The organism is Enterobacter cloacae complex sp. FDA-CDC-AR_0132 (genome assembly GCF_003010695.1).
Lineage (GTDB): Bacteria > Pseudomonadota > Gammaproteobacteria > Enterobacterales > Enterobacteriaceae > Enterobacter > Enterobacter ludwigii.
In genome coordinates this window covers 4185548-4300596 of the sequence record NZ_CP027618.1, presented here as the reverse complement: position 1 = coordinate 4300596, position 115049 = coordinate 4185548, and the positions used below count along the sequence as shown (strand labels likewise).

Here is a 115049-nt window from a genome sequence, read left to right as displayed (position 1 = left end):
CGGGCCTGCTCGCGGCCAATGCGATCAAGCATGACGCGATCCACACCGGGTTGCGGGGAGGGCACCCAGCGGTAGTCATCAGGAGTAATGATGGCTCGCTGTGAAAAATCAGAATTCAGTAACATCATAGTCAGTCATTAAACGGCACCGCAGGCGGTGCCGTATACAGGTTTATTTTGTTGGCAGGTTGTCAAAAACATCCAGAGCCCGGGCGGTGTAGGTTAACGCAGCACCGGCGTTCAGACTGATGGCAACGGAAAGCGCTTCAGCTATCTCTTCACGCGTTGCGCCTTTCTTAACCGCAGCTTCCACATGTACCGCCAGGCAACCATCACAGCGAGTGGTAACGGCAACAGCCAGCGCAATCAGTTCGTGGGTCTTGGGATCAAGGTGCTGATTTTCAGAAGCCCCTTTATCCATCTGCTGTAAGCCTTTCATAAATTCAGGCTGCAGTCTGGCAAATTTCCCGACGGTGGCCAGCAGGCTGGTGCGATATTCATTCCAGTTTAAAAACATTCATAGCTCCGGTACGTGTAGGTTTCAGAAAATGCCCGTTACAGGACGTCGTAAATGCGGATTTCAGGCGCGCTGTTCAGATACGGTTTCAGTGCTTCAACGACATCCTGGGTGAAAAGCGGACTGCTGAGATACGCCTGTGCCTGGGACACGGTTTTAAATCCGTGCAGGACCTGTACGTCCTCGTCACGAACAAGCAGTTCTTTAGAGGTGGCACCGTCGATGGTGGTCAGGAACGGGGTTTTGTATTGCTGGTAGACCCCGGCGGCTGCCGCACGGTTTTCATTACTGATATCAAGGCTGATTTGCAGATAAGCCATCGTTCTCTCCTTCGCTCAGGGTTAAGGCAAGGCGGCCGGATAAGGTACCGGCCTGCTTTACCGTTCGTTGAGGGCGATTATGAGAAAGCCGGTTATCTTCAACAAATCAGTTAATCTTGCGTTGCAGAAAAGAAAAACTATGTCGGGCGTCTGAAGAGAGAAGCATCATGCCGGTACGCGATGACCCTTGCCGCATGATGCTTAAAAAAGGGGGAGTTATGGATTGTCAGAGACCACGTCATGAAGAAGCCAGTCGTGAAATATTTTTACTTCTTCACGCATGGCGGTGTGCTGCGGGGTCACCAGGTAGTAAGACCATGTTAACGGCCAGCGATGGTCTGGGTGCAATTGAACCAGTTGCCCGGTTTCAATCAGCTGTTTCACCAGCGCGTGACGCACAATCGCCACCCCCCGGCCGCTCAGGGCCGAGAGAATAACCGCGGAGGTGGAGTTAATATGCAGCCTGCTTTCCAGCGCGCCAGGGGCATTGACGGTACGGAGAACGTCGTCCCAGGAGGGAAAATTCGCGCCCGGGTGCGGCGTGTCATCGTGGATCAGCTTCTGCGTGGCGAGCCAGTCACCACAGGCAATTTTCTCCGGAGGCACCAGGCGGGGGCTACAGACCAGCACCGCCTCTTCATCCATCAGCCAGGTTTTATTCACGCCGGGCCAGTCTCCCTGTCCGCAGCGAATGCCGATATCCGCCTCGCCGTGCGATACGTCCATCAGCTTTTCCGTGACGTTAAGCCGCAGATCGATTGTGTCATGCGTTTCTGAGAACCGGTTAAGACGCTCCATTAGCCAGTTCATCATCAATACCTGAGAGGCGGTGACGACCACGACAGAACGTGCGCGACGTCCGCGCAGTTTGTTTAACCCGCTTTCCAGCTTGTCCAGGCCCTGCGTAATGTCCTGCAGCGCATCCTGAGCCTCATCCACCAGCGTCAGGCGCTCCTTACCCGACCGCGTACGGCGAAGCAGCGGGTGGCCAACCCAGTCTTCGAGCGAACGAACAAGCTGGCCCACTGCGGCAGGCGTCACGCCAAGCTCTTGTGCCGCACCGGTAAAGCTACCGTGACGGGCGGTCGCTTCAAAAGCATGTAGCCATTTAAGTCTGTTCAGGGAACGCATTGCAGGTACTCCGATTTATTCTTTCTTTCAGTATACCTGAGCGAAGAAGATTTTCTTTCCTGTGTCGCAATTTCTTCTCAGTCGTCAACCCTGGTGCAGGGTGGCATTCTGGATGCACACGATGAGGAGCGAGGCTTTTCATCAATGACAACCAAATGTTTTAAAAGAGGTTAGCGATGAACGCATCTTTTGCCGGTAAAAAGCTGTTAGTGGTCGGTGGTACAAGCGGTATGGGCTTCGAAACGGCGAAGCGGGTTCTGAAAAACGGTGGCAGCGTGGTGCTGGTGGGGAACCGCAAGGACAAAGCGGAGCAGGCTCGTCAGGCGCTGGCGGTCGACGGGCCGGTATCCATCATCGTGGCTGACCTGATGAAAGAAGAGGGTATGCAGCACGTGATGAATACCATCAATGCTGAACACAAAGACATCAGCCTGCTGGTCAATGCCGCTGGCGTGTTCTTCCCGAAACCGTTTACTGAACATGAAGCGTCAGATTATGACATGTACATGAGCATCAACCGCGCGACCTTCTTCATCACCCGTGATGTGGTGCGCAATATGGTTGATGCCGGTATTAAAGGCTCCATCGTCAATATCGGCTCTATGTGGGCACAGCAGGCCATCGGGGCCACGCCGTCTTCCGCATATTCCATGGCGAAAGCCGGCCTGCATGCGTGGACCAAAAACCTGGCTATTGAACTGGGCGGGAAAGGCATTCGCGTCAATGCCGTGTCTCCGGCCGTTGTTCACACGCCAATTTATGAAGGCTTCATCCCGAAAGACGATGTAAAAGAGGTGATGAACAGCTTCGACAGCTTCCATCCGATTGGCCGCGTGGGTACGCCGGGCGATGTGGCTGAAACGGTTGCCTTCCTGCTTTCTGACAAGACAGGCTGGGTCACCGGCGCAATCTGGGACATTGACGGCGGCGTCATGGCTGGCCGTAACGCATAATACACCGCTCATCACAGGTGATACCGTGAATAAAACTTTTCGTGCTATGCAGATTTCCTCGCCGGGCGTGCTTGAAATGGTCGTCAGACCGTTGCCCGAGCCGGGACCCGAGGACGTACTGATTAAAATTGAGGTATGCGGCGTTTGTGGTGCCGATCTTCAGGATGCGGAGAAGGTACCGGAAGCGGGGCAGCCCGGGCGCATTCCGGGCCATGAAATTGTGGGCCACATTACCCGGAAAGGAGATGCAGTTCCCGGGATCTGGCACACCGGTCAGCGCGTGGGCGTCGGGCGTCTTGGGGGATATTGCCAGCATTGCCCGCCTTGCCGTAACGGGCTTTTTCACCTGTGTGAAAATCAGCTAACGCCGGGGCTGAGCTGTGACGGAGGTTACGCCGAGTATGTTGTTATCCGCCATACCGCGCTGATTGCCATTCCTTCAGCGCTCACTTCCGTTCACGCGGCCCCGATCTTGTGCGCCGGTACGGCAACCTTTAACGCGTTGCGTCAATCCGGTGCCAGCGCGGGAGACAGGGTGGCTATTCTCGGTATTGGTGGCTTAGGCCATATGGCGATTCAGTACGCCCGGAGGATGGGGTTTGAGGTTATCGTGATTGCGCGCGGCAGTGAAAAGGCACATGACGCTTTACAGCTGGGCGCTCATCACTATATCGATGCGCAGACGGAAAACGCGGCGGAACGGCTGAGAGCGGAAGGCGGTGTCGAGATTATTGTGGCCACTGCCCCGGATGCAGACGCGGTTTCAGCGTTATTGCCAGCCCTGGCCCCCAGAGGAAAAGCGATCCTGTTGGGTGCCGGACGCACACCGTTGCAGGTCATGCCGGGTATGATGATTGGCGCGGAACGCACCCTGACTGGTTCATTTGTCAGCACCCCGTCGCAAACCGAACGCGCACTGCGTTTCAGCCACCTCTTTCAGACGCTGCCAGTCACAGAGCTGATGCCCTTTGAACAGGCAAATGAGGCGCTCGACAGGTTACGGCAGGGAAAGGCTCGCTACCGGATAGTGCTTACGATGAACCCGGATAACTGATCGGCAGAAACACCGTCTGGCGGGGAGCCAGACGGTGGAGAGGTTACGCTTTACGCGTTGCCGCTTTCATTGCGCTCACAAACGTTTTCAGCTCAGCCAGCATTTGCTCTGGCTTGTCCACGTTCTTCTCAATGATTTTAACGATAGCGGAGCCTGAGATTGCACCGGCTGCGTTAGCGTTAATTGCCGCCGTGACCTGATCGGGAGATGAAATCCCAAAGCCCTGCAGCGGAGGGGCCGCGTGGTATTCAGCCAGCTTCTCGACCAGATGATGCAGAGGCAGCGCCGCTTTGTTCTCCGCGCCGGTTACACCCGCACGGGAGAGCAGGTAGGTATACCCGCGACCATAAGAGGCAATCTGGCGCAGCAGTTCATCATCGGCGTTTGGCGGGCAGATGAAGATAGGTGCCACGTTATGGCGCATCGCCGCCTGGCGGAACGGCGCAGATTCTTCAACCGGTACGTCTGCCACCAGCACCGAGTCAACGCCCACACGCGCGCATTCTGCATAAAAGGTATCAATACCGCGACTGAAGACCAGGTTAGCATACATTAACAGGCCAATCGGAATGGTCGGGTGCTTCTGGCGGATAGCGGCCAGCATCTCAAAACATTGCCCCGGGGTGACACCGGCCGCGAATGCCCGCAGCGTTGCGTTCTGGATAGTCGGGCCATCGGCCAGAGGATCGGAAAACGGAATACCCAGTTCCAGCGCGTCGGCACCGGCCTCAATCAGGGTGTCGATAATTTTCAGCGACTGCTCAGGACCCGGATCACCCAGCGTCACGAAGGGAACGAACGCGCCTTCCTGGCGAGATTTCAGTGCTGCAAATGCGTTATCGTAGCGTTCCATCAGATTTCCCCTCGTGCTTTCAAAATATCGTGAACGGTGAAGATGTCTTTATCACCGCGACCGGAAAGGTTAACCACCAGCAGTTGCTCTTTTTCCGGGTTCTCTTTCATCATTTTCAGCGCATGCGCCAGGGCGTGAGAGGACTCCAGGGCAGGAATGATCCCTTCGTGGCGACAGAGCGTTTTAAACGCCTCCAGGGCTTCGTCATCGGTAATGGAAACGTAGTCCGCACGACCGGTGCTGTTCAGGAAGGCGTGCTGAGGCCCAACGGAAGGGAAATCCAGGCCTGCCGAGATAGAGTATGACTCTTCAATCTGGCCGTCATCGGTCTGCATCATCGGCGCTTTCATACCGAAGTAGATCCCGACGCGACCATGTTTCAACGGTGCGCCGTGCTCACCGGTTTCAATCCCGTGGCCTGCAGGTTCAACGCCAATCAGCCCGACGCTGGTTTCGTCGATGAAATCAGCGAACATGCCGATAGCGTTAGAGCCACCGCCAACGCAGGCGATCACCGCATCCGGCAGGCGACCCTCTTTTTCCAGGATCTGCGCTTTGGTCTCTTCGCCAATCATGCGCTGGAATTCACGCACAATCGTCGGGAACGGGTGCGGGCCTGCAGCGGTGCCGAGCATATAGTGCGCGGTTTCATAGCTGCCAGACCAGTCGCGCAGCGCTTCGTTACACGCATCCTTCAGCGTCGCGGAGCCGCTGTGCACCGGGATCACTTCAGCGCCCATCAGACGCATACGGAATACGTTAGGTGACTGGCGCTCAACGTCTTTTGCGCCCATGTAAATGCGGCATTTCAGACCGAGAAGGGCGCTGGCAAGGGCTGATGCCACCCCGTGCTGGCCTGCGCCAGTTTCAGCGATGATTTCGGTTTTACCCATCCGTTTTGCAAGCAGCGCCTGACCCAATACCTGGTTGGTTTTATGCGCACCGCCGTGCAGCAAATCTTCACGCTTAAGATACAGCGTGGTTTTGGTGCCTTCGGTCAGGTTACGGCATTTCGTCAGGGCCGTTGGACGGCCAGCGTAGTTTTTCAGCAGGTCGGTAAACTCAGCCTGAAACGCCGGATCTTTCTGCGCGCTCACGAACGCTTCTTCCAGCTGGCGCAGGGCGGGCATCAGGATTTGCGGGACGTACATCCCGCCGAACTCACCAAAATAGGGGTTTAGTAATGTCGTCATCTTCTCTTCCTTAATATGCACGCAGAGTTTTAAATACCGAGGCCAGCTTACTGGCATCTTTGATGCCCGGTTGCGACTCTACGCCTGAATTGAAATCGAGGCCCGCGCAGCCCGCTTTGGCGGCTTCCACGCAGTTATCCGGGCTAAGTCCACCCGCCAGCAAAACATTGTCCAGCACTTCGCCGTGCAACAGGGACCAGTCAAAACGCTGACCCGTGCCGCCCTGTCCGTTATCGAGTACGTATTTATCAACATGATTCAGGTTACGCTCAGGCAACCTGTCGCCCACGCTCTGCGCTTTCCAGATTTGCACCTGAGGTGCCAGCGCGCTGCGCAGGGCATCGATATAGGCCTGATCTTCGTTGCCATGAAGCTGTACCGCATGCAGAGATAACGCTTCGGCTTTTGCTACCACGTCGGCGATATCCGCGTTGCGAAAGACCCCCACATAGCTGAGTGGCGCTGCCGTCATCACCTGACGCGCCTGCGCTTCGGTCACCACGCGCGGGGAGGAGGCGACAAAAATCAGCCCGCCGTAAATCGCACCGGCGTCATACGCAGCCAGGGCATCCTCTTCACGGGTTAAGCCGCACACTTTGTTTTCACCCAACAGTACACGGCGCACCGCGGCATTGAGATCGTCATGTTCCATCATTGCAGAACCAATCAGGAAACCGTTGGCGAAATGGCTCAGCTCGCGGACCTGAGCGTAGCTGTTAATACCGGATTCACTGATCACGGTGACGCCAGAGCCCAGACGCGGCGCCAGCTGGCGCGTGCGGTTCAGGTCAATCGACAGGTCACGCAGATCGCGGTTGTTGATGCCGACCACTTTGGCTTTCAGCGCAATGGCGCGTTCCAGCTCCTCTTCGTTGCTCACTTCGGTCAGCACGCCCATGTTCAGACTGTGCGCGACCGCAGCGAGCTGGCGATACTGTTCGTCATCCAGCACTGAGAGCATCAGCAGGCAGGCATCGGCCTGGTAAAAGCGAGCGAGCCAAATCTGATACGGGTCGATAATAAAGTCTTTGCACAGGATCGGTTGTGGCGCGATCCCGCTGACAACAGGCAGGAAATCGAAGCTGCCCTGGAAATACTTCTCATCCGTCAGCACGGAGATGGCTGACGCATGATGTTTGTAGATACCGGCAATTCGCGCCGGATCGAAATCGTCACGGATAACGCCTTTCGACGGAGACGCTTTTTTGCACTCAAGAATAAACGCGGTGCGTGCGCCCTGCAGAGCATCATAGAAACGACGGCTGCTCGGGACAACGTCATTCTGGAAGCTGGCCAGCGGCTGCTGTGCTTTACGTGCTTCCACCCAGATGGCCTTATCGGCAACGATTTTCGCTAAAACGGTCTGCATTCTTTACCCTCTTGCCGCAAGTGCGGTAACGCGATCGTAAGCTGCACCTGAGCGCAGTACGTTCAGAACTTTTTGTGCGTTGGCTTTGAGATCTTCCTCGCCGTGCAAACGCATCAGCATCGCGACGTTGGCAGCCACGGCGGCCTCGTGGGCAACCTCTCCTTTACCTTGTAATAAGCGCGTCAGAATGTCACGGTTTTCTTCAGGCGTGCCGCCCGCCAGCGCTTCCTGATGGTAAGGCGTTAAACCAAAGTCGCTCGCCTCCAGCTGATAGCTCAGGATTTCACCGTCGCGAAGTTCGGCCACCAGCGTTGGCGCATGCAGCGACACTTCATCCATTCCCCCACTGTGAACCACCGCGGCACGTTGATAACCCAGCACGCGCAGGGTCTCTGCAATCGGCAGAACCAGCTCCGGGCTGTAGACGCCAATTAGCGCCAGCGGCGGATGGGCCGGGTTGATCAGCGGGCCGAGCACGTTAAACAGCGTGCGGGTTTTAAGCTGCTGGCGAACCGGCATCGCATGGCGGAAACCGGTGTGATATTTCGGCGCAAACAGGAAGCAGACGCCCAGGTCGTCCAGGGCTTCACGCGAACGTTCGGCGTTCATCTCGAGATTGATGCCGAATGCGGCCAGCAGGTCCGACGATCCCGACCGGCTGGAGACGCTGCGGTTACCGTGCTTCGCCACTTTCAAACCACAGGCAGCCGCCACGAAGGCGCTGGCGGTGGAGATATTGATGCTGTTGCTGCCATCACCACCGGTACCGACGATATCCGCAAACATATAGTCCGGGCGCGGGAACGGGGCGGCATTTTCCAGCAGCGCCGTTGCCGCACCGGCAATTTCCTGCGGGCTTTCACCGCGAACTTTCATGCTCACCAGCGCGGCCGCCAGTTGTTCAGGCTTCAGTTCACCGCGAACCACGGCGGAGAAGAGCTGGTGGCTCTCCTGCTGGCTCAGGGTCTGTGCCTGATACAATTTTTCCAGAACAGGTTGCAGGGTGTTGGTCTGTTCCAGTTTCTGCAGCGCCCAGTCCAGGGTCTGTTCCAGCAGACGCGCGCCGTGAGAGGTGAGGATTGACTCCGGATGGAACTGCATCCCACAGACACGATCGGTATCGTGACGTACGGCCATCACCATGCCTTCGAACGAGGCGTTAATGGTCAGGCCAGCCGGGATGTTGCTGCCGACCAGCGAGTGGTAGCGCGCCACCGGCAGGGGATTCGGCAGCCCGGCAAACATCGCCTGACCGTCATGTTCAATGCTGGAGGCTTTACCGTGCAGGATTTCACCCGCCTGGCCGACGTATCCGCCATAGGCTTCAACAATCGCCTGATGCCCCAGGCAGATGCCGATAATAGGCAACTTGCCGCGCATACGGGTCAGCAGTTCAGGCATACAGCCCGCTTCACTGGGGGCGCCGGGGCCAGGAGAGAGCATCAGCACCGGGTTTTGCATGGTTGCCAGACGCTCAATCAGGGTTTGCGCCGGTACGTGGTTACGATAGATAACGACGTTGTGACCATTCGCACGCAGCTGATCTGCCAGGTTATAGGTAAAGGAGTCGATGTTATCGAGCAGCAGAATGTCAGCCATCAGAAAATCTCCTGTGCATGGTGTGCGGTAGCGATGGCGCGCAATACCGCGCGAGCTTTATTGCGCGTTTCGTCAGCTTCAGACTGCGGAACAGAATCAAGAACCACCCCGGCGCCCGCCTGGACGGTGGCAATGCCGTCTTCAACATAGGCAGAGCGGATAACGATGCAGGTATCAAGGTCACCGTGCGCGGTGAAATAACCCACCGCACCGCCATAGCTGCCGCGACGACGCCCTTCGGCGGCGGCGATAAGCTGCATTGCACGGACTTTCGGCGCACCGCTCAGGGTGCCCATATTCATGCAGGCGCGATAGGCATGCAGCACGTCGAGGTCGTTGCGCAGTTCACCCACCACGCGGGAGACCAGGTGCATCACGAAGGAGTAACGGTCGACTTTCGTTAAGTCAGCCACATAGCGGCTGCCGGGAGTACAAATGCGGGCCAGATCGTTACGCGCCAGGTCAACCAGCATCAGGTGCTCGGAGAGCTCTTTGTGGTCGGTGCGCATTTCCAGTTCGATACGGCTGTCGAGATCGCGATCCAGAGAGCCATCGGCGCGACGCCCGCGCGGACGTGTACCGGCAATCGGGTAGATCTCGATCTGGCGGCTGGTGGCGTCGTATTTCAGGGAGCTTTCCGGTGACGCGCCAAACAGGGTGAACTCGTTGTCCTGCATAAAGAACATATACGGGCTTGGGTTGCTCTTTTTGAGCACGTCATAGGCCGCCAGCGGCGACGGGCAGGGCAGTGAGAAACGACGGGACGGGACGACCTGGAAAATTTCCCCGGCGCGAATCGCCTTTTGCATCTGACGCACCACGGCACCGTACTGATCGTCGGTCTGGTTAACCTCACAGGTCATCTTCTCTACATGCTGAACCGGCAGAGCGGGTGGCGCTTCGGTCATTTGCTGTTGCAGCTGAGCAATGCGCTGCTCAAGACGTGTTTTCTCGGTCACGGATGGCGTGAACAGACTCGCCTGAATACGGGTGTATTTTTTCTGATGGTCGATCACCAGCAGGGTCTCGGCCAGGTAGAAGCAGTAGTCAGGGCAGCGGTTGCCCTGTTCGGTTTCCGGCAGGTCTTCGAAACCGGCGACCAGATCGTAAGCAAACAGCCCGCCAAAGAACATTGCTTCGCGTTCATCTTCTGGTACCGAGACCAGGTTTTGCAGCAGGCGGAAGGCATCGAAGACTGACAAAGAACAGAGGCGTGCATCTTCGTCAAGCAGTTGGCTGACCGGCGGGAAATGCAGTACCCGCACTTCCGGGTGACGTTCATTCTCGATGCCCGCTGGCAGGGAAGCGTCCAGCAGTGGCAGCAGCGCGGCACCGTTCTCAGAGAGCGCCTTAATCGTGACAGTGTCACCCAGCGCGGTAATGCGCAATGCGCTGTCGACCAGCAGCAGGCTTTTAAGATCGTCTTTACTGTCAATATCTGCGGATTCCAGCAGCAACGTTGCCGGACGCGCACCGCAGACCTGATGAAACAGCGCGGTTGGGTTGTGGCGATAGACCGCCTCGCAGGTCAGCAATTCGAGGTGTGGTTTGGCTGTTTGCATTATGTTGTTCTCATTTATTCTGTTCAAAAAAAAGCCCGCTTAGTCGCGGGCTGGGTATCTGTTTGCATTTTGCAGACGTGTGACACTGCCCGATAATCAGGATGTGCGCCACCAACCGTGCAGAGTGAAATGTGCTGTCATTTTCAGATACCTTTCTCGTGTGAACTTGCGTACTAGTTAACTAGTTCGATGGCGAGTTGTCAACCCTTGATTTCAGAATTTCGCGCCAAGCCGTTATCATAGGGGTTTCGGATGTCTTTAACCTGCTATGGGAAGTGCTTTGAGCGATACCACCTACGCCGTAATTTATGATTTACACAGCCATACTCAGGCCTCTGATGGCCTGCTGACACCCGAAGCCCTGGTTCATCGCGCCGTTGAAATGCGTGTTGGCACGCTGGCGATAACCGATCACGATACGACAGATGCTATTCCTGCGGCGCGCGCCGAAATTGCCCGCAGCGGACTGGCGCTGAATCTGGTGCCCGGCGTCGAAATTTCGACAGTCTGGGAAAATCACGAAATTCACATTGTTGGCCTCAATATCGATATTGAACATCCGGCAATGCGTGCGTTTTTGCAAGAACAAAAATCGCGCCGCAACGAACGCGCCGAAATGATTGGTGAGCGACTGGAAAAAGCGCATATTCCCGGAGCGCTGGAAGGTGCACAGAAACTGGCAAACGGTGGGGCGGTGACGCGCGGCCATTTTGCCCGTTTTCTGGTTGAGGCGGGCAAAGCCACAACGATGGCGGACGTGTTTAAAAAATATTTGGCACGCGGGAAAACCGGTTACGTTCCGCCACAGTGGTGTACAATAGAACAAGCTATTGATGTCATTCATCATTCTGGCGGTAAGGCCGTGCTCGCCCATCCGGGGCGGTATAATCTTTCTGCTAAGTGGCTGAAAAGACTGCTGGCACACTTTGCCGAATGTGGCGGTGAGGCGATGGAAGTCGCCCAGTGTCAGCAGGCGCCCAATGAGCGTGCGCAGCTCGCGACCTACGCGCGTCAGTTCGGTCTGCTGGGTTCGCAGGGGTCGGATTTCCATCAACCCTGTGCGTGGATCGAGCTGGGACGCAAGCTCTGGTTGCCCGCAGGCGTTGAGCCCGTCTGGCAGCTCTGGGAACAGCCGCAGAAAATTGAAGAGAGGGAAGTATGAGTCAGTTTTTCTATATTCATCCGGATAACCCGCAGCCACGCTTAATTAATCAGGCCGTGGAGATCGTTCGCAAAGGCGGCGTGATTGTCTACCCGACCGATTCTGGCTACGCGCTGGGCTGTAAAATTGAAGACAAAGGGGCGATGGAGCGCATTTGCCGCATTCGTCAGCTGCCGGACGGCCATAACTTTACCCTGATGTGCCGCGATCTTTCTGAACTGTCGACCTACGCGTATGTCGATAACGTGGCGTTTCGTCTGATCAAAAATAACACGCCGGGCAACTACACCTTTATTCTTAAAGGAACCAAGGAAGTGCCGCGCCGACTGTTACAGGAAAAGCGTAAAACCATCGGGATGCGCGTACCGTCCAACCCGATTGCGCAGGCGCTGCTGGAAACCCTCGGCGAGCCGATGCTTTCGACCTCTTTAATGTTGCCTGGCAGCGAGTTCACCGAATCCGATCCCGAAGAGATTAAAGACCGTCTGGAAAAGGTGGTCGAGTTGATTATTCATGGCGGCTACCTTGGTCAGCAGCCAACCACCGTTGTTGACTTAACCGAAGATGCGCCAGAAGTGATTCGTGAAGGCGTGGGTGATGTTAAGCCTTTCTTGTAAGGGTGTAAGCAGATATACTACGCGGCCATCAAAGCAGGGCTGAGCCCTCTTTTGACCTGATTCGACGCCTGTGAAGGCGACACCTGAGGAAGCTCAATGAGCGAGAAGTTACAGAAAGTGCTGGCGCGTGCCGGCCACGGTTCACGCCGTGAAATCGAAGCCATTATTGAAGCGGGTCGCGTGAGTGTGGACGGTAAAATCGCCACGCTGGGTGACCGCGTAGAAATCGTACCGGGATTGAAGATCCGCATCGACGGTCATCTTATTTCCGTGAAAGAGTCCGCTGAGCAGATCTGCCGCGTGCTGGCGTATTACAAGCCAGAAGGCGAGCTGTGTACGCGCAACGACCCTGAAGGTCGCCCGACGGTGTTTGACCGTCTGCCTAAACTGCGCGGCGCTCGCTGGATTGCCGTGGGTCGTCTGGACGTGAATACCTGCGGCCTGCTGCTGTTTACCACTGATGGTGAACTGGCAAACCGTCTGATGCACCCTAGCCGTGAAGTGGAACGCGAATACGCCGTGCGTGTCTTCGGCCAGGTTGATGAGAATAAACTGCGCGATCTGTCACGCGGCGTTCAGCTGGAAGACGGTCCTGCGGCATTTAAAACCATCAAATTTACCGGTGGCGAAGGCATTAACCAGTGGTACAACGTTACCCTGACTGAAGGCCGTAACCGCGAAGTGCGTCGTCTTTGGGAAGCGGTAGGTGTGCAGGTGAGCCGTCTGATCCGTGTCCGTTATGGCGACATCCTGCTGCCAAAAGGTCTGCCACGGGGTGGTTATACCGAGCTGGATCTGACACAGACTAACTACCTGCGTGAACTGGTTGGCCTGACGCCAGAAACCACCTCTAAAGTGGCGGTGGAAAAAGATCGTCGTCGTATGAAGGCGAATCAGATCCGTCGTGCGGTGAAACGCCATAGCCAGGTGAGCAGCAACCGCCGCTCTGGCAGCCGTAACAACAACGGTTAACATAAAAGCCCGGTGAAGATCACCGGGCTTTTTTCTTAGTAATCAATACCGATTTGCGCTTTGATTCCCGCGTCAAATGCGTGTTTGACCGGACGCAGTTCGCTGACGGTATCAGCAAGCTCCAGTATTTCCCGATGACAGCCACGCCCCGTGACGATAACCGTCTGGTGCGCCGGGCGTTGTTGTAACGCCTCCAGTACCGCATCCAGCGGGAGATAGTCGTAGGCCACCATATAGGTTATCTCATCCAGCAGAACCATATTCAGGGCGGGGTCTGCCAGCATTCTTTTGGCGTGCTCCCAGACTGCAAGACAAGCTGCAGTATCGGTTTCCCGGTTCTGCGTATCCCATGTAAAACCTGTCGCCATCACCTGAAATTCAACGCCATGCGGTTCAAGCAGATTACGTTCGCCGTTGGGCCATCCGCCTTTGATGAATTGAATGACGCCCACTTTCTGCCCGTGACCGACAGCACGCGTGGCGGTGCCAAATGCAGCGGTAGTTTTACCTTTGCCGTTACCGGTAAAGACGATAATTATCCCGCGCTCGTCCTGTGCGGCCGCAACGCGCGCATCGACCTGTTCCTTCAGACGCTGCTGGCGTTGTTGATGGCGTTCTTCACTCATTGCGAAATCCCTGGTTTACGGCCCGGCTGGGCATCGAAGGTCATCCCCGTTTTACGACGGCTGTCGTCGCCCATCAGCCAGAGATAGAGAGGCATAATGTCTGCGGGTGTTTTCAGTTTCTGCGGGTCTTCCGACGGGAAGGCGCTGGCGCGCATTTTGGTGCGCGTTCCTCCCGGGTTAATGCAATTTACGCGCAGATGGCGGCTTTGATACTCTTCCGCCAGCACCTGCATCATCCCTTCAGTCGCGAATTTTGAGACGGCATATGCTCCCCAGTTGGCTCGACCTTCGCGGCCTACGCTTGAGGAGGTAAAGACCAGCGAGCCGGACTCGGATTTAAGTAATAAAGGAAGCAAAGCCTGCGTCAGGAAAAACGTGCCGTTGACGTTGACCTGCATCACCTGCTGCCAGATATCGGGATCCTGTTCGTCCATAGGACGGACTTCTCCCAGCAAACCCGCATTGTGCAGGACACCGTCCAGCCGCGGATAGTGGGCGCTAATACGGTGAGCAAGCTCCTGGCACACCGCTGGCGTGCAGGTGAGTAAATCGAGGGTATACCACGGGGCCGGAATGCCGCCTGCCGCCTCTATTTCCTGCGCGACGCTTTTCAGTTTCTCTTCGTTACGACCAATAAGAATAACGCTCGCGCCATAGTCAGCGTAGGTCAGGGCCGCCTCGCGACCAATTCCGTCGCTGGCACCGGTGACCAGAATGATGCGATTTTGCAGCAGATTTTTTTGCGGTTGATAATGCACGGGGACTCCTCTGGCGCGCAGTGACGCAATGACGCCTTCTTTATGACTTTTCGGCTTTATGCCCGAATTAGCATGAGAATTCAATCAGTCTACAGGAGGCATTACTGTAAAATTAACAATTTGCAAATATTTAAACCCCCATGTGGGGATTCCTGAAGCAGGCTCGCAGAGGTAATGTCACGAGCGAGACGCATGGGCAGGGCTGTTGTACACTGCCGTGAAAGAATCGTGGTTAAACAAGGTGGAACGCGTGGAATTACTTTCTCAGTATGGGTTGTTTTTGGCCAAAATCGCAACGGTGGTGATTGCCATTGCGGTGATTGCCGTTCTGATTGTAAACCTGACGCAGCGTAAGCGTCAGCGTGGGGAGTTACGCATTACCCGCCTGAGTGAGCAGTATAAAGAGATGCAGGAAGATATGTCTCTGTCGCTGCTCGATAGCCATCAACAGAAGCAGTGGCTTAAAGCGCAGAAGAAAAAGCATAAACAGGAAGCCAAAGCGGCAAAAGCGAAAGCCAAGCTCAATGCACCGCAGGATGAGGCAAAGCCACGCGTCTATGTGCTCGACTTTAAAGGCAGCATGGATGCGCATGAAGTTTCTTCTTTGCGCGAAGAGGTCACTGCCGTTCTTGCCGTGGCAAAACCGCAGGATCAGGTGGTGGTGCGTCTTGAAAGCCCGGGCGGTGTGGTACACGGTTATGGACTGGCTGCGTCACAGCTGCAGCGCCTGCGTGAAAAACAGATCCCGCTGACCGTTGCGGTGGATAAAGTCGCGGCGAGCGGTGGCTACATGATGGCCTGCGTCGCGGATAAAATTGTGGCGGCACCGTTTTCTATTATTGGTTCAATCGGTGTGGTTGCGCAAATCCCTAACTTTAACCGCTTCCTCAAAAACAAAGAGATCGACATTGAACTGCACACGGCCGGGCAGTACAAACGCACTCTGACGCTGCTGGGGGAAAACACGGAAGAGGGGCGTCAGAAATTCCGTGAAGATCTCAATGAAACGCACCACCTCTTTAAAGACTTTGTGCACCGCATGCGCCCATCGCTCGATATTGAGCAGGTCGCGACGGGGGAGCACTGGTACGGGATCCAGGCCCAGGAGAAAGGACTGGTAGATGAAGTGGGCACCAGCGATGACCTGCTGCTGAACCTGATGGATGGCCGTGAGCTGGTGGGCGTGCGCTTTACGCAGCGCAAGCGTCTGCTCGATCGCTTTACCAACAGTGCGGCAGAAAGTGCCGATCGGCTGTTGCTCCGCTGGCTACAGCGCGGACAAAAACCGTTGCTGTAAACAAAAACGCGAGGCTCAGGCCTCGCGTTTTGCATTAATCAACCAGGTGATATTTCTCTGAAAGCGTATGCGCCAGGTATTTAAACATGTTAAACACGGCGGTGCTTTTCGGGGTAGGTAGCCCCTGTTCGTCAAGGAAGTATTCGCCGCTGAAAACCAGCACGCCATTACGCTGTTCTACGCCGGTGGCTTCAATGCCCGCCAGAGTATCTTCATGATCACGGATAAGCTTGTTTGCTTCGATAAGCAGAGAGACTCGGTCAATTGGTTGGGTCGTATTGTGCATAATCCACTCCTTAAACAGTGACAATAGTCTACGCCGAGGGCGCTTTGGGGGCAAATTTTCCCTGTAATCTGAGGGGATAAGGTGCAGGAGCCTGGCTGGCGTGATTTGCTTTTGCATGCTAATAAAGTTGCGTAACGGATTTTATCAGGTAGAGTGTGCGCTTTCGTCATTCTGGCAACAGAATTGCTTGACATTCGACCGGTAATTCGTCACGAATCATATGAGGCGTGAGAAAAATACCCGAAAACTCAATCACCTGGGCGTCATTTCTCTGACGTTCGGTAAGACAAAGGGGTTGATATCCCCTGACGCAGTCGCAATATCAATGACGCGTCGTCAGTGGAAGGGAAATCAACGTGCGGCGTATTCCTGGAAGAATTAAATTAGGTAAAGGTGAATATGGGTAAAGCTCTCGTCATCGTTGAGTCCCCGGCAAAAGCCAAAACGATCAATAAGTATCTGGGTAATGACTACGTGGTTAAGTCCAGCGTGGGTCATATCCGCGATTTGCCGACCAGTGGCTCAGCCAGCAAAAAGAGCGCAGACTCTACCTCCACCAAAGGGGCTAAAAAGCCTAAAAAGGATGAACGTAGCGCGCTTGTCAACCGCATGGGTGTTAACCCATGGCATAACTGGGATGCACAATACGAAGTGCTGCCCGGGAAAGAAAAAGTCGTTAATGAGCTGAAGCAGCTTGCTGAAAAAGCAGACCACATCTATCTCGCAACCGACCTTGACCGCGAAGGGGAAGCCATTGCGTGGCACCTGCGGGAAGTGATCGGTGGTGATGACAAACGCTACAGCCGTGTAGTGTTTAACGAAATTACGAAGAATGCGATTCGTCAGGCGTTTGAAAAGCCGGGCGAACTGAACATTGACCGTGTAAACGCGCAGCAGGCACGTCGCTTTATGGACCGTGTTGTGGGCTACATGGTGTCTCCACTGCTGTGGAAAAAGATTGCCCGTGGTCTGTCCGCAGGCCGTGTGCAATCCGTTGCCGTGCGTCTTGTCGTTGAACGTGAACGCGAAATTAAAGCGTTTGTGCCAGAAGAGTTCTGGGAAGTCGACGCGAATGTCACCACGCCGGGCGGGGATGCTCTGCCGCTGCAGGTGAGCCATCAGAACGACAAGCCTTTCCGTCCTGAAAACCGTGACCAGACCATGGCCGCGGTGGCGCTGCTGGAAAAAGCACGCTATCAGGTTCTGGAGCGTGAAGACAAACCGACCAGCAGTAAGCCTGGCGCACCGTTTATTACCTCTACGCTGCAACAGGCCGCAAGCACGCGTCTGGGTTATGGCGTGAAGAAAACCATGATGATGGCCCAGCGCTTGTATGAAGCGGGTTACATCACCTACATGCGTACCGACTCGACTAACCTGAGTCAGGATGCGGTTAACATGGTGCGCGGCTATATCGGTGACAATTTCGGTAAGAAATACCTGCCGGAAAGCGCTAACCAGTACGCCAGCAAAGAGAACTCACAGGAAGCGCACGAAGCCATTCGTCCTTCTGACGTCTCTGTGTTAGCGGAATCGCTGAAGGATATGGAAGCCGACGCCCAGAAGCTGTACCAGCTTATCTGGCGCCAGTTCGTCGCGTGTCAAATGACACCCGCGCAGTATGATTCCACTACGCTTACCGTTGGTGCGGGTGATTTCCGTCTGAAAGCGCGTGGCCGTATCCTGCGTTTCGACGGCTGGACGAAAGTCATGCCTGCACTGCGTAAAGGCGACGAAGACCGAACGCTGCCGGCGGTGAACAAAGGGGATGAACTCTCTCTGGTTGACCTCGTGCCAGCTCAGCACTTTACCAAGCCGCCTGCGCGCTTTAGCGAAGCATCGCTGGTAAAAGAGCTGGAAAAACGCGGTATTGGTCGTCCGTCAACCTATGCGTCAATCATTTCGACCATTCAGGATCGTGGCTATGTGCGTGTTGAAAACCGCCGTTTCTACGCTGAAAAAATGGGTGAGATCGTAACCGACCGTCTGGAAGCTAACTTCCGCGAGTTGATGAACTACGACTTTACCGCACAGATGGAAGACAGCCTTGACCAGGTTGCCAGCCATCAGGCGGAATGGAAGAAAGTGCTCGACAGCTTCTTCAGCGACTTTACCAACCAGCTTGAAAAAGCGGAGAAAGATCCTGAAGAGGGCGGCATGCTGCCTAACCAGATGGTACTGACCAGCATCGATTGCCCAACCTGTGGCCGTAAGATGGGGATCCGTACTGCGACAACAGGCGTCTTCCTCGGTTGCTCCGGCTATGCGTTATCGCCGAAAGAGCGCTGCAAAACCACCATCAACCTGGTACCTGAGAACGAAGTTCTTAACGTGCTGGAGGGTGACGATGCAGAAACCAATGCCCTGCGTGCCAAACGTCGTTGTAAGAAATGTGGCACGGCGATGGACAGCTACCTGATCGATCCGAAACGCAAATTGCACGTTTGCGGGAATAACCCAACGTGTGATGGTTATGAGATCGAAGAGGGTGAGTTCCGCATCAAAGGCTATGACGGCCCTATCGTTGAGTGTGAGAAGTGTGGCTCGGAAATGCACCTGAAAATGGGGCGTTTCGGGAAATACATGGCGTGCACCAACGACGAGTGTAAGAACACCCGTAAGATTCTGCGTAACGGTGAAGTCGCGCCGCCGAAGGAAGATCCGGTTCCGCTGCCAGAATTGCCGTGTGAGAAGTCTGACGCCTATTTCGTGCTGCGTGACGGTGCTGCCGGGGTCTTCCTCGCGGCCAACACCTTCCCGAAATCGCGTGAAACCCGCGCGCCGCTGGTGGAAGAGCTGCATCGCTTCCGCGACCGTCTGCCTGAGAAACTGCGTTATCTGGCCGATGCGCCACAGCAGGATCCTGAAGGGAATAAAACGGTGGTACGTTTTAGCCGTAAAACAAAACAGCAGTACGTTGCGGCTGAGAAAGAGGGGAAAGCGACCGGCTGGTCCGCCTTCTTTGTCGACGGAAAATGGGTTGAAGGCAAGAAATAATCTTCCCTTACCGTAACTTACCTGTAAAAGGGCCGGACTTCCGGCCCTTTTTTATTACCTTGTTATTATTTTTTGTTCCGTACTATACAGTCAGGCTATAAATGATATAGTGGTTATAGTTAACCCTTTTCTTATTATCAAATCGTCTTAAGCGATTGACCGCGTGCGCTAAATCGGATGGTCTGGCATGAAATTACAGCAGCTTCGTTATATCGTTGAGGTGGTGAATCACAACCTCAACGTCTCTTCTACCGCTGAGGGGTTATATACCTCGCAACCGGGCATCAGCAAACAGGTTCGTATGCTGGAGGACGAATTAGGTATCCAGATTTTCGCTCGCAGCGGTAAGCACCTTACGCAGGTGACACCCGCCGGGCAGGAAATCATTCGTATTGCCCGGGAAGTCCTCTCCAAAGTTGACGCTATTAAGTCCGTGGCGGGTGAACATACCTGGCCGGATAAAGGCTCGCTTTATATTGCCACAACGCATACTCAGGCGCGTTATGCGCTGCCAGGCGTTATTAAGGGCTTTATAGAACGTTATCCGCGCGTCTCTTTGCATATGCATCAGGGCTCGCCCACGCAAATCGCTGAAGCGGTTTCAAAGGGCAACGCGGACTTTGCCATCGCGACAGAAGCGCTTCACCTGTATGACGATCTGGTTATGCTACCGTGCTACCACTGGAACCGTTCTATCGTAGTGACCCCGGATCATCCGCTGGCGGGGAAAGGGTCGGTGACTATTGAAGAGCTGGCGCAATATCCTTTAGTGACATACACCTTCGGCTTCACCGGACGTTCTGAGCTTGATACGGCCTTTAACCGGGCGGGATTAACGCCGCGCATTGTCTTTACCGCCACGGATGCTGATGTCATTAAAACCTATGTGCGGCTTGGCCTGGGCGTTGGGGTGATTGCCAGCATGGCCGTCGACCCGGTTTCAGATCCGGATTTGGTTCGTCTTGATGCGCACGATATTTTCAGCCACAGCACGACCAAAATTGGTTTCCGTCGCAGCACCTTCCTGCGCAGCTATATGTATGATTTTATTCAACGCTTTGCCCCGCATTTAACGCGTGACGTGGTCGATACGGCTGTTGCATTACGCTCAAATGAAGATATTGAAGATATGTTTAAAGACATCAAACTTCCGGCAAAATAATCACTCCCGGTATCTTTCCCTCACGGAAAGATACCGAATTAACTCCTCAAAGCTAAATCATAATTATCATCATCTACATTGTCCCTGCCATATAATGTCATTACCCATTTAATTTGTATGGTTTTAATGTCGTGAATTGGCGACAAAAGTAGAAACTAATTTACGGCTACGCAAATATTTCTTTTCAATTATTTATTTCTGGTCAAAAGATTGAATATTTCCCACCAATTGATGCGTAAATTCACTGGCTTTTCGGCTAAAGTTTCTTTAGGATTTATCTCAACAGATGATTAATTGTACCAATTGTTTGGTCCTAAATGATAAGCGATATCGATTGTATGAGGTTAGCAATGCCTTCAGGAAGTGAAGAACCGCAAAGGGATCCTGCGCTCAAGCGTAAAGCCTGGCTGGCGGTCTTTCTCGTCTCCGCCCTGTTTTGGGTAGTGGTTGCTCTCCTTGCCTGGAAATATTGGGGTTGAATATGGCAGTGACGGTACGTACAGAAACGGTAAAACAGATGTGTCAGCATCGTGACAGTGGTCACAAAGGACGCAAAGCACCTGCGACCGTTGTCCCCGCGTCCTGGAAACTGACGCCACAGCAGCAAGCCTTTATTGATGTGTTCGCAGAAGACGAACCCAAAAAACAATAATTTAGTTAATTGCGTAATGATGCAAATAGTCTGAATAAAGACTCTGCACCTTTGTACTCTTTAATAAATACACATCAGCAATATAGAACTGAGGGCAAACCTCGGAGCCTTTTTAAAAATAATGCCTGGTGTACCCTATGATGAATAACATGATGTCTCACAAATACTGGTCATGGCTCGGCGTTTTTTCTGTGTCGATCCTGTTCTGGTCTCAGCTCATCTGGCTGGCCTTCCTGTAAATCCAAAACCTCGCTGCGGCGGGGTTTTTTGTTTTCGCACTTCACTGGACCATTCCTAAATTTATCAATTCGGGTTGTTATCAAAACGTTACGACATCTTTGTGTTATCTTTAATTACAGCCCTGATGATTGTCAGGACATCTCTGTAATTAAGGAGGAGCTTATGTCGTTAACCCTACGCGAAGCCAGTAAGGACACATTACAGGCAGAAAACAAAACCTGGCATTACTATAGCCTGCCACTGGCTGCCAGAACGCTTGGGGACATTTCGCGTTTACCCAAGTCCTTGAAAGTTTTGCTGGAAAACCTCTTACGCTGGCAGGATGGCGATTCCGTCACCCTCGAGGATATCCAGGCGCTGGCGGGATGGCTGAAGAGTGCCCATGCCGACAGAGAAATAGCCTATCGCCCGGCGAGGGTCCTGATGCAGGACTTTACCGGTGTTCCTGCCGTGGTTGATTTAGCCGCCATGCGCGAAGCCGTTAAGCGCCTCGGGGGCGATACGGCAAAAGTGAATCCGCTTTCTCCCGTTGACCTCGTGATTGACCACTCCGTGACCGTTGACCACTTTGGTGATGATGACGCTTTTGGCGAAAACGTACGTCTGGAGATGGAACGTAACCACGAGCGCTATGTCTTCCTGAAATGGGGGCAACAGGCGTTCAGCCGCTTTAGCGTGGTTCCGCCTGGAACCGGTATTTGCCATCAGGTTAACCTCGAATATCTGGGCAAAGCCGTCTGGAGTGAATTGCAGGATAAAGAGTGGGTGGCTTATCCGGATACGCTGGTCGGGACGGATTCACATACCACCATGATTAACGGCCTCGGTGTGCTGGGGTGGGGCGTCGGGGGTATTGAAGCGGAAGCGGCTATGCTTGGTCAGCCGGTGTCGATGCTCATTCCTGATGTGGTGGGCTTCAAACTCACCGGTAAGCTGTCGGAAGGCATTACCGCCACCGACCTGGTGTTGACCGTCACCCAGATGCTGCGTAAGCATGGGGTGGTGGGTAAATTTGTTGAATTCTACGGTGACGGGCTGGATTCGCTGCCGCTGGCCGATCGCGCCACGATCGCCAATATGGCGCCGGAATATGGCGCGACCTGTGGCTTCTTCCCCATCGATGACGTCACGCTGGAATATATGCGCCTGAGTGGTCGCAGTGAAGAGCAGGTCGCGCTGGTCGAGGCCTACACTAAAGCGCAGGGGATGTGGCGAAACCCGGGTGATGAGCCGGTATTTACGAGCACGCTTGAGCTGGATATGGGAAGCGTCGAGGCGAGTCTTGCCGGGCCAAAACGTCCGCAGGATAGGGTCGCGTTACCGGACGTGCCGAAAGCTTTTGCCGCCAGCAATGAACTGGAAGTCAATGTCGCGAAAAAAGATCACCGTCCAATAGACTATGTCCTGAACGGACATCAGTATCAACTTCCGGATGGCGCGGTGGTTATTGCCGCTATCACCTCCTGCACCAACACCTCGAACCCAAGCGTTTTGATGGCCGCGGGACTGTTGGCCAAAAAAGCCGTTGAGCTTGGTCTGAAACCGCAGCCGTGGGTTAAGGCTTCGCTGGCACCGGGCTCTAAAGTGGTTTCAGATTACCTGGCGCAGGCAAAACTCACCCCGTACCTTGACGAGCTGGGCTTTAACCTCGTGGGTTACGGATGTACTACCTGTATCGGTAACTCCGGTCCGCTGCCTGAGCCGATTGAAACGGCGATCAAGCAGGGCGATCTTACCGTGGGTGCGGTTCTTTCCGGTAACCGCAACTTTGAAGGGCGCATTCATCCGCTGGTGAAAACCAACTGGCTGGCCTCGCCGCCGCTGGTTGTGGCTTACGCGCTGGCGGGAAACATGAACATCAATCTCACGACAGACCCGATTGGTCACGATCGCAAGAACGAGCCTGTTTACCTGAAAGATATCTGGCCGTCTTCACGCGACATCGCGCGAGCCGTTGAAAAGGTCTCAACCGAAATGTTCCGCAAAGAGTATGCGGAAGTGTTTGAGGGCACGCCGGAATGGAAAACAATTAACGTCGTGGGCTCGGATACCTATGGCTGGCAGGATGATTCGACCTATATTCGTCTGTCACCGTTCTTCGATGACATGCTGGCTGAACCTGCTCCCCTTAAGGATATCCACGGGGCGCGTATTCTGGCGATGCTGGGCGATTCCGTTACCACGGACCACATCTCGCCGGCAGGCAGTATCAAAGCCGACAGCCCGGCAGGGCGCTATCTGCAAAGCCGTGGGGTGGAACGCCGGGATTTCAACTCCTACGGATCGCGTCGTGGTAACCACGAAGTGATGATGCGCGGGACGTTTGCCAACATCCGCATCCGCAACGAAATGGTTCCGGGCGTGGAAGGGGGCATGACGCGTCATTTACCTGGCACGGAAGTGGTTTCGATTTATGATGCCGCCGTTAAATACCAGCAGGAAGGCACGCCGCTGGCGGTGATTGCCGGTAAAGAGTACGGCTCCGGCTCCAGTCGAGACTGGGCAGCGAAAGGTCCGCGCCTGCTTGGGGTTCGCGTGGTCATTGCCGAATCTTTCGAGCGTATTCACCGTTCGAATCTTATCGGGATGGGGATCCTGCCGCTAGAGTTCCCGCAGGGCGTCACCCGCAAAACGCTGGGACTGACCGGGGAAGAGCAGATTGATATTAGTGGTCTGCAAAACCTGCAGCCGGGTAAAACGGTTCCGGTGACGTTAACGCGAGCAGACGGTAAAACGGAAGTGCTTGAATGCCGGTGTCGCATTGATACGGCAACCGAGCTGACCTACTACCAGAACGACGGCATATTACATTACGTGATTCGTAAAATGCTGGATTGACGCAGTCAGCCCGGCTCGCGATGGCGATGCCGGGCATCTCGCGATCACTCGCTCAGGAGGTGACCCATTTTGGCGGCTTTGGTATCAAGATAGTGGGCATTCTTCGGGTTACGGCCGACAATCAGCGGAACACGTTCGACGATATTGATCCCCGCTTCGGTCAGGATTTCCACCTTTTTCGGGTTATTGGTCAGCAGACGGACCTCATCTACCCCAAGAAGCTTGAACATATCGGCGCACAGGGTAAAGTCGCGCTCATCGGCAGCAAACCCGAGCTGGTGGTTCGCTTCAACCGTATCGTATCCCTGATCCTGCAGCGCGTAGGCGCGGATTTTATTCAGCAGGCCAATATTACGACCTTCCTGACGGTGATAAAGCAGCACCCCACGACCTTCTTCAGCGATGTGAGAAAGGGCGGCTTCAAGCTGGAAACCGCAATCACAGCGCAGGCTGAACAAGGCATCGCCAGTCAGACACTCCGAATGTACGCGAGAGAGTACCGGCGTCTGTCCTGAAATGTCACCGAACACCAGCGCGACATGATCCTGTCCGGTTGCCAGTTCTTCAAATCCCACCATCAGGAAATCGCCCCATGGGGTTGGCAGTTTGGCTTCTGCCACACGTTTAAGCTGCATGTGATTCTCCAGAGTAGGCTGACACGTTTCGTGCCTTTCGCCTGTTTGGCTTTCTGTATCTGTTCATTTTGCCACAAGCTCAGCACGTTCGCCTAATGGGCGCCATGCTATATGGACGTTAAACGCACGATCCGACATATCCACCCAACAGATGAATTTCAGTTATGATTGTGGTGCTTAGCGAAAAAGGAGAAGACATGCTTTCAATCGCCAGACGTACGGCAGCAGGTGCGGCCATTCTACTTATTATGCCGCTGGCCGTATGGGTCTCAGGCTGGATGTGGCAGCCGGGGCAGAACGCCACATGGCTGAAAACATTATACTGGATAACGGAGACGGTCACCCAGCCGTGGGGAATTATCACGCATGTGATCCTTTGCGCCTGGTTTCTGTGGTGTTTGCGCTTTCGTCTGCGTGCGGCGCTGATGCTCTTTGCGATACTGGGTGGGGCGATCCTCATCGGTCAGGGCGTGAAGTCCTGGGTTAAAGATCATGTCCAGGAGCCGCGTCCTTTTGTCGTCTGGCTGGAAAAAGCGCACCATGTTCCGGTGGATGAGTTCTACAATTTAAAACGTAAAGATCGTGGTGCGCTGGTCAAAGAACAGCTTGCGGAACAGCAGGATATCCCGAAGTTCTTACGTAAACACTGGCAAAAAGAGACCGGGTTTGCTTTTCCTTCCGGCCATACTATGTTTGCCGCCAGCTGGGCGTTACTGGGAGTAGGGCTGCTTTGGCCACGGCGACGTACTGTCACGATCGCGATTTTACTGGTCTGGGCCACAGGGGTGATGGGTAGTCGTTTGCTGCTGGGGATGCACTGGCCGCGGGATTTGGTGGTGGCTACGCTGATCTCATGGCTGCTTGTGACGCTGGCAACATGGCTTGCTGAACGCATCTGCGGTCCGTTAACGCCACCGCCTGTCGAGGAAGAAGAGATCGCCGAAAGGGACCAAAGCGACGCCTGATGGTTGATATTCCGTGTTTTGCCCATAAATCCATGACTGGTGCGTCACTTTTTCCGTTTCGCGCCCGTCACTAAAATGGTAGTTTATAAGGCTGATTGCGGTGAGTTGAACACACTTTATTCGCTTGAACCACATAACGGGAAGTAATGTGAAATATTTACTCATTTTCTTACTGGTATTGGCGATTTTTGTCATTTCAGTCACATTGGGTGCACAAAACGATCAACAGGTGACGTTTAACTATCTGCTGGCGCAGGGCGAGTATCGTGTATCGAGCCTTCTGGCGGTTTTATTCGCCGCGGGCTTTGCGATTGGCTGGCTGGTATGCGGTCTTTTCTGGTTGAAAGTTCGTGTTTCACTTGCGCGCGCTGAACGTAAAATTAAACGACTCGAACATCAAATTGCGCCTGCGTCCGACATTCCGGAAAGCTCTGGTGTGCCGGTCGTCAAGGAATAATCGACTATGCTGGAGTTGTTGTTTCTGCTTTTGCCTGTAGCCGCAGCCTATGGCTGGTATATGGGCCGCAGAAGTGCGCAACAAACAAAACAGGATGAGGCTAACCGACTCTCCCGCGACTACGTTGCTGGGGTGAACTTCCTCCTGAGCAATCAACAGGACAAAGCAGTAGACCTGTTCCTCGATATGCTCAAAGAGGATACGGGCACCGTTGAAGCGCATCTCACCCTGGGAAACCTGTTCCGCTCGCGCGGCGAGGTTGACCGCGCCATTCGTATTCACCAGACCCTTATGGAAAGCGCCTCGTTGACCTACGATCAACGCCTGCTGGCGGTACAACAGCTGGGCCGTGATTACATGGCGGCGGGGCTGTACGACCGTGCAGAAGACATGTTCTCGCAGCTGGTGGATGAAACGGATTTCCGCGTCAGTGCCTTGCAGCAGCTGCTGCAGATTTATCAGGCCACCAGTGACTGGCAGAAAGCCATTGATACGGCCGAGCGTCTGGTGAAGCTGGGCAAAGATAAGCAGCGAGTTGAGATAGCCCACTTCTACTGTGAACTGGCCCTTCAGCAAATGGGCAACGACGACATGGACAAAGCCATGGCATTGCTTAAAAAGGGTGCCGCCGCTGACCGTAACAGTGCGCGTATCTCCATCATGATGGGGCGCGTCTTTATGGCGAACGGCGACTATGCCAAAGCTGTAGAGAGCCTGTTGCGGGTTATTGACCAGGATAAAGAGCTGGTCAGTGAAACCCTCGACATGCTGCAAACCTGCTATCAACAACTGGATAAGCAGGATGAATGGGTGGCGTTCCTGCGACGTTGCGTGGAAGAGAACACCGGCGCGACTGCCGAACTGATGCTCTCGGACGTGGTTGAGCAGTATGAGGGCAGTGATACCGCGCAGGTCTATATTACGCGTCAGCTGCAACGTCATCCGACCATGCGGGTTTTCCATAAGCTGATGGACTACCACCTCAACGATGCAGAGGAAGGGCGCGCCAAAGAGAGCCTGATGGTACTGCGCGACATGGTAGGCGAGCAGGTACGAAGCAAACCGCGCTATCGTTGCCAGAAGTGTGGGTTTACGGCGTATACGCTGTACTGGCACTGTCCTTCATGCCGGGCATGGTCGACCATCAAGCCAATCCGAGGCCTTGATGGGCAGTAATTTTTAAAAACGATCTATTTTAGTTACAACATACTGATGGGTTTTCAGAACCCATCGAGTCCGTGCGGTTTGCCGGCCAGGCAGGAGAGTAAATCGATCCTGTCAATTTTCAGCGCTGGCAGGTAGAATGCTCGCCGTTTATCTGTTCCGCGCCGCTGCGCGCCCATAGACGAAAAGGGCTGGTCATGACGTCTGTTACTTCCTCCGCTTCCCGCGTAATTACTGATTCTCCTGTTGTTGTTGCGCTTGATTACAATAAACGTGACGCGGCACTGGCCTTTGTCGACGGTATAGACCCTCGCGACTGCCGTCTGAAAGTTGGCAAAGAGATGTTCACGCTGTTTGGACCGCAAATCGTACGCGACCTGCAACAGCGCGGTTTTGACGTTTTCCTCGACCTTAAATTCCACGATATCCCGAATACTACCGCGCACGCCGTGGCTGCTGCTGCAGAACTGGGGGTATGGATGGTCAATGTGCATGCATCGGGTGGGGCAAGAATGATGACCGCGGCCCGTGAAGCGCTCCTGCCGTTCGGCAGCGACGCACCGTTGCTGATTGCGGTTACCGTGCTGACCAGTATGGATGAGAGTGATTTACACGCTCTCGGCGTGACGTTGTCACCTGCTGAGCATGCAGAGCGTCTCGCGCGCCTGACGAAAAATTGCGGGCTTGATGGTGTCGTTTGTTCCGCGCAGGAAGCCGTGCGTTTCAAATCAGAACTGGGCCAGGCTTTCAAACTTGTTACCCCAGGTATCCGCCCGGCCGGCAGCGAGGCAGGCGATCAGCGTCGCATTATGACGCCTGAACAGGCGCTGGCGGCAGGGGTAGACTATATGGTCATTGGGCGTCCTGTGACGCAGTCTGCTAACCCGTCAGAGACGCTCAAGGCGATCAACGCATCACTGAAAAAGGGGGGGTAATGACTGATTCCAACAGTCGTCTGGTCTACTCAACAGAAAGTGGGCGTATAGACGAACCAAAAGCGAAAGCCGAGCGCCCGAAGGGGGACGGTATTGTTCGTATCCAGCGTCAAACCAGTGGACGCAAAGGTAAGGGCGTATGCCTTATCTCCGGCATTGATCTTGACGACGCGGAACTGGTTAAGCTGGCCGCCGATCTGAAAAAGAAATGTGGCTGCGGTGGTGCCGTGAAAGACGGCATTATCGAAATCCAGGGCGATAAACGTGATTTAATTAAATCCCTGCTCGAAGCCAAAGGCATGAAAGTGAAACTGGCGGGCGGCTAAAATAGATGAGCCACGGCATTTGCCGTGGCTCTTTTTTTTACGTGCGTAAGTCAGACCTGAAATGCGTTCTAATATCGCAGTACCGGTGGAGGCTTATTTAATAATTATTTGCCAACCTGGTGACCGATAATACCACCGACAGCAGCGCCACCTAATGTACCCAGCGTACTACCATCTGTTAATACCGCACCGCCCAGAGCACCAGCACCGGCACCAATTGCGGTGTTGCGGTCACGTTTAGACCAGTTAGAGCAAGCGCTCAGGGACATTGCTACAGTGATTGCCAGAACAGCGGCGGCTAATTTTTTGCTGGTTAAGGTCATAATACTTTCTCCTGAATTATCGATTCACGGAAAGAGCTACGCTTTAAGTATAGACGAATTGAATACCTAAAAACTGTTTTCCGTGAAAGCTGGTCGCGCAGGCGTTACGTAATCACGCAGGTGATAGTCACTTCCTGTTATATCGCTAACATTAATTTTACGACTTTAAGGCGGGTTAAACAGGTAAAAACTCTTAAAGGAGGGTTAGGAATCATCTCAGACAGTAGGGACATAGGCGCCCGACATTCGGGCGCTTAAAGGACTCAGGACGACTTTTTAATAATATTGACGATAAGACCGTCATCTTCCAGTTTAATACGATGTTCATCGCTCAAACGTTCGTCGGTAATTACGCGGCTAAAGCGAGAGACTGGCCCCATGGTATAAGGGTGAACGGCGCCAAATTTTGAGCTATCAGTCAGCACAATGGCCTCACACTCTTTTTCCAGCACCGCATTCACCACATCAGAACGCATCATATCGCGGCCGGTGAAGCCCGTTTCTGGCTGCCAGCCATCAATACCAATAAAGGCCTTACTGAAATGGACCTGCTGAACATACTGGCGGGTCAGGGGGCCAACCATGCTTTCGCTTTTTTTCTGGTAAATGCCGCCCAGCAGGATCACCTCGCAGCGGGTCTCTTTGAGCAGGTGCGCGATATAGCTACTGACCGTGATGATAGTAACATCTTTCTGTTCGGCAAGCGTGCGCGCCAGTAAGGCATTGCTACTGCCGTTTTCGATAAACACCGTCTCGCCATTGTTAACTAAAGACGCGGCAAACTCCGCCAGCTCACGCTTCAGGGCGTAGTTGTTCATCATGCGCGTCTCAACGTCCTCGCTATCGAGCGGGACCGCATACCCATGCGCACGACGCAGGTAGCTCTGTTTCTCCAGCAGGTTAAGATCCTGGCGGATGGTGACTTCTGAAACGCCGGTGGTTTTAGCGAGATCGACTACGCTGACGCGTCCCTGGTCAATGACCATCTGCAAAATGATTTGTTGTCGGGAATTCATAGCATCCAATTAATAAAGCGAAACAGGTTCGAAAACAGCAGGATCAAACTTCCCACGGCGCTTTTGGCTGTCCGTTCTCAGGCGCGTTTTCAGCACCCTTCTGAGCAAGAAGTTCAGACTTCAGGATCTCCAGATTACGGATCGCCGAGTGATAATCGCCTGCCACCAGGATATCCAGCACGGTATCAATACGTTGTGCTACAGCTTGTGCATCAATAGTAGACATAATCTCACCCCAGGTGTGAAAAGGTAATATTTTCAATGATGCAGAAAATGGGATCAAAAGAGAAGGGAAAAAATGCAATAACTAAATTACATAAATGAAAGTGATAAATTTATTCCCCCACATGCTGCGGGCTTAATGAGTGGATTAGTCTAAAACTGCGCGCAAGGCGCTTTTTCTGTGAGGAATTAGACTATGACAGTTATCAACCAGCCTACCTGCACCCTGTTTACCGATACTGAACGTTTCACACAGTTGTCAGCCTACTACGAGGAAGAGCGGCACACCATCTGGATGATGCTGCGGGCGCAACCTCGTCCTTGTTTTAATCATGCGTTAATTGAGGAGATCATGAACCTCTCCTGGCTGGTTCGCCAGTCCGGGTATCTTGTCGATTTTTGGGTAACCGGGTCACTGGTTCCTGAAATGTATAATGCGGGAGGCGATTTACAGTTCTTCGTAGAGTGCATTCAAAATGGACGGCGTGAAGCGTTACGCGCGTATGCACGTGCCTGCGTCGACTGTGTCCACGCAGCGTCGCGGGGGTTTGATACGGGCGCGGTCTCTCTGGCGATGGTTGAAGGCAGTGCGCTAGGCGGTGGGTTTGAGGCTGCGCTGGCACACCATTTTGTTCTCTCTCAGCGCGATGCCCGTCTGGGCTTCCCGGAAATTGCCTTCAACCTGTTCCCGGGCATGGGGGCATATTCGCTGGTCGCACGTCGGGCAGGGATGAAACTGGCGGAAGAACTCATCTACAAGGGGGAGTCGCATACGGCAGAATGGTACGAACAACATGGATTGGTCGATGTGCTGTTTGAGCCCGGGCAGAGCTACGTCTCCGTCAGAACCTTCATCGACACGCTGCGGCCGAAGCTGAACGGGGTAAGGGCGATGTTGCGCGCCCGAACCCGGGTACTGCAACTGCCGCGCAGTGAACTGATGGATATCACGGAAGACTGGGTTGATGCGGCGTTTTGCCTCGAGCCAAAAGATATCGCCTACATGGAGCGTCTGGTGATGCTGCAAAACCGCCATCATGGGGCATTACGCAAAGCCAGTTAACGTTGTTTTCGCGACTGATATCGCTTTAGCCATCGCTCGAATGCGGCAGCGGGCATTGGCTTAGCGAAGAGAAAGCCCTGCCGTTCGTTGACGCCGTTCTTGGTCAGAAAGGCGTCTTCTTTCGCGCTCTCGACCCCTTCAGCAATGACCTGCAGGTTTAAGGCCTGTGCCACCGCGACGATGGCCCGCACCAGAGACTGGGAGATCGATTGTTTATGTATATCCCTGACGAAGGATTGATCGAGTTTAATGGCGTCGATAGGGAACCGCGCCAGCTGCGACAGAGACGAGTAGCCGGTACCGAAATCATCAAGATGAATTTGCGCGCCAAGTTTGCTGAACTGCTGGATCACAGAGAGCGCCAGCTCTTCGTTTTCGATAAGGCAGCTTTCCGTGAGTTCAACGTCGATAGGGCAGTATTCAAAATCCAGATCCTTCAGCGCCTGCTTTAAATCGCTGAAAATGGTCTGGTCGGCCAGCTGACGTGCGGAGACGTTGACCGCCACGCGCAGGTTAATCCCCTTATCGCGCCATTTAGCCACCTGGCGCACCACATCAAGCATCACCCAGCGGCCCAGCGGGACAATCAATCCCGACTCCTCGGCATAAGAGATAAACTCCAGTGGCGGGATCAAACCGCGTTCCGGCGACTGCCAGCGCACCAGCGCTTCAAGACTTCGGATTTCACCCCGCCAGGTAATTTTAGGCTGGTAGTGAATCAGAAGCTGATCGTTATCCAGCGCTTTACGCAGGTTGGTATCCAGCCAGAGATATTCAAATACGCGCTGGTTCATCTCGGGTGAGAAGACGCAGAACTTGCCCCGGCCATTCTCTTTCGCCGTGTACATGGCGGTATCGGCATTACGGATGACGCTTTCCCTGTCGTTACCGTGCTGGGGGGCGAGGGCGATACCGAGCGAGCAACCGGTGTAAATTTCTATCAGGCCGATTCTGAACGGCTGGCGCAGACGGGTTAAGATCCGCGACGCCATGGCTTCCAGAGAGCCCTGAGAGGTATCTGTGGCCATGACAATAAACTCATCACCGCCAAGTCGCGCCAGCACCTGACCGTCATCCAGACAGCTCAGAATGGCCAGAGCGACAGCCTGCAATAGCTGGTCGCCAAACATATGCCCGTAGGCATCGTTGACCTTTTTAAAGTTATCCAGGTCGAGATACACCACGCCTACCTGCGTTTCACCGCGGCTGGCGATGGCATCAGAAATCAGTTCGTGGATCGCATTACGGTTTGGTAAACCGGTAATGGTGTCGGTATTGGCCAGCACGCGCAGACGCTCCTGGGCGCGGCGCTCCTCGGTAATGTCGGTGCCAGAACAGATAAGGAAAATTTCATTTTTGCCGCTGCCGCTATGAACAAACTTGTTTCTGAACAAAAACAGCCGTTGCCCTTTACGCGTTTTGATCCAGCGTTCGACCTCGTAGGAGCTGCCGTTGCGAAAAAAACCGGTGATATTGCGCTTTGAAGCTGCCGCTTCGCTGCGGCTCATAAACAGCTTGAACACGTTCTGACCAATAACTTCTTGTTCTTTCAGACCGGTATATTCTTCACTCAGCCGGTTAAAACGCTGAATATTGCCGTTATGATCGAGAATAACGATGACGGAGTTGGCTTCAGAGACAACCTGTTCAGCAAAAGAGAGGCCCTGAGCCAGGTCACGAGCCACGGAGGGCGTATCGTTCCACGCTGACGCGGTGCCGGCCCATTCATTTCGGGTTATTTTGCGCCCCACAAGATGAACCGGGACATCTTCCCCGTACAACGAGAGCGTCATGGAGATGCTGGAGGTAATGACGGTTAACTGGCGGATGAGTTCGGCTTGTTCATCATCCAGCGCCACCACCTCAGTCACATCGGCATTTTCGCTGGCGGCAAGGTGCAGAGCATTGCTGTCAGCTGTCATTCGCCACCAGGGGCTATGCGTACCCATGTAACGAAACAGCAAATTCTGCTCCAGATCGTCCATCATGTTTTCTCCCGCAGCTGCTCATTAGCGCACAAATTATTCATTTGCCGTCGACTTTTCCGTTGTGAAACAGCGGCAACCCCAAAATGAACGTCGTGTTTTTTCCCGGTTTTCTTATAAAAAACGCGTCTGGCGAAAAAGGGTATTTATTGTATAAAAATTCACGTAACCGAATATAACGGCACTCTTTTACTGTAGATAATTATGGCAATTTTGGGCGGGAAGGCGCTGAAAATAGTACGAAAAAATAATGATTTTGCGGCGGGGGTTCAAAAGAAAAATTGTCGGCGCTTCCCGAAGGGAAACGGCCGACAATTTAAGCGGTTATCAGGCGACCGGTCGCGCGATAACGCTGCGGGTTTCCATGCGAACTTCAGCGATGTTAACGTCAATCACGTCTGTGACTTTGTAAACTGTTTCACCTTTGATTTGCACGGTACCATTCTCCTGGCTGCAGACCAGTTCGTCACGGACGGCATGCAGGAACGGGGCAGGGATAAAGGCGACGGCACCGTTATCCACCAGGCGAACGCGCATACCGCCCCGGCTGATATCAATGATTTCTGCGGCGAAGCGAGTATCTGTACCCGCTTTATCCTGCAGGTAGCGTGCGTACAGCCAGTCTCCCACGTCACGTTCCGCCATACGGTTCAGGCGACGTCGTTCGGCCATCTGCAGGGTGGTGTCATTTTGCGGACGCGCAATGGACTCACCCTTAATGATCGCCTTCAGCAGACGGTGGTTGACCATGTCGCCATACTTACGAATAGGTGACGTCCAGGTCGCGTAGGCTTCCAGGCCGAGGCCAAAGTGTGGACCCGGCTCGGTGCTGATTTCAGCAAAGGACTGGAAGCGACGGATACGGCTGTCGAGGAAACCGGATGGCTGTGCATCCAGCTCGCGGCGCAGCTTACAGAAGCCCTGCAGCGTCAGCACTTCTTCAGGGTCAACGTGCACATCGTGGTTCTTCAGCAGGGCCGCCAGCGCTTCGGTATTGGCCGGATCAAAACCGGTGTGGACGTTGTAAATACCAAAGCCCAGCTTGTCACGCAGGACGCGAGCGGCACAAATGTTGGCAGAAATCATCGCTTCTTCAACAATGCGGTTCGCAATGCGACGCGGTTCGGCCACGATATTCAACACCTCGCCTTTCTCACCCAGCACAAAGCGATAGTCCGGACGATCCTTAAAGACCAGCGCATGGGTTTTACGCCACTCGCCGCGGTTCAGACAAATGCGGTGCAGCAGGCGGATCTGTGCGGCAATCGCGTCTGATTCCGGTTTCCAGGTGCCGGTATTCTCAAGCCAGTCGGAAACATTGTCGTAGGCCAGCTTGGCTTTCGATTCGATGGTTGCGGCAAAAAATTCAATATCGTCTTCGATCGCGCCATCGGCGGCGATGGTCATACGGCAGGCAAGGACCGGACGCACTTCATTTGGACGCAGTGAGCAGAGGTCATCTGACAGTTCGCGCGGCAACATGGGGATGTTGAAGCCCGGCAGGTAGTTAGTGAACGATCGGACTTTTGCCATATCGTCCAGCTTGCTGCCTTCAACGATCCATGCGGTGGGATCGGCAATGGCGACGGTCAAATGCACTTTGCCATCAGCGCTCTCTTCCGCATACAGCGCATCATCCATATCTTCTGTGCTGGCGCTGTCGATAGTGACAAACTCCAGGGCAGTGAGGTCGCGACGCGTCAGGCCTTCGTCCTGCATTTCAGTCGCTACGCCGTCTGGCGCTTCTTTCTCAAGATTATGGCGTGCAAGCGTCACCCACCATGGCACGAAATGGTCGTCGCCAAAGGTGATGAACTGGGTCAGTTCAGCATAAAAGCCACGATCGCCTTTCAGAGGATGACGGCGCATTTCTGCTACGGCCCAGTCACCTTCTTTGAAATCATGCTCAACACCACGGGCGGCGCGGCAAGGAATGGCATCTTTCAGCAGGGGATGATCCGGCACGATAGAAAGACGATCGTCTTTTCGCTGGACCTTACCCACGAAGCGGGTCAGGAACGGTTCGATCAGTTCTTCCGGCTCGGCGGACTCACGTTCCTTTTCGGTATGAATGACGGCCGTAATGCGGTCGCCATGCATCACTTTCTTCATTTGCGGTGGCGGAATGAAGTAGCTTTTCTGCGCATCAACTTCAAGGAAGCCAAAGCCCTTTTCCGTGGCTTTTACGACCCCTTCTGCACGCGGCGTCTGGGAATGCAGTTGCTGTTTAAGCTGCGCTAGCAGCGGGTTGTCCTGAAACATAATGTTCTATTTTCGTAGCCATTGAGCGGCTGACAGTTTTACGCGATTCTCACTGTCACAGCAAGCGGTCTTTGGGTAATTAGTATGGTTATTCCCCTTTGCCAAACGCGACTTTCAGGCGTTCAAGCCAGCCATCCATCGCGCTCCGGGTGAGCAGTTTTATCGCCCGTACCGCAGGCAGTCCTTGTTCAGTGAGCGGGGTGAACTGTGCGGCACTGAAGCGGTCCGGAGAACGCGTCAACAAGTCGATTGCCGCCGAAAGCGCCGGCGAATCAAGAGAAATATCATCATGGCTGTTTACCAGGATTTCACCCGTCAGGTCGAGCAGGATGGGCTCATGGCTGAGTACCGGCGTCAGCGCTTCAAGGGCGGGTTCGGCCTGCCAGCGGGAAAGCGATTCAAGCTGATGCGCGCTGGCATAACGCAGTTCAACGACAGGTAAAAGCGCCACCCAGGACTCAGGAGCGGCTGGCAGCGTGTGCGGCTGAATATGATGGCCGGGCAGCCAGCGTACAGGATGCCCCAGCAGGGCCTGAAAGACGGCCACCACGCGTGCCTGAAAACCGATAAAGCCGATAATCTGATTAATAAGCACCATGTCGTAGGTTGTCAGGCCCACCTCATCAAGCTGCTGCTGTGCTTTATCATCGATGACATCAGGTGAGCTGGCGAGCTGACGGGCGTACTGGGTGATTTGTGCCAGGCGGCGGTTACTTTCGCGTGAGGAGTCAGGGCCGGGAAGCGGGGCGAGGAGGGCGGCATAGTGGTTACACAACCGTTGGACGCCACAGGCCTGCGCGACCGTTAATGCAGTACTCAATCTGTCGTAGGCGCTGAGCGTATGCAGCCGGTTAACGGAGATTGAGAGCGGAAACAACAGGTGGCATAAGGTTCTGGCAGGGGTGAGCCAGCCAGTACAGGCGGCGACAATCTCGTCAGGCAGGGCTAAATCGAGCAAAAAACGATCGTCGACGTTAGCGGCTTCGGGCACCAGAGGCAGAACATCCGTCTGCGCGTGGTTTGACTGGGTTTCGTGGTACCAGTGGCCTTTGCCGGAAAAACGGCGTTGTTCCATGGGCGTTCCTTGATCTCAAAATGGCGATCAATATCCTGGCGTAAGGTAGATGTGGGGAAAAATATTGTTAGGTGATAACAAATAGCTGAACGGAATAACGAAGGGGTCGGGCGGAGGAAGGAAAACTCTCTTCCCGTGAGGGAAGAGAGTCACAGCTTATTTAATTTCCAGCTCGTTCATTGCAGCGATGTTGAAGCCGCCGTCAACGTGAACCACTTCGCCGGAGATACCCGCGGAAAGGTCAGAGCACAGGAACGCTGCAGAGTTACCCACATCTTCAATGGTAACGGTACGACGAATCGGCGTAACCGCTTCGCAGTGCGCCAGCATTTTACGGAAATCTTTGATACCGGAAGCTGCCAGGGTACGGATTGGACCCGCAGAGATAGCGTTCACACGCACACCTTCTGGACCCATCGCGTTCGCCATGTAGCGGACGTTTGCTTCCAGAGACGCTTTAGCCAGACCCATAACGTTGTAGTTAGGGATAGCACGTTCTGCGCCCAGATAGGACAGGGTCAGCAGAGCTGCGCCTGGGTTCAGCATCGCACGGCAAGATTTAGCCATTGCCACGAAGCTGTAGGAGCTGATGTCGTGAGCGATTTTGAAGCCATCACGGGTTACCGCGTTCACGTAGTCGCCGTCCAGCTGATCGCCAGGAGCGAAGCCGATGGAGTGAACGAAACCGTCGAATTTCGGCCATGCTTTTGCCAGTTCAGCAAACATGCCATCGATGCTTTCGTCTTGTGCAACGTCGCATTCCAGAACAAGGCTGGAACCCAGCTGCGCGGCAAACTCTTCTACACGGCCTTTCAGCTTGTCGTTCTGGTAGGTGAACGCCAGCTCAGCGCCTTCGCGATGCATAGCCTGTGCGATGCCGTATGCGATGGACAGTTTGCTGGCAACGCCAGTTACCAGAATGCGCTTACCGGAAAGAAAACCCATAGATTTAATCCTTATATTCATTGCTTATTTTTTGCCTTGTAAATCATAGCATTACAGGCAACATTTCAAAGTCATTCGAAATTAGCTCGAAATTATATCCCACTCAGTGCCCCTTGTGTCACGCTATTTCTCGCTCAAAGCCCGTGACGTATGTCATGGAAGGGGGTGAGCGAACGCGTTATCACGCTGTTTCACAGGCATCCGTCCATTATATCACTGCGCGACCGGTTCGCCTCATCCAACCAGAGGCGGGCGTTTTTGCGCAAAATGATCCGTTCAGTGGATTTTACGTATTACAATCCAGTTAGAGTCAAAACATGAAAGAAATCATTAACAAACACGTTATAGACTGGGTTGAAGATAATATTTTATCTCTGGAGCATATCGATCGGCTGGTCGTAAAAACGGGTTACAGCAGAAGGACGCTCGAAATCTGGTTTAAACACCAATACCACCAGTCGCTGGGTGAGTATATGCTCAGGAGACGAATGAGCTATGCCGCGTCTTTATTAAGGATGACGTCGCTGCCGGTCACCGAAATCGCTCACATTTTTCAGTATCATAGTGGACAGGGTTTTGCCCGCGCGTTTAAGAAATTGACCGGGAAAACACCGTCTCAATATCGAAGCGATGAAATATGGGACTTCCAGCGTTACCATCCTTCACTGTTATTAGAAGGGCTCCGTAAACCTGACGTGAAGATTTGTCGGCTGGCGCGGACGTTTTCCTATAACGATACCCTGACGGAATATGATCATATTTTTAATCCTGCGATACAGGATGTGACCAAAAGACTGAGAAAACTTTTGCTTGATCATCGTGGGGAGGTAAAAGAAATCGCCATCAGGGGACGGCGTCCAGAAGGCCTGGATAAAAGCCGGGAAAACATGGCTGAAGTCATAATTGATTATCTGTCACCGGATAATACGTCGCACCAAAAACAGGAATATCATTTTTCCGGTAAATATGCCGTTATGCGGTAATTAGTTAAGACGTTAATTGTCGGAACGGTTTCTTTTCCTTACGCGACGGTGTCGGCCATGACACCAGCGGAACATAGTCAGTATGACGCTCTGATTATCGAGGCGAGAAAAGGCAATACGGAACCAGCCTTGTCCTGGTTTTCAGGCCACCATCGGCTTGATGAGTCTCAGGTCGCCGACTGGATGCAAATCGCCCTGTGGGCCGGTAAAGATAATGAGGTTATCAACGTCTATTCACAATACAAACATCATACGTTACCGGCGAGGGCCTATTCAGCGCTGGCGATAGCCTATCGCAACAAGCAGGTAAGAGTGATCTCACTGGTGAGTAAAGCGCAGTAGGGAATATCCCGGTTCGGTACGACATCGACCGGGATAATCCACTTCAACAGACTGAGGTCGGTTAACTGAAGCATCTGAAAAGAGGGTGGCAAGCCTGACCGGTTTGCCCCTCGATGTTAAGCAGAGAATGGTGTAAATCGCTCTGCCGTTTCACGTCTTTTATTTATGCGGTATTAATGAACATGAATAACATTACGTTGGCTGAGAAAATGATCGTGCTGTCCGGTGCGCTGCTGTTTGCACTGATGATCGCGGTGAACTCCTTTTTTGTTAATGATAATCCAGGTTTCAGGGTACCCATGACAACCTATTTGATCGTCATGATTGCGCTATTTTTTCTGGATACCATTATCTCTATTTTTATCCAGATGCAGTATGCGTCTGACCGATCTCATTTATCCCTGTTAATCCTGAGCATGGCGTTTCTGAGCGGTCTCATCTATTTCATAGAAACGATTATCGTCATTCAGCTTCCTGAAGACGCAGGGTTAACCCATACGCTAAAAACTAACGATACGGCGGTATTTTATTTTTTCCGCCAGTTAAGTTTTATTTTTTTGCTGGGGCTTGCTGTATGGGTGGAGAAACACACGGCACGGCGACGGTTCACATTACGGAATAAGGTCTGGCTGGCGCTAATATCGTTAATCCCCCTGGTTATGTTCCCGGTGCTGGCCCATGCGTTGAGCAGCTACAATCCAACCTGGACATTAACGATAGCCGCGTATCGCCCCGATCAGTATCATCCTGTCTGGGATGTCCGCTACGTTAACGCTCTGATAGTGCTCTGGTCGGCCCTGGCCTGCTACATGACTTACGTGACACGCTTTTCATCTGGCGTCTGGAACAGCATCATCGTGGTGTGCCTTTCTGCGATCACCTATAACTTTTTCCTGCTCTTACTCGATACGTATAACCTGTCGCTCTGGTATATCAGCCGGGCGGTAGAAGTGTTCAGTAAACTATTTGTTATCTGTACCTTACTGTTACATGTCTTCAGCTTGCTGAGATTTTTTGGCGATCGGGTTAACCGCGATCCCCTTACGCAGATCTTCAACCGCAAGTATTTTTTTGAGGCACTTCAGCGGCTCCGCATGCTCAGAACAGAAAAGGGCACCAGCATTATGATGCTGGATATCGATAACTTTAAGACCATTAATGACACCTGGGGACATCCTGTGGGGGACCACGTCATTCTGGCGGTCGTGGATATTATTAAAGACAGTATTCGTGATAATGACGTCTTTGCCAGACTGGGAGGTGAAGAGTTTGGCCTGCTGTTGCCCGACACGGACAGGAGTATGGCCGTAGTCGTCGCAGAACGTATTCGCAAGAATGTTGAGCAACGCACCGGGCAGGGTAACCTGTACGCGGTGCCCCTGACGGTAACGTTAAGTATTGGCGTGTGCTCAGCCATTCAGGAAAACGTCAACAGTAGCGATATCATTCGTGATGTGGATGAAGCACTGTATGAGGCCAAGCACGGTGGTAAAAACAGAACCGTGTGCAGACAGGCCGCAGGGTCGGTCTGAACCGGCGTTGCGCGCCTCCCGCGGTGTGATTTACGCGCAAGAAAAAACGGGGTTATAACACAGGGATGTAAATATCAAAGTTAACGCGCTCATCGCTGCAGGCGTTAAAACGCATTAAATGAATGCCATCGCGCAACGTCAGGCGGTTCGTCACCATTGCCTTAACAAACGCAATTTTGTTATAGGCGCTATAACTCTCCCAGCTGCCTTCAAAGGACATTTTTGCATATTTCCCGGTAAGTAAAAGTGTGTCTTTCTTTGTTGTTTTAGTGCTGTCTAAACAATATGAAATTAAGACTTCTACCAGATAGGAACGGCTTTTACCCAGACGTTCTGGTCGGCGCGGCACTATGGCAAGCTGTTGGATCCGATCGCGATTCTCAAGCAGGAGTTTTTTGATTTTTTTAGTGACATCGTGCACCGCTGTATCAAAAAGATGATCGTGCTCTATAATCTCATGGGTATACGGAAAAATCTCATTGAGTTCACAGAGTGTTATTTTGGGTGTTTGAAGATCGTCTAATAAAAATGAGGGCTGAAGGATATCAAAATCCCACTCTTTTGCATTTCTGTATTCAGAAGGGGTGAGTCCCGTCATCTTTTTAAAGGCTCTTGAAAACCCCTGGCTGCTTTGGTAGTGAAATAAATAAGCAATGTCCGTAACGGGAAGCGACGTCATTCTGAGCATGATGGCCGCAAGGCTCAGCCTTCTCCTTAGGATGTACTCACCTAAAGAGAGGTGATATTTCTCTTTAAACCATGTTTCGATGGTTCTTCTGCTATACCCGGTATCTTTAACCAGTTGATCAATATGTAAAATAGAAAAATTATTTTCCTCTACCCAGGTGAGAATATATTTACTAATACTATCTTTCATTCGATATCTACAGCATGTGGCGTCATGACGTAATTAATAAATTGCCGGTGGGGTCTATGCCGAATACTTGCTTTATTGCGGTGGGATTCTGGCAATGACCTTAATTTCAAAATCAAAGCCCGCAAGCCAGTTTACCCCCACGGCCGTCCAGTTTGGATAAGGGGGGCGGGGAAACGCTAATTTTTTGGCTTCCATGATGGTTGAAAACTGATTTTCAGGATCGGTATGAAACGTCGTCACGTCGATCACATCATCAAACGTACATCCCGCGGCAGAAAGCGTAGCCTGGAGATTATCAAAAGCCAGTTGTACCTGAGCGCCGAAATCCGTTTCAGGTGTGCCGTCGCTGCGGCTTCCAACCTGGCCTGAGACAAATAACAGATCGCCAGAGCGAATGGCAGCAGAATAGCCATGTTCTTCATAGAGGGCATGACGATTAGCGGGAAATACAGGTTCACGTGGGTGCATGGCATTTCCTTTTCGATTGGGGGTATTGTTGAGATCACGCGGTCGTATTAACATACGCGGCGTATGTCAAAATCTAAACCACATACGCCACGTATGTCAAACGGAAAAACACAACGTAACCAAGGACGTCTTATGGCTGCAAAAAGCCGTGCCGAAACGGCCCAGGAAAATCGCGAAAAAATGATACAGGCAGGGCGCAAAGCTTTTGCCGAGAAAGGCTATGCCGCAGCCTCCATGGATGAGTTGACCGCAAGCGTGGGGTTAACACGTGGAGCGCTATACCATAATTTCACTGACAAGAAAGGCTTGCTGGCTGCGGTGGTCGCCCAGATAGACAGCGAAATGGCACGAAAGGCGAAGGAAATTGCCGCCAGCGCCGAGAATGACTGGGAACGACTGCTGGCGGAAGGCGTCGCTTACATCAAAATGGCGCTCGATCCGGAAGTGCAGCGTATTGTACTGCGTGATGGTCCGGCTGTTCTGGGTGACCCGGCCCACTGGCCCAGCCAGAATAGCTGCCTGGAATCTACCCGTCAGACCATAGAAAAAATGATTGAACGCAAGGTCCTGAAAGACATGGATGCAAACGTCGCTGCACAGCTGTTAAATGGCGCTGCGCTCAATGCTGCACTGTTGATAGCCGCCAGTGACGATCCACAGAAGACGTTGCCACATGCGATTGAGGTGTTTGTCCTGCTTGCAAGCGGGTTACGCCATCAGTGAAAGGAAAGGGTTAACGCGCGCGAGCTGCCATTTAACCCTTAAAGGAATGGGTGTGCCGGGGGCATTTTTGTCGGATAAGGGGCGTTAAAACGCCGCGAGGATTTCGCGTGTGGTGAGCGTTGTTAATCCGCCCCTTGCACCAACGCGCTAGCGGTCTTTTCTCCACGCGTCCGCGGTTAATGCTTCACCGAAATGGCCGGCGATCAATCGCTTAGTCAGTTCATGAAGCGGAGAGGCCATAACATCCGCGGTACTGCCACGTTCAACAACCTCACCCTGATGCATGACCATCACCTGGTCGCTGATGTGTTTCATCATCCCCAGATGTTGGGTCACGTAGATATACGAGATACCCTGTTTTTCCTGTAATTCGAGCATCAGGTTAATTAACTGTGACCGCATCGACATATCCAGCGAGGCGAGCGCTTCGTCGGCGATGATCACTTTCGGGCGCAATATCAGCGCACGCGCGAGCCCAAGACGCTGTTTCTGGCCGGGGGCGAGCATGTGCGGGTAATAGCTCTCGTGATCGGGCAGCAGCCCAACCATCCGCAGGGTTTCAAAAACGCGTTTGCGTCGCGCTTCTGGCTCGAGATCGGTATTCAGACGCAGCGGAAAATCGAGGATTTGCGAAATACGCTGACGCGGGTTGAGCGATGTCGACGGATCCTGGAAGATCATGCGGATACGCTGGCTGCGGAAAGAGTAATCGCCGAATTCCAGCGGATGGTCATCTATCAGCACTTCGCCGCCGGAGGGTTCGACCATGCCTGCCAGCATCTTCGCCAGCGTGGATTTACCGGAACCGTTCTCACCGATGATCGCCAGCGTCTGTTTTTCGCGCAGGGTAAAGCTTAGCGGCTTCACGGCTTCAACGGTCTGACGATGGAACAGTCCGGTACGGTAGCGAAAGGTCTTACTCAGGTTACGGACTTCCAGTAAGGTTTCGACCATTTCACTCTCTCTCCATGTTCAGCGGGAAATGACAGGCATATAGATGATTTTTAGCCCCTGTCAGACGTGGCGTCTCAATACATTTACGCTGCGCATACGGGCACCGCGGCCCCAGACGACAGCCAATCGGCAAGGACTCCAGCAGCGGGATAGCCCCGGGCAGGGTGTTCAGGCGACTCTTGTGCGGCATGGCGCTGCCAAAATCTGGAATGGCGCGGATCAGCGCCTGCGTATACGGATGATGCGGCGCGGTGATGAGGTCTTCACTCGGGGCGGTTTCGACCGTCTGCCCGCAGTACATCACATCAATCTTATCAGCCCATTTGCTGAGCATTTGCAGGTCGTGACTGATTAACAAAATGGTGGTGTTGTTGTTCTGGTTCAGACGCGTCAGCAGGCGGAAAATCTGCGCCTGCGTGGTCGGTTCCATCGCGTTGGTCGGTTCATCCGCAATCAGCAGACGCGGCTGATTGGCCAGCGCGATGGCAATCATCACTTTCTGACACTCACCGTCGGTCAGTTCGTACGGAAAACTGCGCATGGCATCTTTATGATCTTTGATCCCGACGCGGTGCAACAGCTCAATAGCACGACGCTTACGCCAGCCAAACCGTTGCCACCAGCGGCCTTTATAGGTCCATCCGGGAATGTTCTGCATCAGCTGTTTGCCCACGCGCTCGGACGGGTCAAGACAGGATTGCGGCTCCTGGAAAATCATTGATACGTTATGGCCGACCAGCTTGCGACGCTCGCGAGGAGAAAGGCGTTGCAGGTCGATATCATCAAAACGCATACGGTCAGCGGTGACGCGCCAGTTATCCTTCGCCACACCACAGATGGCTTTGGCGATCAGGCTTTTCCCTGAACCGGATTCACCCACCAGCCCGCGAATTTCACCCTCAGCAAGGGTGATACTGATGCGATCGACGGCTTTCACCCAGCCTTCACCGGTTTTGAACTCGATGGTCAGGTTGCGAATATCAAGAAGCGGCATTATTGCACCCCCGCATTAATTGCACGGCGAATACCATCGCCCAGCAGGTTGACAAGCAGCACACTCACCATAATGGCTGCGCCCGGTAACATGACTGTCCACGGCGCAACGTAGATAAGCTCGAGCGCGTCACCGAGCATCGCGCCCCATTCAGGCGACGGCAGCTGCGCGCCGAGATCGAGAAAACCGAGCGCCGCGATGTCCAGAATCGCCATCGACAGGGCGCGGGTGATCTCCGTGACCAGCCCGGCAGCGATGTTCGGCAGTACGGCAAACCAAAGGATGTTTAAGGTTGTTGCACCGTCCAGGCGAGCTGCGACGACATACTCTTTTTCCAGTTCGTCATGCACCATGCTGTATACCGAACGCACGATGCGAGGGAGGATCGCCAGCCAGACCGCGAACATGGCATGCGACAGGTGTGGCCCGACAAACGCCACCACAATAATGGCCAGCAGCAGGGACGGAATAGAGAGCAGGGTGTCGAGAATGTGGTTCAGTGCCGCCGAGCGCAGGCCATGCGTCGACCCGGCAAAGATGCCGAGCGCCAGACCGCAGATGGTGGCAGCAAACGTCACCACAAATGCACCGCCGACCGTCGGCGCCGCGCCGCTCAACAGGCGGCTCAATACGTCACGCCCGAGGTCGTCCGTACCGAGGAAGAAAGAGACCTCACCGTAGCGCGACCAGGATGGGGGCAGCAGCTGATAGCCAAGGAACTGCTGATCAATACCATAGGGCGCAAACCAGGAGCCAAAAACGCAGAGCAACACCAGCCCGGCGAAGCCATAAAGGCCAATCATTGCCGTGGTGTCACCATAGAATTTACGCCACACGGTACGCAGCGCACCGGGCGTGCGCTTTTCACTGTATACGTTATCGTAGGGCATACCATTCCTTATGCTTCAACGGGTTGGCCATAGCACCCAAAATATCGGAAATCACGTTAACAATAATCACCAGAGAGCCAATCACCATGACGCCCGCCGAAATGGCGGCGTAGTCCTGCTGGCGGATAGCGTTGATCAACCATCGTCCCAGCCCCGGCCAGCTGAAGACCATTTCGGTAATCATCGCCAGGGTGAGCATGGTGGAAAACTGGAGCCCCAGTCGCGGGATAACAGGTGGCAGGGCGTTATGCAGCACATTACGGCGCAAGATAGTCAGGCGCGATAAGCCGCGCGTGGCGGCCGCTTTGACATAGTTCTGATCGAACACCTCGATGGTGCTCAGGCGCATCAGGCGAATCACTTCGGTTGTCGGTGCCACCGCCAGCGTCAGTACCGGCAAGACCATATGGCGTACGGCGCTGACGATCATCTCATGTCGCCAGGCTGAATCAGACAGCCAGGCGTCAACGATAGCAAACCCGGTCACCGTTTTTACCGTATACAACAGGTCAAAACGGCCAGAAACCGGCAGCCAGCCCAGGTTGAGGGAGAAGAAAAGCGTCAGCAGCAGCGCCAGCCAGAAGATCGGGATCGAGAAGCCGAGCAGGGCGAGGGCGCTGATAAATTTATCCTGCCATTTGTTGCGATAAATCCCTGCCAGCATCCCTACCGGAATACCAACCATTAAGGCAAAACCGAACGCCAGAATGCACAGCTCCATTGTCGCCGGGAAAACCTCCTTCAGCTGCTCGGAGATGAGCTGCCCGTTGATGCTTGAAACACCGAAATCCCAGTGCAGCAGACCGTTAAACCAGAAGAGCCACGCATCCCACAGCGACGACCCCTGGAGCGGGGCGTGCGGGGTGAAATAGCTCAGGCTGAAACCAACAAAGGTCAGGAAAAAGAGCGTCACCAACAGCAGCAGAAGGCGGCGCAAGGTAAAAATGATCATGGTTTTTTCACCTCTTGTTCTTTTTCTCGAGACACGCCGGCGAAGGAGGCGTTGCCGAACGGACTCAACACCAGGCCTTTAATATCATAGCGATAGGCCTGCAGGCGCAGGGACGAGGCCAGCGGCAGCACGGGCAGCTCTTCGGCAAGGATCTTCTGCGCTTCATCATAGGCGTCTATGCGTGACGCCAGCTGTTGGGACGCCAGCGCTTTTTGCAGCACGCCGTCAAATTCCCGGTTGCACCAGTGGGCGTAGTTGGTCTGGGAGTTAATCGCCGCACAGCTCAGCAACGGACGGAAGAAGCTGTCCGGGTCATTACTGTCGGTCGCCCAGCCTGTCAGGGTTAAATCATGGTTCATGTCCATCAGGCGCGCCTCCTGGAAACGACCCTCAACCGGCACGATGATCACTTTCACCCCCACCTGCGCCATATCTGCCTGCAACAGCTCGGCGGTCTTCAGCGGGCTTGGGTTCCAGGCCTGAGAGCTGGTCGGTACCCAGAGTTGCAGCGTCAGGTTTTCTGCCCCCAGCGCTTTCAGCTGTTCACGCGCTTTTGCCGGGTTGTATTCCGTAATTTTAGCTTCACTGTCATAGGCCCACGAGGCTCGTGGCAAAATAGAGGCGGCGGTTTCTGCCGTACCGTAATAGATCGACTGCATCAGACGTTGGTTGTTGATGGCCAGCGCCAGCGCGTGGCGTACGGCAGGGTTGTTCAGCGGCGGCTTATCGGTATTAAACGCCAGATAGGCGATGTTCATGCCGGGGCGTAACGTCAGGCGCAAACGCGGATCGTCGCGCAAAATGGTGAGCTGACTGGCAGCAGGCCACGCCAGTACGTCGCACTCCCCGGTCAGCAGTTTTGATAAACGCCCCGTCCCGCCAGAGCCAAGATCGACCACTACCTGTGGCATCAGCGGCGTGCCGCGCCAGAAATGCGCATGGCGCTGCAGGCGGATATATTGTCCGGAGCGATATTCGGCCAGCTGGAACGGACCGGTACCGACTGGCTGACGGTCGATTAACTCCTGACGATCGATTTTGCTCAGGTTCGCGGCGTACTCAGCAGACATAACGGACGCATAGTGGGTGGCCAGGTGCCAGAGGAAAGAGGCATCCGGGCGCTTCAGCGAAAACTCCACCGTGCGGTTATCCAGCTTGCGAACGCTTTTAACGGTATCGGCAAACTGCAGGCTGTCGAAGTAGGGGAAGTTGCTGCCGTTAACGTTATGCCACGGGTGATTACGGTTAAAGATACGCTGGAACGTAAAGACCACATCATCTGCGTTCAGTTTGCGCGTTGGGGTAAACCAAGGCGTGTGCTGAAATGCGACATCATCGCGTAGGTGGAAACGGTAGGTCGCGCCGTTATCCAGGACTTCCCAGCTTTCGGCAAGCTCTGGCACCAGACGGTAGGTGTAGGGATCCACATCAAGCAGACGGTCATAGAGTTGCGCGGCAAGGGTATCCACAATCAGGCCGCTGCCCGCTTTTTGCGGGTTAAATGTATCAACCTGACCGCTTACGCAATAGACGAAGCCGCTGTCGCGAATATCAGGTTGCGTAGCGGGTTCGGGCGCAGCAAACGCCAGGCTGCTGAACAGACCAAGTGCAAAGAAGGACGATAAAACCAGACGCATAATTCTTAAGGTTTTTAGGTTCGATCTGCAAAGTGTATCGCACTTACGCCTGCTTCGTAAAAATGTCTGCGGGTAAGTGCTGATATTGTCAGCGCATTTGATGCTTTTTGAGCAATGCCCTTAATTGATGGTAGGTCAGACCCAGGAGTTCAGCCGCCCGTTTCTGGTTATATTTCGCCACCTTCAGGCTCTGCTCAAGCAGCTGTTGTTCCTGTTCATGCTGGAACTGCCGCAAATCCAGGGGAAGTGCAGGGGAAGCTCCGGACGCGGGCGGGGCGGAAGCTGGCTGCGGGCTACGCTGAAAAGGATCGAGAATAATGTTATCCAGCTCGGTCTCACTGCTGCCGTGGCGATAGACAGAACGCTCCACGACGTTTTTTAACTCACGGATATTTCCCGGCCAGTGGTAAGCGAGGAGTGTCTCCTTTGCATACTCGCTGAACCCCGGAAAAAGCGGCAGGCCGAGCTCGCGACACATCTGAATCGCAAACTGCTCTGCCAGCAGCATGATGTCGCTTCTTCGCTCGCGCAGCGGCGGGAGCTGAACGACGTCAAAGGCCAGCCGGTCGAGCAGGTCGGCACGGAATTTATCCTCTGCCACCATTTGCGGGAGGTTGGCATTGGTCGCGCACACCAGACGCACGTTGACCTGCAACGGCTGGCTACCGCCGACACGCTCCAGCTCGCCATACTCAATCACGCGCAGCAGCTTTTCCTGTACCAGCATGGGCGCGGTGGCCAGTTCATCAAGAAACAGCGTGCCGCCGTCGGCGCGTTCAAAACGACCCGGATGGCGTTTTTGGGCACCGGTAAAAGCACCGGCTTCATGACCGAAAAGCTCCGTGTCGAGCAGATTTTCATTCAACGCCGCGCAGTTAAGCGAAATGAAGGGGCCATCCCAGCGTCCGGATAAATAATGTAGACGGTTAGCAATCAGTTCCTTACCCGTGCCGCGCTCACCGATAATAAGCACTGGCTTGTTGAGCGGCGCGAGACGGGAGACCTGTTCGAGGACTTCCAGAAAACTGTTGGCTTCGCCGAGTAAATTGTCTTTGTATCCAGCCATGATGAAATTAACCACTCCTTAGTGATATTCACCAGGTGAGCATAGTGTGCCGATGCCTGGAAATCAACCACATCAAATAAAATCAACAAGATAAAAACTTGGCACGGTATTTGTATTAGCTATTTAGCAGGGCATCGCCCGATAACAGAACTATGAGGATCACATTATGGGTATTTTTTCTCGTTTCGCCGACATCGTGAACGCCAATATCAACTCACTGCTTGAGAAAGCGGAAGATCCGCAGAAGCTGGTGCGCCTGATGATTCAGGAAATGGAAGATACGCTGGTTGAAGTGCGTTCTACCTCCGCCCGTGCGCTGGCTGAGAAAAAACAGTTAACGCGCCGCATTGAGCAGGCGACCGCTCAGCTTAACGAATGGCAGGAAAAAGCAGAACTTGCGCTGCGTAAAGATAAAGAAGACCTGGCCCGCGCCGCGCTGATTGAAAAACAGAAGCTGGCAGACATGGTCGCGACGCTCGAGCATGAAGTCACACTGGTCGATGATACCCTTTCGCGTATGAAGAAAGAGATTGGTGAGCTTGAGAATAAACTGAACGAAACGCGTGCGCGTCAGCAGGCGCTGGCATTGCGCCACCAGGCGGCAAGCTCATCCCGCGATGTACGTCGCCAGCTGGATAGCGGTAAGCTGGATGAAGCAATGGCACGTTTTGAGTCGTTTGAACGCCGTATCGACCATATGGAAGCGGAAGCGGAAAGTCACAGCATTGGTAAACAAAAGTCACTGGATCAGCAGTTCGCTGACCTGAAAGCGGACGATGAAATCAGCGAGCAACTTGCTGCGCTGAAAGCCAAAATGAAGCAAGACAACCAATAATAATTTGTGCGGCACCTGAGCGTGCCGCCACGCATCGTAAGACAAGGAGTACACATGAGCGCGCTTTTTCTGGCTATTCCCCTGACCATTTTCGTGCTGTTTGTCCTGCCGATTTGGTTATGGCTGCACTACAGCAACCGTTCTTCACGTGGTGAACTTTCCCAGAGTGAACAACAGCGTCTCGTACAGCTGACCGAACAGGCGAATAAAATGCGCGAACGCATTCAGGCGCTGGAAGATATCCTCGATGCAGAACATCCAAACTGGAGGGACCGTTAATGGCCGGACTGAACCTGAACAAAAAATTGTGGCGCATTCCGCAGCATGGAATGGTACGCGGCGTCTGTGCCGGACTGGCCCATTATCTTGATGTCCCGGTCAAACTGGTTCGCGTGGTAACAGTGCTGTCGATCTTCTTCGGTCTGGCGTTTATCACCCTGGTGGCGTACATCGTGCTGTCGTTTGTACTCGACCCGATGCCGGAAGGTGAACTGGCCGCAGAAGGCGCACCGACCAGCAACGATCTTCTCAACGCGGTTGACGATCAACTCGCCGCTGGGGAGAAGCGGTTACGTGAGATGGAGCGCTATGTCACGTCTGACACCTTCACGCTGAGAAGCCGTTTTCGTCAGCTTTAAGAGAGAATATACATGAAGCAAAACTGGCAACAGGCCGGTCAGAAGGTAAAACCCGGCCTGAAAATCGCAGGTAAACTGGTCCTGCTGACGGCATTACGTTTCGGCCCGGCAGGTGTGGCGGGTTGGGCGATAAAATCTGTTGCCCGCAAGCCGGTAAGAATGTTGCTGGCTGTGGCGCTCGAACCTCTGCTGCAAAAAGTGGCAAAACGGCTTTCACGCCGCTACTTTCCCCAATAATTCCTGCGTACGTTAGCCTTTCTCGTTTTCGGGGCAGGCTAGCGATACTTCTTCGCTTTCCCTTTCTTTCTTTGCGGCAGCTCACAATACTGCGTTGAGCTGCTTTGCAATCGCCTTTTTCTGCGTCCCGGTCCGTTGACAGATATTTTTCATGGGAGTAGATTGCGCTCCGTGGGACCGCTACCATGGAAAATAAAATGCAGGCTAAAATTAAAGAAATCATTAATCTTGTTTACGGGGAATCATTTTCAGATACCCATTTTTCGGTGTTGCTGGAAAAGATTGATAACGCGATTTCTGTTATTACAGATAAGCGTAAGATGGGGTGGGATGAAAAAGATGTTGTCCTGATTACGTATGCCGATCAGTTTTCGGCAGAAGGGGAGAAAGCCCTGCCGGTTTTCACACGGTTTTATAATAAGTGGCTCTCTCACTCCTTTTCACATGTTCATCTTTTACCTTTTTATCCGTGGTCTTCTGACGACGGTTTTTCTGTTATTGATTACCACGACGTCGCACCAGAAACAGGAACGTGGCAGGACATCGCCGAATTAAAACAATCAGCCAGTTTGATGTTTGATTTCGTCTGCAATCACATGTCGGCGCAAAGTCAATGGTTCGCGAATTACCTTAAGCAAATGCCGGGGTATAACGATTTCTTCATTTCTGTTGACCCTGAAACGGATCTGTCGGCCGTCACGCGACCGCGTGCTTTGCCCCTCCTCACGCCGTTTACGCTTCACGATGGCAGCGTACGCCACCTGTGGACCACCTTCAGCAGCGACCAGGTCGATCTCAATTTTGCCTCTCCTCAGGTTCTGATTGCGATGGTAGACGTGCTGCTGCACTACCTGACTGAAGGGGCGCGCTACATTCGTCTGGATGCCGTTGGGTTTATGTGGAAGATACCCGGAACGAGCTGTATCCATCTGGAACAAACCCATCAGCTTATCCAGCTTTTCCGTGCCATTACCGAGGCTGTCGCGCCGGGTACGGTGATAATCACTGAGACCAATGTCCCGCATAAAGACAACGTTGCCTACTTTGGTGACGGCAACAATGAAGCGCAGATGGTGTATCAGTTCTCCTTGCCGCCGCTTGTGCTGCATGCGGTACACCGTCAGGATGTCCGGGCGCTGTGTCAGTGGGCGTCGTCGTTGACGCTTCCTTCCACGAAAACCACCTGGTTTAACTTTTTGGCCTCGCATGACGGGATTGGCCTCAATCCGTTACGCGGAATTTTACCCGAGTCTGAGATCCTCTCGCTGGTTGAGAAACTTCAGGCCGAGGGGGCGCTGGTCAACTGGAAAAACAATCCGGATGGAACGCGAAGCCCGTATGAAATCAATGTCACTTATCTTGATGCGTTAAGCACAAGTGACTGCGATGATAATCACCGTATTGCCCGGTTTATTCTGGCTCATGCTGTACTCCTGAGCTTCCCCGGCGTGCCTGCCGTCTATATTCAAAGTATTCTTGGCTCGCGTAATGATTATGAGGGCGTGGAGCGCCTGGGATATAACCGTGCGATTAACCGCAAAAAATACCTCGCCGGTGCAATTGACAGTGAGCTTGAGAACGAAAATAGCCTGCGGCAGAAAGTCTATTATAGATTGCGTGAATTAATCGCCCTGAGGCGTGCAGAAAAAGCATTCCACCCTGACAGTCAGGCTTTTTTTAGTACGGCAGGCGAGCATGTATTAAAAATAATGCGTATTGCGCAAAGTGGCGAAAAAGTTACCGCGTTATTTAATTTCAGCGATCGCGTTCAAACGCTTGAGTCGAATATTCCATCCGGCAGGGAATTGATCGCCGGGAAAGATATTACTGGTACGACTCTGACCCTTAATCCATGGCAGGTGTTGTGGATTAAAGAAAACTAAAAAAGGACCTTAAACATGAATATGCCCAAAATTGTGCTGATATCAGCACTGGTTTCGTGCGCCTTGTTGTCAGGCTGTAAGGATGACAAACCCTCTGCTGTCACCATTGAGTTTATGCACTCCTCAGTTGAACAGGAGCGTCAGGCGGTAATTACAAAACTGATTGAAAAATTCGAGAAAGAGAACCCGACGATTACGGTGAAACAGGTACCGGTAGAAGAGGATGCCTACAACACCAAAGTGATTACGTTGGCCCGCACCGGTGCGCTGCCCGAGGTCATTGAGGTCAGCCACGACTACGCAAAAGTCATGGATAAAGAGCAGCTGCTGGACCGGGATGCGATCAGCGCCGCCATCAAAGCGGTGGGCGAAAACACCTTCTATGACGGAATTTTACGTGTCGTTCGCACGGAAGACGGCTCAGCCTGGACGGGGGTGCCAATCAGCGCCTGGCTGTCCGGCGTCTGGTATCACAAAGATGTGCTTGCTGCGGCGGGTATTGAGGAGCCGCATAACTGGGAACAGTTGCTGAAAGCCAGCCAACGCCTCAGCGATCCGGCTAAAAAACGCTATGGCATAGCGCTACCCACGGCAGAAAGCGTGATGACCGAGCAGGCGTTTTCTCAGTTTGCGCTTTCCGGTGGCGCGAACGTTTTTGACGCCAACGGGAAAATCAACATCGATACCCCGGAAATGGTGAACGCGCTGGCGTTCTATAAAGCACTGGCCGCGACCACCATGCCGGGCTCGAACGATGTCATGGAGATTAAAGATGCCTTTATGAATGGTTCGGCGCCGATGGCGGTGTATTCCACCTATATCCTGCCGGCGGTCTATAAAGACGGCAACCCAGCCAACCTGGGCTTTGTCGTTCCGACTGAAACGTCTTCAGCGGTCTACGGCATGGTCACATCGCTGACGATCACCTCCGGTCAAACAGAAGATGAAACCCAGGCTGCACAGAAGTTTGTTACCTGGATGGAGCAGGCACAGAACGCGTCTGACTGGGTGATGATGTCCCCGGGTGCCGCGCTGCCGGTGAACAAACTGGTCGTCGGCACGGACTCCTGGAAAGACAACGAGGTCATTAAAGCGTTTGGTCAACTTCCCTATGAGCTTATCGCCCAGTTCCCGAATGTGCAGGTATTTGGCGCCGTGGGCGACAAAAACTTTACCCGCATGGGTGATGTAACGGGGTCCGGCATCATCAGTTCCATGGTGCATAACGTCACAGTGGGTCAACAAGATCTCACTGCAACGTTAAGCAACAGCCAAAAGCGACTGACTGACCTGATTTCACAACGATAGGAGCGCTCTGCGGAAGGAAATTATGAAGACGTTGTTTTCTGGTCGTTCAGATATGCCTTTCGCCATGCTGCTGTTGGCCCCCAGCCTGATTTTGCTGGGGGGCCTGGTGGCCTGGCCGATGATTTCCAATATTGAAATCAGCTTTTTACGTTTGCCGCTTAACCCGCGCATTAGCGCCGTGTTTGTCGGGCTGGATAACTATGTTCGTATCCTCAGCGATGGCGCATTCTGGCACTCCCTGTGGATGACGTTCTGGTACACCGCCCTGGTGGTGATGGGCAGCACGGCGCTGGGGCTGGCCGTTGCCCTCTTTTTTAACCGGGAATTTCGTCTGCGGAAAACGGCGCGTTCACTGGTGATTTTGTCCTACGTCACACCATCCATCTCGCTGGTGTTTGCATGGAAATACATGTTCAACAACGGCTACGGCATTGTGAACTATCTGGGTGTCGATCTGTTGCACCTGTATGACCAGGCGCCGCTGTGGTTCGACAACCCGGGCAGCAGTTTTGTGCTGGTGGTGCTGTTCGCCATCTGGCGTTACTTCCCCTACGCGTTTATCTCGTTCCTCGCGATATTGCAGACCATCGATAAATCGCTGTACGAAGCCGCGGAAATGGATGGGGCAAATGCCTGGCAGCGTTTTCGTATCGTCACGCTGCCCGCCATTATGCCGGTGCTGGCCACGGTGATTACACTGCGAACCATCTGGATGTTCTATATGTTCGCTGATGTTTATCTCCTGACCACCAAGGTCGATATTTTGGGCGTCTATCTCTACAAGACCGCATTTGCCTTCAATGACCTCGGGAAAGCCGCTGCCATCTCCGTGGTGCTGTTCGTGATCATCTTCGCCGTCATTCTGCTGACCAGAAAAAGGGTAAACCTCAATGGCAACAAATAAACGCGTACTGGGTCGTCTCGGTTTTTATCTGGGGCTGGCGGTGTTTCTGATCATCACGCTGTTCCCGTTCTTTGTGATGTTAATGACCTCGCTTAAGAGCGCGAAAGAGGCGATATCGCTCCATCCGACCATCCTGCCGCAGGCGTGGACGCTGCAGCATTACATCGACATCTTTAATCCGCTGATCTTCCCGTTTGTGGATTACTTCAGAAACAGCATGGTGGTCTCGCTGACCTCGTCGATGATTGCCGTTTTTCTCGGCACGCTGGGGGCTTACGCGTTATCCAAACTGCGTTTTAAAGGACGTACGACGATCAATGCGAGTTTTTACATCGTCTATATGTTCTCGGGGATTTTGCTGGTGGTGCCGCTGTTCAAAATCATCACCGCGCTGGGGATCTATGACACAGAGCTGGCGCTGATTATCACCATGGTGACCCAGACGCTGCCGACAGCCGTCTTTATGCTGCGCAGCTATTTCGACACCATTCCGGATGAAATAGAAGAAGCCGCGATGATGGACGGGCTTAACCGCCTGCAAATTATCTTCCGCATTACCGTTCCGCTGGCGATTTCCGGCCTCGTGTCGGTGTTCGTCTACTGCTTCATGGTGGCATGGAACGACTACCTGTTTGCATCCATTTTCCTGTCCAGCGCCAGCAATTTCACCTTGCCGGTTGGGCTGAACACCCTCTTTAGCACGCCAGATTATATCTGGGGTCGGATGATGGCGGCATCGCTGGTGACAGCGCTTCCGGTGGTCATCATGTACGCACTGTCTGAACGTTTTATCAAAAGTGGTTTGACCGCCGGTGGCGTTAAAGGCTGAGGCGGCCAGTTTTAAATAGGAGTCAGTCATGAAAAAGTTAGTTGCGACAGCGCCTCGTGTAGCGGCGCTGGTGGAATATGAAGATCGTCCTGTTGCCGTCCATGAAGTGAAAATTCGTGCGCGCTTCGGCGCGCCAAAACACGGCACCGAAGTGGTAGATTTCCGGGCGGCAAGTCCCTTCATTGATGAGGAGTTTAACGCGGAGTGGCAGATGTTTACCCCGCGTGAAGAGGGCGCGGCGCGGGGCATTGAGTTTGGTAAGTTCCAGCTGGGCAACATGATCGTTGGCGACATTATCGAATGCGGCGATGAAGTGACGGAATACCAGACGGGCGACCGTGTCTGCTGCTATGGGCCGCTGCAGGAGACGGTCATCGTGAATGCCGTTAATAACTACAAGCTGCGCAAAATGCCGCAAGGGTCTTCCTGGAAAAATGCCGTCTGTTATGACCCAGCGCAGTTCGCCATGAGCGGCGTGCGTGATGCTAACGTGCGGGTAGGGGATTTTGTCGTTGTGGTCGGACTGGGTGCCATTGGGCAGATTGCGATTCAGCTGGCGAAAAAAGCCGGTGCATCCATCGTCATCGGTGTCGACCCTATCGAACATCGCTGCGAAATTGCCCGCCGTCACGGGGCTGATTACTGCCTCAGTCCGTTTGGCACCGATGTCGGTCTGGAGATTAAAAAACTGACCGGAAAGCAGGGCGCTGACGTGATTATCGAAACCAGCGGTTTTGCCGATGCATTGCAGTCTGCGCTGCGCGGGCTCGCCTACGGTGGAACGATCTCCTACGTGGCTTTCGCGAAACCGTTCGCAGAAGGGTTCAATCTGGGGCGTGAAGCCCACTTCAATAACGCGAAAATCGTTTTCTCGCGCGCCTGCAGCGAACCCAACCCGGATTACCCGCGCTGGAGCCGCAAGCGTATTGAAGAGACCTGCTGGGAACTGCTGATGAACGGTTATCTGAACTGCGAAGATCTGATTGACCCGGTTGTCACCTTTACCACCAGCGCTGAGAGCTACATGAAGTATGTCGATCAGCATCCGGAACTGAGCATCAAGATGGGCGTCACTTTTTAAGCTAAGGAGAGCATCAATGAAAATCGCAACGCAAAATCAGGCTTTTTTCCCGACTTCTATTCTGGAGAAATTCCAGTACATCAAAGCGATGGGTTTTGATGGCTTTGAAATTGACGGCAAACTGCTGGTGGACAATCTCGATGAAGTGAAAGCCGCAATCACCGCCACGGGCCTGCCGGTGACCACCGCCTGCGGGGGATATGACGGCTGGATTGGTGACTTCATTGAAGAACGTCGTCTGAACGGATTAAAACAGATCGAACGCATCCTGGAAGCACTGGCTGAAGTGGGTGGAAAGGGGATTATTGTGCCCGCCGCCTGGGGAATGTTTACCTTCCGCTTGCCGCCGATGACCTCTCCACGCAGCCTGGCGGGTGACCGCGAAGCGGTGAGTGCTTCGCTGCGTTGTCTGGATGAGGTGGCGGCGCGTACCGGGACCACCGTTTACCTTGAGCCGCTCAACCGCTACCAGGATCACATGATCAACACGCTCGCGGATGCGCGTCGCTATATCGAAGAGAACGCGCTCAGGCATGTGCAGATCATCGGCGACTTTTACCACATGAATATCGAAGAAGATTCGCTAACAGAGGCGCTGCATCGCAACCGGGATCTGCTGGGTCATGTGCATATCGCCGATAACCATCGCTATCAACCTGGCAGCGGGACGCTGGATTTTGCCACGTTGTTCGGGCAGCTTCGTGCGGACAACTATCAGGGCTACGTGGTGTATGAGTGCCGTGTCCGCGCCGACGATCCGGCCCAGGCTTACCAGAATTCACTCACGTATCTGCGTGAATGCTAAGGATGACGAGCGTGATGAGTGCTTCAACACCTTCGCTTCTGCGCGTCGCCATTATTGGCGCCGGGCAGGTCGCGGACAAAGTGCATGCCTCGTATTACGCCACACGCAGTGATGTTCAAATGGTCGCTGTCATGGACAGCGGCCTTGAACAGGCACAGGCGTTTGCGGAACGTCATGCAATTCCTTCGGTCTGGCAGAATGCATCTGAAATGCTGCAGGCGGTAAAACCTGATGTGGTCAGCGTCTGCTCCCCAAACCGGTTCCATTTTGAACATGTCATGGCGGCACTGGAGGCCGGATGTCATGTGATGTGCGAAAAACCGCCTGCCATGACGCCGCAACAGGCTGACCAGATGCGCATGGCGGCCCGTAAAGCGGGAAAAGTGCTGGCGTATGATTTTCACCATCGGTTTGCGCTCGACACGCAGCTGTTACGTGACGCTGTCACAAATGGGGCGTTAGGTGAGATCTACTTTACGTCGGCCCAGGCGCTGCGTCGTTGCGGCGTGCCGGGCTGGGGCGTCTTTACGAACAAATCGCTACAGGGTGGCGGACCGCTGATCGATATCGGTATTCATATGCTGGATGCCGCGATGTATGTGCTGGGTTTCCCGGCGGTAAAAAGGGTGACCGCCCATAGCTTCCAGAAGCTGGGGAACCGTAAAAACAGTGGACAGTTTGGCGAGTGGGATCCCGCCCGGTTTACCGTTGAAGATGCTCTGTTTGGCACAATTGAATTCTGCAATGGCGGCGTTCTGCGCCTGGATACGTCGTTTGCGCTGAATATCCGTGAGCAGTCGATCATGAATGTTTCATTCTGTGGCGAAAAGGCGGGGGCCACGCTCTTCCCGGCACACATATACCACGATGAGGCGGGCGTTTTACAGACCCTCATGCAGCGTGATGAGGCAGACGACCAGCGTCACCTGCGCAGCATGGAGGCGTTTGTACGCCATGTGCTGGGAGAGCCGGTTATGATCGCAGATGCGGAACAGGGGCTGGTTATCCAGCAACTTGTTGCCGCGCTTTATGAATCGGCGGATACAGGGGAAAGCGTGACGTTATGCTGAATGTGTCTGTTTTAACCGAACCGGGCTTCTCTCCCCACAGTCTGAATAAATACGCCTCCATCATGGCTTGCGGCAATGGCTACATGGGCATTCGCGCGGCACACGAAGAGGATTACACCCAGCAAACCAGAGGCATGTATCTCGCCGGGCTCTATCATCGCGCAGGTCGCAATGAGACCACGGAGTTAATCAACCTGCCGGATATTACCGGTATTGAGGTTGAACTGGATGGTGTGAATTTTACCCTGCTTTCCGGGGCGCTTCTTGAGTGGCAGCGCGAGCTGGCGTTTGCCAATGGTGAACTGCGTCGCAGCGTGCTCTGGCGCTCGCCCGACGGGAAACGCTATCGCCTGGAGAGCCGTCGTTTCGTTTCTCTCGCTCAGTTGCCGTTAGTGGCAATGCAACTCGCCATCACTCCCCTTGATGGGCCCTCGCAGGTGGTGTTGAAAACCGGAATCGATGCGACGCAAACCAACAGCGGCAGGCAGCATCTGGATGAGATTTCAGTCCGGGTATTCGACCAGAACTGTATGCAGGGCGTGTATGAAACGCAGGACCGGGTTTCTGATGTCGTTATATCCGCGTTCTGCCGGCTTTCAGCGGGTAGCGAAAGCTGCTTTACCGCTAAAAATCGTCGCATCAGTGCGCATTACGCCCTGAACGTTTCGCAGGGTGACACTGTCACGCTTGAAAAGATCGTCTGGGTCGCCCACCGCAGTGACAAAGCCCTTTCGCAGGCGTCGTTTGCGCGTAACGCACTGGCCGAACTCAAGGTGTGCGCAGCGCGAGGCTACGCATCGTTGCTGGAGAGCTCTGCCTGCGCCTGGGAAGACGTCTGGCGAGATGCGCGGGTGGCGGTAACGTCTGCGGAACCGCAGGATCAGCTCGCGCTGGATTATACCGTCTGGCATCTGATCGCCATGACGCCTGCCGACAATGAGCGCTGCAGTATCGCCGCGAAAGGATTGACCGGCGAAGGGTATAAAGGCCACGTCTTCTGGGATACCGAAATTTTCCTGCTGCCTTTCCATCTCTTTACGCGTCCGCAGGTCGCCCGCAGTCTGCTGCGTTATCGCTGGCTCAACCTGGCCGGGGCTCGTGAAAAAGCGCGTCGCAACGGCTGGCCTGGCGCACTTTTCCCCTGGGAGAGCGCCGCGAGCGGTCAGGAGGAAACGCCGGAATATGCAGCAATCAACATCCGCACGGGCACGCGCCAGAAAGTGGCCTCTGCGCTGGCAGAACATCACATTGTGGCGGACATTGCCTGGGCTGTCGTGGCCTACTGGCAGGCGACACATGATGACGCTTTTATGCGTAACGAAGGGCTGACGCTACTGATAGAGACGGCAACGTTCTGGATGGGGCGGGCGACGGAAGTCAATGGTCGCCTAGAAATCCACGATGTGATCGGGCCGGATGAGTACACGGAGCACGTCAATAACAATGCCTACACCAACTATCTGGCCTGGCACAATGTCGCCTGTGCGCGCCAGTTTATGGCGATGTTCAATCGTGAAGATGCCGGCTTCATGGAGAATGCCAGCCGGTTTATGTCCCGTTTGTGGTTACCGCAAGCCAACGCAGAAGGGGTCCTTCCTCAGGATGACACCTTCATGGCGAAACCGGCAATCGATCTGAGCCGCTATAAGGCGAAAGCGGGTAAACAGACCATTCTGCTCGATTACTCCCGCGCGGAAGTGAACGAGATGCAGATTCTTAAACAGGCCGACGTGGTGATGCTCAACTACCTGCTGCCGGAACGGTTTACCCCACAGCAGTGTGCTGCCAACCTAGCGTACTACGAGCCGCGTACCATACACGACTCTTCGCTGAGCAAAGCGATTCATGGAATTGTTGCTGCCCGGTGTGGCGATACGGAAAGGGCCTACGCCTTCTGGCGCGAGGGTATCGCCATCGATCTGGGCGACGATCCGCACAGCTGCGATGACGGGATTCATGCTGCCGCCACCGGGGCTATCTGGTCCGGCGTTATTCAGGGATTTGCCGGCATGCAGATCGTCCAGGGGGAATTGCATCTTGCCCCGAAGCTGCCTGCCCACTGGCGAAAACTGGCTTTCCCGCTGCGATGGAGAAACGCGCGCATGCACTTCACGTTTGAAAATGATGTTTTAACGATTGAAACCACTGCACCGGTGACCTTAACGCTGTGGGGTAAAACCCTGTGCATAACGGATCGGCAGGTCTGTTCTTTCAGGGATTTTTTTACATCTATTTATGGGACCGCTACCACGGGAGCAAATCATGATGCCTGAGGCCGTTGTCTTTGATCTTGATGGTGTGATCACCGATACCGCGCATCTGCATTTTCTGGCCTGGCGTGCCGTGGCGCAGGAAATTGGCATCTCGTTCGACGTGGCGTTCAACGACGAGCTGAAAGGGATAAGCCGTATGGAATCGCTGCAGCGGATTCTGCGCCATGGCGGAAAAGAGGAGGAGTTTAACGACCAGCAGCGGCAGGCGCTCGCGGATAAAAAGAACGCGCGCTACGTCGGGTCTCTGGCGTCGTTGACGCAGGATTCTCTGCTTCCGGGCATCCGCGAGGTGCTGGCGGAAATTCGTGCGGCGAACGTCAAAATCGGGCTGGCCTCAGTGTCCCTTAACGCCCCCGGTATTTTGCAGGCGCTGGGCATTGAGAGGGCTTTTGATTTCTGCGCCGATGCCTCGCGCATTGCCCGCTCAAAACCGGACCCGGAGATCTTTCTTGCGGCCTGCGCCGGGCTGAACGTGCGCCCCGAGCAGGCTATCGGAATAGAAGATGCTGCAGCCGGCGTTGAGGCAATCAACGTGGCGGGAATGCTCTCGGTCGGGATTGGACCTGGCCTGAACCATGCGGGCTTACAACTTCATTCAACGCAGGAACTGACCTGGAAATGCCTGACGGATTTCTGGGCATCCCGAACGGTAATGATAAGGAATTAAAAAATGGCTCAACTGTCTCTGAAGCATATTCAGAAAATCTACGATAACCAGGTCCATGTGGTTAAGGATTTTAACCTCGAAATTGAGGACAAGGAGTTTATCGTCTTTGTGGGTCCCTCGGGGTGCGGTAAATCGACGACGCTTCGCATGATTGCCGGGCTTGAGGAGATCTCCGCCGGTGAGCTGGTGATTGACGGTGTCTGCATGAACGATGTGCCCGCCAAGTCCCGCGACATTGCGATGGTTTTCCAGAACTATGCGCTTTATCCGCATATGACGGTTTACGACAACATGGCGTTTGGCCTGAAGATGCAGAAAATTGCCCCCGTGGTCATTGAAGAGCGCGTGAACTGGGCGGCACAAATCCTGGGGTTGCGTGATTACCTCACGCGTAAACCTGGCGCATTGTCGGGTGGGCAACGTCAGCGCGTGGCGTTAGGACGGGCGATTGTGCGCGAAGCCGGCGTCTTTCTGATGGATGAACCGCTTTCTAACCTGGACGCCAAGCTGCGTGTGCAAATGCGCGCTGAAATCAGCAAGCTGCATCAGAAGCTCAACACCACAATGATTTACGTGACCCACGATCAGACGGAAGCGATGACGATGGCGACCCGCATTGTGATCCTCAAGGATGGCGTTATTCAGCAGGTGGGGGCACCTAAGCAGGTCTACAACGAACCGGCGAATATGTTTGTGGCGGGCTTCATCGGATCACCGGCAATGAATTTTATTCGGGGCGCGATAGACGATCGCTATTTCGTGACGGAAACGCTGCGTCTGGAGATACCTGAAGACACGCTGGCGGCGGTGAAGGCCGCCGGATATCAGCGTAAAGCCGTGGTCTTTGGGATCCGGCCGGAAGATATTCTGACGCTGCAAAACCGTGGGGATGATATTGCGGCAAAAGTCAGCGTGGCCGAACTGACCGGGGCTGAGTTCATGCTCTATGCCACCGTGGGCGGGCATGAGCTGGTCGTTCGTGCAGGAGCGGTAAATGATTATGCGGCGGGGGATAATATCGGCATCCAGTTCGATATGAATAAATGTCATTTCTTCGACGCTGATACTGAAGTGGCTATTAGATAAGAAAGGCGTTCGCCGGAAATGCAAATTTCCGGTTTTTTTTGAGTTAATTATAAAGGGAACATTTAAATGAGTACTCTACTAAGAAGTGCTGCGCTCGTTCTGTGCGCAGGGGTTAGCTGCGCGCACGCAACGGAATCAGCAAAACACTGGGAATTTAATATCGGTGCCATGTATGAAATTGAAAACGTCGAAGGTCAGGGCGACGATAAAGATGGATTATATGAACCCTCTGTGTGGTTTAATGCCACATGGGATGCCTGGACCCTTTCGCTGGCAATGTATCAGGAAGGACCGGTTGATTACAGCAGCATGACCCGTGGGACCTATTTTGACCGTCCGGAATTTGAATTACGCTATCGCTTTATTGGCACCGATGATTTTACACTCGGGTTGACCGGCGGTTTCCGTAATTACGGTTATCACTTTAAAGATGAACACGGTGCCAAAGACGGTAGCGCAAATATGCAGCGCTACAAAATTCAGCCCGACTGGGATATTAAATTGTCCGACGACTGGCGTTTTGGTGGCTGGTTTGCCATGTATCAGTTTGCAAATGACCTGGAAAAAACCGGTTATGCCGACAGCCGTGTAGAAACGGAAACGGGTTTTACCTGGACCATTAATGAAACCTTCTCTGCAAAAGTGAACTATTATCTTGAGCGCGGTTTCAATATGGACAGTTCACGTAATAACGGCGAATTTTCAACGCAGGAAATTCGTGCGTATCTGCCTGTTTCATTAGGCCAGACGACGCTCACGCCATATACCCGTCTGGGGCTGGATCGCTGGTCGAACTGGGACTGGCAGGACGATCCCGATCGTGAAGGACACGATTTCAACCGACTGGGTTTACTGTACGCGTATGACTTCAACAATGGATTATCCATGACGCTGGAATACGCCTACGAATGGGAAAACCATGACGAAGGCGACAGCGACCGTTTCCACTACGCGGGTGTTGGCGTTAATTACGCGTTCTGACAGACCGGATGCCAGGGGCTTTCAGCCCCTGGTTTTAGCGAAGAGAGGGCGCTAACGTAAAATGGGTATCGACAAGCACTTTTTGTGGCGCAGGCTGACCGGCGATACGCCTGAAAAGAAGATTGCAGCTCTCTTCACCCAGCTTGCGGGTTGGGATATCAAAACCCCCGGGTGCTGGCGTTAAAATGAGGGAGAGCATCGGGTCACTGTATCCTGCAATCACCACCTGCTCGGGGATCCTCAGATCCAGAGTATCCGCCGCGCGATAAAGGCTGAGTAACTTCATGCTGTCAGTGGCAAATACCGCATCAGGTGGCGTGGCCGAGGAGAGCAATTCTGTGGCCGCGGCAAGCGCGCTTTCATGGGTATATCCGCCGTCGATGATCCACGCCGGGTTAATGGCGATGCCGTGCTTTTCCAGGCTGGATTTATAACCGGCAAGACGATCAATCGAAACATGATAATTGAGCGGCGCGTGCAGACAGGCAATGTTACGTCGGCCATTTTTAATAAAGGTTTCTGTTAGCGTAGCACTGTCCTGGAAATTATCCGTGTCGACCGAGTAAATATTCTGAAAATCACCTTCGACTTTCCCGATGACGACCACCGGTACGCCATAAGCATCCAGCGTTGTGAAAAAGGATTCATTTGCCGGTGAGCTTAGCATGATGATCCCTTTAATCATTTTTTGTTTTATTTTACTTTCGCATTTCAGCAGATCGTCTTCACTGCTTTTCGAGGTTTGCAAAATAACGTCAAAACCTTCCTCTTCAGCTTTGGCTGTTATGGCATGCAGAACATCAGAGAAAAAAGGGTTGCCGGCGGTGGTTTTCGTCGAGCGTGTCGAAATAACCATAATGGCGTCGAAGCCAGAAGAGGTCAGGGCGCGGGCGAGTTTATTGGGTTGATAATTTAATTCGTCAATCGCCTTCAACACTTTTTCACGCGCTTCAGGAGAAATATTCGTTTGTTTATTCAGAACGCGGGAGACGGTTGATTTCGAAACGCCGGCAACCCGTGCGATATCATAGATGGTGGGTGACATACACCTTACTCACTCCTGACTAACAGCAATGTCGTTCATCTTACTGGAGAGAAAACGGCAATAGCAATAAATAAGAATTGATAATCAACGATCTGCCCCCATTTATTGTATTCTGAAGCAATGTATTTGAGGCTTCCGGGCAATGAAGGACGGCGATGAAGCGACTTAAGAACGAACTCAATTCACTGGTGAACCGTGGCGTTGACCGTCATCTGCGTCTGGCGGTGACGGGGCTGAGCCGCAGCGGCAAGACGGCGTTTATCACCGCGATGGTGAACCAGCTGCTTAACCTGCACAGTGGGGCGCGGCTGCCGCTGCTGAGCGCCGTGCGGGAAGAGCGCCTGCTGGGGGTTAAACGTGTGCCTCAGCGCGATTTTGGCATTCCCCGTTTTACCTATGATGAAGGGCTGGCTCAGCTTTATGGTGAACCGCCCACCTGGCCGACGCCGACGCGCGGGGTGAGTGAAATTCGCCTTGCGCTGCGTTTTCGCTCTAATGAATCCCTGATGCGCCACTTCAAGGATACCTCCACCCTGTATCTGGAAATTGTGGATTACCCCGGTGAGTGGTTGCTCGATTTACCTATGCTGGCTCAGGACTATCTCAGCTGGTCACGACAGATGACGGGGCTGTTGCAGGGCAACCGCGCCGAGTGGTCGACGAAATGGCGAAAACTGTGCGAAGGCCTGGATCCGATGGCCCCTGCCGATGAAAACCGGCTGGCGGCGATTGCCGAGGCCTGGACGGAGTATCTGCATCAGTGTAAGCAGGAAGGGTTGCATTTCATCCAGCCGGGCCGTTTTGTTCTGCCGGGAGATTTGGCGGGCGCACCTGCGCTGCAGTTTTTCCCGTGGCCGGACGTGGATGGCATCGGGGAGTCAAAACTGGCCCAGGCGGACAAACACACTAACGCCGGAATGCTGCGCGAGCGTTACAATTACTACTGTGAAAAAGTGGTGAAAGGTTTTTATAAAAACCATTTTTTACGTTTTGATCGCCAGATTGTGCTGGTGGATTGCCTGCAACCGCTGAACAGCGGGCCGCAGGCCTTCAACGATATGCGCCTGGCGCTGACACAGTTAATGCAAAGTTTTCACTACGGGCAGCGCACGCTGTTTCGTCGTCTCTTCTCACCCGTTATCGACAAGTTGCTGTTTGCGGCCACAAAAGCCGATCACGTGACGGTCGATCAGCATGCCAATATGGTGTCGCTGCTGCAGCAACTGGTGCAGGACGCCTGGCAGAATGCCGCGTTCGAAGGGATCAGTATGGATTGCCTCGGACTGGCTTCCGTACAGGCGACACAGAGTGGGTTGATTGACCTTAATGGCGAGAAAATACCGGCATTGCGCGGGAATCGTCTTAGCGACGGCGAACCGCTTACTGTCTATCCGGGCGAAGTGCCCGCCCGCCTTCCGGGGCCGGCCTTCTGGCAGAACCAGGGCTTCCAGTTTGAAGCCTTCCGCCCGCAGGCCATGACGGTCGATCAGCCGTTACCGCATATCCGTCTGGATGCGGCGCTGGAGTTTTTGATTGGAGATAAATTGCGATGACGGAACCGTTAAAACCGCGCATTGATTTTACCGGAACGCTTGAGCAAGAGCACCCGGAGGCGTTTAAAACTGCGCAGACGTTTAATGGCCCGCAGGCAGATAATTTTGCCCCGGCGCTGACCGAAGAGCTGCTTGTTGAAGAGGGGCCGGCTGAAGCGGTCGTGGAAGCCGCGCTACGCCCAAAACGCAGCCTGTGGCGAAAGATGGTGACTGCCGGGCTGGCGTTGTTTGGCGTCAGCGTGGTTGGGCAAGGCGTCCAGTGGGCAGTCAACGCCTGGCAAACCCAGGACTGGGTCGCGTTGGGCGGCTGCGCTGCCGGTGCTCTGATTGTGGGGGCGGGTGTCGGGTCTGTTGCGACCGAGTGGCGTCGCCTGTGGCGCCTGCGACAGCGCGCCCATGAGCGTGATGAAGCGCGGGATCTGCTCCACAGTCACGGAACCGGCAAAGGCCGCGCGTTTTGTGAAAAGCTGGCCAGTCAGGCGGGTATTGATCAGTCGCACCCGGCGCTTCAGCGCTGGTATGCCGCTATCCATGAAACCCAGAACGATCGTGAAGTGGTGACGCTGTATTCCCACATGGTGCAGCCGGTGCTGGATGCCCAGGCGCGGCGCGAAATCAGCCGCTCTGCTGCGGAATCAACCCTGATGATTGCCGTCAGCCCGCTGGCGCTGGTGGATATGGCGTTTATCGCCTGGCGTAACCTGCGTCTGATTAACCGGATTGCTGCTTTATACGGCATTGAGTTGGGGTACTACAGCCGCCTTCGCTTGTTCCGTCTGGTATTGCTCAACATCGCCTTTGCCGGAGCAAGCGAGCTGGTGCGGGAAGTGGGGATGGACTGGATGTCGCAGGATCTGGCGGCGCGTCTCTCTGCCCGTGCCGCGCAGGGTATTGGTGCCGGTTTGTTGACCGCCCGTCTGGGCATCAAAGCGATGGAAGTGTGCCGTCCACTGCCGTGGATTGATGGCGATAAGCCGCGATTGGGGGATTTCCGACGTGAGTTAATCGGTCAGCTCAAAGAGACGCTCAATAAAAAACCGGTTCAGTAGCCGGTTTGGTCATTAATCGTGCTGGCTGTCAATATTTGTTGACAGCCATCTTCCCGATCACCGTGTTCTGACATATCATTTTAATGTTATTGGCTTAAAACGGTGAATTTCCCATGCGTCTTGAAGTCTTCTGTGAAGACCGTCTCGGTCTGACCCGCGAATTACTCGATCTTCTTGTTTTACGTAGCATTGATTTACGTGGCATTGAGATCGATCCTGTCGGGCGAATTTACCTCAATTTTGCCGAAATTGAATTTAATACGTTCAGTAGCCTGATGGCAGAAATACGCCGTATCGCTGGCGTTACGGATGTACGCACCATCCCCTGGATGCCGTCGGAGCGTGAGCATCTGGCATTGAGCGCATTGCTTGAAGCCATGCCAGAGCCTTTCCTCTCCCTGGATTTAAAAAGTAAGGTTGAGCGTGTTAACCATGCCAGCTGCCAGCTGTTCGCGCAGAGTCAGGAAAAACTCAGCAACCACAACGCAGCACAGTTGATTCCCGGCTTTAACTTCCAGCGCTGGCTGGACAGCAACCCGCAGAACACCCACAGCGAGCATGTGGTTATCCACGGACAGAATTTCTTAATGGAAATAACGCCGGTCTATCTGAAAGGCGAGGCCGACACGCGCGTTCTGACCGGCGCCGTGATCATGCTGCGTTCTACCGTGCGCATGGGCCGTCAGCTGCAAAATATCTCCAGCCAGGATGTGGGGGCATTCAGCCAGATTATTGCCGTCAGCCCGAAAATGCGGCATGTGGTGGATCAGGCGCGCAAACTCGCGAGTCTGACCGCGCCACTGCTGATTACCGGCGATACCGGTACCGGGAAGGACCTGCTGGCGCATGCTGTGCATCTGGCCAGCCCGCGAGCGGCAAAACCGTATCTGGCCCTCAACTGCGCCTCGATTCCGGAAGATGCCGTCGAAAGCGAATTATTTGGTCACGCGCCGGAAGGTAAAAAAGGGTTCTTCGAGCAGGCTAACGGCGGTTCCGTGCTGCTGGACGAGATTGGTGAAATGTCGCCACGCATGCAGGCCAAGCTGCTGCGCTTCCTCAATGATGGCACGTTCCGCCGCGTAGGCGAGGATCATGAAGTTCATGTGGATGTGCGTGTGATTTGTGCGACGCAGAAAAACCTGGTCGAACTGGTGCAAAAAGGGGTATTCCGCGAGGATCTCTACTACCGCCTGAATGTCCTGACCCTGAATATCCCACCGCTGCGCGATTGCCCGCAGGATATCATGCCGCTGACCGAACTCTTTGTGGCGCGCTTTGCCGACGAGCAGGGGGTACCGCGTCCGAAGCTTTCAGCCGATCTCGGCACGGTGCTCATGCGCTACGGCTGGCCGGGCAACATTCGCCAACTCAAGAACGCCGTTTACCGCGCACTGACGCAGCTGGAAGGTTATGAACTGCGGCCGCAGGATATTCTGTTACCGGATTACGATGCCGGGACGGTGTCAGTAGGTGAAGAGGCGATGGAAGGTTCGCTGGATGACATTACCAGCCGTTTTGAGCGCTCCGTGCTGACGCAACTGTACCGTAGCTATCCAAGCACCCGTAAGCTGGCAAAACGCCTTGGCGTTTCACACACGGCGATTGCCAATAAGTTGCGAGAGTATGGTTTGAATCAGAAGAAGGGTGACGAATAACGGTAAAAAGCCTCTGTAAAGAGGCTTTTTTTTACTCATTCTTTTGCGATAGGGGTGCTATTAATGTCGACCTTTGTCTCTCCCTGAATCGATGCAATACGGTTCTCCACGTCTTTCACCTGTTGCGGGTTATGGAGCAGGGTATAGGTCAGATCAAACTGTGTGCTGGCTCCCGGTTGCAGTTGCTTAACGCGTTTTTGTTCGCGCTCAATGGTGACCGGGTAGGCGTAGCTGGTACCCGGCTCAATACCGGTGACATAACCTTGCTTCAGGGTGTCGGTGTTTTTCCATAAGGTCAGCACCGGCAACTGGCGGGTATCAAACTGAATGGACGCCCCTTTATCACCGGCTTTATTCACCACGGCCGCGAGGGTTTTGTGGTTGTTATCCGCAAGCGGTTTGAGGTTAAACACCATCTCATCAAAGCCTTTCGTTGGCCCGGCATAGGTCTGCCAGTCGTTGACACCGGCTTTCGCGTAGTCATTGAATGGACTGACGCTCGCAACCGGGGCAAGGAAGCGCGCGCCTTCTTCGAGGATCGGGGTACCAAAGTTGCTGTGGTAGATGATTTGATAATCATGCGGGTAATCAGCATGGTTTGTCAGAACATCATGCAAACTGAACTGGTTGGTTCCTGGGACGTAACGCAGTTCGGTCATGGTCTGCAAATCTGCTTTTTTGAACGTGCTCTCTTTGATCAAACCGCGAATTCGAATTTCATGGGGGGCGGCGTCAGCCACCTCCACTTCAACCTGCGATACAGGCGTATTGCCCGCCTTGCCGTGAAGCGTGTAGATTTGGCCGTCAGCCGTGACCGGGTGGCCCGTCCACTCATAGCCACAGCGCACCATCATCTCGTTGAAACCTTCCAGCCAGCCAAGCCCGTTGCGACTTTCCAGATTAATATATGCCGGGTTCACGACCTCTTTTACCGGGGAATCCCAGCCCATTCTGGTGCCGAAGCCTTCCACACGGAGCAGGTTCATGCCGCGAGAGGGGCTTAAGGTAATTGTCAGGCCACTTTTACTGCTGATAACAAGGATTTTGCTGCCTTCCTGTTTGCCACCGTGCAACACTTTTTGTTCAATGCTGAACGCCTGATCTTTTACCTTCAGCTCATCGCTCGTTATTTTCCAGTTTCCTTTCTCCACGCCGCTTTCAGCGCTTGTCAGCACCCAGGTTTTCGCCGCAGCCTGACCCGAAATCAAAGCCGCAAGGAGCGTAATAGCCAGTTTAATTTTCATATCCTTTCCTTTTTGCTGAAACGATTATTTGCTTTCGTCAGCAAATCTAATGTTTTGACCTGAAGGGAAATGTGATGTGCTTCACTGGGGAAGAAAATATGAATATTTAAGGTCTAATATGAGAATAAGATCGCAATTAAGTTAACTTCAATACAATTATTTGCACAGTAAATGTGAACGGTGAATGGTTTAGCTTTAACGATTCAGCTTGAAGGGAATAAAAAACCCCGCCAGTGCGAGGTTTGTCATGTGTCGTCTTCCAGAGCCTGCAAAGAGAAATAAACCCTGTTATTTCATTAGATTGCTAAGCTATATAGAATGCTAAGCATTCATTATGCTTTCAACACGTCCAACGCGGCAGTGTAATCCGGCTCGGTGGTGATTTCGTTAACCAGTTCGCTGAACACGACGTTGTCATTTTCATCGATAACCAGTACAGCGCGCGCTGCCAGGCCTTTCAGTGGGCCTTCCGCGATGCTCACGCCGTAGTTTTCCAGGAAATCCGGGCTGCGCAGGGTGGAGAGGGTAATGACGTTGCTCAGACCTTCAGCACCGCAGAAACGGGACTGGGCGAACGGCAGATCGGCAGAAATACACAGCACAACGGTGTTGTCCATGTCCGTCGCCAGCTGGTTGAATTTGCGCACGGATGCAGCACAGACGCCGGTGTCGATGCTTGGGAAAATGTTCAGGACTTTGCGTTTGCCAGCAAACTGAGACAGTGTGACGTCAGACAGATCTTTAGCCACCAGAGTAAAAGCCTGTGCTTTGCTGCCAGCCTGTGGAATGGAACCTGCAACAGCAACCGGGTTGCCCTGGAAATGAACGAGTTGTGACATAGATATCTTCCTGTTTACATATAGTTAACGTCGGGGCTAGTGTATGCCATCAGCGGATAACACGGCAAACCAATTTTTTCGCCTTTCCGGGCCGCAAGGAGTCAGTGATGAGAAGCGTTAAGGTCTATGAAGAAGCCTGGCCATTGCATACCCCGTTTGTGATCTCCCGCGGCAGTCGAAGCGAAGCCAGTGTGGTCGTGGTGGAGATAGAAGAGGACGGCATTAAGGGCGTCGGCGAATGCACGCCGTACCCGCGCTATGGCGAAAGTCTGGCGTCGGTAATGGCACTTATCATGACACTCGTTCCCGATCTGGAAAAAGGGCTCACCCGCGAGGCGTTACAGCAGCGTATACCCGCCGGCGCGGCACGTAATGCGATTGACTGCGCACTCTGGAGCCTGGAGGCTGCCAAACAGCAAACTTCGCTGACGACGCTGCTAGGCGTCACGTTGCCGACATCGGTTGTCACGGCGCAAACGGTGGTGATTGGCGAGCCTGAACACATGGCCGCCAGCGCAAAAGCACTCTTTGATGCGGGGGCGACGCTGTTAAAGGTGAAGCTTGACGATCGTCTGATCAGCGAGCGTATGGTCGCTATCCGCTCGGCAGTCCCGACAGCCACGTTAATTGTGGATGCGAATGAGTCATGGCATCCCGAAGGCCTTGCCGCACGATGTCAGCTGCTGGCCGACCTGGGCGTAGCCATGCTGGAACAGCCTCTGCCGGCACAGGATGATGCGGCGCTGAAGAATTTTATCCACCCGCTGCCCATCTGCGCGGATGAAAGCTGCCATACGCGCGATAGCCTGGTTGAACTGCAGGGCCGTTACGAGATGGTCAATATCAAACTCGACAAGACCGGTGGGCTGACAGAGGCGCTGGCGCTGGCAGAACAGGCGCAAGCTCAGGGGTTTTCAATCATGCTGGGATGTATGCTGTGTACATCCCGGGCGATCAACGCGGCGCTGCCGCTGGTAAATCATGTCAGTTTTGCCGATCTTGATGGCCCGACATGGCTGGCGGTTGACGTTTCACCGGCACTCACGTTTACCAGCGGCGTCCTTCATTTTTGAGGCTGCCAGCGCAGAAGCTCCACCATGGCCTTTAAATATTTTTCGCTGGCTTCGTCTGACGATATCGGCGGGAATTCCGCGGTGATGCAAGGTAATCCCAGGTCGGCACACCAGCTGCCGAATGAGCCAGGGGTTTCATAGCCCACGCTGGAGACAAGCGGCAGGGCGAAAGCATTCGCCAGCCATTCGCCCAGCTCGGTGTGCCGCGGATCTTCGATGCAGGCCAGCGGATCGTGAAAGGTGACAACCCAGGCCGGGTGGATCTTATGGATTAACTGGCACAGCGCCTGTGTTTCCGGCTCCGAGCCCGGCGTGTCGCCGGTCAGCAAGACAACGTCACGCTCTTCGGCGGAGCTGTTCCAGCGATAAACCGTTTCACCGGCGCGCCAGTTTGCTGCAGGGAAATTACGGTTTAAATCGATGCCCCGCGCATTGGCGCGTAACCCAAGCTGACACCCATCCGGGTTGACGGCCAGAATCACGTGATGACGTCGTAAGCTGGGCGTCAACGTGCGCAGCGCGCACGAGAGCGTGACGACAGAAGAGTTCTCGTCGCCGTGCGTGCCGGCAATGATTAAGCCGCTGTTGCGATCGGCATCGGGGGCCGGAAACCAAATCAGCGATGCGCCTAGAAATGAACGGCCATACTGCTCTGCACCTGGCGGGAAGGCGCCGCGTTCCGCTCTGGGTCGGGTGATTGCCATAGGAAATCCTGATAAAGAAGTCTCTACTGGCAGTGTTGTGCAAAACTCGCGGTTAATCAAATAGTTTCCGTATGGCGGGAAAATTGCCGGATATCAACTTTCCGGAGGAAGGTATTTGCAATTCTCATTGTCGAAACAAATAATTACGCATCTGCTTATTACCTGAATTCATAAAAGGGGATCTTATGAAGCATCCTGTTTCGCGTCTCTGTGCTGCACTGTTGCTGTGCGGACTCTCTTCACTTTCGTACGCCGCTGATGTGCCACAGGGCACGGTACTGGCGCAAAAACAGGAGCTGGTCAGACACATTAAAGATGAGCCGGCTTCCCTTGATCCGGCAAAAGCCGTGGGATTACCCGAGATACAGGTCATTCGCGACCTTTTTGAAGGACTGGTTAATCAGAATGAGAAAGGTGAACTGACCCCAGGCGTGGCGACGCGCTGGCAGAGTAACGATAACCGTATCTGGACTTTCTCCTTACGTGATAACGCGAAATGGTCTGACGGTTCTCCAGTTACCGCTCAGGATTTTGTCTACAGCTGGCAGCGTCTGGTTGATCCGAAAACCACGTCTCCGTTTGCCTGGTTTGCGGCGCTGGCGGGTATCCATAACGCACAGGCGATAATTGATGGTAAAGCCGCGCCAGATACGCTGGGCGTGACGGCCGTAGATGCAAAAACCTTACGTGTGCAGCTGGATAAACCGCTGCCGTGGTTTAGCAATCTGACGGCAAACTTTGCCTTCTATCCGGTGCAAAAGGCCAATGTGGAGAGCGGCAAAGAGTTGACGCGTCCGGGGGCTCTGGTCGGAAATGGCGCCTACGTTCTGAAAGATCGCGTGGTGAATGAAAAACTGGTTGTGGTGCCAAATACACACTACTGGGATAACGCCAAAACCGTCCTGCAAAAAGTGACGTTCATACCGATTAACCAGGAATCCTCGGCCACTAAACGCTATCTGGCGGATGATATTGATATCACCGAATCGTTCCCGAAAAACATGTATCAGAAGCTGCTCAAGGACATTCCGGGACAGGTGTATACACCGCCTCAGCTGGGCACCTATTACTATGCGTTTAATACGCAAAAAGGACCCACGGCCGATGCCCGTGTACGTCTCGCCCTGAGCATGACCATCGATCGCCGCATCATGGCGGACAAAGTGTTAGGAACCGGTGAGAAGCCCGCCTGGCATTTCACGCCAGACGTGACGGCAGGGTTTACGCCAGAAACCTCGCCGTTTGAGCAGATGTCACAGCAGGAACTTAATGCCCAGGCGAAAACGCTGCTTCAGGCCGCGGGCTATGGCCCTCAGCGCCCGCTGAAGCTGAACCTGTTGTACAACACGTCAGAAAACCATCAGAAAATCGCGATTGCGGTGGCCTCGATGTGGAAGAAAAACCTCGGCGTTGACGTCAAACTGCAAAACCAGGAGTGGAAAACCTACATCGATAGCCGTAATACCGGTAATTTCGATGTGATCCGCGCGTCATGGGTCGGGGATTACAATGAGCCATCGACCTTCCTGTCGTTATTGACCTCAACCCACAGCGGCAATATTTCGCGTTTCAACGATCCGGCGTACGATAAAATTATCCATCAGGCGACGCTCGAAAACACGGCGAAAGCCCGTAACGCAGACTACAACATGGCGGAGAAAATCCTCACGGAAAAAGCGCCAATCGCACCTATTTACCAGTACACCAACGGCCGCCTGATCAAACCATGGGTGAAAGGTTACCCCATTAATAACCCGGAAGACGTGGCTTATAGCCGGACGATGTATATTGAGAAACACTGACGAGCCGGGAACCGCCGGTCTTCGTTGTGAACGTTAAATTAAGAGCTGGCGCATTTGCGCCAGTTTTTCTTTATTGAACGAGGGATGTTTGTTCCGTGAGTCAAAGGGGAGGTAAATGATGACGGATGAAAAGAAAGAGAAAGCGTCTTTCCCGGCAGGGTTAGGGATTATGGATAAAATCTGGGAATGGCAATGGATTATCCGCTTCATCTATATTGTCCTTTTCGCCGATCTGGCGCTGCTGGTATACAGCGGGCAAGGAATGTTGACCTGGCCTGTTCAGACACTTAACTGGACCGAACATCTGGGATTTTTCTGCGTGGCGCTCGCCGGCTTAGGTTTAATTGCCACCACCCTGATGCCTTTTATAGCCAATATCGTCAGGCTATTACTCAATGAGTTCATCTACAGCGGAATCTTCCCGGATTTCTTGCGCGCGCAGAGTGATTATCAGAAGAGGTCGGGTGAAGTTCCTTCAGGCGAAGTACTTGATTTAGCGTTGAAGGAAAACAACCAGTTCCTGCTTAATTATTATGAAAAACATAATGCAAACTGGCGCACGAAATTTCATGAACGATTTAAAGTCGGGGATTTACTCTTTGGGATCCTCTTTTTCATGATGCTTGATGACCATCCGCAGTGGTTTAGCGACGCGCAGCATTCGCTGGTCATCGATCTGTTCAGCCACGGCGGTGAAAGCGGAACCGTTCTCTTTTATACCGTACTTATACTCATCTTTAGTACGCTGATGAGTCTCTGGTTTGGTAAATGGGACTGGGGGAACATCTACTATCCGCCACTGTATCGTGAAAAAGAGGAAGCCCGCAGAAAAGCGCGTGAGCGGGAAGCGCAGTGGGAGCGGCAGGATCGCTAAATCGCCGGGGGACACATTATTCCCAGCGGATTTCTCCCGCCAGGCGCTGCTGGCGGGAGCAGGGCAACGTTATTCTAGCAATGCACTGAATTTCGCCAGCCATTGCGGATGCGCAGGCCAGGCGGGGGCAGTGACCAGATTACCGTCTACGTGCGCCTGATCGATACCAATATTGGCATAGTGCCCGCCGCCGAGGCGGACTTCAGGCGCACAGGCGGGATAGGCGCTACAGGTTCGTCCTTTTAATATGCCGGCAGCAGCGAGCAGTTGCGGTCCGTGGCAAACCGCAGCAATCGGTTTGCGCGCGGCGTCGAAGGCCTGCACCAGTTTCAGCACGTCATCATTTAGCCGGAGATATTCAGGGGCTCGTCCGCCCGGGATTAGCAGCGCGTCATAATCCTGCTCTTTTACGGCGGAAAAATCGGCATTGAGGATAAAACGGTGGCCCGGCTTTTCACTGTAGGTCTGGGCACCGTCGAAATCATGGATCGCCGTCATGATGTAGTCGCCACGGGATTTGTCCGGGCAGACGGCGTCCACCTGATGGCCAATCATCTGTAAAGCCTGAAAGGGCACCATTGTTTCATAATCTTCGGCGTAATCGCCGACCAACATCAGGATTTTCTTGCTCATCATTTCTCACCTTTAGGTTTAACGATGTTTAAGATATAGCCTGGCACAGCTGAATTGCCGGAAATAAAAAAAGCCCGTCAGAGAACGGGCGAAATAAGCAAATGATTTAATGATTCGTTATCAACTTGTTGGAGGATAACGTTGCGTATTTTACGCACCTCTTACCGGTGCTGATACCTGACAAATTCGGTAGGTGAAACAAGGAATTAAACATGCGTCATAGCGCATCGAAGGTGGGGTAGATACTGTTCTCAAGGTATTCCACCAGAAACCAGATCTCACCGCTGAAAATAAACCAGAAGCCAAATATAATAACGAATAAAATAATTATGGTGAGTATTATTTCTGTTTTTCCCATTGCACATCTACCCACCTGTGGTCCATTTACTCGAGAGGGGCATTGTAACGGGGCTTACGAAGATACACCAGTTTCATGCCGCCAGGACTTTATTGCGCCCATCACTTTTGGCGCGATAAAGCGCATCGTCCACACGTTTAAACAGCTCATCCATACTCTCGCCCGGATTATGTCGCGCCACGCCAATGCTGACGGTGAAGCGAGGTAAACCCGGGATCGTGATGCGGGCGACCGCATCGCGCACAGTTTCGGCGATTTGCAGGGCGGTGTCGAGCGGGGTGCGCGGCAGCAGGATGACGAACTCCTCACCGCCCCAGCGGAAGACCAGGTCCTCTTTGCGGCTACAGGCTTCCAGCGTGCGCGAGAGTGAGATCAGCACCTCATCACCTTTCAGGTGGCCGAAGAGGTCGTTGATATTTTTGAAGTGATCGGTATCCACCAGCAACAGGCTAAATTGCTGCTGCGCGGGAAGATGATGGGTGTTGGCCTGGTCGGTGATGATATAGAACTGACGCCGGTTGAGCAGGCCCGTCATGGAATCACGCAGTGCCGCGTGTTCCAGCTCCTGCTCCAGCCTTTTTTGCTCGGTGATATCGTGGATAATGCACAACATCAATTTGTCACCGTAAATTTCAATCGGCCCGGCATAGGTCTGAACATGGCGGGTGGAGCCATCGGCCAGACGGTGGATAAAGTTGAGGGGCTTATGGCCGCCCGGCAACGCGGCAATCTCCGTCATCACGGGGATCACATCCCGCCCCAGCGTATTGATTTCCCAGGTATGTTTTCTGCACATTTCATCATGCGCATAACCGTAAAAAGTCAGCGCCGCCAGATTGGCATCCACAATCTGGCCATCCCGGGACGGATCGATAAGCAGCATTGGCGCGCTGTTGGTCAGGAAAAAGCGCGCGTAAAATCCCTGTTTTTTGCGCTGGTAGGTCGCGGAGCGGCTGGCCTTAAGCCCGGAGAGAACCTGCTGCGTTAGCCCTTCAAAAACAATAACATTCCCCTGGGGCACGAAATGGGCAAGCGAGAGACGGCAGCTCAGCGCGGTTTCATGTCCATCGCGGGAGATGGTCCAGATTTCGACGATCTCCTGCTCACTCTTCAGTTCAGGCACATACATCGACAGAACGTGATGCGCATTGGCGGAATAGGTACCTTTGCGTAGGTCATCCAGGGTTTTATCGCCCATGATCTGAGCGGCGGCCACATTTGCAAAAATGATCTGTTCTGAAGCAGGTGAAATGAGCCACACGGGGGTTTTAATTAAATTCAGCGCATCAAAACAATTTTGCGACATAGCGTATTCCTGTACATCGGCACAATGTGCCTGAGGATCATGACAGAATTAACGGGAGTGGACTCCTTTGAAACATACTCTACTTAACCCGGTCAGGCATGATTTTTTTGTGAAATATATGCGGGTTCCGCGTGAATTTTACCAATGGGTATAATTTGTTTGTCTGAGTTTTTTTGCAGCAGCAGCCAAGGAACCTGTTCGGCAGGTAAAGGACGGGAGAAAAGGAACCCCTGCAGGTAATCACAGCCGAGGTCCGTCAGCACCACCTGTTGTTCTTCCGTCTCGATCCCTTCCGCAACCACATTCATTTCCATGGTCCGGGCGATATTGATAATGGTTTCCACCAGCTTGCGGCTTTTTTCATTTACCAGCATCGAGTGCACAAAGCTTTTGTCGATTTTTAGCTCTTTAGCGGGCAGAACGCTCAACATCAACAGGTTGGAATAGCCGGTGCCAAAATCATCAATCGAGACGGTAATCCCGGCTTGATTGAACGCATTGAGTAATTCAATACTGCGGTCGAGATTTTTCAGTGCAGTACTTTCCGTCACCTCAAGGATAAGCCGGGAGGGCGACAGATTATATTTATGCAACATCGACGAAATGATGTGGAAGATATCTGGCTGTTCGAACTGGACGGGGGAAAGGTTAAAGGACAATGTCCACTGGCTGAAACCTTGTTCTGTCCAGAAATGAAGCTGACGGCATGCCGCTTCAATCGCCCAGTTCCCCACCGGGATGATCAGCCCCGTTTGTTCCAGCGACGGTAAAAACAGATTAGGCAGCAACACCCCTTGCTCAGGGTGCCGCCAGCGCAGAAGGGCTTCAAAACCGTGAATAGTGGTGTCTTTTGCATGCCAGGTCGGCTGATACCACAGTTCAAACTGATCGCGTTCCAGCGCCTGAGTTAACTCCTGCAGGAAGCCGGGGTTGGCCGGAATGGCCGTTGACATCTCGTTTCGGTAGACGGCCCAGCCGTTTCGTCCATCCTCTTTGACGCGATTCAGGGCCGCATCGGCTTTTAGCTTCAGCTCATGCAGCGTCTCGCCATCCTGCGGGTAGAGGCTGACCCCCGCGCTGATTGTTGTGCTCAGCGTGTGCCCACAAAGTGAAAACGGGCGGCGCATATCCTCCAGCAATGTTGTGAGCAGCGCGTTGAGTTTATCGTCGTCACACTCGGGAACCAGCAGGATAAAGGCGTCGCCGCCAAGCCTGGCGAGGGTCATCTCGCGGGTAAGGCGGGCGGTAATGCGCTGCGCGAGAGAGATTAACAACTCATCCCCGGTGTTGTGGCCCCAGGTATCGTTGATGCGTTTGAAATGATCGACGTTAAGGAAAATCACGGCGAATGGCTTCTTGCTGAGCAATGCGCTGCGCAGGCAATCCTGCATCCGAATGTCCATCTGGTGGCGATTAGCGAGACCGGTGAGCGCATCAAACCGCGCCTGCAGTTCAAGCTGACGATTAAGCTGGCGTAGGTTGTCGGTCAGTCGGTTCGTCCGCCGGTGCGAGTCAATGAGCGAAATCATTAACATACCGCCGAGCAGGCACAGTGTGGTGACAGAAACCCAGACCGATAACCCCAACTCGCTGATACCGCCGGGCAGGGTATGCGTCATTTCCTGAAAATGGGCGGCACGCATGCCGGTGTAGTGCATCGCGCAGATGGCGACACCCAGCACGCAGGCCGCGAGAATACGATTGATAAACACCCCTTTGCGCATATCCCGCAGGCGAAATGCCAGCCACAGCGCCGCGCCGGAGGCCATAACGGCAATCAACACGGACACGGCAACAATGCGTCGATCCCAGAGAATATGGCTGTCCAGCATCAGTGCGGCCATACCGATAAAGTGCATACAGACCACGCCAGCACTCAGGAGCACCGTGGCTACGATCAATCGAAAAAGGGAAAGGGTTTTACCCGTTACGGCAATATTGATGGCGACCGTGGATGCAACCACCGCCACGCCCAGTGAGGCGAGGGTTAACCAGAGGTTATAGCTCATTGTCATCGGCATTTGCATCGACAGCATGCCGATGAAGTGCATTGACCAGATCCCGATCCCAAGCGTGACGCCTCCGGCGATACGCCAGAACATCGCCGTTTTACGGCTGGAAAGCGGGATTTTTCCGGCGCTGTCCAGGGCCACAAATGAGGCGATAAAGGCCACCAGATACGAGAGGGCTATTAACACAGGGTCCCACGATATATTGAGCATTATGCAATCCCACGCCAAAGAGGGTTACCGATTTCGCCTGCCGGGCACGTCTTTAACTGGCAACGTACATGCGCATTCAAATAATATGAGTTAGGTATCGTGCAAAACGACCGGTCATATTAAAACGTTAAGGCTGGCGGTGAATATAAAATATATTCTTTCCGGCACCTATTAAGCATTGCTAAACAAAGGCGAATAATTGCAGCAAAGCTCCTTAAATATGAGCGCGGCCATATTGTCTCATCGCAGGCGATGGTATCGCTTAAAGTGGCAGGAAACCAGTATCACAGGATGCTGCATATAACATTTTCACTAATACCCTGTTTTTATCTGACTTAAGTTAAATCTCAGGTGGCTAACGGCGAAAGGTGAAACCAGCGTTGTTCATCAGGACAAACAACAACACGAATGCTATAAATCTTAATGCCGACCTAAATATAAAATCGTGGATATAATCATGCTAAGAAATATTAGTGTCAGAACCTTCATTGCCGGGTTCCTTTTATGTCTTTTCCTGGTTGATGCAGGTGTCGTTGTTCTATTTTCCAGCAAATCCTCTCTCTTTATTTCACTCAATATCATTAATTTCGTTGCGCTATTTTTGCTCTGGGGCTACATGACAAAGTATCTTGTGACGCCGATCAATACGGTGAAAAAAAGTATTGAAGAAGTGACTGCAGGCAATCTTGGCGTGACTATCCCTGAATTTGGCAATAACTGTGCAGGGCGTTTAATCCCCGGGATTAACAGCCTCTCCAGCAACATCGCGACCCTGGTACGCGAGATCAGGGCCTCGTCGCAAACCGCCATGACCTTGTCCGATCAACTCTCCGCGCGTAGCGCGCAGCTTTCGGTGAAAACAGAGCAGCAGTCTGCATCGCTGGTGCAAACGGCTGCCAGCATGGAGCAGATGGCAGCAAGTACCCGAAATAATGCCGATAACACCCGACTGGCCAGCGAGCAGGCAAACAGGGCGACACTGCAGGCGCGCAAAGGTGGCGAGTTGATGGGGCAGGTGTCCACCAATATGCAATCCATTACCGAATGTGCACAGCAAATGACGGAGATTATCTCAATGATCGACGGCATTGCCTTCCAGACGAATATCCTGGCGCTAAACGCGGCCGTTGAGGCGGCCAGAGCCGGTGACCACGGAAAAGGGTTTTCGGTGGTGGCAGAAGAGGTGCGAAACCTGGCCCACCGCAGTGCGGATGCCGCCAAAAACATCAAAACGCTGATTGAAGTGACCAGCAATAACGTCACTCAGGGCGTGACCGTTGTGTCCGAGGCTGAAAAGAATATGCAAGAAATTGTGACCGGCTCCGGCAATGTCAGCCAGTTGATGGATGACATTTTCACCTCGACGTCAGAGCAGGAGAAAGGCATTTCCCAGATTACGCTGGCCTTATCTGAGCTGGAACGGGTCACGCAAAGTAACGTTACGATGGCAGAAGAACTCAACGGGTCCTCTGATGTACTGCGTAATCAGGTGAGTGAACTGCAGGCGCGGACGCGTAACTTCCGGCTCGAAAAGGGGTATCAGGCTGAATCCACGCCTTCTCATGCTGGCCCGCTGTCATTCCGCTCGCGTCCCGGTCACTCCCTCTGATGCACGAAAAGAGCCTGGTTAACCGGGCTCTTTTATCCGGACTTCTCGCCGCTGAATTATCCTCCCGTGCGGTCTGAAAAGGCGCCTGGCGGAATACGGTTATTTCCTGAGCGAATTCAGCGCGATGCGAAACATAGTTGTTGCTTAACCCCTGATGAAAGCTAGACTGACAACGAAAGAGCTGAAAAGGGGGAGGCGCGGTGGAGAGTATAAAAGGATCAGAACTAAACGTTCCTGATGCAGTTTTTGCCTGGGTGCTGGATGGTCGTGGCGGTGCCCGACCGCTGGAAGACAACGATGTCATTGATAATGAGCATCCCTGCTGGCTACACCTTAACTATACCCATCCGGACAGTGCCGACTGGCTGGCCTCGACGCCGCTCCTGCCGAACAACGTGCGTGATGCGCTGGCGGGTGAAAGCCTGCGGCCACGCGTGAGCAGAATGGGGGACGGCACGCTCATCACTTTGCGTTGCATTAACGGCAGCACCGATGAACGTCCTGATCAGCTGGTCGCGATGCGTGTTTATATGGACGATGGTCTGATTGTCTCCACCCGTCAGCGTAAAGTTCTGGCGCTGGATGACATTGTGAACGATCTGAAAGAGGGCACCGGACCGACCGATTGCGGAAGCTGGCTGGTGGACGTCTGCGACGCGCTGACTGACCATGCGAGTGAGTTTATCGAAGAGCTGCACGATAAAATCATCGACCTCGAAGATAACCTGCTCGATCAGCAGATCCCGCCGCGCGGTTTTCTGGCGCTCCTGCGTAAGCAGTTAATTGTTATGCGCCGCTATATGACGCCACAGCGGGACGTATACGCGCGTCTGTCCAGCGAAAGGCTCAACTGGATGAATGACGATCAGCGACGCCGAATGCAGGATATTGCCGACAGGCTGGGCCGCGGACTTGATGAAATCGATTCCTGTATTGCCCGGACGGGCGTCATGGCGGATGAAATCGCGCAGGTGATGCAGGAGTCGCTGGCAAGAAGAACCTATACGATGTCGCTGATGGCAATGGTCTTCCTGCCGAGCACATTCCTGACGGGATTGTTTGGCGTGAACCTGGGCGGAATTCCCGGCGGCGCGGCCCATTATGGCTTTACCGCATTTTGCGTCATGTTAGTTGTTTTGATCGGTGGTGTTGCATGGTGGTTGCATCGTAGTAAATGGCTGTAAATTTACGCTTTTTTCAGCTTTTACGGAGATCAAAACGCTCTTTTAATTGAGCGAAGTCAATAAACAATGACCGCGTAAGGTGCAATATTACTCCCGCAGGTGAATGCAACGTCAAGCGATGGGCGTTGCGCTCCATATTGTCTTACTTCCTTTTTTGAATTACTGCATAGCACAATTGATTCGTACGACGCCGACTTAACTAGTCGGCTTTTTTTTGCCTCCTGTTCCCCAGCGTCTACCCTAAAAGGGACGTCAGTAAAACCTGGAGGGAATGATGAGCATCTTACTCGCTCTGCAACTGCAGTATTCACGTCAGTCCGAACCGATCCCCACCGATCCGACACCGATGCCCGATCCTGTTCCGCGTCCGCAACCGATGCCTGACCCGCCGCCCGATGAAGAACCGATTAAATTGTCGCATCGAACCCCGAGATCTGCGAGGATACGCGCCATCTGACCGCAAAGATGACCACGAGAGACTATTGTGACCGCTTTTTCAACCCTGAATGTACTGCCCGCCGCCCAACTCGATAACCTCAACGAGTTGGGATACCTCACCATGACGCCTGTTCAGGCGGCCGCATTGCCCGCCATTCTTGAGGGGCGTGATGTACGCGTTCAGGCTAAAACAGGGAGCGGAAAAACGGCGGCTTTCGGTCTGGGTCTGCTACAGCATATTGATGCTGCGCTGTTTCAGACGCAGTCTCTGGTGCTGTGCCCAACCCGCGAACTGGCGGACCAGGTCGCGGGCGAGCTGCGTCGTCTGGCGCGATTCCTGCCTAATACCAAGATTTTAACCCTCTGTGGCGGACAACCGTTTGGCGCACAGCGTGATTCGCTTCAGCATCCACCACACATCATTGTGGCGACGCCTGGCCGACTGCTCGATCACCTGCAAAAAGGTACGGTCTCGCTGGATGCATTACACACGCTGGTCATGGATGAGGCAGACCGGATGCTGGATATGGGCTTCAGCGATGCTATCGATGAAGTGATCCGTTTCGCGCCTGCAGACCGTCAGACGCTGTTATTTTCGGCGACCTGGCCTGAAGCGATCGCCGCAATCAGTGGCCGCGTGCAGAAAAATCCGCTCACCATCGAAATTGACAGTGTTGATGCGCTGCCTGCTATCGAGCAGCAGTTTTATGAAACGTCCCAGCACGGAAAAATCGCGCTCCTGCAGAAGGTGCTCAGTCAGCATCAGCCCGCTTCCTGCGTGGTGTTCTGTAACACCAAAAAAGATTGTCAGGCGGTCTGTGACGCCCTGAACGCCGCAGGGCAGAGCGCGTTATCGTTGCATGGCGATCTGGAACAGCGCGATCGCGATCAGACGCTGGTCCGTTTCGCCAACGGCAGCGCCCGCGTTCTGGTTGCCACCGACGTGGCGGCGCGCGGTCTGGATATTAAATCGCTTGAGCTGGTCGTGAACTACGAGCTGGCATGGGATCCTGAAGTACACGTTCACCGTATCGGCCGTACTGCGCGTGCCGGAAACAGCGGTCTGGCCATCAGCTTCTGCGCACCGGAAGAGGCGCAGCGCGCCAATATTCTGTCTGAAATGCTGCAGATTAAGCTTAACTGGGTGAATGCACCGGGCAACGTCAGTCTCGTTCCGCTGGAAGCAGAAATGGCAACGCTGTGTATTGATGGCGGTAAAAAAGCCAAGATGCGTCCGGGTGATGTGCTCGGTGCGCTGACCGGAGACGTGGGGCTGGATGGGGCGGATATCGGCAAGATTGCGGTACATCCTGCACATGTTTATGTTGCTGTTCGCCAGTCGGTTGCCCATAAGGCCTGGAAACAGCTGCAGAACGGGAAAATCAAGGGTAAAACCTGTCGCGTTCGTCTGCTGAAATAAAGTTTAAACGCGTCTCAGACGGTGGTCTGAGACGCGTTTGCGTTATTTCACTATTTCACTATTTTACTTCCACGACATTCAGGCGCAGTTCTTCAAACTGATTGTCATCTTCTTCTGGCTGCCAGCCAGCAGGTTTCACGGGGATCTCTTCCCGGTCAAACGCCAGATCGCCGCCATTCACCACTTCCGACTCATGGTTGATACCTTTGAAATCGAAAAGCTCAACGTCCGCGAGGTGAGAAGGCACCACGTTCTGCATCGCGCTGAACATGGTTTCGATACGGCCCGGGTAGCGTTTGTCCCAGTCACGCAGCATGTCACCAATCACCTGACGCTGCAGGTTCGGCTGAGAGCCGCACAGGTTACATGGAATGATCGGGAACCCTTTGGCCTGAGAGAACCGTTCGATATCTTTCTCGCGGCAGTAGGCAAGCGGGCGGATCACAATGTGTTTGCCGTCATCGCTCATCAGTTTTGGCGGCATGCCTTTCATCTTGCCGCCATAGAACATATTCAGGAACAGCGTCTGCAGGATATCGTCGCGGTGATGGCCGAGTGCGATTTTGGTTGCACCCAGTTCTGTCGCGGTACGGTACAGGATGCCGCGGCGAAGACGAGAGCAGAGTGAGCAGGTGGTTTTGCCTTCCGGGATCTTCTCTTTCACAATCCCGTAGGTATTTTCTTCTACGATTTTGTACTCAACGCCCAGTTTTTCGAGGTATTCCGGCAGAATGTGTTCCGGGAAACCAGGCTGCTTTTGATCGAGGTTAACCGCCACCAGGGAAAACTTCACCGGCGCGCTTTGCTGAAGATTACGCAGGATCTCCAGCATGGTGTAACTGTCTTTACCACCTGACAGGCAGACCATAATGCGGTCGCCTTCTTCAATCATATTGAAGTCTGCAATGGCTTCACCAACGTTACGTCGCAGACGCTTTTGCAGTTTATTCAGGTTGTATTGCTCTTTCTTATTAATATCTTGATTTTGTTGCATTTAATCTGTACTCAAATTTCAAATGGGGCACCAGTGGGGCAAACGGTTTACAGGGGCAGCTTCTTTCCGCATTGCCCTCTCTTTGCTGTTCATCTCTTCACTCTATGAAGCTTAGATTTCAAACACCCTCTGCGCATTTTAGTGCCCCATCTGACTGGCAATAAAAGACGGGTCAGCGCCTGCGGTTAACCACCAGCATGCGAAAGTGTGCCGTGTATGGTACGGATTGTTGCGCCGAATGCCAGCACGTTTTACAGGATTTTGAATTGTGGACGGCAGCAACCTTGCTTTGTGGTATCGCGTATAATGCGGCTTCGACATACTCTGAACATTCCAGTGGCTTGTGCTATGACCCTCAATCGCTTTTGTTATTTGCTTCTGTTGATCGCCGCAATCGGAAGTCTATTCACCTCGCATCCGTTTATCCTGTGGCTCCTGCTTATCAACGTACTGACGTTAGCGATGTATGGCGCCGACAAAATGGCGGCGCGAAGGGCCATGCGCAGAGTGCCGGAAGCCACACTGCTGGTATTTGGCCTTATCGGCGGATGGTCCGGGGCGATTATAGGTCAGCAACTGTTTCGCCATAAAACGCAAAAGCAGCCCTTCAAAACCTACTTCATTGTCAGTGTCATCGTCAGTATTTCAGCGATGGTGGCGGTGTACCAACTCTTTCCTGTTTTAACGTACTGAGCGTGTACAAACGGAATGCAATAACGCGCTGACCACGGTAGATAACTCAAAACGACTGCCAATAGTAGTAGGAATATTCTTAAGGTGTTGCTGTTTTTTGCACGATCTGAATAATGTGTGCAACGACACGGATGACAACATCTCATGAAAATTCAAACTATTACACTGGCAATGCTGGTGGTCGTTTCTGCGCCTTCGAGGTCAGCTTTTCAGGAGCGGGAATATAATACCTGGTATATAAAAAATGCTGTTCTTTACGATATGACCCAGACCTCAGACGGTTTCCCGGTCATGTTGAGCATCTCTCAGCCTGAGCGGAAATCAGCAAATTTGCTGGTCTCCTATATCACCGAAGGGCGCTGTGGCGGGACCCGGCAAGAACTTAACGTGAATGGCAAAGTGCTTCCGGCCACGTATTATTGTGTTCAGGTCGGGCAGAACCGGATAGAGCATTTTTCAGTGAAAGATGCACAGAGCGTTAACGGCATGGTTAACCATCTGAAATCGGATTTTACCTTACTTCTTCAAAACGACATCAAGGTCTGGGCCGCGAACATTAATGCGCCCAAATACGGCCTCGCGCCGCGATTCTGACACGTACACCTCGACCTCATCGTCTGTTAGCGGAGGGGTTACGCCCTGTATCACAGCATAAATAGCATCCGTGACAACGCCACGTTTTACCACAATCCTGCTACGCTTTTTGTGTTGTACAAGGGAGCACAAACATGAAGAACAAAGATGAACAAACGGGATTAGTGGGACTGGCAATTGGTGCCGCCGTTATCGGTCTTGTTTCAGCACAGCAACCCATCCATCGCGACAGTATTGTGAGTGAACTGGTCAGACTCGGCAGACAGAAAGGCGATGGCGTTGAAGATGAGGTTTTCGTTAAGGCTGCCGAGCTCGTGAGAAAGGGGGTGTAACCGATGGCTGATATTCGTCATGCACAGTGCCATTGTGGCGCGGTGGCGTTTACCGTTGAACTCTCAGACGGATTAAATACCGCCCGGCGCTGCAGCTGCTCTTTTTGCCGGATGCGGGGCGCCGTGGTGGTCTCGGCACCGCTGTCAGGCATTACCGTAACAAAAGGGGCGGATAAGCTCACGGAATATCGTTTTAACACAGGAACAGCCCGCCATTTCTTCTGCTCGGTCTGCGGGATTTATACCTTCCATCAGCGGCGTTCAAATCCCAACGAATACGGCGTGAATGTGGCCTGTTTTGAAAATGTGACCCCCTTTGATTTTGCCGAAGTGGCGGTGATGGACGGCGTTAATCATCCCGCGGATGGCGACAGCGGGGTTTTCGGCTACCTCTCTTTTCGTCAAAAAGAAGCGTAACTGCCGCCTGGCCAGATTTTAACAATGCGGCCTATAGTGGGGAGTGGGTATCCGAAACAGGGGAGAAATATGCTGTATGTTGAGAAAGACGATCCGCGTGAGGCGCCTGAGTCAGGTGATAAAAAGCCTCAGCCGGTCAAAAAATAGTCCGTTGATACGTTTCCCGCCACCGGCCCTGCTGGTGGCGTATTGTTTGGGGGAAACCTTAACTGCCATCCAGATGGTTCAACAGCGCGCCGAGATGCCCAACGACACCACCAAAATCAAAAATTAACGCCATCCATATAATCGCCAGAAGGGTAAGTACGGCAACTGATACACGCCCAAACAATGCAGTTATCCTTAATGAAGCAAAGTCTATAAGGCTAGTCTACATGGGTTTCTTTAAACTTACCCTTAACGACACCGTCATAAATTTTCCTTTTGAGATGATTCACACATTCACTGAGCCGAGAGGCGCGAAGAGAGGGAAATACGATGGGAGAGAAGAGGAGGGCTGGCTTCAGGCGTCGCAACGAAAATAACGAGCCCGCATCACGATGCGGGCTCTTGGGATCAGAACTGGTAAACCAGACCTAATGCAACGACATCATCCGTGCTAATGCCGTTATTTTTGTAGAAACTGTCATCCTCATCCAACAGGTTGATTTTATAATCAACGTAGGTGGACATGTTTTTGTTGAAGTAGTAGGTTGCGCCTACGTCAGCATATTTAACCAGATCCTGATCGCCCTGACCGTTGGCCAGGTCTTTACCTTTAGACTGCAGATAAGAAATTGCCGGGCGCAGGCCGAAGTCGAACTGATATTGCGCGGTCACTTCCACGTTTTGCGTTTTATTGGCCACGGCATCCGTATTATCGCCATAAGGGGTCATATTGCGGGTTTCAGAATACATTGCCGCCAGATAAATATTGTTGGCGTCATATTTCAGGCCTGCAGTCCAGGCATCCGCTTTATCGCCACCGGCAGTGGTATTCATCACCTGTTCGTTGGTACGGTCAGAAGAGGTATAGGCAGCACCCGCGCTGATACCCATGCCAAAGTCATAGGTGGTGGAGATACCGAAGCCGTCACCGTTCTCATGGCGCGTGTCGCGACCATTGTTGGTGCCTTCCTGGTTGTTGCTGGCATCTTCGTTCTTACCCTGATACTGCAGGGCAAAGTTCAGACCCTGTACCAGACCATAGAAGTCAGTGTTACGGTAGGTTGCGACCCCGTTGGCACGGCCAGTCATAAAGTTGTCTGCATTGGTGTAAGAGTCACCACCGAATTCTGGCAACATATCGGTCCAGCCTTCCACGTCGTACAGAACGCCGTAGTTACGACCGTAATCGAAGGAGCCATAGTCACCGACTTTAATACCGGCGAAGGCCAGACGCGTCCATGACTGGTTATCGGACCCTTCAGTGTTATTGGCCTGGATGTTGTATTCCCACTGGGCGTAACCGGTCATCATGTTGTTGATCTGGGTTTCACCCTTGAAGCCCAGACGCATATAAGTTTGATCGCCATCTTTAGAGGCATCGTCGGAGAAGTAATGCAGACCATCTACTTTTCCGTACAGATCTAATTTATTGCCGTCTTTATTATAAATTTCTGCAGCATGCGCAGCGCCAGCCATTAACAGCGCTGGAATCATCAGGGCCAGTACTTTTCTTTGCATTTTGGAATTCCTTTGCAGTTGTTTTTATTTAATTACGTATTGAACTTTCCGCACGAGAAAGCTGTCTCATGCTAAATCACTCCTGACCAAGAATAATAAAATATAATTGTTACGAGTTAAGTTAATTCTTAACCGGATTATGCGGCGGAAATAGTCATTGGTTTTATGAATGATTTAAAGCTAATCATGTTAAATAAAAATTATTAATTGCCCATTAAATCGGATAATCTCAGCGGCGTTATATGCCTTTAAGATTTTTCATCCATAATTTATGTGAATGTCATTTAGTGAATTAACGTGATATTCATTAATTATCTGGACTCGCCCGGTGTGAATACATCGGGCTTTTTTTATGGCAAAAAAATGCCCGGACAAGCCGGGCAGAAGGAGAGTCAGTCGCGGGTGGGTTTTTCCGCTTTTCCGGCCATTTGCGCCAGGAAATCATACCGTTTTTGCAGATCGGCGGCGGCATCTTTCCACAACTGCTCGGCCACCTCTGGTTGTTGCGCGTTGAGGCGACGGAAGCGCTGTTCCTGCATTAACGTTTCGGCCAGCGCATCGGAAGGCGGGCGTGAATCCAGCGCCAGAGGCAATTTACCTTCATCGGCGCGGCGCGGGTCGAACCGGTAGAGCGGCCAGAAGCCGGTTGCGGTCAGCTGGCGCATCTGATCGTGGCTGAGTGCCAGGTCGTAGCCATGCTCTTCACACGGACTGTAGGCAATGATCAGTGACGGACCCGGGTAGGCTTCCGCTTCCTGAATGGCTTTCACCGTCTGGTTCAGCTGCGCGCCCAGCGAGATTTGCGCGACATACACGTGGCCGTACATCATCATGCTGACGCCGAGATCTTTACGCGCCTTGCGCTTGCCGTGTTCACCAAATTTAGTTACTGCGCCAAGCGGGGTAGCTTTTGACGCCTGGCCACCGGTGTTGGAATAGCACTGCGTATCCAGAACCAGAATGTTGACGTTTTCGGTAAGGCTTAACACGTGATCCAGCCCGCCAAAGCCGATGTCATACGCCCAGCCGTCACCGCCAATCAGCCAGATTGATTTTTCCACCAGCGCGTCAGCGTCGGTCAACAGCTGCCCGGCACCTTCTACGCCCTGCAGAGCGTTGCGCAGTTCCGCAACCTGCTCACGACGACGTTCTGGCGTTGCATCGGCGTGCAACGCCTCATTCAGCTCCGCCGGGATGTGGCCGACAAACTGTTCCAGTAACCGCATCACGCGTGCGCGGTGCTGGTCAACGGTCAGACGGAAGCCCAGACCAAACTCGGCGTTATCCTCAAACAACGAGTTCGCCCATGCCGGACCGCGGCCGTGGGCATCGGTGGTGTACGGCGTGGAAGGCAGATTACCGCCATAGATTGATGAACAGCCCGTGGCGTTAGCGATCAACATTCTGTCGCCGTACAGTTGCGTGAGCAGCTTGATATACGGCGTTTCACCGCAGCCGGAGCAGGCGCCTGAATATTCGAACAGCGGAGTAATGAGCTGCGAGGTACGAATATCAATACGCTCCAGCGTGCTGCGGTCGATCTCCGGCAGGTTCAGGAAGAAGTCATAATTTACCTTCTCTTCTTCGACATGCTCGAGGCGCGACATCATATTGATGGCTTTGATGTCCGGATCCTGACGATCTTTCGCCGGACAGACCTCAACGCACAGATTACATCCGGTGCAGTCTTCCGGAGCGACCTGCAGAACATACTTCTGTCCGCGCATATCACGGGATTTCACATCAAGTGAATGCAGGCTGGCCGGGGCGTCTTCCATCGCTTCCGGGGAGACCACTTTGGCACGAATGGCCGAGTGCGGGCAGGCTGCTACGCAGTGGTTACACTGGGTACACAGCTCCTCTTTCCAGATGGGGATTTCTTCGGCGATGTTGCGTTTTTCCCAGCGCGTGGTGCCCATCGGCCAGGTGCCATCCGGCGGCAGCGCGGAGACGGGAAGGGCATCACCCAGCCCGGCCAGCATGGCTGCCGTCACGGTTTTCACGAAATCCGGTGCTGCGTCAGAAACCACCGGTGGACGGTTCGGGCTGGACGCATCAACCGCTTGCAGCGGTACTTCAAATAAAGACTCGCGCGCCAGCGCCAGCGCCTGCCAGTTACGCTCGACCAGCTCCTGACCTTTACTGCTGTAGCTTTTGGCAATCGCCCCCTGCAGTTCCATTAGCGCGCTGTCTCCCGGCAGGATCTGCGTCAGGTGGAAGAAGGCCATTTGCATCACGGTGTTAATTCGCGCGGCAAGACCACACTCGCGGGCAATTTTTGCAGCGTTAATGACGTAGAAGCGGGCTTTTTTCTGGTTCAGCACCGCCTGCACTTCCTGCGGCAGCCGCGACCAGACTTCATCCACGCTGTATGGCGTATTGAGCAGGAAAATACCGCCCGGTTTCAGGCGCTCTGCCATCTGGTACTTATCGATGAACTGCAGCTGGTGACAGCCCACAAAATCAGCCTGTGAGATAAGGTACGCCGAGCGGATAGGGTGCTCGCTGACGCGCAGGTGGGAAACGGTCAGCCCGCCTGCTTTTTTGGAGTCGTAGACAAAATACCCCTGGGCATACCACGACGTGGAGTTCCCGATGATCTTAATGTTGTTCTTGGTCGCGGAGACGCTTCCGTCGCTGCCCAGTCCATAAAACAGCGCCTCGAGTTTTGCGGTGGAAGGCAGCGTGTTTTCCGGCAGGGGCAGAGAGAGGTTGGTCACGTCATCATAAATACCGACGGTAAAGCGCGGTTTTGGTTTAGCCTCGCTCAGCTCATTAAACACCGCCAGCACACAGTCCGGGCCAAACTCTTTGGAGGACAACCCATAGCGACCCCCGATCACGCGCGGCAGTGTTTCGCGCTCACCGCAATTAAACGCTTCAGCCAGCGCGGACATGACGTCCAGATACAGAGGTTCTGCGTGCGCGCCAGGCTCTTTCGTGCGATCGAGCACCGCCACGGTGCGCGCGCTTTCCGGCAGGGCGGAGAGCAAATGTCGCGCGGAAAACGGTCGGTAGAGCCGCACTTTGAGCACGCCGATTTTTTCACCACGGGTCAGCAGTTCATCCACTACCTCTTCACAGGTGCCAATGGCTGACCCCATGAGCACAATGACCCGTTCCGCCTGCGGATGACCGTAGTATTCAAACGGTTTGTATTGACGTCCGGTGGCCGCGGCAAAATCATCCATCGCCTGCTCAACGTGATCATAAACGGCGTTGTACCACGGGTTCGTTGCTTCCCGGGACTGGAAATAGGTATCCGGGTTGGCCGATGTCCCGCGGATCACCGGGTGTTCCGGGTTCAGCGCACGGGCGCGATGCGCGTCGATTTCCGCCTGCGGCAGAAGATTGAGGAGGGTGTCGTCAGCCAGCGGAACAATTTTATTGATTTCGTGAGAGGTACGAAAACCATCAAAGAAATGAATAAAGGGCACGCGACTCTTCAGCGTCGCCATATGCGAAATTAACGCGAAGTCCTGTGCTTCCTGAACGCTGCTGGCGCACAGCATGGCGCAACCGGTCTGGCGGACGGCCATTACGTCTGAGTGATCGCCAAAGATGGAGAGGGCGTGTGTCGCAACGGTTCGTGCGGCAACGTGAAGCACAAACGGGGTAAGTTGTCCTGCCAGTTTATAGAGCGTCGGGATCATCAACAATAATCCCTGCGACGAGGTGAATGACGTCGACAGAGCACCGGTCTGCAGCGCCCCGTGGACGGTCGCGATAGCGCCAGCCTCAGACTGCATTTCCACGACTCTTGGGACGTCGCCCCAGACGTTTTTCAGTCCGTTTCCCGCCCAGGCATCGGCCTGCTCGGCCATCGTAGAACTTGGCGTAATTGGGTAGATGGCGATAACTTCACTGGTGCGAAACGCGACGGACGCGACTGCACCATTACCGTCAATAGTTTGCATAGGACAACACCCTTACATTGCGCAAAAAAAGGAGCCCGAAAAAAACACAACGGGCTTTGAATATTATTCCCTTAGTTTAGCAAAGGTCGGATTTTACGATTTTCGCTTTTGTGTCCTCGGTATTCTCGACATCAATGAGTAGATCAATATTTTGGCGAAAAAATTGCGAGAAATTGTTTCAGGAGCGCATAAATACGCACTTTCGCTCTCGACGACACGGCATGGGATGCCTATTATGCATAGGTTTCGCATTATTAATGGGGGAGAGAGAGCATGCGTTCAGCATTTTGGGTCGGGTGTGCCGCGTTATTATTATCGGCATGCAGCAGTGAACCTGTTCAGCAGGCAACGGCGGCACACGTAACGCCGGGAATGAAAGCGGCGATGTCCAGCTCTGGACAAGCCAACTGCGCGATGATTGGCGGCTCGCTGTCTGTTGCCCGCCAGCTTGACGGCTCAGCTATCGGGATGTGCGCATTGCCAAACGGCAAACGCTGCAGTGAACAGTCGCTTGCCGTAGGATCCTGCGGAAACTACTGATTACTCCGCACGCTTAAACATCAGCGTTTTATCGGCTGTCGCCAGCGTTAACTGGTCTTCAGTCAGGTCGACCTGCGCCCCTTTGCGCAGCATGTCGCCAATGGCCTGATCCAGTTCGTTTAACTGTGGTTCGGTACAGAGCTTGCGCGTCATGGCGAGCGTTTTGACCTTGAGCTCACCTTCGGACAATTTCCCCTGTCCGTTAAACGTGTTACACATCACGCCGGAAACGCTAATGTTATTAACCAGACTGATATCAGACAGGGCTTTGAAGCTGATCTCTGGTTGCGTTGTCGTGGCCTTAACGGCTTTCCCGTCCACATTCTCCAGCACAAAACGGTGGCTCTTAAGTTGGTCCGGCTGAACGGAGGCTTTACCAGGATTAACGCACCCGGTGAGGACAAGACTGATAACACTTAACGCAATGAGCTTTTTCATTTTTCTTCTCAGACGATAGACACTGTGAATCTTTTTTTCAGTGTAACGATACTCTGCCGTGCGTTAATGGGGTTTATCTGAAAGTGCGGGCGGGTACCGGGCAACGTTGTCGTTGCCCGCAATACGATCAGTGCGATTTAAACCCTGCGGCCGTCATTAACATGCGAAAGAGCATACTGACCGCCGCGAGTGCCAGTACGCTGCCGCCCCAGATAATGGCCAGCCACATGACTCTTTTCCAGAAAGGTTGTTGCATCAGTGATAACCCTCTCCATGCTGTACTTTTCCGCGAAACACGTAGTAACTCCAGAAGGTGTAGACCAGAATCACGGGAATGATCAACAACGCGCCCACCAGCATAAAGCCCTGACTTTGTGTCGGAGCCGCCGCCTGCCAGAGCGTGATTGACGGGGGAATAATGTGCGGCCAGATGCTGATCCCAAGTCCGCTAAAGCCGAGAAAAATCAGCCCTAACGTCAGGATAAACGGCAGATGATGGCTCTCTGGGTTATTCAGGCAACGCCACTGACACAGGCTCAGGATCACCACCAGCGCCGGCACGGGCAGCAGGAAGAAAAGATTCGGCAGGGTAAACCAGCGCGCGGCGATGGCCGGCTGCGCCAGTGGCGTCCAGATGCTGATTGCTGCAATGAATACCAGAAGCAGGATCAGTAGCGTTCTGGATACCCGTCGCATTCGCTGTTGCAGCGCGTTTTCGCTTTTCATCACCAGCCATGTCGAGCCTAACAGCGCGTAGGCCACCACCAGACCTGCGCCGCAGAACAGGTTAAAAACGGTCAGCCAGTCGAACGGTCCGCCACTGTAGGCACGCCCGGTGACGCTAAAGCCGTTGATCACTGCGCCCACCGTCATGCCCTGGGTAAAGGTCGCCAGGATCGAACCGCCGATAAACGCTTTGTCCCAGAAAGGGCGGTGTGCCGGCGTGGCTTTAAAACGAAACTCAAATGCCACACCCCGGAAAATAAGTCCGATCAGCATTAACGTCAGCGGAATAGTGAGGGCATCAATAATGACCGCATAGGCCAGCGGAAACGCGCCAAACAGCGCTGCACCGCCGAGCACCAGCCAGGTTTCATTGCCGTCCCAGACCGGCGCAACGCTGTTCACCATCACATCGCGATCGTCGGCATCAGGCGTAGCCGGGAACAGGATACCTATCCCCAGATCAAAACCATCCATCACGATATACATCAGCGTGGCAAAGACGATGATAACAAACCAGATAATGGAAAGATCGATACCCATTATGGTTGCTCCTTATGTTCAGTAGTAACGGCAGAAAGCGGGCGTGCGGGACGTCCATCGGACTCGGTGGCAAACGATTCATGAGGCTGAGGTCCTTTTTTAATCAGGCGGACCATATAGCTGTAACCCACGCCAAATACGGAGGTGTAGACGACGAAGAAGGCCAGCAGACTCGCGCTCATATGCAAGTCACCATGGGCAGAAACCGCATCCTTCGTTCGCTGAAGCCCGTAGACGACCCAAGGCTGGCGGCCCACTTCGGTAGTGACCCATCCGGCCAGGATGGCAATCAGCCCGGTGGGTCCCATCAGGAGGGCAAACCACAGGAAGGGACGCGAAGCGTACACGCGCTTTTTATAACGTAACCAGAGCGCCGTCACCCCAAGCAGCAGCATCAGCATGCCTAAGCCCGCCATAATGCGGAATGACCAGAAGACGATGGTGGAATTTGGCCGGTCTTCCTTTGGAAATTCTTTCAGTGCCGGAACCTGTTTGTCGAAGCTGTGCGTCAGAATAAGGCTGCCAAGCGTCGGGATCTCCAGCCCAAAGCGGGTGCGCTCCTGTTCCATATCCGGCCAGCCAAACAGCAGCAGCGGGGTGGGTTCACCCGGTGGGTTCTCCCAGTGGCCTTCAATGGCTGCTATTTTGGCGGGCTGGTGCTTCAGGGTGTTCAACCCGTGCATATCACCCACCATCGCCTGAAGGGGAGCCACAATCAGGGTCATCCACAGCGCCATGGAAAACATCGCGCGGATGGCGGGGGTGTTGTTTCCGCGCAGCAAATGCCAGGCTGCGGATGCGCCGACAAACAGGGCGCTACTCAGGAAGGCCGCTATCGACATATGCAGCAGGCGATACGGGAAGGAGGGGTTAAACACCACGGCAAACCAGTCCACCGGCACCACCTGTCCGTTGACGATTTCAAAGCCCTGTGGTGTCTGCATCCAGCTGTTTGATGAGAGGATCCAGAAGGTTGAGATAACGGTCCCCAGCGCCACCATGCAGGTTGCAAAGAAATGCAGACCCGGCCCGACTTTATTCCAACCGAACAGCATAACGCCGAGGAATCCTGCCTCGAGGAAGAAGGCAGTAAGCACTTCGTAGGTCAGGAGCGGGCCGGTAATACTGCCGGCAAATTGTGAAAACCCACTCCAGTTGGTCCCAAACTGGTAGGCCATGACCAGCCCGGAGACCACGCCCATACCGAAGTTAACGGCAAAAATCTTCGACCAGAAATGGTACAGCGAACGCCAGACCGGGTTTTTGGTTTTCAGCCACAGGCCTTCTAGCACAGCGAGATAACTCGCCAGACCGATGGTGATTGCCGGGAAAATAATGTGGAAGGATACGGTAAAGGCAAACTGTATCCGTGCAAGATGAAAAGCATCTAAACCAAACATGCACAACCTCAATGTCAAACGGTGTGCTGTTATGGTATAGGGGCGAAATAACGAGTATCAGACGCAGAAAAGCGAAATTTACCTATAACAGTTCATGAAAACATCACGCTTTGCACATCTGATATAGCTTGCGTGAAAGAATAAAAAAATTATTTTTATGAAATTTATGCATTAAACAGCTTGCCTTGTTATCAACATCATGCGTTAATGGCCCTCTGGGTTTGAGTCCAAATAAACATCTGACGTAGTTTTATAAAGCAGTTCTCATCACGTTGTGCCTCTCCGCAGCCTCTCTTGGGTCTTTTTCTACACTCCGATTAGTTTTTGTTTCAAACCACTATCGCCTGAAGGGCCCATTAAGCAATTAACGTTTTTACGTTTACAGGAGAATCCTATGACTTCTTATATCCATTTCCGCTGCCCATGCTGCCATGGTTCGCAGTACCGTACCTCAGCTTTTGATGTGTCTGAGAAAAACCCGTTCGGTGCAAAATGCATTTTTTGCAAATCGTCGATGATTACCCTCGATCATCTGGCCGCTGCCCGCCACGCTCAGCGTAACGTCACCGAACTGCGTAAGTAATGCATCTGGCTAACTATAACAGTTAGCAAAATCTTCTCTTTTTCTCCTGCTGATATACACTGTCGGTCATAAGGAGAATCTGATGAAAAAATACCAGCGTCTGGCGCAACAAATTATCTCGCAGATCGAGCTTGGCGTATGGTTGCCGGGCGATAAGCTGCCTTCTCTGCGAGAGCAGGTCGCGAGCAGCGGCATGAGTTTTATGACCGTGGGCCACGCGTATCAGATGCTGGAAAGCCAGGGGCGTATCGTCGCCAGGCCGCAGTCGGGCTATTACGTTGCCTCGCGCCCGACCGCACACCAACCTGCGCCGCCTGCCCAGGTGATGCGGGACGAAGTGGTAGATATCAATACCTATATCTTCGACGTATTACAGGCCAGCCGCGACCCGTCGGTGGTTCCTTTCGCTTCGGCCTTCCCCGACCCCCGGCTTTTCCCGCTGCAGCAACTTAACCGTTCGCTGGCCAATGTCAGTAAAACCGCCACAGCAATGAGCGTAATTGAAAACCTGCCTCCGGGTAACGTTGACCTTCGCCACGCCATTGCCCGCCGCTATGCGCAGCAGGGAATGAATATCTCGCCGGATGAGATTGTCATTACCGCAGGCGCACTCGAAGCCCTGAATCTTAGCCTGCAGGCCGTTACCGAGCCTGGTGACTGGGTGATTGTCGAAAACCCCTGTTTCTACGGTGCGCTACAGGCGCTGGAACGCCTGAAACTCAAAGCGCTGTCGGTGGCGACGGACGTCCGCGAAGGGATCGATCTGAATGCGCTTGAGCAGGCGCTCAATGAGTATCCGGTCAAAGCCTGCTGGCTCATGACCAACAGTCAAAATCCCCTCGGCTTCACGCTCAGCGCAGAGAAAAAAGCGCACCTGGTCGCGCTTCTCGCCAGGCACAACGTCACCCTGATCGAAGATGATGTCTACAGCGAACTCTATTTTGGCCGGGAGAAACCTCTGCCAGCGAAAGCCTGGGATCGTGACGATATGACGCTGCACTGCTCGTCCTTCTCGAAATGTCTGGTGGCGGGGTTTCGCATCGGCTGGGTGGCGGCAGGTAAACATGCGCGACGCATTCAGCAGCTACAGCTGATGAGCACCTTATCGACCAGTTCACCCATGCAACTGGCGCTGGTGGATTACCTTGCGACAAAACGCTATGACGCCCATCTTCGCCGCCTGCGACGCACGCTGGCCGAACGCAAACAGCAGGCGTGGCAGTCGCTTTTGCGCCATATGCCGGCAGGCGTCAAAATTCATCACAACGACAGCGGCTATTTTTTGTGGCTGGAACTCCCGGCGCAGCTGGACGCCGGGCTGCTGAGTGAGAAAGCGCTAATGCACCACATCAGTATTGCCCCCGGTAAGATGTTTTCGACCTCTGACGCCTGGACACCGTTCTTCCGGTTTAATACCTCGTGGGCGTGGGGGGAGCGGGAAGAACAGGCTGTGATTCAGTTAGGGAAATTAATTAGCAGCATGCTCGAATAATAATCTCCGCACCTTTCTAAAATAATCATTCCTTATCCTGATGGCGGCACGGCGAATATTCCGCAGTACCGCATCATAGGAAATCTGCATACCGCCTCTCAACGCTAACTCCTTGTCTATAATCCAGTTAACGGGGAATGCGCCCTCGGTCACACCTTGATGAAATTTCTTTAAGCCGCACGGTGCGGCGCATTTGCGCGGTCTACGTTTAATTAGGGAGATATTTTTACGGCACGGCTGCCGCTAAATTTCATTGCGACAGGAGTAATTCTTATGAGCAAAAAATTTGCCCGCAGCAGCCTGTGCGCGCTCGGCATGACCCTCATGACAGCGCACGCCGCAGAGCCACCGAAGGCTATCGGCGACGGGGAAGGACGACTGGATATTATTGCCTGGCCCGGGTACATCGAACGGGGACAAACCGATAAAAATTATGACTGGGTCACGCAGTTCGAAAAAGAGACCGGCTGCGCGGTGAACGTTAAAACCGCGGCCACCTCGGATGAAATGGTTAGCCTGATGGCGAAAGGAGGATACGATCTGGTCACTGCCTCGGGCGATGCCTCACTGCGCCTGATCATGGGGAAACGCGTTCAGCCGATTAACCCCGACCTTATCCCAAACTGGAAAACCCTCGACCCGCGGATCGTCAAAGGTGAATGGTTTAACGTCGGCGGCAACGTCTACGGCACGCCGTATCAGTGGGGGCCAAACCTGCTGATGTACAACAGCAAAACGTTCCCGACGCCGCCGGACAGCTGGAGCGTCGTCTTTACGAAACAGAATTTACCTGACGGTAAAACCAATCAGGGCCGCGTGCAGGCCTATGATGGCCCGATTTACATCGCCGATGCGGCGCTGTTTGTCAAAGCCACGCAGCCGCAGCTGGGTATCACCGACCCGTACCAGCTAACAGAAAAACAGTATGCCGCCGTACTGAAGGTATTGCGTGACCAGCATGCGCTGATCCACCGCTACTGGCATGACACCACCGTTCAGATGAGCGACTTTAAAAATGAAGGCGTAGTGGCCTCCAGCGCCTGGCCCTATCAGGCCAATGCCCTGAAAGCGGAGAACCAGCCTGTTGCCACTGTTTTCCCGAAAGAAGGGGTAACCGGCTGGGCGGACACCACCATGCTGCACGCGCAGGCCAAGCACCCAATGTGCGCCTACAAATGGATGAACTGGTCGCTGACGCCTAAAGTGCAGGGCGATCTGGCGGCCTGGTTTGGCTCGCTGCCTGTGGTGCCGGAAGGGTGTAAAGCCAGCACATTGCTCGGCGATAAAGGCTGCGAAACGAACGGCTACAACTATTTCGACAAAATCATGTTCTGGAAAACCCCGATTGCAGAAGGCGGCAAATTCGTTCCTTACAGCCGCTGGACACAGGATTACATCGCTATCATGGGCGGCCGTTAATCGCAGGAGCAGAACATGACGTACGCAGTAGAGTTTAATGACGTTTCCCGTCTGTACGGTGACGTGCGGGCGGTGGATGGGGTCACCATTGCTATTCATGACGGAGAGTTTTTCTCCATGCTGGGGCCTTCGGGCTCCGGCAAAACTACCTGCCTGCGTCTGATAGCCGGTTTTGAGCAGCTGTCAGGCGGCGCAATCAAAATCTTCGGTAAAGAGGCGAGCGCACTTCCCCCCTGGGAACGCGATGTGAATACCGTGTTCCAGGATTATGCGTTGTTCCCGCATATGTCGATCCTCGACAACGTCGCGTACGGGCTCATGGTCAAAGGTATCGACAAGAAAACGCGGCATGCGCAGGCGCGTCAAGCGCTGGAAAAAGTGGGACTAAGCTTTGCTGTCACGCGTAAGCCTTCGCAGCTTTCCGGCGGGCAACGTCAACGTGTCGCCATCGCGCGGGCGCTGGTCAATGAACCCCGGGTATTGCTGCTGGATGAACCGCTCGGCGCGCTCGATCTTAAACTGCGTGAGCAGATGCAGTTCGAGCTGAAAAAGCTGCAGCAGGAGCTCGGCATCACCTTTATTTTCGTCACTCACGATCAGGGGGAAGCCCTGTCGATGTCTGACCGGGTCGCGGTTTTCAATAATGGCCGCATTGAGCAAGTCGACACCCCGCGCGATCTCTATATGCGTCCAGGAACGCCATTCGTGGCGGGCTTTGTCGGGACCTCGAACGTGTTTGACGCCGGTATGGCACACAACGTGTGCGGGATGGAAGGCATCTATTCTTTACGGCCGGAACATATTCGCCTCAATGAGAGCGGTGAGGTTCAGGTTGAGGGCGTGGTGCAGGCAGTACAGTATCAGGGGGCGGCAACGCGACTTGAACTAAAACTCGCTGACGGTGCAAAACTGCTGGTCAGCCAGGCCAATTTTAGCGATGCCGCAACGCTGAGCGGTGTGACGCCGGGGCAGGCGGTGATGGCGTCGTGGTCACGTGATGCCATGGTTCGCCTGCAAGAGGAGAGGTGACATGAACACGCATGTCGCGCAGCCTCCCGCCCACCGTAGCCGCATGAGCCGCCTTACCGCACTGTTCTGGCGTAAGCCATCGCTTGGGCTGTTCCTGCTGCTGCTCGCGCCGCTAATGTGGTTTGGCATCGTTTATCTGGGATCGCTTCTCACGCTTTTATGGCAAGGGTTTTATACCTTTGACGATTTCACCATGGCGGTCACGCCGGACCTGACGTTTGCTAATATCCTGGCGCTTTTTAATCCGGCAAACTATGACATCATTCTGCGTACGCTGATGATGGCCATTGCGGTGACCATCGCCAGCGCTATCCTCGCGTTTCCGATGGCGTGGTACATGGCACGTTACACCCGCGGCAAGTGGAAGGCGTTCTTCTATATCGCCGTGATGCTGCCAATGTGGGCCAGCTATATTGTTAAAGCCTATGCCTGGACGCTGCTGCTGGCGAAAGACGGGGTGGCGCAGTGGTTTCTGAGCCACCTGGGGCTGGAGCCGATCCTGACCGCGATCCTTACGCTACCGGCCATTGGCGGAAACACGCTTTCCACCTCCGGGCTGGGGCGTTTTCTGGTGTTCGTCTATATCTGGCTGCCGTTTATGATCCTGCCGGTACAGGCGGCGCTGGAGCGGCTGCCCGCGTCGTTACTGCAGGCTTCAGCCGATCTCGGCGCGCGACCACGCCAGACTTTTCGTTACGTCGTTTTGCCGCTGGCAATCCCGGGCATTGCCGCAGGGTCAATCTTCACTTTTTCCCTGACGCTGGGCGATTTCATTGTTCCACAGCTGGTGGGGCCGCCGGGGTACTTTATTGGCAATATGGTCTATTCCCAGCAGGGCGCTATCGGCAATATGCCCATGGCCGCGGCCTTCACCCTGGTGCCAATTGTCCTCATCTCTCTTTATCTGGCGTTCGTGAAACGTCTGGGAGCATTCGATGCACTCTGAACGCGCACCGTTGTTCCTGAAAGTGGCAGCCTGGGGAGGCGTTATCTTCCTTCATTTCCCGCTGCTGATTATTGCGACCTACGCCTTTAACACCGAAGACGCCGCGTTCAGTTTTCCGCCGCAGGGGTTGACCTTGAAGTGGTTCACCGTGGCAGCGGGGCGTGGCGACATCACTGAATCAGTGACGTTGTCACTTCAAATCGCTGCGCTGTCGACGGCTATCGCGCTGGTGCTTGGCACGCTTGCTGCAGCGGCGCTGTGGCGAAGCGCGTTTTTTGGCAAAAATGCGATCTCGCTGTTGCTGCTGTTGCCGATTGCGTTACCGGGGATTATCACCGGTCTGGCGCTGTTGACGGCGTTTAAAACCATTGACCTTGAGCCGGGTTTTTTCACCATCGTGGTCGGTCACGCCACGTTCTGCGTGGTGGTGGTGTTTAACAACGTGATTGCCCGTTTCAGACGCACCTCCTGGAGTCTGGTCGAGGCGTCAATGGATCTGGGGGCCGACGGCTGGCAAACCTTCCGTTACGTGGTCCTGCCGAATCTCGGTTCGGCGTTGCTGGCCGGGGGGATGCTGGCGTTTGCACTCTCGTTTGACGAAATCATCGTCACAACATTTACCGCGGGACACGAGCGCACGTTACCGCTGTGGTTGCTTAATCAGCTCGGGCGTCCGCGCGACGTGCCGGTCACCAACGTCGTTGCACTGCTGGTGATGCTGGTCACAACCCTACCCATTCTGGGAGCCTGGTGGCTAACCCGCGACGGCGAAAACAGTGCCGGAAGCGGGAAATAACATTGATTTCAACAGGACAATGCTATGCAAACACAACTGCTGATAAATGGTGAACTGGTAGCCGGAGACGGGGAAAAACAGCCGGTCTATAACCCTGCCACCGGAGAGGTACTTCTGGAGATTGCTGAAGCGTCAGCAGCGCAGGTCGACGCGGCGGTCCAGGCCGCCGATCGCGCATTCATTGAATGGGGACAAACCACGCCTAAAACGCGTGCCGAGTGCCTGCTGAAGCTGGCTGACGTGATTGAAGCCCACGGCGAAGAATTTGCCCGTCTCGAATCGCTCAATTGCGGTAAGCCGCTGCACTGTGCGTTGGGAGATGAAATTCCGGCTGTGGTCGACGTTTTCCGCTTCTTTGCCGGCGCCGCCCGCTGCCTGAACGGGCTGGCCGCCGGCGAATATCTTGACGGTCACACATCGATGATACGCCGCGATCCGGTGGGCGTGGTCGCCTCCATTGCGCCATGGAACTATCCGCTGATGATGGCGGCATGGAAGCTGGCACCCGCGCTGGCCGCGGGTAACTGTGTGGTGATCAAACCTTCGGAGATTACCCCACTGACGGCCCTCAAGCTGGCGGAACTGGCGAAAGACATCTTCCCGGCAGGCGTTCTGAACGTTCTGTTTGGCCGCGGAAAAACGGTCGGCGATCCGCTGACCGGCCACGAAAAGGTGCGTATGGTGTCGCTCACCGGTTCTATTGCCACCGGCGAACATATTATTGGACACACGGCGTCCTCGATTAAACGCACCCATATGGAGCTGGGCGGCAAAGCCCCGGTTATCGTTTTCGACGACGCCGATCTTGATGCGGTTGTTGAAGGGGTACGTACTTTCGGTTTCTACAATGCCGGGCAGGATTGTACGGCAGCCTGCCGTATTTATGCGCAGAAAGGCGTTTATGCCGCGCTGGTGGAAAAACTGGGTGCCGCGGTGGCGAGCCTGAAAATGGGTGCGCCGGAGGAGGAAACCACCGAGCTAGGCCCGCTCAGTTCCGAAGCCCATCTTTCACGCGTCTGTAAGGCGGTTGATGAGGCTAAAGCCCTGAGCCATATTCGCGTGGTGACCGGCGGCGGCAAAAAAGAGGGGGCAGGCTACTATTTCCAGCCAACCCTTCTGGCAGGGGCAAAACAGGACGATGCTATCGTTCAGCGTGAAGTGTTTGGCCCGGTTGTAAGTGTCACCGAGTTTGATGACGAAGCGCAGGTGCTGGCATGGGCGAACGATTCGCAGTACGGCCTGGCATCATCGGTCTGGACCCGCGATGTAGGGCGTGCCCATCGGATGAGCGCGCGTCTGCAGTACGGCTGCACCTGGGTTAATACCCATTTTATGCTGGTGAGCGAAATGCCGCACGGCGGGATGAAGTTATCCGGCTACGGCAAAGATATGTCGGTGTACGGCCTTGAAGATTATACCGTTGTTCGCCACGTGATGATAAAGCACTAAGCCCCCATGCCCGGTCGCATTCAGCGCCGGGCATTCTCTCCTTTCAGTACATTATCCATAGTATTCAAATGGTTATTCTGTAACGAAAAAACTTGATCTGTATCAACATATGACGCATATTGCGTGCGGTTATTTTTTCGGCTCTGGTAAACAGAATGACGTTGTATCAAAAGATGTTGGTTTTTTACGCAATCATGGCTTCTGTCTGTGCATTAATTACCTGGTTCCTCTCTAAAGACCGCAAACGTATCCGACTGCTCAGTGCTTTTCTGGTGGGTTCAACCTGGCCAATGAGCTTTCCCGTTGCGCTGTTGATCTCGCTTTTCTGAAGCACGCTTCCCGTTTTAAAAGATGAACATAGCATTCCAGACACGAAGACTGTATAAATACACAGTGAATCGTTAAAGGAGTGCTTATGAACAGTTTTTACTCGCAGCAGGCCGGCTGCGTTGTGCGCTGGCACGATCTTCCCGGCTCTGGCGATCCTGTGGTGTTTATTCACGGGTTAGGCTGCGCCTCTTCTTATGAATATCCTCGTATCGTCTCTGACGCCCGGTTTGGTGCGCGCAGAGCCATTCTTATCGATCTCCCGGGCAGCGGTTACAGCGACAAACCCGTGCAGTATCGTTATCGCACCAGCGAGCAGGCGCGAGTGGTGGCTGAACTGTTGGACCATCTCAAACTCAATAGCTTCTGGCTATATGGTCATAGTATGGGTGGCAGCATTGCTATCGAGGCAGCAGGACTGATGGCGCCACGCGTAAAAGGGTTGATGGTGTCGGAACCCAATTTTCACGCCGGAGGTGGCATGTTCAGCCGCTCTATTGCTGCACAGACGGAACAACAGTTCCTGGCGCAGGGGTATGATGCGCTGCTCAGTGCAGAAACCTCACCCTGGGCGGGCAGTCTGCAAAGCAATGCGCCGTATGCCGTGTGGCGTGGCGCGTCCAGCCTGGTGGAAGGGGTAGAGCCGGAATGGGAGGTTCAGTTTTTGTCTCTGCGCTGTCCGGTGACGTTGATTTTCGGCGAGCGGTCTCTGCCTGATGATGATGTGGACTCTCTGCAAAAGCGGGGCGTTGAGGTGAAAATCATCCCAGCGGCCGGACACTCCATGTCATGGGAAAATCCGTCGGCACTGGCGCAGACGTTAGCAGAGTGTATGACCACGACCTGAAAGGATAGCCCGCATCTCTGCGGGCCAGGAGCGCTAACGTAACAGGGCTTGTAAGGCCTGGCGTGCGGCAGGCTGTACATCGTGCGGGTGGTGGAAATCGATGTTCTCTATTGCCCGGCTATAGAGGGCGACCAGCCAGTCATAGACATACACCGTTGCCGCATGTACGGGTTGTTCTCCCAGACGCGTCAGGCGCGGCGCGGTACTGTTGACCACCGGTGTGACAAAGATTGCCTGGCCTTTACGGATGCGGCTCGCCGGGCGTGCCTCTGCGGGTGTCCGATCGTAGCCCAGCCAGCCAATGAAGTTGCCCATTACGGCATGCAGTTGAGCAGCGCTGCTCTTGTCGGTTTCAACGATGTTCTGCAACTGCTGCGGCAGGTTCAGTCGGTAGCTGGCCACCACCAGAACGTCGGCAATTTGCTGCAAAACAGCGGGTTCCAGCCCAAGGCGCGCGGCAGTGGCATCGTTGCGGCTCCACTGGCGCAGATGGTTTATCCAGACTTTATGCGCCAGGCGAGCTTTGTCTTTGGTCTGGAATGGACTGGCGTTCTCCTGGGCATGCTCGGCAAACAGGTCAATGGTATCCGTAAACAGTCCGTTCACCTGCTCCTCGCGGGGCTGCTGAACGGCCAGCAGGGTTTCAAAGGCTTTAAGCGGCGGCAGAAGACCTTCAAGCAGTTCACCGTGGCGGGCGGCGGAGCTTTGCAGAACGCGCACCATGTTTTCGGCCTGAGTTCGTCTGGCGCCGGGTTCCTCAACCAGCGGTGCCAGATACCCCTTCATCAGGGCCGAGAGTTCCTGGCGCAGCATTGCTTTCAGCGTGCTAAGACGCTTCTGTCGCTGAGCGGATAACGTGGCCTGAGACAACCACTCGATCACGCGCTGCATGCTGTGGCTGTCCAGCGCCTGCAGTGTCCCCCAGCGCACACCCGGTTTGCCCAACAGGTGCTGTACCGTTTCATCAAGGTTCTGACGGGTGGTAAAACGTGCGTCGTGAGGCGTAATCGCCCACACCAGCCCCGGCAGGGGGGATTCTTCAACCGGCTGAGTCTCTTTGACCCAGTTCAACAGTACCCGGGCTTTTTTAGCCGTTTGCTCGTGCTGGGCTGTCGCATTGCAGATAACAAGCACGTCCGGTTGCAGCTGCTGGCGATAATGCTCCAGCAACCACTGGCATTTAGCCTGGTTCAGTGTATCGGCGCTGTTATCTGAAAAGACCGGAATATCAATAATATCGACATTATCCAGGGCGCTGCTTTCGACCGGCAAGACCAGCTCACGCGTCAGGAAGGCGAGCGTATCGACAGGGATACTGATGGCGTTAAGCATCTCGCCGTTGTTCAGCGGATGAAGCAGCGTCTCCTGGGCCTCCGGAAGGGAAAAGGTGCCGTGAGTCAGGAACCCTTCGCCCGGCAGCCCGAAGTTATCGACCAGCAGGCTGAGCGGGGCGGCGAGTGCTCCGGCATGGCTGGTCTGATGCAGGACATGAGCGAGCTTTAACCACTGCTGGGTCAACTCCTGTTGCTCACCCCACAGCAGCGACCAGACGCTGGCACGCGTGCTGAGATCGAGCGAAGGGACCAGCTGTGCAAACTGATGCCACAGGGCATCATCAATTTGTTGTTTCGCGGCAGGTACTGAGCTTTGCCAGAAGCGGGCGATGGCACCCACGTCCTGAGCCGTAATACCAGGAACACCCTGCGGCTGGCGCAGGCCACGCCACTTCTCCAGGCGCGTCTCAATGACCGCTTTATCCACGGCGCGGATGTCCGGCTGCAGCGTGGTGCGGGCGATAAACAGCTGAACCAGCTCTGCCTCTGTCACCAGGCTCAGGCGCAGCGGGAACGCCTCATCCATCACCTCTGTATTTCCGCGGGTGAACCGCACGGCCATGTTGGTCAGGGCATGTCCCGGATTAATGTGCGAAAAATAGTCAAATGTACGCTGGCCTGGCGTAACGTTCAGGCGGCCATTACCGCTGCCGCACAGCGATAAAAGCAGATGCGCTTTAGCACTCTGAGAATGACCGTAAAGTCCAATACTGCCCGGGCGTGACAGGGCGCGGTCAATGGCCTGCTCCCGTGCCTGCGTCGCGTTGATGCGCGCAAGAAGGGCATCGGCCTCGTTATCCAGCATAGGGGCGTTCAGGCGCGTCTCATTTATCCACCCGATTAAGGCCTGAGTGGTGGTCATCGTCGCAGTCATTTCAGGTATACGCTCCCGCTGTCGATCCAGTAGTGGCTGCCGCTATGACGGCGATCGGCCAGAGTATTCAGTTTGAAGGTTAAAGCATCAGGCGGAACCGGCGTCCCGTCCTGCAACCAGGCATCGCTCAGCGCGAAGGATTCAGGCCCTTCATGCTTATTGCCGCCACAAAGTTTGAGCCGCACGTTCAGCACGCCGTCACCCGCAATCGCTTTGGCCAGTTCGGCCGAGTTGATGCTAAGCGTATAGAGCGGCGTTGCCGGCCAGCGCGCGTTCGCCAGCTGGCGGAAACCGAGCGTCACATTTCCGCGCAGCGGGAAGTGCAGACGAGCGTCGAGTTTCGCACCCGGTTTATCCAGGTCGATATCCTGATACCAGACGTTTTCTTCACGCAGGGTGTTTACGGTGTTATCCAGTACGCCCAGATAGCGAACCGTTGAATATGCACCGATATCCGCGGCTTTAAAGTTAAAGCGCGGCAGTCGCAGGTCAAGCGCCAGGCTGCAAAGCATCGCGCCGACGGCGGCGGTCGATTTTGGATTACCAATGCGTCCTTGCTGGCTGAACGGGTACCATTCATGAACCTGGTATTTATCCAGCCAGACGATGCGATTAACCGGCACCGGCTGCAGGTGGCGAATAAGCGCCTGAACGCCAGGCAGGCAGCCCGGACGCCCCGTGATCAGCAGAATATCGCAGCTGTAATGTGAAATGGCCTCGCACACCGCATGCAGGGGTGACGCCAGCGTGAACTGGCCTGCCAGCATCGCATCCTGCATTTCACGGAAATTCACGTGCAGCGGAACGGCAAACAGATCGAAGGCGTCTGAACCTGCCGGCAAGGCATGATCGACGGCCTGTTGCAGATAATTCATCACGTTGCGGGTCGGTTTCTGCGACAGCAGATCGCCAAAGGTGGCATGCAAGCCTGCCAGCGGATCGTCGATGTCGCTGGATTCCCACGCGGCAAGGATGGCGTGACCAATCGGCATAAAGAGCTGAAGCGCCGTTTGCTGGCGCAATACCGCCTGAGTATCGATACGTCCTGAGTCACCAAACAGCGAGGCCATCAGCAGAGAGGCATCGGCGATGCCGGACTTCTGCAGCTGGGTTTGCAGGGCGGGTAACACATAGCGCTGGATGACGTCCAGCAGGGTGTCGTCACCGGCCACTTTAAACCCTTCACGGAACAGCAGCTGCGGCGTGATTTTGACGTTGTTACCGGAGCCGTCATCCAGCTGATAATGGGTGATCGCCATGTCGGTTGTGCCACCGCCAATGTCGATAGAGGCGACACGCAGCGAGCGCCCCGGCTGAACGCCTGGTTCAGGTTCACGATCCGGGCGGGCGAGGGAGGCGAAGAACGCTTCCGTCTGACCACCAAAATGTGAGATCGCTTCGTTGTACAGCCACACCAGTTGACCACAGCTGGCCTCGTCCCACTCCATCTGGATTGCAGGTACCGGCACCACGCTTTTTTCCTGGTGCTTACGGGTGGCAAAATCGTCGTCCTGCGGGTGCCAGCCCATCGCTTTCCAGACGATAGCGATCGCTTCGAACATGCGGCGACGGAAGATCTCGCGTTCCTGCTTCGGCATCGCCGAGGGCAGGGTCAGGATCAGCGTACGCAGCTGGCGTGGCGAGGCCGGAAAGCCCAGGCGCAGGCGCGTGGCAACGCTGTTGATCTGCCCCAGCGCCTGTGCCAGCAGTTCGCACAGCATATGCGTCATCAGCGTGCTGCGGCTGTACTGCGGGGAGAAAACCGGCAGTCGCTCGTCCTGCGGCAGCGTAAAGAGCGGTTCACCGTCATCGTTCATCAGGTTCATCAGCGGGAACGCGGTCGCCAGCGGTTCGCGCTGGGTTTTGCTGTTCATCTGGCTAAAGCGCCAGTCCTGGACCACCGGGGTTTCATCCCACAGGTAGCGACGCGGGCTGGAGATACCGCTGTTACCTTCCGTGCCCAGACGGCGCGTAGCCAGTTTGCGGGCTTCGTCGCCCACGCGGACAATAGACGGCCAGACAAAGGCATCTTCACGCCCACTTTCCACCGAGAAGTGCTGCTTGCCAAAACGCGCTTCTGAAAACTCCAGACGACTGGTAAACAGCGGCTCATTGAGGAACTGTGGTTCGCTTAACGAGCGCACCTGCAGTTCGGCCGTCTGGCGCAGACCGTCGTTCGCATCACCGTGATCTTCAATAATAACGCCGCAGGTATGGGTATTCCCGACGTCGAGGATCAGGTCGACCGGAATAGCCGGCGTACTGAGGGTATGGGTGACAAATTTCACTTCCGGTACGGTAAGCTGTTCACCGAGCATGGACAGCAGGTTGAGCCAGTGTGCCTGGTACTCAAAGCTGCGCATTGCCTGTTGCAGGTCGCGTTCCGCGCGGTTTTCAACGTCGGTCGCATAGTGGGTAAACGCCTCGCGCAGCCAGCCATCAATCCAGGTCTGGTCGAGGAAGCTTTCCACCTCATCGTCACGCCATGCCAGTCCGAAACGGGTGCCGTTGAGAATGTCATTTTCAACCGGGGACAGCGCGGCAGTAGCATGCGCTGCAATCTGGCTGTCGAGAGCGAGCGTGACGCGGTGTGTATTACCTGCCGCATCAGGCGTTTCAAGTTTACGCACCTGGACACGCGCCCAGTTATCCGGCCCGTCAACAAAGGTACGTGGCGGATTGAAGCGCAGGAAGGGAATGGGGAGCCAGACACCATCCAGCACCGTCAGGGACTGATGCAGTGGGATCGTGGTTTCCGGTTTCACCACTTCAGGCTGTCCGCCGTTCAATCCCGGCAGCGTGTAACGCCCGTTGACGAGATCGAAATCGAGACGCAGAAGCGGACCGTTGGCGGTTTTACGTACGAAGCGCCCGTTGCTGGCGGTGTCCTGCGGAGTCAGGCCAAAATCGAGGAATTGCACGCCGCTGTTGGCAATAAGCGTGACGCTCTGTTTATAGTCGCAAAGATTTACCAGCATAGGGTCAGGCACCTGCTTTCTTGAACGTCAGTGGAACGACGGTTTTGGCATCATAACGGGCATTACATTCAGCGACATCGCTGGTACCTGCTTTACAGGCAACTTCCGGCATCGGGTAGCGTGAACCGTCTGTGCAGCGGGCATTACCGCGACTCTTAATCATCAGTTCGCCATTGCTGTGCAGCCCGGAGAAAACCTCCACGCGGCAGACAACATTGTCACCGTGAACAACACGAGCGAAGCCTTTATTGTTCTGGATCTGATAGCGCAGCGACGGTGGTTTGCCGGTAATCGGATCTTTCACGTCGAGGATCGCACGCCATGTTCCGTTCAGAAAACGCGTCGACCCCGCTTTCACCTGGTTTGCTTCCATGACCATGGCGTCTTTCGGGATCGCCGCAATCACAACCGGTGCAGGCGCTGGGGCAGCAACGGGAGCCGGCTCTTTTTCTTTGCTCGCGACCACCTCTGCCTGATGCAGCGGTAATTTCATCGGCAGCGGCTCAACGGCTTTAATCGGCTTTGGCGCAATGGCGACAGGTTCAGGGGCAACGACAGCCACTGGCTCGGCAGAAGGGGCCTGTTTTGGCCACAGCAACGGGGTGGCAATCGCGGCAACGATCACGGCGGCAACCGGAAGCGTCCACAGGGGAACGCGGCGTTTTTTGGCTACGATCGCAGGCTCTGGCTCGGGTTCTTCCACAGGCGGCATAATGACCGGCGCAGGCTCAGGCGTATACAGTTCGTCCGGCGTGATGCGCACCACCGTGGCCGGGGCGATCAGCGGCTCATCGGCCTGTTCAAAGGTCAGGACTGGGGTCGGTTCCGGCTCGGGTTCAGGGTCTTCAATGACAATCGGGGCTGGCTCAGGGATCAGCGATTCACGTAAACAGTCGAGTACGTCGTCACGTGCATTCTCATTGAGGTTTACAAACCCCCAGAAGCTTATGACCGGCTTTCCATCAACCAGGAAAAGGAAATTTTCGCCGGGAAACTGAAATGCTTTCGACAGCAGGGAGCCGAAAAGCTGTTGCGCTGTTTTTGGCGACTGCAGGCACTTCTTACTCAGCGATTCAACGCTGGCCAGCGTATTTTCCAGATAGCGCAGGGCGCGATAACGATCGTCTTCGTTCGCCGCTTTCCAGCTGGTTACACAACCGTCGACCGGCGAATACCAGTCGACACGGTCGCCACCATCATTGACCTGCGGAATAGCCAGACAGTCGACAATCGCCTGTTGTTTGCGTAACCGGAGCGCTTCCCGGATTTGTAACGCTGATTCAAAAACGGCTTGTCCGCCGCCGCCAACGGCCTGAAAGTCATCCAGATTACCGCTGCGTAAAAGAGTTTTTGCCACGATTTGATCCCATATACTTCTTCACACCGTTACTTTAACGAAATCGGGAAGCAACCAAACGGAGGAAGAGACGCCAAAAGGGACGATTTCTTGTGGCATAGAAAGGTGCGGTTGTGCTTGACGAATAATGGCACTTAAGGCAAATCAACCTCTGGCGCACTGGCTGTAAAACCAGCGGAAAACGTTGCTTTAGAATAACCTGATAGTGATTCGTTATTTGCCAGGTTATAGCGGTTGTGCTGTTATTACAGTCCAATATAATAAAACTGCCAGGGTTATAACCATGTCTACAGGGAAAACGCTGCTCGCCCTCGCGCTGAGCACTCTCTTACCAGCAGGTGCCGCATGGGCGGCGAATAATGACACCATCATTTATTGCTCTGAAGCATCACCGGAGTCTTTCAACCCGCAGATCGCCAGCTCGGGCCCGTCATTCGTGGCCAGCTCTCAGGTCCTGTATAACCGCCTGATCAATTTCGACCCGGTGAAAAACACCCCGGTACCGTCGCTGGCAGAGTCCTGGACAATTTCCCCGGACGGTAAGACTTATACCTTTACGCTGCGTAAAGGGGTCAAGTTCAACAGCAATAAATACTTCAAGCCGACCCGTGATTTTAATGCGGATGACGTTATTTTTTCCGTCATGCGTCAGAAAGACCCTAAGCATCCTTATCACAATGTTTCGCAGGGTAATTACGAATACTTTAATGACGTAGGTCTGGACAAGCTGATTCAGGACGTCAAAAAGGTTGATGATTATCACGTGCAGTTTACGCTGAGCGAACCAAACGCCGCATTCCTTGCTGACTGGGGGATGGATTTCGCCTCTATTCTTTCCGCTGAATACGCTGACGCGATGCTGAAAAAAGGGACGCCTGAGAATGTCGATACCTGGCCGATTGGTACCGGGCCGTACGTTCTGCAACAGTACAAAGTGGATTCGCTGATCCGCTACGTCGCTAACCCGAACTACTGGGAAGGTGCGGTTCCGACGAAACACCTTATTTTCTCCATCACGCCAAACGTAGAAACGCGTCTGGCGAAGCTGCAGACCAACGAATGCCAGATCATTCCGGCGCCGTCACCGGTTCAGTTTGATGTTATTAACAAAAATAAAGACCTGAAGCTGCACGCCGTGGAGGCGTTGAACGTGGGGTATCTGGCGTTCAATACCGAGAAAAAACCGTTTGATAACGTGCTGGTGCGTCAGGCCCTGAACTATGCGACGGACAAAAAAGCCATCGTGAATGCGGTCTTTATGGGTTCCGGTACGGTGGCGAAATCCCCCATTCCGCCGAATATGCTGGGCTTTAATAACGATCTGAAGGACTACAGCTACGATCCTGAAAAAGCGAAAGCTTTGTTGAAACAGGCCGGTCTGGAGAAGGGTGCGGACGTGACGCTGTGGTCAATGCCTGTGCAGCGTCCGTATAACCCTAACTCGAAGCGTATTGCGGAGATGATTCAGAGCGACTGGGCGAAAGTCGGCGTGAAGGCCAAAATTGTCTCTTACGAGTGGGGCGAGTATCTCTCCGGTATGCGTAAAGGGGAGCATGATTCCGCGCTGTTTGGCTGGATGTCCGATAACGGCGACCCGGATAACTTTGCTGATGTACTACTGGGATGCGACAGCATCAAAACTGGATCGAACGCCGCGCGCTGGTGCGATAAGGGGTATGATGATCTGGTCAAGAAAGCCAAACTGACCAGCAACCCGGGTGAGCGTGCAAAACTCTACAGCCAGGCGCAGGAGATCTTCTATGCCCAGGCACCGTGGATTGCGCTGGCGAACGGCAAAACGTTCTACGCCACCCGCAGCAACGTAACGGGGTACAGCGTGAGCCTGATGGGCAGCGATTTCTCCAAAGCGAAACTGAACTGACATTTTTCCCGGCAGGCACCGCGCCTGCCGGGCATCTGACAAGGAGTGACAATGTCACATTTAAATGAAGTTATCGCCCGTGTCGATACCGCCATCGAAGAGGGAGTGATTAGCCGAATGAATGAACTGCTGATCGAACTGAGCGACGACGCAGCGTTAAGCCGTGAAGATCGCTACAGTCAGCAGCAGCGTCTGCGTACCGCGATTGCACATCACGGTAAGCAACATAAAGAAGAGATGGACGCCCGTCAGGAATTGCTGACCAAAGGCGGTACGATACTGTAGCGGTGAGCCGGGGGTCAGAACTGGCGTCTCGCGACCAGCCACGCCCCGACCACCAGCATTACGGCACCGCACACCGGGCCAATCAGCGCGCGCAAGGGGATGCCATTGCTTCTGAGTACATCCATTACCAGCCCGCCAATCAACTGGCTTGCCACCAGCACGGCGATGGTTGTCGCTGCGCCAACATTTTGATAGCCGCTGATACTGGCAAAAACAAAAAACGACCCTAACAGCCCCGGGATCAACGTCCACCAGCGGATCGTTGAGGCCAGCTCGCTAAATCCGGCGAAGCCCTGTTTTAGCAGCAGAATGCTGACAAACAGCACAATGCCAACCAGCGAATTCAGCAGCATCGCGATAAGAATGGTCGAGGAGGACTGAGTGATGCGCACCATTAAGGTGTTTTGCACCACCAGGCCAATTCCCGCCGCCACCAGAAAAGCCAGCGTCAGAGATTGATTCATGAGATAGCATCCGGATCGCTGCGCTCATCAAGCTGCAACTGCATAAAGGTCAGATCCAGCCAGCGGCCAAACTTCGTGCCCACCTGCGGCATCTGGCCGGTGGTCACAAAACCGAGCGTCTCATGAAGATGAATAGAGGCCTGGTTTTGCGCCTCAATGCCCGCCACCATGACGTGTT

113 protein-coding genes, 1 pseudogene and 1 other annotated feature (2 of these 115 running past the window's edge) are annotated in these 115049 nt (G+C 54.0%); of the genes and pseudogenes, 64 read left to right on the top strand and 50 right to left on the bottom strand.

Features of this window, described 5'->3' with window-relative positions; genetic code table 11:
- From AM379_RS20800 to AM379_RS20785, 4 genes are all read right to left on the bottom strand, one after another.
- A protein-coding gene (locus tag AM379_RS20800) for a cupin domain-containing protein (protein WP_080463576.1) crosses the window boundary here: on the bottom strand, window positions 1–128 show its start. Its footprint begins 556 nt before the window's first position; the window shows 128 of its 684 coding nt (coding positions 1–128); its start codon is at window positions 126–128; its stop codon lies off the left edge, out of view.
- A gap of 43 nt (window positions 129–171) precedes the next feature.
- A complete protein-coding gene (locus AM379_RS20795) occupies window positions 172–516 on the bottom strand; it encodes a carboxymuconolactone decarboxylase family protein (RefSeq protein WP_014170390.1) in 345 nt (114 codons plus the stop codon).
- Window positions 517–554: 38 nt separating this feature from the next.
- The gene (locus AM379_RS20790) at window positions 555–836 is read right to left on the bottom strand and encodes a hypothetical protein (protein ID WP_014170391.1); all 282 of its coding nucleotides are present in this window, start codon (window positions 834–836) and stop codon (window positions 555–557) included.
- A gap of 216 nt (window positions 837–1052) precedes the next feature.
- Entirely contained in the window at window positions 1053–1967 is a 915-nt protein-coding gene (locus AM379_RS20785) for a LysR substrate-binding domain-containing protein (RefSeq protein ID WP_014170388.1), read from the bottom strand.
- A gap of 176 nt (window positions 1968–2143) precedes the next feature.
- Here AM379_RS20785 and AM379_RS20780 point away from each other — a divergent pair, with 176 nt between their 5' ends.
- Both AM379_RS20780 and AM379_RS20775 read left to right on the top strand, forming a co-directional pair.
- A complete protein-coding gene (locus AM379_RS20780) occupies window positions 2144–2920 on the top strand; it encodes an SDR family NAD(P)-dependent oxidoreductase (protein ID WP_044858489.1) in 777 nt (258 codons plus the stop codon).
- A gap of 25 nt (window positions 2921–2945) precedes the next feature.
- Window positions 2946–3974 carry a zinc-binding dehydrogenase gene (locus tag AM379_RS20775; RefSeq protein WP_106504175.1) on the top strand — a complete coding sequence of 343 codons (1029 nt, stop codon included), beginning with the start codon at window positions 2946–2948 and terminating at the stop codon, window positions 3972–3974.
- Window positions 3975–4017: 43 nt separating this feature from the next.
- Here AM379_RS20775 and trpA read toward each other — a convergent pair whose 3' ends face one another.
- The 6 genes from trpA to trpL form a co-directional block, all read right to left on the bottom strand.
- Window positions 4018–4827, bottom strand: a complete 810-nt coding sequence (gene trpA / locus AM379_RS20770; protein WP_063214342.1) for a tryptophan synthase subunit alpha — start codon at window positions 4825–4827, stop codon at window positions 4018–4020.
- Window positions 4827–6020, bottom strand: a complete 1194-nt coding sequence (trpB, locus tag AM379_RS20765; protein ID WP_020882431.1) for a tryptophan synthase subunit beta — start codon at window positions 6018–6020, stop codon at window positions 4827–4829. Before trpB ends, trpA begins: the two co-directional genes overlap by 1 nt.
- Window positions 6021–6030: 10 nt before the next feature.
- Window positions 6031–7389 carry a bifunctional indole-3-glycerol-phosphate synthase TrpC/phosphoribosylanthranilate isomerase TrpF gene (trpCF, locus tag AM379_RS20760; RefSeq protein WP_020882432.1) on the bottom strand — a complete coding sequence of 453 codons (1359 nt, stop codon included), beginning with the start codon at window positions 7387–7389 and terminating at the stop codon, window positions 6031–6033.
- Window positions 7390–7392: 3 nt separating this feature from the next.
- Entirely contained in the window at window positions 7393–8988 is a 1596-nt protein-coding gene (trpD, locus tag AM379_RS20755; protein ID WP_014170382.1) for a bifunctional anthranilate synthase glutamate amidotransferase component TrpG/anthranilate phosphoribosyltransferase TrpD, read from the bottom strand.
- The gene (locus tag AM379_RS20750) at window positions 8988–10550 is read right to left on the bottom strand and encodes an anthranilate synthase component 1 (RefSeq protein WP_025203978.1); all 1563 of its coding nucleotides are present in this window, start codon (window positions 10548–10550) and stop codon (window positions 8988–8990) included. Before AM379_RS20750 ends, trpD begins: the two co-directional genes overlap by 1 nt.
- A 25-nt stretch (window positions 10551–10575) precedes the next feature.
- Window positions 10576–10670: a sequence feature (Trp leader region), on the bottom strand.
- The gene (gene trpL / locus AM379_RS24660) at window positions 10647–10691 is read right to left on the bottom strand and encodes a trp operon leader peptide (RefSeq protein WP_106993556.1); all 45 of its coding nucleotides are present in this window, start codon (window positions 10689–10691) and stop codon (window positions 10647–10649) included. Its footprint overlaps the feature before it by 24 nt.
- A 127-nt stretch (window positions 10692–10818) precedes the next feature.
- On the opposite strand from trpL, the gene rnm reads away from it, so the two are divergent.
- From rnm to rluB, 3 genes are all read left to right on the top strand, one after another.
- On the top strand, window positions 10819–11712 hold the full coding sequence (gene rnm / locus AM379_RS20745) for an RNase RNM (RefSeq protein ID WP_106504174.1): 894 nt from the start codon (window positions 10819–10821) through the stop codon (window positions 11710–11712).
- Window positions 11709–12329 carry an L-threonylcarbamoyladenylate synthase gene (locus AM379_RS20740; protein ID WP_003856793.1) on the top strand — a complete coding sequence of 207 codons (621 nt, stop codon included), beginning with the start codon at window positions 11709–11711 and terminating at the stop codon, window positions 12327–12329. Before rnm ends, AM379_RS20740 begins: the two co-directional genes overlap by 4 nt.
- Window positions 12330–12425: 96 nt before the next feature.
- Window positions 12426–13301, top strand: coding sequence for a 23S rRNA pseudouridine(2605) synthase RluB (rluB, locus tag AM379_RS20735; RefSeq protein WP_008502809.1), 876 nt, complete (start codon window positions 12426–12428; stop codon window positions 13299–13301).
- Window positions 13302–13336: 35 nt separating this feature from the next.
- On the opposite strand, the gene cobO is transcribed toward rluB, so the two are convergent.
- Both cobO and AM379_RS20725 read right to left on the bottom strand, forming a co-directional pair.
- Window positions 13337–13927, bottom strand: coding sequence for a cob(I)yrinic acid a,c-diamide adenosyltransferase (gene cobO, locus AM379_RS20730; RefSeq protein WP_063214345.1), 591 nt, complete (start codon window positions 13925–13927; stop codon window positions 13337–13339).
- Window positions 13924–14685: a YciK family oxidoreductase gene (locus tag AM379_RS20725; protein WP_020882436.1), complete on the bottom strand. Its 762-nt coding sequence runs from the start codon at window positions 14683–14685 to the stop codon at window positions 13924–13926. Before AM379_RS20725 ends, cobO begins: the two co-directional genes overlap by 4 nt.
- A gap of 250 nt (window positions 14686–14935) precedes the next feature.
- Here AM379_RS20725 and sohB point away from each other — a divergent pair, with 250 nt between their 5' ends.
- Window positions 14936–15982 carry a protease SohB gene (sohB, locus tag AM379_RS20720; RefSeq protein ID WP_020882437.1) on the top strand — a complete coding sequence of 349 codons (1047 nt, stop codon included), beginning with the start codon at window positions 14936–14938 and terminating at the stop codon, window positions 15980–15982.
- Between the two features lie 34 nt (window positions 15983–16016).
- Here sohB and AM379_RS20715 read toward each other — a convergent pair whose 3' ends face one another.
- On the bottom strand, window positions 16017–16268 hold the full coding sequence (locus AM379_RS20715) for a YciN family protein (RefSeq protein WP_020882438.1): 252 nt from the start codon (window positions 16266–16268) through the stop codon (window positions 16017–16019).
- Between the two features lie 399 nt (window positions 16269–16667).
- Here AM379_RS20715 and topA point away from each other — a divergent pair, with 399 nt between their 5' ends.
- From topA to acnA, 6 genes are all read left to right on the top strand, one after another.
- Complete coding sequence (topA, locus tag AM379_RS20710; RefSeq protein WP_020882439.1) at window positions 16668–19265, top strand: type I DNA topoisomerase; 2598 nt, start codon at window positions 16668–16670, stop codon at window positions 19263–19265.
- Window positions 19266–19452: 187 nt separating this feature from the next.
- On the top strand, window positions 19453–20427 hold the full coding sequence (cysB, locus tag AM379_RS20705) for an HTH-type transcriptional regulator CysB (protein ID WP_063214347.1): 975 nt from the start codon (window positions 19453–19455) through the stop codon (window positions 20425–20427).
- A 338-nt stretch (window positions 20428–20765) separates the two neighbouring features.
- Window positions 20766–20906 carry a YmiA family putative membrane protein gene (locus AM379_RS20700; RefSeq protein ID WP_214579162.1) on the top strand — a complete coding sequence of 47 codons (141 nt, stop codon included), beginning with the start codon at window positions 20766–20768 and terminating at the stop codon, window positions 20904–20906.
- Window positions 20907–20908: 2 nt separating this feature from the next.
- On the top strand, window positions 20909–21079 hold the full coding sequence (locus tag AM379_RS24225; RefSeq protein ID WP_032669764.1) for a hypothetical protein: 171 nt from the start codon (window positions 20909–20911) through the stop codon (window positions 21077–21079).
- Between the two features lie 140 nt (window positions 21080–21219).
- Window positions 21220–21318 (top strand): small membrane protein YmiC, encoded by a 99-nt coding sequence (gene ymiC, locus AM379_RS24435; protein ID WP_032669830.1) that lies wholly within the window; start codon window positions 21220–21222, stop codon window positions 21316–21318.
- Between the two features lie 163 nt (window positions 21319–21481).
- Window positions 21482–24157 carry an aconitate hydratase AcnA gene (acnA, locus tag AM379_RS20695; RefSeq protein WP_032678290.1) on the top strand — a complete coding sequence of 892 codons (2676 nt, stop codon included), beginning with the start codon at window positions 21482–21484 and terminating at the stop codon, window positions 24155–24157.
- A 44-nt stretch (window positions 24158–24201) separates the two neighbouring features.
- Here the strand turns inward: acnA and ribA are convergent, their stop codons facing one another.
- On the bottom strand, window positions 24202–24792 hold the full coding sequence (gene ribA / locus AM379_RS20690; RefSeq protein WP_003856813.1) for a GTP cyclohydrolase II: 591 nt from the start codon (window positions 24790–24792) through the stop codon (window positions 24202–24204).
- A gap of 197 nt (window positions 24793–24989) precedes the next feature.
- On the opposite strand from ribA, the gene pgpB reads away from it, so the two are divergent.
- The 5 genes from pgpB (at window position 24990) to yciH (ending at window position 28639) form a co-directional block, all read left to right on the top strand.
- The gene (gene pgpB, locus AM379_RS20685) at window positions 24990–25757 is read left to right on the top strand and encodes a phosphatidylglycerophosphatase B (RefSeq protein ID WP_020882442.1); all 768 of its coding nucleotides are present in this window, start codon (window positions 24990–24992) and stop codon (window positions 25755–25757) included.
- Between the two features lie 148 nt (window positions 25758–25905).
- The gene (locus AM379_RS20675) at window positions 25906–26214 is read left to right on the top strand and encodes a LapA family protein (RefSeq protein WP_013096374.1); all 309 of its coding nucleotides are present in this window, start codon (window positions 25906–25908) and stop codon (window positions 26212–26214) included.
- Window positions 26215–26220: 6 nt separating this feature from the next.
- Window positions 26221–27390 (top strand): lipopolysaccharide assembly protein LapB, encoded by a 1170-nt coding sequence (gene lapB / locus AM379_RS20670; protein WP_014170367.1) that lies wholly within the window; start codon window positions 26221–26223, stop codon window positions 27388–27390.
- Between the two features lie 185 nt (window positions 27391–27575).
- Window positions 27576–28313 (top strand): orotidine-5'-phosphate decarboxylase, encoded by a 738-nt coding sequence (gene pyrF, locus AM379_RS20665; protein WP_032678289.1) that lies wholly within the window; start codon window positions 27576–27578, stop codon window positions 28311–28313.
- Window positions 28313–28639, top strand: coding sequence for a stress response translation initiation inhibitor YciH (yciH, locus tag AM379_RS20660; protein WP_014170365.1), 327 nt, complete (start codon window positions 28313–28315; stop codon window positions 28637–28639). Before pyrF ends, yciH begins: the two co-directional genes overlap by 1 nt.
- A 104-nt stretch (window positions 28640–28743) precedes the next feature.
- Here yciH and osmB read toward each other — a convergent pair whose 3' ends face one another.
- The 3 genes from osmB to AM379_RS20645 form a co-directional block, all read right to left on the bottom strand.
- A complete protein-coding gene (osmB, locus tag AM379_RS20655) occupies window positions 28744–28962 on the bottom strand; it encodes an osmotically-inducible lipoprotein OsmB (RefSeq protein WP_008501216.1) in 219 nt (72 codons plus the stop codon).
- 263 nt (window positions 28963–29225) lie between these two features.
- Window positions 29226–29978 carry a DNA-binding transcriptional regulator YciT gene (gene yciT / locus AM379_RS20650; protein ID WP_020882444.1) on the bottom strand — a complete coding sequence of 251 codons (753 nt, stop codon included), beginning with the start codon at window positions 29976–29978 and terminating at the stop codon, window positions 29226–29228.
- A gap of 43 nt (window positions 29979–30021) precedes the next feature.
- The gene (locus tag AM379_RS20645) at window positions 30022–30204 is read right to left on the bottom strand and encodes a YciZ family protein (RefSeq protein ID WP_025204000.1); all 183 of its coding nucleotides are present in this window, start codon (window positions 30202–30204) and stop codon (window positions 30022–30024) included.
- A 192-nt stretch (window positions 30205–30396) separates the two neighbouring features.
- Here AM379_RS20645 and AM379_RS20640 point away from each other — a divergent pair, with 192 nt between their 5' ends.
- Window positions 30397–31263 carry a crotonase/enoyl-CoA hydratase family protein gene (locus tag AM379_RS20640; RefSeq protein ID WP_014170362.1) on the top strand — a complete coding sequence of 289 codons (867 nt, stop codon included), beginning with the start codon at window positions 30397–30399 and terminating at the stop codon, window positions 31261–31263.
- Here AM379_RS20640 and pdeR read toward each other — a convergent pair.
- The 4 genes from pdeR to fabI form a co-directional block, all read right to left on the bottom strand.
- On the bottom strand, window positions 31260–33251 hold the full coding sequence (pdeR, locus tag AM379_RS20635; RefSeq protein ID WP_025204002.1) for a cyclic di-GMP phosphodiesterase: 1992 nt from the start codon (window positions 33249–33251) through the stop codon (window positions 31260–31262). The genes AM379_RS20640 and pdeR overlap by 4 nt on opposite strands.
- A gap of 324 nt (window positions 33252–33575) precedes the next feature.
- Window positions 33576–35510: an exoribonuclease II gene (locus AM379_RS20630; protein WP_032678288.1), complete on the bottom strand. Its 1935-nt coding sequence runs from the start codon at window positions 35508–35510 to the stop codon at window positions 33576–33578.
- Between the two features lie 88 nt (window positions 35511–35598).
- Complete coding sequence (locus tag AM379_RS20625; RefSeq protein ID WP_014170359.1) at window positions 35599–36585, bottom strand: CMD domain-containing protein; 987 nt, start codon at window positions 36583–36585, stop codon at window positions 35599–35601.
- 156 nt (window positions 36586–36741) lie between these two features.
- Complete coding sequence (gene fabI / locus AM379_RS20620) at window positions 36742–37530, bottom strand: enoyl-ACP reductase FabI (protein ID WP_020882447.1); 789 nt, start codon at window positions 37528–37530, stop codon at window positions 36742–36744.
- A gap of 317 nt (window positions 37531–37847) precedes the next feature.
- On the opposite strand from fabI, the gene AM379_RS20615 reads away from it, so the two are divergent.
- The 3 genes from AM379_RS20615 (at window position 37848) to AM379_RS20605 (ending at window position 40387) form a co-directional block, all read left to right on the top strand.
- Complete coding sequence (locus AM379_RS20615; protein ID WP_236900306.1) at window positions 37848–38513, top strand: helix-turn-helix transcriptional regulator; 666 nt, start codon at window positions 37848–37850, stop codon at window positions 38511–38513.
- A 57-nt stretch (window positions 38514–38570) separates the two neighbouring features.
- On the top strand, window positions 38571–38855 hold the full coding sequence (locus tag AM379_RS20610) for a hypothetical protein (RefSeq protein WP_032678287.1): 285 nt from the start codon (window positions 38571–38573) through the stop codon (window positions 38853–38855).
- Between the two features lie 182 nt (window positions 38856–39037).
- Window positions 39038–40387 (top strand): sensor domain-containing diguanylate cyclase, encoded by a 1350-nt coding sequence (locus AM379_RS20605; protein ID WP_106504374.1) that lies wholly within the window; start codon window positions 39038–39040, stop codon window positions 40385–40387.
- Between the two features lie 52 nt (window positions 40388–40439).
- Here AM379_RS20605 and AM379_RS20600 read toward each other — a convergent pair whose 3' ends face one another.
- Together AM379_RS20600 and AM379_RS20595 are read right to left on the bottom strand one after the other, a co-directional pair.
- The gene (locus AM379_RS20600; protein ID WP_032678286.1) at window positions 40440–41264 is read right to left on the bottom strand and encodes a helix-turn-helix domain-containing protein; all 825 of its coding nucleotides are present in this window, start codon (window positions 41262–41264) and stop codon (window positions 40440–40442) included.
- A gap of 72 nt (window positions 41265–41336) precedes the next feature.
- A complete protein-coding gene (locus AM379_RS20595; RefSeq protein ID WP_020882451.1) occupies window positions 41337–41732 on the bottom strand; it encodes a RidA family protein in 396 nt (131 codons plus the stop codon).
- A 132-nt stretch (window positions 41733–41864) separates the two neighbouring features.
- Between AM379_RS20595 and AM379_RS20590 the strand changes: the two genes are divergently transcribed.
- Window positions 41865–42455 carry a TetR/AcrR family transcriptional regulator gene (locus tag AM379_RS20590; RefSeq protein ID WP_032678285.1) on the top strand — a complete coding sequence of 197 codons (591 nt, stop codon included), beginning with the start codon at window positions 41865–41867 and terminating at the stop codon, window positions 42453–42455.
- Window positions 42456–42602: 147 nt separating this feature from the next.
- On the opposite strand, the gene sapF is transcribed toward AM379_RS20590, so the two are convergent.
- The 6 genes from sapF to pspF form a co-directional block, all read right to left on the bottom strand.
- Window positions 42603–43409 carry a putrescine export ABC transporter ATP-binding protein SapF gene (gene sapF / locus AM379_RS20585; RefSeq protein ID WP_014170351.1) on the bottom strand — a complete coding sequence of 269 codons (807 nt, stop codon included), beginning with the start codon at window positions 43407–43409 and terminating at the stop codon, window positions 42603–42605.
- A gap of 1 nt (window position 43410) precedes the next feature.
- Complete coding sequence (gene sapD, locus AM379_RS20580) at window positions 43411–44403, bottom strand: putrescine export ABC transporter ATP-binding protein SapD (RefSeq protein ID WP_014170350.1); 993 nt, start codon at window positions 44401–44403, stop codon at window positions 43411–43413.
- Window positions 44403–45293 carry a putrescine export ABC transporter permease SapC gene (sapC, locus tag AM379_RS20575; RefSeq protein WP_014170349.1) on the bottom strand — a complete coding sequence of 297 codons (891 nt, stop codon included), beginning with the start codon at window positions 45291–45293 and terminating at the stop codon, window positions 44403–44405. The genes sapD and sapC overlap by 1 nt, the downstream gene beginning before the upstream one ends.
- Entirely contained in the window at window positions 45280–46245 is a 966-nt protein-coding gene (gene sapB, locus AM379_RS20570; protein ID WP_014170348.1) for a putrescine export ABC transporter permease SapB, read from the bottom strand. The genes sapC and sapB overlap by 14 nt, the downstream gene beginning before the upstream one ends.
- A complete protein-coding gene (gene sapA, locus AM379_RS20565; protein ID WP_020882454.1) occupies window positions 46242–47882 on the bottom strand; it encodes an ABC transporter substrate-binding protein SapA in 1641 nt (546 codons plus the stop codon). Before sapA ends, sapB begins: the two co-directional genes overlap by 4 nt.
- Before the next feature lie 88 nt (window positions 47883–47970).
- On the bottom strand, window positions 47971–48948 hold the full coding sequence (pspF, locus tag AM379_RS20560) for a phage shock protein operon transcriptional activator (RefSeq protein WP_032678284.1): 978 nt from the start codon (window positions 48946–48948) through the stop codon (window positions 47971–47973).
- A gap of 166 nt (window positions 48949–49114) precedes the next feature.
- Here pspF and pspA point away from each other — a divergent pair, with 166 nt between their 5' ends.
- The 15 genes from pspA to AM379_RS20485 all read left to right on the top strand — a co-directional run bounded on the left by pspA (window position 49115) and on the right by AM379_RS20485 (window position 63545).
- Entirely contained in the window at window positions 49115–49783 is a 669-nt protein-coding gene (pspA, locus tag AM379_RS20555; protein ID WP_014170345.1) for a phage shock protein PspA, read from the top strand.
- Window positions 49784–49837: 54 nt separating this feature from the next.
- Window positions 49838–50062 carry an envelope stress response membrane protein PspB gene (gene pspB, locus AM379_RS20550; protein WP_025204011.1) on the top strand — a complete coding sequence of 75 codons (225 nt, stop codon included), beginning with the start codon at window positions 49838–49840 and terminating at the stop codon, window positions 50060–50062.
- Window positions 50062–50421: an envelope stress response membrane protein PspC gene (gene pspC / locus AM379_RS20545; RefSeq protein WP_025204012.1), complete on the top strand. Its 360-nt coding sequence runs from the start codon at window positions 50062–50064 to the stop codon at window positions 50419–50421. Before pspB ends, pspC begins: the two co-directional genes overlap by 1 nt.
- 12 nt (window positions 50422–50433) lie before the next feature.
- Window positions 50434–50658, top strand: coding sequence for a phage shock protein PspD (pspD, locus tag AM379_RS20540; protein ID WP_014170342.1), 225 nt, complete (start codon window positions 50434–50436; stop codon window positions 50656–50658).
- A gap of 185 nt (window positions 50659–50843) precedes the next feature.
- Entirely contained in the window at window positions 50844–52541 is a 1698-nt protein-coding gene (locus AM379_RS20535) for a sugar phosphorylase (RefSeq protein WP_106504173.1), read from the top strand.
- A 15-nt stretch (window positions 52542–52556) separates the two neighbouring features.
- A complete protein-coding gene (locus AM379_RS20530; protein ID WP_106504172.1) occupies window positions 52557–53849 on the top strand; it encodes an ABC transporter substrate-binding protein in 1293 nt (430 codons plus the stop codon).
- A 22-nt stretch (window positions 53850–53871) separates the two neighbouring features.
- A complete protein-coding gene (locus AM379_RS20525; RefSeq protein ID WP_025204014.1) occupies window positions 53872–54753 on the top strand; it encodes a carbohydrate ABC transporter permease in 882 nt (293 codons plus the stop codon).
- Window positions 54740–55582, top strand: coding sequence for a carbohydrate ABC transporter permease (locus tag AM379_RS20520; protein ID WP_032678280.1), 843 nt, complete (start codon window positions 54740–54742; stop codon window positions 55580–55582). Before AM379_RS20525 ends, AM379_RS20520 begins: the two co-directional genes overlap by 14 nt.
- A 28-nt stretch (window positions 55583–55610) precedes the next feature.
- Window positions 55611–56663, top strand: coding sequence for a zinc-dependent alcohol dehydrogenase (locus AM379_RS20515; RefSeq protein ID WP_106504171.1), 1053 nt, complete (start codon window positions 55611–55613; stop codon window positions 56661–56663).
- A gap of 16 nt (window positions 56664–56679) precedes the next feature.
- The gene (locus AM379_RS20510; RefSeq protein ID WP_032678278.1) at window positions 56680–57468 is read left to right on the top strand and encodes a sugar phosphate isomerase/epimerase family protein; all 789 of its coding nucleotides are present in this window, start codon (window positions 56680–56682) and stop codon (window positions 57466–57468) included.
- An 11-nt stretch (window positions 57469–57479) separates the two neighbouring features.
- Window positions 57480–58538 (top strand): Gfo/Idh/MocA family protein, encoded by a 1059-nt coding sequence (locus AM379_RS20505; RefSeq protein ID WP_106504373.1) that lies wholly within the window; start codon window positions 57480–57482, stop codon window positions 58536–58538.
- The gene (locus tag AM379_RS20500; protein ID WP_032678276.1) at window positions 58532–60811 is read left to right on the top strand and encodes a glycoside hydrolase family 65 protein; all 2280 of its coding nucleotides are present in this window, start codon (window positions 58532–58534) and stop codon (window positions 60809–60811) included. Before AM379_RS20505 ends, AM379_RS20500 begins: the two co-directional genes overlap by 7 nt.
- A complete protein-coding gene (pgmB, locus tag AM379_RS20495; RefSeq protein WP_106504170.1) occupies window positions 60801–61478 on the top strand; it encodes a beta-phosphoglucomutase in 678 nt (225 codons plus the stop codon). Before AM379_RS20500 ends, pgmB begins: the two co-directional genes overlap by 11 nt.
- Before the next feature lie 3 nt (window positions 61479–61481).
- A complete protein-coding gene (locus AM379_RS20490; protein ID WP_106504169.1) occupies window positions 61482–62564 on the top strand; it encodes an ABC transporter ATP-binding protein in 1083 nt (360 codons plus the stop codon).
- Window positions 62565–62630: 66 nt separating this feature from the next.
- On the top strand, window positions 62631–63545 hold the full coding sequence (locus AM379_RS20485; RefSeq protein ID WP_025204021.1) for an OmpG family monomeric porin: 915 nt from the start codon (window positions 62631–62633) through the stop codon (window positions 63543–63545).
- A 34-nt stretch (window positions 63546–63579) separates the two neighbouring features.
- Here the strand turns inward: AM379_RS20485 and AM379_RS20480 are convergent, their stop codons facing one another.
- Window positions 63580–64590 (bottom strand): LacI family DNA-binding transcriptional regulator, encoded by a 1011-nt coding sequence (locus tag AM379_RS20480; RefSeq protein WP_014170329.1) that lies wholly within the window; start codon window positions 64588–64590, stop codon window positions 63580–63582.
- 155 nt (window positions 64591–64745) lie between these two features.
- On the opposite strand from AM379_RS20480, the gene AM379_RS20475 reads away from it, so the two are divergent.
- The 3 genes from AM379_RS20475 to tyrR all read left to right on the top strand — a co-directional run bounded on the left by AM379_RS20475 (window position 64746) and on the right by tyrR (window position 68847).
- Entirely contained in the window at window positions 64746–66143 is a 1398-nt protein-coding gene (locus AM379_RS20475) for a YcjX family protein (protein ID WP_106504168.1), read from the top strand.
- Complete coding sequence (locus tag AM379_RS20470) at window positions 66140–67192, top strand: YcjF family protein (protein ID WP_020882470.1); 1053 nt, start codon at window positions 66140–66142, stop codon at window positions 67190–67192. The genes AM379_RS20475 and AM379_RS20470 overlap by 4 nt, the downstream gene beginning before the upstream one ends.
- 113 nt (window positions 67193–67305) lie before the next feature.
- Window positions 67306–68847 (top strand): transcriptional regulator TyrR, encoded by a 1542-nt coding sequence (gene tyrR, locus AM379_RS20465; RefSeq protein WP_014170325.1) that lies wholly within the window; start codon window positions 67306–67308, stop codon window positions 68845–68847.
- A gap of 35 nt (window positions 68848–68882) precedes the next feature.
- On the opposite strand, the gene AM379_RS20460 is transcribed toward tyrR, so the two are convergent.
- Window positions 68883–70091: an aldose 1-epimerase family protein gene (locus tag AM379_RS20460; RefSeq protein WP_032678271.1), complete on the bottom strand. Its 1209-nt coding sequence runs from the start codon at window positions 70089–70091 to the stop codon at window positions 68883–68885.
- Window positions 70092–70423: 332 nt separating this feature from the next.
- Window positions 70424–70930, bottom strand: coding sequence for a thiol peroxidase (gene tpx / locus AM379_RS20455; RefSeq protein WP_032678270.1), 507 nt, complete (start codon window positions 70928–70930; stop codon window positions 70424–70426).
- A gap of 107 nt (window positions 70931–71037) precedes the next feature.
- Between tpx and ycjG the strand changes: the two genes are divergently transcribed.
- Window positions 71038–72003: an L-Ala-D/L-Glu epimerase gene (gene ycjG / locus AM379_RS20450; RefSeq protein WP_032678269.1), complete on the top strand. Its 966-nt coding sequence runs from the start codon at window positions 71038–71040 to the stop codon at window positions 72001–72003.
- On the opposite strand, the gene mpaA is transcribed toward ycjG, so the two are convergent.
- Window positions 71994–72707 carry a murein tripeptide amidase MpaA gene (gene mpaA, locus AM379_RS20445; protein ID WP_020882474.1) on the bottom strand — a complete coding sequence of 238 codons (714 nt, stop codon included), beginning with the start codon at window positions 72705–72707 and terminating at the stop codon, window positions 71994–71996. The genes ycjG and mpaA overlap by 10 nt on opposite strands.
- Window positions 72708–72892: 185 nt before the next feature.
- On the opposite strand from mpaA, the gene AM379_RS20440 reads away from it, so the two are divergent.
- Both AM379_RS20440 and AM379_RS20435 read left to right on the top strand, forming a co-directional pair.
- Window positions 72893–74509, top strand: coding sequence for a peptide ABC transporter substrate-binding protein (locus AM379_RS20440; RefSeq protein WP_106504167.1), 1617 nt, complete (start codon window positions 72893–72895; stop codon window positions 74507–74509).
- A gap of 169 nt (window positions 74510–74678) precedes the next feature.
- Window positions 74679–75383: a hypothetical protein gene (locus AM379_RS20435; protein ID WP_236900305.1), complete on the top strand. Its 705-nt coding sequence runs from the start codon at window positions 74679–74681 to the stop codon at window positions 75381–75383.
- A 69-nt stretch (window positions 75384–75452) separates the two neighbouring features.
- Here AM379_RS20435 and AM379_RS20430 read toward each other — a convergent pair whose 3' ends face one another.
- From AM379_RS20430 to AM379_RS20420, 4 genes are all read right to left on the bottom strand, one after another.
- A complete protein-coding gene (locus tag AM379_RS20430) occupies window positions 75453–76016 on the bottom strand; it encodes a DJ-1/PfpI family protein (RefSeq protein WP_025204027.1) in 564 nt (187 codons plus the stop codon).
- Window positions 76017–76233: 217 nt separating this feature from the next.
- Window positions 76234–76374 carry an Ecr family regulatory small membrane protein gene (locus AM379_RS24130; protein WP_020882478.1) on the bottom strand — a complete coding sequence of 47 codons (141 nt, stop codon included), beginning with the start codon at window positions 76372–76374 and terminating at the stop codon, window positions 76234–76236.
- Window positions 76375–76447: 73 nt separating this feature from the next.
- Window positions 76448–77680, bottom strand: a complete 1233-nt coding sequence (locus tag AM379_RS20425; protein ID WP_014170316.1) for a sensor domain-containing diguanylate cyclase — start codon at window positions 77678–77680, stop codon at window positions 76448–76450.
- 92 nt (window positions 77681–77772) lie between these two features.
- Window positions 77773–79902: a putative bifunctional diguanylate cyclase/phosphodiesterase gene (locus AM379_RS20420; RefSeq protein WP_106504166.1), complete on the bottom strand. Its 2130-nt coding sequence runs from the start codon at window positions 79900–79902 to the stop codon at window positions 77773–77775.
- Window positions 79903–80359: 457 nt separating this feature from the next.
- Here AM379_RS20420 and AM379_RS20415 point away from each other — a divergent pair, with 457 nt between their 5' ends.
- From AM379_RS20415 to dbpA, 4 genes are all read left to right on the top strand, one after another.
- A complete protein-coding gene (locus AM379_RS20415) occupies window positions 80360–81511 on the top strand; it encodes a methyl-accepting chemotaxis protein (RefSeq protein WP_106504165.1) in 1152 nt (383 codons plus the stop codon).
- A 200-nt stretch (window positions 81512–81711) separates the two neighbouring features.
- Window positions 81712–82695, top strand: coding sequence for a zinc transporter ZntB (gene zntB, locus AM379_RS20410; protein WP_047356423.1), 984 nt, complete (start codon window positions 81712–81714; stop codon window positions 82693–82695).
- Window positions 82696–82969: 274 nt separating this feature from the next.
- Window positions 82970–83152 (top strand): proline-rich small protein YnaL, encoded by a 183-nt coding sequence (gene ynaL / locus AM379_RS24655; RefSeq protein ID WP_106504164.1) that lies wholly within the window; start codon window positions 82970–82972, stop codon window positions 83150–83152.
- Between the two features lie 27 nt (window positions 83153–83179).
- Complete coding sequence (dbpA, locus tag AM379_RS20400; protein WP_014170312.1) at window positions 83180–84553, top strand: ATP-dependent RNA helicase DbpA; 1374 nt, start codon at window positions 83180–83182, stop codon at window positions 84551–84553.
- Between the two features lie 58 nt (window positions 84554–84611).
- On the opposite strand, the gene ttcA is transcribed toward dbpA, so the two are convergent.
- Window positions 84612–85547 (bottom strand): tRNA 2-thiocytidine(32) synthetase TtcA, encoded by a 936-nt coding sequence (ttcA, locus tag AM379_RS20395; RefSeq protein WP_032678259.1) that lies wholly within the window; start codon window positions 85545–85547, stop codon window positions 84612–84614.
- 141 nt (window positions 85548–85688) lie between these two features.
- Window positions 85689–85805, bottom strand: a pseudogene (locus AM379_RS20390) (site-specific integrase); the annotation flags it as partial.
- A gap of 90 nt (window positions 85806–85895) precedes the next feature.
- Between AM379_RS20390 and AM379_RS20385 the strand changes: the two are divergent.
- From AM379_RS20385 to AM379_RS24425, 5 genes are all read left to right on the top strand, one after another.
- The gene (locus tag AM379_RS20385) at window positions 85896–86240 is read left to right on the top strand and encodes a DUF1294 domain-containing protein (protein ID WP_106504163.1); all 345 of its coding nucleotides are present in this window, start codon (window positions 85896–85898) and stop codon (window positions 86238–86240) included.
- 144 nt (window positions 86241–86384) lie between these two features.
- Window positions 86385–86834 (top strand): hypothetical protein, encoded by a 450-nt coding sequence (locus tag AM379_RS20380; protein ID WP_020884006.1) that lies wholly within the window; start codon window positions 86385–86387, stop codon window positions 86832–86834.
- 134 nt (window positions 86835–86968) lie between these two features.
- Window positions 86969–87166, top strand: a complete 198-nt coding sequence (locus AM379_RS20375) for a hypothetical protein (RefSeq protein WP_014170281.1) — start codon at window positions 86969–86971, stop codon at window positions 87164–87166.
- A 3-nt stretch (window positions 87167–87169) separates the two neighbouring features.
- Window positions 87170–87583, top strand: a complete 414-nt coding sequence (locus AM379_RS20370; protein WP_020884007.1) for a GFA family protein — start codon at window positions 87170–87172, stop codon at window positions 87581–87583.
- 69 nt (window positions 87584–87652) lie between these two features.
- Window positions 87653–87730, top strand: a complete 78-nt coding sequence (locus AM379_RS24425) for a hypothetical protein (RefSeq protein WP_223263916.1) — start codon at window positions 87653–87655, stop codon at window positions 87728–87730.
- A gap of 408 nt (window positions 87731–88138) precedes the next feature.
- Here AM379_RS24425 and ompC read toward each other — a convergent pair whose 3' ends face one another.
- Both ompC and nifJ read right to left on the bottom strand, forming a co-directional pair.
- A complete protein-coding gene (gene ompC / locus AM379_RS20365) occupies window positions 88139–89248 on the bottom strand; it encodes a porin OmpC (protein WP_032678256.1) in 1110 nt (369 codons plus the stop codon).
- Between the two features lie 392 nt (window positions 89249–89640).
- Window positions 89641–93165: a pyruvate:ferredoxin (flavodoxin) oxidoreductase gene (gene nifJ, locus AM379_RS20360; RefSeq protein ID WP_050736872.1), complete on the bottom strand. Its 3525-nt coding sequence runs from the start codon at window positions 93163–93165 to the stop codon at window positions 89641–89643.
- Window positions 93166–93438: 273 nt separating this feature from the next.
- Between nifJ and AM379_RS20350 the strand changes: the two genes are divergently transcribed.
- Window positions 93439–93705, top strand: coding sequence for a putative hemolysin (locus tag AM379_RS20350; RefSeq protein WP_014170276.1), 267 nt, complete (start codon window positions 93439–93441; stop codon window positions 93703–93705).
- On the opposite strand, the gene hslJ is transcribed toward AM379_RS20350, so the two are convergent.
- The 4 genes from hslJ to AM379_RS20330 all read right to left on the bottom strand — a co-directional run bounded on the left by hslJ (window position 93706) and on the right by AM379_RS20330 (window position 96809).
- Window positions 93706–94143, bottom strand: coding sequence for a heat shock protein HslJ (hslJ, locus tag AM379_RS20345; RefSeq protein WP_014170275.1), 438 nt, complete (start codon window positions 94141–94143; stop codon window positions 93706–93708).
- A gap of 127 nt (window positions 94144–94270) precedes the next feature.
- Window positions 94271–94399: a DUF2474 domain-containing protein gene (locus AM379_RS20340; protein ID WP_014170274.1), complete on the bottom strand. Its 129-nt coding sequence runs from the start codon at window positions 94397–94399 to the stop codon at window positions 94271–94273.
- A complete protein-coding gene (cydB, locus tag AM379_RS20335) occupies window positions 94399–95409 on the bottom strand; it encodes a cytochrome d ubiquinol oxidase subunit II (protein ID WP_063214365.1) in 1011 nt (336 codons plus the stop codon). The genes AM379_RS20340 and cydB overlap by 1 nt, the downstream gene beginning before the upstream one ends.
- On the bottom strand, window positions 95409–96809 hold the full coding sequence (locus AM379_RS20330) for a cytochrome ubiquinol oxidase subunit I (protein WP_063214366.1): 1401 nt from the start codon (window positions 96807–96809) through the stop codon (window positions 95409–95411). The genes cydB and AM379_RS20330 overlap by 1 nt, the downstream gene beginning before the upstream one ends.
- A gap of 394 nt (window positions 96810–97203) precedes the next feature.
- Between AM379_RS20330 and ymcF the strand changes: the two genes are divergently transcribed.
- The 9 genes from ymcF (at window position 97204) to AM379_RS20285 (ending at window position 105697) form a co-directional block, all read left to right on the top strand.
- Window positions 97204–97392: a cold shock small protein YmcF gene (gene ymcF, locus AM379_RS20325; RefSeq protein WP_020884014.1), complete on the top strand. Its 189-nt coding sequence runs from the start codon at window positions 97204–97206 to the stop codon at window positions 97390–97392.
- Window positions 97393–97474: 82 nt separating this feature from the next.
- Window positions 97475–98884 carry an aminotransferase-like domain-containing protein gene (locus AM379_RS20320; RefSeq protein WP_020884015.1) on the top strand — a complete coding sequence of 470 codons (1410 nt, stop codon included), beginning with the start codon at window positions 97475–97477 and terminating at the stop codon, window positions 98882–98884.
- 273 nt (window positions 98885–99157) lie between these two features.
- Window positions 99158–100303, top strand: coding sequence for a putative ABC transporter substrate-binding protein YdcS (gene ydcS, locus AM379_RS20315; RefSeq protein ID WP_020884016.1), 1146 nt, complete (start codon window positions 99158–99160; stop codon window positions 100301–100303).
- Between the two features lie 15 nt (window positions 100304–100318).
- On the top strand, window positions 100319–101332 hold the full coding sequence (locus tag AM379_RS20310; RefSeq protein WP_106504162.1) for an ABC transporter ATP-binding protein: 1014 nt from the start codon (window positions 100319–100321) through the stop codon (window positions 101330–101332).
- Between the two features lie 43 nt (window positions 101333–101375).
- Entirely contained in the window at window positions 101376–102278 is a 903-nt protein-coding gene (locus tag AM379_RS20305; protein WP_175392646.1) for an ABC transporter permease, read from the top strand.
- Window positions 102268–103074 carry an ABC transporter permease gene (locus AM379_RS20300; RefSeq protein WP_040017600.1) on the top strand — a complete coding sequence of 269 codons (807 nt, stop codon included), beginning with the start codon at window positions 102268–102270 and terminating at the stop codon, window positions 103072–103074. Before AM379_RS20305 ends, AM379_RS20300 begins: the two co-directional genes overlap by 11 nt.
- A 24-nt stretch (window positions 103075–103098) precedes the next feature.
- Complete coding sequence (gene patD, locus AM379_RS20295; protein ID WP_047356432.1) at window positions 103099–104523, top strand: aminobutyraldehyde dehydrogenase; 1425 nt, start codon at window positions 103099–103101, stop codon at window positions 104521–104523.
- A 155-nt stretch (window positions 104524–104678) separates the two neighbouring features.
- Window positions 104679–104852 carry a GhoT/OrtT family toxin gene (locus AM379_RS20290; RefSeq protein ID WP_032670341.1) on the top strand — a complete coding sequence of 58 codons (174 nt, stop codon included), beginning with the start codon at window positions 104679–104681 and terminating at the stop codon, window positions 104850–104852.
- Window positions 104853–104938: 86 nt separating this feature from the next.
- Window positions 104939–105697, top strand: coding sequence for an alpha/beta fold hydrolase (locus tag AM379_RS20285; protein WP_063214371.1), 759 nt, complete (start codon window positions 104939–104941; stop codon window positions 105695–105697).
- 33 nt (window positions 105698–105730) lie between these two features.
- Here AM379_RS20285 and AM379_RS20280 read toward each other — a convergent pair whose 3' ends face one another.
- The 3 genes from AM379_RS20280 to AM379_RS20270 are packed head-to-tail and all read right to left on the bottom strand — an operon-like array spanning window position 105731 to window position 112240.
- Window positions 105731–107905 carry a virulence factor SrfC family protein gene (locus AM379_RS20280; protein ID WP_063934307.1) on the bottom strand — a complete coding sequence of 725 codons (2175 nt, stop codon included), beginning with the start codon at window positions 107903–107905 and terminating at the stop codon, window positions 105731–105733.
- Window positions 107902–110883 (bottom strand): virulence factor SrfB, encoded by a 2982-nt coding sequence (locus tag AM379_RS20275; RefSeq protein ID WP_032680932.1) that lies wholly within the window; start codon window positions 110881–110883, stop codon window positions 107902–107904. The genes AM379_RS20280 and AM379_RS20275 overlap by 4 nt, the downstream gene beginning before the upstream one ends.
- Before the next feature lie 4 nt (window positions 110884–110887).
- On the bottom strand, window positions 110888–112240 hold the full coding sequence (locus tag AM379_RS20270; protein ID WP_106504160.1) for an SrfA family protein: 1353 nt from the start codon (window positions 112238–112240) through the stop codon (window positions 110888–110890).
- A 283-nt stretch (window positions 112241–112523) separates the two neighbouring features.
- On the opposite strand from AM379_RS20270, the gene AM379_RS20265 reads away from it, so the two are divergent.
- Window positions 112524–114122, top strand: coding sequence for an ABC transporter substrate-binding protein (locus AM379_RS20265; RefSeq protein WP_025204114.1), 1599 nt, complete (start codon window positions 112524–112526; stop codon window positions 114120–114122).
- Window positions 114123–114173: 51 nt separating this feature from the next.
- Complete coding sequence (locus tag AM379_RS20260) at window positions 114174–114407, top strand: YdcY family protein (protein ID WP_020884026.1); 234 nt, start codon at window positions 114174–114176, stop codon at window positions 114405–114407.
- 14 nt (window positions 114408–114421) lie between these two features.
- Here AM379_RS20260 and AM379_RS20255 read toward each other — a convergent pair whose 3' ends face one another.
- Both AM379_RS20255 and AM379_RS20250 read right to left on the bottom strand, forming a co-directional pair.
- Window positions 114422–114871, bottom strand: coding sequence for a DMT family transporter (locus AM379_RS20255; RefSeq protein ID WP_014170257.1), 450 nt, complete (start codon window positions 114869–114871; stop codon window positions 114422–114424).
- On the bottom strand, window positions 114868–115049 hold the 3' portion of the coding sequence (locus tag AM379_RS20250; protein WP_020884028.1) for a GNAT family N-acetyltransferase. The gene runs 337 nt beyond the window's last position; 182 of the gene's 519 nt are visible here — the last part of the coding sequence; the start codon falls outside the window, past its right edge; it ends in the stop codon at window positions 114868–114870. Before AM379_RS20250 ends, AM379_RS20255 begins: the two co-directional genes overlap by 4 nt.

Coding starts and splice junctions, on each gene's coding strand:
- AM379_RS20255 (WP_014170257.1), bottom strand. CDS start 114,871: ATGAATCAATCTCTGACGCTGGCTTTTCTGGTGGCGGCGGGAATTGGC.
- AM379_RS20625 (WP_014170359.1), bottom strand. CDS start 36,585: ATGGAACAACGCCGTTTTTCCGGCAAAGGCCACTGGTACCACGAAACC.
- ompC (WP_032678256.1), bottom strand. CDS start 89,248: ATGCAAAGAAAAGTACTGGCCCTGATGATTCCAGCGCTGTTAATGGCT.
- pyrF (WP_032678289.1), top strand. CDS start 27,576: ATGACGTCTGTTACTTCCTCCGCTTCCCGCGTAATTACTGATTCTCCT.
- pdeR (WP_025204002.1), bottom strand. CDS start 33,251: ATGATGGACGATCTGGAGCAGAATTTGCTGTTTCGTTACATGGGTACG.
- AM379_RS20490 (WP_106504169.1), top strand. CDS start 61,482: ATGGCTCAACTGTCTCTGAAGCATATTCAGAAAATCTACGATAACCAG.
- pgpB (WP_020882442.1), top strand. CDS start 24,990: ATGCTTTCAATCGCCAGACGTACGGCAGCAGGTGCGGCCATTCTACTT.
- AM379_RS20485 (WP_025204021.1), top strand. CDS start 62,631: ATGAGTACTCTACTAAGAAGTGCTGCGCTCGTTCTGTGCGCAGGGGTT.
- sapD (WP_014170350.1), bottom strand. CDS start 44,403: ATGCCGCTTCTTGATATTCGCAACCTGACCATCGAGTTCAAAACCGGT.
- AM379_RS20280 (WP_063934307.1), bottom strand. CDS start 107,905: ATGACTGCGACGATGACCACCACTCAGGCCTTAATCGGGTGGATAAAT.
- pspA (WP_014170345.1), top strand. CDS start 49,115: ATGGGTATTTTTTCTCGTTTCGCCGACATCGTGAACGCCAATATCAAC.
- topA (WP_020882439.1), top strand. CDS start 16,668: ATGGGTAAAGCTCTCGTCATCGTTGAGTCCCCGGCAAAAGCCAAAACG.
- AM379_RS20510 (WP_032678278.1), top strand. CDS start 56,680: ATGAAAATCGCAACGCAAAATCAGGCTTTTTTCCCGACTTCTATTCTG.
- AM379_RS20470 (WP_020882470.1), top strand. CDS start 66,140: ATGACGGAACCGTTAAAACCGCGCATTGATTTTACCGGAACGCTTGAG.
- AM379_RS20515 (WP_106504171.1), top strand. CDS start 55,611: ATGAAAAAGTTAGTTGCGACAGCGCCTCGTGTAGCGGCGCTGGTGGAA.
- tpx (WP_032678270.1), bottom strand. CDS start 70,930: ATGTCACAACTCGTTCATTTCCAGGGCAACCCGGTTGCTGTTGCAGGT.
- cysB (WP_063214347.1), top strand. CDS start 19,453: ATGAAATTACAGCAGCTTCGTTATATCGTTGAGGTGGTGAATCACAAC.
- AM379_RS20785 (WP_014170388.1), bottom strand. CDS start 1,967: ATGCGTTCCCTGAACAGACTTAAATGGCTACATGCTTTTGAAGCGACC.
- AM379_RS20500 (WP_032678276.1), top strand. CDS start 58,532: ATGCTGAATGTGTCTGTTTTAACCGAACCGGGCTTCTCTCCCCACAGT.
- AM379_RS20330 (WP_063214366.1), bottom strand. CDS start 96,809: ATGTTTGGTTTAGATGCTTTTCATCTTGCACGGATACAGTTTGCCTTT.
- AM379_RS20630 (WP_032678288.1), bottom strand. CDS start 35,510: ATGTTTCAGGACAACCCGCTGCTAGCGCAGCTTAAACAGCAACTGCAT.
- nifJ (WP_050736872.1), bottom strand. CDS start 93,165: ATGCAAACTATTGACGGTAATGGTGCAGTCGCGTCCGTCGCGTTTCGC.
- sapA (WP_020882454.1), bottom strand. CDS start 47,882: ATGCGTCTGGTTTTATCGTCCTTCTTTGCACTTGGTCTGTTCAGCAGC.
- pspC (WP_025204012.1), top strand. CDS start 50,062: ATGGCCGGACTGAACCTGAACAAAAAATTGTGGCGCATTCCGCAGCAT.
- AM379_RS24130 (WP_020882478.1), bottom strand. CDS start 76,374: ATGGGAAAAACAGAAATAATACTCACCATAATTATTTTATTCGTTATT.
- AM379_RS20600 (WP_032678286.1), bottom strand. CDS start 41,264: ATGAAAGATAGTATTAGTAAATATATTCTCACCTGGGTAGAGGAAAAT.
- AM379_RS20640 (WP_014170362.1), top strand. CDS start 30,397: ATGACAGTTATCAACCAGCCTACCTGCACCCTGTTTACCGATACTGAA.
- patD (WP_047356432.1), top strand. CDS start 103,099: ATGCAAACACAACTGCTGATAAATGGTGAACTGGTAGCCGGAGACGGG.
- sapC (WP_014170349.1), bottom strand. CDS start 45,293: ATGCCCTACGATAACGTATACAGTGAAAAGCGCACGCCCGGTGCGCTG.
- ymiC (WP_032669830.1), top strand. CDS start 21,220: ATGAATAACATGATGTCTCACAAATACTGGTCATGGCTCGGCGTTTTT.
- AM379_RS20425 (WP_014170316.1), bottom strand. CDS start 77,680: ATGTCGCAAAATTGTTTTGATGCGCTGAATTTAATTAAAACCCCCGTG.
- ycjG (WP_032678269.1), top strand. CDS start 71,038: ATGAGAAGCGTTAAGGTCTATGAAGAAGCCTGGCCATTGCATACCCCG.
- trpD (WP_014170382.1), bottom strand. CDS start 8,988: ATGGCTGACATTCTGCTGCTCGATAACATCGACTCCTTTACCTATAAC.
- AM379_RS20795 (WP_014170390.1), bottom strand. CDS start 516: ATGTTTTTAAACTGGAATGAATATCGCACCAGCCTGCTGGCCACCGTC.
- AM379_RS20740 (WP_003856793.1), top strand. CDS start 11,709: ATGAGTCAGTTTTTCTATATTCATCCGGATAACCCGCAGCCACGCTTA.
- AM379_RS20480 (WP_014170329.1), bottom strand. CDS start 64,590: ATGTCACCCACCATCTATGATATCGCACGGGTTGCCGGCGTTTCGAAA.
- AM379_RS20615 (WP_236900306.1), top strand. CDS start 37,848: ATGAAAGAAATCATTAACAAACACGTTATAGACTGGGTTGAAGATAAT.
- sapF (WP_014170351.1), bottom strand. CDS start 43,409: ATGGTCGAAACCTTACTGGAAGTCCGTAACCTGAGTAAGACCTTTCGC.
- hslJ (WP_014170275.1), bottom strand. CDS start 94,143: ATGAAAAAGCTCATTGCGTTAAGTGTTATCAGTCTTGTCCTCACCGGG.
- AM379_RS20435 (WP_236900305.1), top strand. CDS start 74,679: ATGGATAAAATCTGGGAATGGCAATGGATTATCCGCTTCATCTATATT.
- ribA (WP_003856813.1), bottom strand. CDS start 24,792: ATGCAGCTTAAACGTGTGGCAGAAGCCAAACTGCCAACCCCATGGGGC.
- pspB (WP_025204011.1), top strand. CDS start 49,838: ATGAGCGCGCTTTTTCTGGCTATTCCCCTGACCATTTTCGTGCTGTTT.
- trpA (WP_063214342.1), bottom strand. CDS start 4,827: ATGGAACGCTACGATAACGCATTTGCAGCACTGAAATCTCGCCAGGAA.
- AM379_RS20370 (WP_020884007.1), top strand. CDS start 87,170: ATGGCTGATATTCGTCATGCACAGTGCCATTGTGGCGCGGTGGCGTTT.
- AM379_RS20440 (WP_106504167.1), top strand. CDS start 72,893: ATGAAGCATCCTGTTTCGCGTCTCTGTGCTGCACTGTTGCTGTGCGGA.
- AM379_RS20520 (WP_032678280.1), top strand. CDS start 54,740: ATGGCAACAAATAAACGCGTACTGGGTCGTCTCGGTTTTTATCTGGGG.
- AM379_RS24225 (WP_032669764.1), top strand. CDS start 20,909: ATGGCAGTGACGGTACGTACAGAAACGGTAAAACAGATGTGTCAGCAT.
- yciH (WP_014170365.1), top strand. CDS start 28,313: ATGACTGATTCCAACAGTCGTCTGGTCTACTCAACAGAAAGTGGGCGT.
- AM379_RS20790 (WP_014170391.1), bottom strand. CDS start 836: ATGGCTTATCTGCAAATCAGCCTTGATATCAGTAATGAAAACCGTGCG.
- AM379_RS20475 (WP_106504168.1), top strand. CDS start 64,746: ATGAAGCGACTTAAGAACGAACTCAATTCACTGGTGAACCGTGGCGTT.
- AM379_RS20310 (WP_106504162.1), top strand. CDS start 100,319: ATGACGTACGCAGTAGAGTTTAATGACGTTTCCCGTCTGTACGGTGAC.
- AM379_RS20595 (WP_020882451.1), bottom strand. CDS start 41,732: ATGCACCCACGTGAACCTGTATTTCCCGCTAATCGTCATGCCCTCTAT.
- AM379_RS20605 (WP_106504374.1), top strand. CDS start 39,038: ATGAATAACATTACGTTGGCTGAGAAAATGATCGTGCTGTCCGGTGCG.
- ydcS (WP_020884016.1), top strand. CDS start 99,158: ATGAGCAAAAAATTTGCCCGCAGCAGCCTGTGCGCGCTCGGCATGACC.
- AM379_RS20610 (WP_032678287.1), top strand. CDS start 38,571: ATGACACCAGCGGAACATAGTCAGTATGACGCTCTGATTATCGAGGCG.
- AM379_RS20350 (WP_014170276.1), top strand. CDS start 93,439: ATGCGTTCAGCATTTTGGGTCGGGTGTGCCGCGTTATTATTATCGGCA.
- AM379_RS20535 (WP_106504173.1), top strand. CDS start 50,844: ATGGAAAATAAAATGCAGGCTAAAATTAAAGAAATCATTAATCTTGTT.
- rnm (WP_106504174.1), top strand. CDS start 10,819: ATGGGAAGTGCTTTGAGCGATACCACCTACGCCGTAATTTATGATTTA.
- AM379_RS20525 (WP_025204014.1), top strand. CDS start 53,872: ATGAAGACGTTGTTTTCTGGTCGTTCAGATATGCCTTTCGCCATGCTG.
- AM379_RS20275 (WP_032680932.1), bottom strand. CDS start 110,883: ATGCTGGTAAATCTTTGCGACTATAAACAGAGCGTCACGCTTATTGCC.
- trpCF (WP_020882432.1), bottom strand. CDS start 7,389: ATGCAGACCGTTTTAGCGAAAATCGTTGCCGATAAGGCCATCTGGGTG.
- AM379_RS20305 (WP_175392646.1), top strand. CDS start 101,376: ATGAGCCGCCTTACCGCACTGTTCTGGCGTAAGCCATCGCTTGGGCTG.
- ymcF (WP_020884014.1), top strand. CDS start 97,204: ATGACTTCTTATATCCATTTCCGCTGCCCATGCTGCCATGGTTCGCAG.
- pspF (WP_032678284.1), bottom strand. CDS start 48,948: ATGGCTGGATACAAAGACAATTTACTCGGCGAAGCCAACAGTTTTCTG.
- AM379_RS20380 (WP_020884006.1), top strand. CDS start 86,385: ATGAAAATTCAAACTATTACACTGGCAATGCTGGTGGTCGTTTCTGCG.
- cydB (WP_063214365.1), bottom strand. CDS start 95,409: ATGGGTATCGATCTTTCCATTATCTGGTTTGTTATCATCGTCTTTGCC.
- AM379_RS20590 (WP_032678285.1), top strand. CDS start 41,865: ATGGCTGCAAAAAGCCGTGCCGAAACGGCCCAGGAAAATCGCGAAAAA.
- AM379_RS20460 (WP_032678271.1), bottom strand. CDS start 70,091: ATGAAAATTAAACTGGCTATTACGCTCCTTGCGGCTTTGATTTCGGGT.
- mpaA (WP_020882474.1), bottom strand. CDS start 72,707: ATGGCAATCACCCGACCCAGAGCGGAACGCGGCGCCTTCCCGCCAGGT.
- AM379_RS20780 (WP_044858489.1), top strand. CDS start 2,144: ATGAACGCATCTTTTGCCGGTAAAAAGCTGTTAGTGGTCGGTGGTACA.
- AM379_RS20340 (WP_014170274.1), bottom strand. CDS start 94,399: ATGCAACAACCTTTCTGGAAAAGAGTCATGTGGCTGGCCATTATCTGG.
- AM379_RS20265 (WP_025204114.1), top strand. CDS start 112,524: ATGTCTACAGGGAAAACGCTGCTCGCCCTCGCGCTGAGCACTCTCTTA.
- AM379_RS20530 (WP_106504172.1), top strand. CDS start 52,557: ATGAATATGCCCAAAATTGTGCTGATATCAGCACTGGTTTCGTGCGCC.
- AM379_RS20260 (WP_020884026.1), top strand. CDS start 114,174: ATGTCACATTTAAATGAAGTTATCGCCCGTGTCGATACCGCCATCGAA.
- trpB (WP_020882431.1), bottom strand. CDS start 6,020: ATGACGACATTACTAAACCCCTATTTTGGTGAGTTCGGCGGGATGTAC.
- osmB (WP_008501216.1), bottom strand. CDS start 28,962: ATGACCTTAACCAGCAAAAAATTAGCCGCCGCTGTTCTGGCAATCACT.
- AM379_RS20285 (WP_063214371.1), top strand. CDS start 104,939: ATGAACAGTTTTTACTCGCAGCAGGCCGGCTGCGTTGTGCGCTGGCAC.
- acnA (WP_032678290.1), top strand. CDS start 21,482: ATGTCGTTAACCCTACGCGAAGCCAGTAAGGACACATTACAGGCAGAA.
- AM379_RS20415 (WP_106504165.1), top strand. CDS start 80,360: ATGCTAAGAAATATTAGTGTCAGAACCTTCATTGCCGGGTTCCTTTTA.
- pgmB (WP_106504170.1), top strand. CDS start 60,801: ATGATGCCTGAGGCCGTTGTCTTTGATCTTGATGGTGTGATCACCGAT.
- AM379_RS20420 (WP_106504166.1), bottom strand. CDS start 79,902: ATGCTCAATATATCGTGGGACCCTGTGTTAATAGCCCTCTCGTATCTG.
- AM379_RS20700 (WP_214579162.1), top strand. CDS start 20,766: ATGAGGTTAGCAATGCCTTCAGGAAGTGAAGAACCGCAAAGGGATCCT.
- ttcA (WP_032678259.1), bottom strand. CDS start 85,547: ATGCAACAAAATCAAGATATTAATAAGAAAGAGCAATACAACCTGAAT.
- sapB (WP_014170348.1), bottom strand. CDS start 46,245: ATGATCATTTTTACCTTGCGCCGCCTTCTGCTGCTGTTGGTGACGCTC.
- AM379_RS24425 (WP_223263916.1), top strand. CDS start 87,653: ATGCTGTATGTTGAGAAAGACGATCCGCGTGAGGCGCCTGAGTCAGGT.
- AM379_RS20715 (WP_020882438.1), bottom strand. CDS start 16,268: ATGCACAATACGACCCAACCAATTGACCGAGTCTCTCTGCTTATCGAA.
- fabI (WP_020882447.1), bottom strand. CDS start 37,530: ATGGGTTTTCTTTCCGGTAAGCGCATTCTGGTAACTGGCGTTGCCAGC.
- tyrR (WP_014170325.1), top strand. CDS start 67,306: ATGCGTCTTGAAGTCTTCTGTGAAGACCGTCTCGGTCTGACCCGCGAA.
- AM379_RS20750 (WP_025203978.1), bottom strand. CDS start 10,550: ATGCAAACAGCCAAACCACACCTCGAATTGCTGACCTGCGAGGCGGTC.
- ynaL (WP_106504164.1), top strand. CDS start 82,970: ATGAGCATCTTACTCGCTCTGCAACTGCAGTATTCACGTCAGTCCGAA.
- lapB (WP_014170367.1), top strand. CDS start 26,221: ATGCTGGAGTTGTTGTTTCTGCTTTTGCCTGTAGCCGCAGCCTATGGC.
- cobO (WP_063214345.1), bottom strand. CDS start 13,927: ATGAGTGAAGAACGCCATCAACAACGCCAGCAGCGTCTGAAGGAACAG.
- AM379_RS20430 (WP_025204027.1), bottom strand. CDS start 76,016: ATGAGCAAGAAAATCCTGATGTTGGTCGGCGATTACGCCGAAGATTAT.
- pspD (WP_014170342.1), top strand. CDS start 50,434: ATGAAGCAAAACTGGCAACAGGCCGGTCAGAAGGTAAAACCCGGCCTG.
- AM379_RS20645 (WP_025204000.1), bottom strand. CDS start 30,204: ATGTCTACTATTGATGCACAAGCTGTAGCACAACGTATTGATACCGTG.
- yciT (WP_020882444.1), bottom strand. CDS start 29,978: ATGAATTCCCGACAACAAATCATTTTGCAGATGGTCATTGACCAGGGA.
- AM379_RS20320 (WP_020884015.1), top strand. CDS start 97,475: ATGAAAAAATACCAGCGTCTGGCGCAACAAATTATCTCGCAGATCGAG.
- AM379_RS20300 (WP_040017600.1), top strand. CDS start 102,268: ATGCACTCTGAACGCGCACCGTTGTTCCTGAAAGTGGCAGCCTGGGGA.
- AM379_RS20290 (WP_032670341.1), top strand. CDS start 104,679: ATGACGTTGTATCAAAAGATGTTGGTTTTTTACGCAATCATGGCTTCT.
- rluB (WP_008502809.1), top strand. CDS start 12,426: ATGAGCGAGAAGTTACAGAAAGTGCTGGCGCGTGCCGGCCACGGTTCA.
- AM379_RS20385 (WP_106504163.1), top strand. CDS start 85,896: ATGACCCTCAATCGCTTTTGTTATTTGCTTCTGTTGATCGCCGCAATC.
- AM379_RS20375 (WP_014170281.1), top strand. CDS start 86,969: ATGAAGAACAAAGATGAACAAACGGGATTAGTGGGACTGGCAATTGGT.